This window comes from Streptomyces sp. AA4, from assembly GCF_000158875.1.
Classification (GTDB): Bacteria; Actinomycetota; Actinomycetes; order Mycobacteriales; family Pseudonocardiaceae; genus Amycolatopsis.
Genome location: NZ_GG657746.1, coordinates 6891352 through 7006694, shown reverse-complemented (window position 1 = coordinate 7006694; position 115343 = coordinate 6891352). Strand labels below are relative to the sequence as shown.

At 69.2% G+C, this 115343-nt stretch carries 101 protein-coding genes (1 of these 101 running past the window's edge); 58 read left to right on the top strand and 43 right to left on the bottom strand.

Annotated features, from left to right (window positions below; translation table 11 throughout):
• On the bottom strand, positions 1–454 hold the 5' portion of the coding sequence (locus SSMG_RS31865) for a GNAT family N-acetyltransferase (RefSeq protein ID WP_037715521.1). The gene continues 74 nt to the left of window position 1, outside the view; 454 of the gene's 528 nt are visible here — the first part of the coding sequence; its start codon is at positions 452–454; its stop codon lies beyond the left edge, outside the window.
• A gap of 88 nt (positions 455–542) precedes the next feature.
• Between SSMG_RS31865 and SSMG_RS31860 the strand changes: the two genes are divergently transcribed.
• Positions 543–890, top strand: a complete 348-nt coding sequence (locus SSMG_RS31860; RefSeq protein WP_199786035.1) for a hypothetical protein — start codon at positions 543–545, stop codon at positions 888–890.
• On the opposite strand, the gene SSMG_RS31855 is transcribed toward SSMG_RS31860, so the two are convergent.
• Positions 838–2037, bottom strand: coding sequence for an MFS transporter (locus tag SSMG_RS31855; protein ID WP_009082916.1), 1200 nt, complete (start codon positions 2035–2037; stop codon positions 838–840). The genes SSMG_RS31860 and SSMG_RS31855 overlap by 53 nt on opposite strands.
• A 60-nt stretch (positions 2038–2097) precedes the next feature.
• The gene (locus SSMG_RS31850) at positions 2098–3336 is read right to left on the bottom strand and encodes an FAD-dependent oxidoreductase (RefSeq protein ID WP_037715518.1); all 1239 of its coding nucleotides are present in this window, start codon (positions 3334–3336) and stop codon (positions 2098–2100) included.
• 150 nt (positions 3337–3486) lie between these two features.
• Here SSMG_RS31850 and SSMG_RS31845 point away from each other — a divergent pair, with 150 nt between their 5' ends.
• Positions 3487–3936 carry a nitroreductase family deazaflavin-dependent oxidoreductase gene (locus SSMG_RS31845; protein WP_009082912.1) on the top strand — a complete coding sequence of 150 codons (450 nt, stop codon included), beginning with the start codon at positions 3487–3489 and terminating at the stop codon, positions 3934–3936.
• A gap of 58 nt (positions 3937–3994) precedes the next feature.
• Here the strand turns inward: SSMG_RS31845 and SSMG_RS31840 are convergent, their stop codons facing one another.
• Positions 3995–7684 (bottom strand): multifunctional oxoglutarate decarboxylase/oxoglutarate dehydrogenase thiamine pyrophosphate-binding subunit/dihydrolipoyllysine-residue succinyltransferase subunit, encoded by a 3690-nt coding sequence (locus tag SSMG_RS31840; RefSeq protein WP_009082910.1) that lies wholly within the window; start codon positions 7682–7684, stop codon positions 3995–3997.
• Positions 7685–8312: 628 nt separating this feature from the next.
• On the opposite strand from SSMG_RS31840, the gene SSMG_RS31835 reads away from it, so the two are divergent.
• The 5 genes from SSMG_RS31835 to SSMG_RS31815 all read left to right on the top strand — a co-directional run bounded on the left by SSMG_RS31835 (position 8313) and on the right by SSMG_RS31815 (position 11040).
• Complete coding sequence (locus SSMG_RS31835; RefSeq protein WP_037715514.1) at positions 8313–8585, top strand: hypothetical protein; 273 nt, start codon at positions 8313–8315, stop codon at positions 8583–8585.
• 215 nt (positions 8586–8800) lie between these two features.
• Positions 8801–9142, top strand: a complete 342-nt coding sequence (locus SSMG_RS31830; RefSeq protein WP_009082905.1) for a PadR family transcriptional regulator — start codon at positions 8801–8803, stop codon at positions 9140–9142.
• Positions 9132–9515, top strand: coding sequence for a DUF1048 domain-containing protein (locus SSMG_RS31825; RefSeq protein WP_009082903.1), 384 nt, complete (start codon positions 9132–9134; stop codon positions 9513–9515). Before SSMG_RS31830 ends, SSMG_RS31825 begins: the two co-directional genes overlap by 11 nt.
• Complete coding sequence (locus SSMG_RS31820) at positions 9512–10282, top strand: ABC transporter ATP-binding protein (protein ID WP_009082901.1); 771 nt, start codon at positions 9512–9514, stop codon at positions 10280–10282. The genes SSMG_RS31825 and SSMG_RS31820 overlap by 4 nt, the downstream gene beginning before the upstream one ends.
• Positions 10279–11040 carry an ABC transporter permease gene (locus tag SSMG_RS31815; protein ID WP_009082899.1) on the top strand — a complete coding sequence of 254 codons (762 nt, stop codon included), beginning with the start codon at positions 10279–10281 and terminating at the stop codon, positions 11038–11040. Before SSMG_RS31820 ends, SSMG_RS31815 begins: the two co-directional genes overlap by 4 nt.
• A 237-nt stretch (positions 11041–11277) precedes the next feature.
• Here SSMG_RS31815 and SSMG_RS31810 read toward each other — a convergent pair whose 3' ends face one another.
• Positions 11278–14961: an ABC transporter ATP-binding protein gene (locus SSMG_RS31810; RefSeq protein ID WP_286157084.1), complete on the bottom strand. Its 3684-nt coding sequence runs from the start codon at positions 14959–14961 to the stop codon at positions 11278–11280.
• Between the two features lie 584 nt (positions 14962–15545).
• Positions 15546–16661 (bottom strand): alanine dehydrogenase, encoded by a 1116-nt coding sequence (ald, locus tag SSMG_RS31805; RefSeq protein WP_009082895.1) that lies wholly within the window; start codon positions 16659–16661, stop codon positions 15546–15548.
• A 190-nt stretch (positions 16662–16851) separates the two neighbouring features.
• Here ald and SSMG_RS31800 point away from each other — a divergent pair, with 190 nt between their 5' ends.
• Positions 16852–17793 (top strand): zinc-binding dehydrogenase, encoded by a 942-nt coding sequence (locus SSMG_RS31800; protein WP_037715509.1) that lies wholly within the window; start codon positions 16852–16854, stop codon positions 17791–17793.
• Positions 17790–18242: a pyridoxamine 5'-phosphate oxidase family protein gene (locus tag SSMG_RS31795; protein ID WP_009082891.1), complete on the top strand. Its 453-nt coding sequence runs from the start codon at positions 17790–17792 to the stop codon at positions 18240–18242. The genes SSMG_RS31800 and SSMG_RS31795 overlap by 4 nt, the downstream gene beginning before the upstream one ends.
• On the opposite strand, the gene SSMG_RS31790 is transcribed toward SSMG_RS31795, so the two are convergent.
• Both SSMG_RS31790 and SSMG_RS31785 read right to left on the bottom strand, forming a co-directional pair.
• Positions 18211–19770 carry a CdaR family transcriptional regulator gene (locus SSMG_RS31790; RefSeq protein WP_009082889.1) on the bottom strand — a complete coding sequence of 520 codons (1560 nt, stop codon included), beginning with the start codon at positions 19768–19770 and terminating at the stop codon, positions 18211–18213. The genes SSMG_RS31795 and SSMG_RS31790 overlap by 32 nt on opposite strands.
• Positions 19771–19854: 84 nt before the next feature.
• Entirely contained in the window at positions 19855–20340 is a 486-nt protein-coding gene (locus SSMG_RS31785; protein ID WP_009082888.1) for a hypothetical protein, read from the bottom strand.
• 171 nt (positions 20341–20511) lie between these two features.
• Between SSMG_RS31785 and SSMG_RS31780 the strand changes: the two genes are divergently transcribed.
• Entirely contained in the window at positions 20512–21819 is a 1308-nt protein-coding gene (locus SSMG_RS31780) for a bifunctional o-acetylhomoserine/o-acetylserine sulfhydrylase (protein ID WP_009082886.1), read from the top strand.
• Positions 21816–22943: a homoserine O-acetyltransferase gene (locus tag SSMG_RS31775; RefSeq protein ID WP_009082884.1), complete on the top strand. Its 1128-nt coding sequence runs from the start codon at positions 21816–21818 to the stop codon at positions 22941–22943. The genes SSMG_RS31780 and SSMG_RS31775 overlap by 4 nt, the downstream gene beginning before the upstream one ends.
• Positions 22944–22999: 56 nt before the next feature.
• Here SSMG_RS31775 and SSMG_RS31770 read toward each other — a convergent pair whose 3' ends face one another.
• Positions 23000–23770: an SGNH/GDSL hydrolase family protein gene (locus SSMG_RS31770; protein ID WP_037715504.1), complete on the bottom strand. Its 771-nt coding sequence runs from the start codon at positions 23768–23770 to the stop codon at positions 23000–23002.
• Positions 23771–23965: 195 nt separating this feature from the next.
• Here SSMG_RS31770 and SSMG_RS31765 point away from each other — a divergent pair, with 195 nt between their 5' ends.
• The 9 genes from SSMG_RS31765 to SSMG_RS31725 all read left to right on the top strand — a co-directional run bounded on the left by SSMG_RS31765 (position 23966) and on the right by SSMG_RS31725 (position 33692).
• Positions 23966–24556 (top strand): TetR/AcrR family transcriptional regulator, encoded by a 591-nt coding sequence (locus SSMG_RS31765; RefSeq protein WP_009082879.1) that lies wholly within the window; start codon positions 23966–23968, stop codon positions 24554–24556.
• Between the two features lie 52 nt (positions 24557–24608).
• A complete protein-coding gene (locus tag SSMG_RS31760) occupies positions 24609–25106 on the top strand; it encodes a hypothetical protein (RefSeq protein ID WP_086024916.1) in 498 nt (165 codons plus the stop codon).
• A gap of 119 nt (positions 25107–25225) precedes the next feature.
• Entirely contained in the window at positions 25226–26839 is a 1614-nt protein-coding gene (locus tag SSMG_RS31755; protein ID WP_009082875.1) for a carboxyl transferase domain-containing protein, read from the top strand.
• Entirely contained in the window at positions 26839–28830 is a 1992-nt protein-coding gene (locus SSMG_RS31750) for an acetyl-CoA carboxylase biotin carboxylase subunit (RefSeq protein ID WP_009082873.1), read from the top strand. Before SSMG_RS31755 ends, SSMG_RS31750 begins: the two co-directional genes overlap by 1 nt.
• A complete protein-coding gene (locus SSMG_RS31745) occupies positions 28830–29984 on the top strand; it encodes an acyl-CoA dehydrogenase family protein (protein ID WP_199786378.1) in 1155 nt (384 codons plus the stop codon). The genes SSMG_RS31750 and SSMG_RS31745 overlap by 1 nt, the downstream gene beginning before the upstream one ends.
• Before the next feature lie 70 nt (positions 29985–30054).
• Positions 30055–30564: a GNAT family N-acetyltransferase gene (locus SSMG_RS31740; protein ID WP_009082869.1), complete on the top strand. Its 510-nt coding sequence runs from the start codon at positions 30055–30057 to the stop codon at positions 30562–30564.
• A 72-nt stretch (positions 30565–30636) separates the two neighbouring features.
• Complete coding sequence (locus SSMG_RS31735) at positions 30637–31500, top strand: SDR family oxidoreductase (protein ID WP_009082867.1); 864 nt, start codon at positions 30637–30639, stop codon at positions 31498–31500.
• A 103-nt stretch (positions 31501–31603) separates the two neighbouring features.
• Entirely contained in the window at positions 31604–32659 is a 1056-nt protein-coding gene (locus SSMG_RS31730) for an alpha/beta fold hydrolase (protein WP_009082864.1), read from the top strand.
• A gap of 85 nt (positions 32660–32744) precedes the next feature.
• Positions 32745–33692, top strand: a complete 948-nt coding sequence (locus tag SSMG_RS31725) for an NADPH:quinone reductase (protein ID WP_009082862.1) — start codon at positions 32745–32747, stop codon at positions 33690–33692.
• Here the strand turns inward: SSMG_RS31725 and SSMG_RS31720 are convergent.
• Positions 33689–34618: an NADP-dependent oxidoreductase gene (locus tag SSMG_RS31720; protein ID WP_009082860.1), complete on the bottom strand. Its 930-nt coding sequence runs from the start codon at positions 34616–34618 to the stop codon at positions 33689–33691. The genes SSMG_RS31725 and SSMG_RS31720 overlap by 4 nt on opposite strands.
• 75 nt (positions 34619–34693) lie before the next feature.
• On the opposite strand from SSMG_RS31720, the gene SSMG_RS31715 reads away from it, so the two are divergent.
• From SSMG_RS31715 to SSMG_RS43970, 4 genes are all read left to right on the top strand, one after another.
• Positions 34694–35056 carry a helix-turn-helix domain-containing protein gene (locus SSMG_RS31715; RefSeq protein ID WP_009082858.1) on the top strand — a complete coding sequence of 121 codons (363 nt, stop codon included), beginning with the start codon at positions 34694–34696 and terminating at the stop codon, positions 35054–35056.
• Positions 35057–35347: 291 nt separating this feature from the next.
• Positions 35348–36088 (top strand): hypothetical protein, encoded by a 741-nt coding sequence (locus tag SSMG_RS31710; RefSeq protein ID WP_009082857.1) that lies wholly within the window; start codon positions 35348–35350, stop codon positions 36086–36088.
• A gap of 693 nt (positions 36089–36781) precedes the next feature.
• Positions 36782–38188 carry a DUF3696 domain-containing protein gene (locus tag SSMG_RS43975; protein WP_009082855.1) on the top strand — a complete coding sequence of 469 codons (1407 nt, stop codon included), beginning with the start codon at positions 36782–36784 and terminating at the stop codon, positions 38186–38188.
• Positions 38185–38691 carry a hypothetical protein gene (locus SSMG_RS43970; protein WP_199786034.1) on the top strand — a complete coding sequence of 169 codons (507 nt, stop codon included), beginning with the start codon at positions 38185–38187 and terminating at the stop codon, positions 38689–38691. The genes SSMG_RS43975 and SSMG_RS43970 overlap by 4 nt, the downstream gene beginning before the upstream one ends.
• A gap of 245 nt (positions 38692–38936) precedes the next feature.
• Here the strand turns inward: SSMG_RS43970 and SSMG_RS47815 are convergent, their stop codons facing one another.
• From SSMG_RS47815 to SSMG_RS31685, 5 genes are all read right to left on the bottom strand, one after another.
• Entirely contained in the window at positions 38937–39059 is a 123-nt protein-coding gene (locus SSMG_RS47815) for an NUDIX domain-containing protein (protein ID WP_353611808.1), read from the bottom strand.
• A gap of 779 nt (positions 39060–39838) precedes the next feature.
• Entirely contained in the window at positions 39839–41050 is a 1212-nt protein-coding gene (locus SSMG_RS31700) for an acyl-CoA dehydrogenase family protein (protein WP_009082850.1), read from the bottom strand.
• 77 nt (positions 41051–41127) lie between these two features.
• Positions 41128–42450 carry an acyl-CoA dehydrogenase family protein gene (locus tag SSMG_RS31695; RefSeq protein ID WP_009082848.1) on the bottom strand — a complete coding sequence of 441 codons (1323 nt, stop codon included), beginning with the start codon at positions 42448–42450 and terminating at the stop codon, positions 41128–41130.
• Positions 42451–42524: 74 nt separating this feature from the next.
• Positions 42525–43703 (bottom strand): low temperature requirement protein A, encoded by a 1179-nt coding sequence (locus SSMG_RS31690; RefSeq protein ID WP_037715494.1) that lies wholly within the window; start codon positions 43701–43703, stop codon positions 42525–42527.
• A gap of 168 nt (positions 43704–43871) precedes the next feature.
• Complete coding sequence (locus SSMG_RS31685) at positions 43872–45053, bottom strand: TetR/AcrR family transcriptional regulator (RefSeq protein WP_009082845.1); 1182 nt, start codon at positions 45051–45053, stop codon at positions 43872–43874.
• Positions 45054–45212: 159 nt separating this feature from the next.
• Here SSMG_RS31685 and SSMG_RS31680 point away from each other — a divergent pair, with 159 nt between their 5' ends.
• From SSMG_RS31680 to SSMG_RS31665, 4 genes are all read left to right on the top strand, one after another.
• Positions 45213–46424, top strand: coding sequence for an acetyl-CoA C-acetyltransferase (locus SSMG_RS31680; RefSeq protein WP_009082843.1), 1212 nt, complete (start codon positions 45213–45215; stop codon positions 46422–46424).
• A 7-nt stretch (positions 46425–46431) separates the two neighbouring features.
• Positions 46432–48603 (top strand): 3-hydroxyacyl-CoA dehydrogenase NAD-binding domain-containing protein, encoded by a 2172-nt coding sequence (locus SSMG_RS31675; protein WP_037715491.1) that lies wholly within the window; start codon positions 46432–46434, stop codon positions 48601–48603.
• A 73-nt stretch (positions 48604–48676) separates the two neighbouring features.
• A complete protein-coding gene (locus tag SSMG_RS31670; protein ID WP_009082839.1) occupies positions 48677–49123 on the top strand; it encodes an SRPBCC family protein in 447 nt (148 codons plus the stop codon).
• Positions 49124–49331: 208 nt separating this feature from the next.
• Positions 49332–52145, top strand: a complete 2814-nt coding sequence (locus tag SSMG_RS31665; RefSeq protein WP_009082837.1) for a hypothetical protein — start codon at positions 49332–49334, stop codon at positions 52143–52145.
• A gap of 12 nt (positions 52146–52157) precedes the next feature.
• On the opposite strand, the gene SSMG_RS31660 is transcribed toward SSMG_RS31665, so the two are convergent.
• A complete protein-coding gene (locus tag SSMG_RS31660; protein WP_009082836.1) occupies positions 52158–53639 on the bottom strand; it encodes a DUF4157 domain-containing protein in 1482 nt (493 codons plus the stop codon).
• A 113-nt stretch (positions 53640–53752) separates the two neighbouring features.
• Here SSMG_RS31660 and SSMG_RS31655 point away from each other — a divergent pair, with 113 nt between their 5' ends.
• Both SSMG_RS31655 and SSMG_RS31650 read left to right on the top strand, forming a co-directional pair.
• A complete protein-coding gene (locus SSMG_RS31655; RefSeq protein WP_009082834.1) occupies positions 53753–54226 on the top strand; it encodes a DUF3761 domain-containing protein in 474 nt (157 codons plus the stop codon).
• 44 nt (positions 54227–54270) lie between these two features.
• Entirely contained in the window at positions 54271–55749 is a 1479-nt protein-coding gene (locus SSMG_RS31650; RefSeq protein ID WP_286157083.1) for an MFS transporter, read from the top strand.
• Between the two features lie 7 nt (positions 55750–55756).
• On the opposite strand, the gene SSMG_RS31645 is transcribed toward SSMG_RS31650, so the two are convergent.
• The 4 genes from SSMG_RS31645 to SSMG_RS31630 all read right to left on the bottom strand — a co-directional run bounded on the left by SSMG_RS31645 (position 55757) and on the right by SSMG_RS31630 (position 61250).
• Positions 55757–57319, bottom strand: a complete 1563-nt coding sequence (locus tag SSMG_RS31645) for an acetolactate synthase large subunit (RefSeq protein ID WP_009082830.1) — start codon at positions 57317–57319, stop codon at positions 55757–55759.
• 5 nt (positions 57320–57324) lie between these two features.
• Entirely contained in the window at positions 57325–58710 is a 1386-nt protein-coding gene (locus tag SSMG_RS31640) for an FAD-binding oxidoreductase (RefSeq protein ID WP_009082828.1), read from the bottom strand.
• Between the two features lie 779 nt (positions 58711–59489).
• A complete protein-coding gene (locus SSMG_RS31635) occupies positions 59490–59990 on the bottom strand; it encodes a DUF3830 family protein (protein WP_009082826.1) in 501 nt (166 codons plus the stop codon).
• Positions 59991–59993: 3 nt separating this feature from the next.
• A complete protein-coding gene (locus SSMG_RS31630) occupies positions 59994–61250 on the bottom strand; it encodes an aspartate aminotransferase family protein (protein ID WP_037715489.1) in 1257 nt (418 codons plus the stop codon).
• A gap of 93 nt (positions 61251–61343) precedes the next feature.
• On the opposite strand from SSMG_RS31630, the gene SSMG_RS31625 reads away from it, so the two are divergent.
• From SSMG_RS31625 to SSMG_RS31615, 3 genes are all read left to right on the top strand, one after another.
• Positions 61344–62807, top strand: a complete 1464-nt coding sequence (locus tag SSMG_RS31625) for an NAD-dependent succinate-semialdehyde dehydrogenase (protein WP_009082823.1) — start codon at positions 61344–61346, stop codon at positions 62805–62807.
• Positions 62804–63859 (top strand): tartrate dehydrogenase, encoded by a 1056-nt coding sequence (locus SSMG_RS31620; protein ID WP_009082822.1) that lies wholly within the window; start codon positions 62804–62806, stop codon positions 63857–63859. Before SSMG_RS31625 ends, SSMG_RS31620 begins: the two co-directional genes overlap by 4 nt.
• A gap of 70 nt (positions 63860–63929) precedes the next feature.
• Complete coding sequence (locus tag SSMG_RS31615) at positions 63930–64397, top strand: DUF4262 domain-containing protein (RefSeq protein WP_009082819.1); 468 nt, start codon at positions 63930–63932, stop codon at positions 64395–64397.
• A gap of 745 nt (positions 64398–65142) precedes the next feature.
• Here SSMG_RS31615 and SSMG_RS31605 read toward each other — a convergent pair.
• The 3 genes from SSMG_RS31605 to SSMG_RS31595 are packed head-to-tail and all read right to left on the bottom strand — an operon-like array spanning position 65143 to position 67354.
• Positions 65143–65829 carry a GntR family transcriptional regulator gene (locus tag SSMG_RS31605; protein WP_009082816.1) on the bottom strand — a complete coding sequence of 229 codons (687 nt, stop codon included), beginning with the start codon at positions 65827–65829 and terminating at the stop codon, positions 65143–65145.
• Between the two features lie 3 nt (positions 65830–65832).
• Entirely contained in the window at positions 65833–66567 is a 735-nt protein-coding gene (locus SSMG_RS31600) for an aspartate/glutamate racemase family protein (RefSeq protein ID WP_009082814.1), read from the bottom strand.
• A gap of 46 nt (positions 66568–66613) precedes the next feature.
• On the bottom strand, positions 66614–67354 hold the full coding sequence (locus SSMG_RS31595; RefSeq protein ID WP_009082813.1) for an Asp/Glu/hydantoin racemase: 741 nt from the start codon (positions 67352–67354) through the stop codon (positions 66614–66616).
• A 102-nt stretch (positions 67355–67456) separates the two neighbouring features.
• Here SSMG_RS31595 and SSMG_RS31590 point away from each other — a divergent pair, with 102 nt between their 5' ends.
• Genes SSMG_RS31590 through SSMG_RS31580 form a run of 3 tightly spaced genes read left to right on the top strand, consistent with a single transcriptional unit; the run spans position 67457 to position 70348 of the window.
• Positions 67457–68446, top strand: a complete 990-nt coding sequence (locus tag SSMG_RS31590; RefSeq protein WP_009082811.1) for a D-2-hydroxyacid dehydrogenase — start codon at positions 67457–67459, stop codon at positions 68444–68446.
• Entirely contained in the window at positions 68446–69828 is a 1383-nt protein-coding gene (locus SSMG_RS31585) for an amidase (RefSeq protein ID WP_037715486.1), read from the top strand. The genes SSMG_RS31590 and SSMG_RS31585 overlap by 1 nt, the downstream gene beginning before the upstream one ends.
• A gap of 34 nt (positions 69829–69862) precedes the next feature.
• On the top strand, positions 69863–70348 hold the full coding sequence (locus tag SSMG_RS31580) for a MaoC family dehydratase (RefSeq protein ID WP_009082808.1): 486 nt from the start codon (positions 69863–69865) through the stop codon (positions 70346–70348).
• Here the strand turns inward: SSMG_RS31580 and SSMG_RS31575 are convergent.
• Positions 70305–71534: an MFS transporter gene (locus tag SSMG_RS31575; RefSeq protein ID WP_009082806.1), complete on the bottom strand. Its 1230-nt coding sequence runs from the start codon at positions 71532–71534 to the stop codon at positions 70305–70307. The two genes, SSMG_RS31580 and SSMG_RS31575, sit on opposite strands and share 44 nt — an antisense overlap.
• A gap of 87 nt (positions 71535–71621) precedes the next feature.
• Here SSMG_RS31575 and SSMG_RS31570 point away from each other — a divergent pair, with 87 nt between their 5' ends.
• Positions 71622–72572, top strand: a complete 951-nt coding sequence (locus SSMG_RS31570; RefSeq protein WP_009082804.1) for an aldo/keto reductase — start codon at positions 71622–71624, stop codon at positions 72570–72572.
• Positions 72573–72576: 4 nt separating this feature from the next.
• Here SSMG_RS31570 and SSMG_RS31565 read toward each other — a convergent pair whose 3' ends face one another.
• Positions 72577–73935, bottom strand: coding sequence for a wax ester/triacylglycerol synthase family O-acyltransferase (locus SSMG_RS31565; RefSeq protein WP_009082803.1), 1359 nt, complete (start codon positions 73933–73935; stop codon positions 72577–72579).
• A 180-nt stretch (positions 73936–74115) separates the two neighbouring features.
• On the opposite strand from SSMG_RS31565, the gene SSMG_RS31560 reads away from it, so the two are divergent.
• Positions 74116–75759 (top strand): thiamine pyrophosphate-binding protein, encoded by a 1644-nt coding sequence (locus SSMG_RS31560; protein WP_009082801.1) that lies wholly within the window; start codon positions 74116–74118, stop codon positions 75757–75759.
• Between the two features lies 1 nt (position 75760).
• Here SSMG_RS31560 and SSMG_RS31555 read toward each other — a convergent pair whose 3' ends face one another.
• The gene (locus SSMG_RS31555; RefSeq protein WP_009082799.1) at positions 75761–76210 is read right to left on the bottom strand and encodes a MarR family winged helix-turn-helix transcriptional regulator; all 450 of its coding nucleotides are present in this window, start codon (positions 76208–76210) and stop codon (positions 75761–75763) included.
• A 63-nt stretch (positions 76211–76273) separates the two neighbouring features.
• Between SSMG_RS31555 and SSMG_RS31550 the strand changes: the two genes are divergently transcribed.
• Both SSMG_RS31550 and SSMG_RS31545 read left to right on the top strand, forming a co-directional pair.
• Positions 76274–76642 carry a VOC family protein gene (locus tag SSMG_RS31550; protein WP_009082797.1) on the top strand — a complete coding sequence of 123 codons (369 nt, stop codon included), beginning with the start codon at positions 76274–76276 and terminating at the stop codon, positions 76640–76642.
• A 93-nt stretch (positions 76643–76735) separates the two neighbouring features.
• Complete coding sequence (locus tag SSMG_RS31545) at positions 76736–77164, top strand: EVE domain-containing protein (protein ID WP_009082795.1); 429 nt, start codon at positions 76736–76738, stop codon at positions 77162–77164.
• 2 nt (positions 77165–77166) lie between these two features.
• On the opposite strand, the gene SSMG_RS31540 is transcribed toward SSMG_RS31545, so the two are convergent.
• Positions 77167–77844, bottom strand: a complete 678-nt coding sequence (locus SSMG_RS31540) for a GntR family transcriptional regulator (protein WP_009082793.1) — start codon at positions 77842–77844, stop codon at positions 77167–77169.
• A 247-nt stretch (positions 77845–78091) separates the two neighbouring features.
• On the opposite strand from SSMG_RS31540, the gene SSMG_RS31535 reads away from it, so the two are divergent.
• The 3 genes from SSMG_RS31535 (at position 78092) to SSMG_RS31525 (ending at position 81059) form a co-directional block, all read left to right on the top strand.
• The gene (locus tag SSMG_RS31535; RefSeq protein WP_009082791.1) at positions 78092–79420 is read left to right on the top strand and encodes an MFS transporter; all 1329 of its coding nucleotides are present in this window, start codon (positions 78092–78094) and stop codon (positions 79418–79420) included.
• A 13-nt stretch (positions 79421–79433) separates the two neighbouring features.
• The gene (locus SSMG_RS31530) at positions 79434–79718 is read left to right on the top strand and encodes a hypothetical protein (RefSeq protein ID WP_009082790.1); all 285 of its coding nucleotides are present in this window, start codon (positions 79434–79436) and stop codon (positions 79716–79718) included.
• Positions 79719–79787: 69 nt separating this feature from the next.
• Entirely contained in the window at positions 79788–81059 is a 1272-nt protein-coding gene (locus SSMG_RS31525) for an aspartate aminotransferase family protein (protein ID WP_009082789.1), read from the top strand.
• A gap of 64 nt (positions 81060–81123) precedes the next feature.
• Here the strand turns inward: SSMG_RS31525 and SSMG_RS31520 are convergent, their stop codons facing one another.
• Both SSMG_RS31520 and SSMG_RS31515 read right to left on the bottom strand, forming a co-directional pair.
• Positions 81124–82005: an esterase-like activity of phytase family protein gene (locus tag SSMG_RS31520; RefSeq protein WP_286156987.1), complete on the bottom strand. Its 882-nt coding sequence runs from the start codon at positions 82003–82005 to the stop codon at positions 81124–81126.
• A gap of 1443 nt (positions 82006–83448) precedes the next feature.
• The gene (locus tag SSMG_RS31515; RefSeq protein ID WP_037715481.1) at positions 83449–83646 is read right to left on the bottom strand and encodes a hypothetical protein; all 198 of its coding nucleotides are present in this window, start codon (positions 83644–83646) and stop codon (positions 83449–83451) included.
• Between the two features lie 224 nt (positions 83647–83870).
• Here SSMG_RS31515 and SSMG_RS31510 point away from each other — a divergent pair, with 224 nt between their 5' ends.
• Positions 83871–84428: an NADAR family protein gene (locus tag SSMG_RS31510; protein ID WP_037715479.1), complete on the top strand. Its 558-nt coding sequence runs from the start codon at positions 83871–83873 to the stop codon at positions 84426–84428.
• Positions 84429–84444: 16 nt separating this feature from the next.
• Here SSMG_RS31510 and SSMG_RS31505 read toward each other — a convergent pair whose 3' ends face one another.
• The 4 genes from SSMG_RS31505 to SSMG_RS31490 form a co-directional block, all read right to left on the bottom strand.
• Positions 84445–84963 carry a GNAT family N-acetyltransferase gene (locus SSMG_RS31505; protein ID WP_009082780.1) on the bottom strand — a complete coding sequence of 173 codons (519 nt, stop codon included), beginning with the start codon at positions 84961–84963 and terminating at the stop codon, positions 84445–84447.
• Between the two features lie 16 nt (positions 84964–84979).
• On the bottom strand, positions 84980–85735 hold the full coding sequence (locus SSMG_RS31500) for an IclR family transcriptional regulator (protein WP_050788331.1): 756 nt from the start codon (positions 85733–85735) through the stop codon (positions 84980–84982).
• A 62-nt stretch (positions 85736–85797) separates the two neighbouring features.
• Positions 85798–87327, bottom strand: a complete 1530-nt coding sequence (locus tag SSMG_RS31495; protein ID WP_009082776.1) for a PH domain-containing protein — start codon at positions 87325–87327, stop codon at positions 85798–85800.
• Positions 87324–87836, bottom strand: a complete 513-nt coding sequence (locus tag SSMG_RS31490) for a PH domain-containing protein (protein ID WP_009082774.1) — start codon at positions 87834–87836, stop codon at positions 87324–87326. Before SSMG_RS31490 ends, SSMG_RS31495 begins: the two co-directional genes overlap by 4 nt.
• A 173-nt stretch (positions 87837–88009) precedes the next feature.
• Here SSMG_RS31490 and SSMG_RS31485 point away from each other — a divergent pair, with 173 nt between their 5' ends.
• Positions 88010–88924, top strand: a complete 915-nt coding sequence (locus SSMG_RS31485; RefSeq protein ID WP_009082772.1) for a proteasome assembly chaperone family protein — start codon at positions 88010–88012, stop codon at positions 88922–88924.
• Positions 88925–89174: 250 nt separating this feature from the next.
• On the opposite strand, the gene SSMG_RS31480 is transcribed toward SSMG_RS31485, so the two are convergent.
• On the bottom strand, positions 89175–89594 hold the full coding sequence (locus SSMG_RS31480; protein WP_037715472.1) for a MarR family winged helix-turn-helix transcriptional regulator: 420 nt from the start codon (positions 89592–89594) through the stop codon (positions 89175–89177).
• An 83-nt stretch (positions 89595–89677) separates the two neighbouring features.
• Between SSMG_RS31480 and SSMG_RS31475 the strand changes: the two genes are divergently transcribed.
• Positions 89678–90097, top strand: a complete 420-nt coding sequence (locus SSMG_RS31475; protein ID WP_009082769.1) for a PaaI family thioesterase — start codon at positions 89678–89680, stop codon at positions 90095–90097.
• Between the two features lie 46 nt (positions 90098–90143).
• Positions 90144–91013 (top strand): class I SAM-dependent methyltransferase, encoded by an 870-nt coding sequence (locus tag SSMG_RS31470; protein WP_199786031.1) that lies wholly within the window; start codon positions 90144–90146, stop codon positions 91011–91013.
• Here the strand turns inward: SSMG_RS31470 and SSMG_RS31465 are convergent.
• The gene (locus tag SSMG_RS31465; RefSeq protein WP_037715469.1) at positions 91003–91983 is read right to left on the bottom strand and encodes an MCE family protein; all 981 of its coding nucleotides are present in this window, start codon (positions 91981–91983) and stop codon (positions 91003–91005) included. The two genes, SSMG_RS31470 and SSMG_RS31465, sit on opposite strands and share 11 nt — an antisense overlap.
• Before the next feature lie 269 nt (positions 91984–92252).
• Between SSMG_RS31465 and SSMG_RS31460 the strand changes: the two genes are divergently transcribed.
• Both SSMG_RS31460 and SSMG_RS31455 read left to right on the top strand, forming a co-directional pair.
• Positions 92253–92447 (top strand): hypothetical protein, encoded by a 195-nt coding sequence (locus SSMG_RS31460; protein WP_037715467.1) that lies wholly within the window; start codon positions 92253–92255, stop codon positions 92445–92447.
• Between the two features lie 1538 nt (positions 92448–93985).
• Positions 93986–94441 carry a hypothetical protein gene (locus SSMG_RS31455; RefSeq protein WP_037715464.1) on the top strand — a complete coding sequence of 152 codons (456 nt, stop codon included), beginning with the start codon at positions 93986–93988 and terminating at the stop codon, positions 94439–94441.
• 10 nt (positions 94442–94451) lie between these two features.
• Here SSMG_RS31455 and SSMG_RS31450 read toward each other — a convergent pair whose 3' ends face one another.
• Positions 94452–95522 carry a reverse transcriptase family protein gene (locus SSMG_RS31450; RefSeq protein WP_009082761.1) on the bottom strand — a complete coding sequence of 357 codons (1071 nt, stop codon included), beginning with the start codon at positions 95520–95522 and terminating at the stop codon, positions 94452–94454.
• A gap of 228 nt (positions 95523–95750) precedes the next feature.
• On the opposite strand from SSMG_RS31450, the gene SSMG_RS31445 reads away from it, so the two are divergent.
• Positions 95751–96215 (top strand): MarR family winged helix-turn-helix transcriptional regulator, encoded by a 465-nt coding sequence (locus tag SSMG_RS31445; RefSeq protein WP_009082759.1) that lies wholly within the window; start codon positions 95751–95753, stop codon positions 96213–96215.
• Between the two features lie 50 nt (positions 96216–96265).
• Complete coding sequence (locus SSMG_RS31440) at positions 96266–97810, top strand: chloride channel protein (RefSeq protein WP_050788494.1); 1545 nt, start codon at positions 96266–96268, stop codon at positions 97808–97810.
• Here the strand turns inward: SSMG_RS31440 and SSMG_RS31435 are convergent.
• Entirely contained in the window at positions 97800–99128 is a 1329-nt protein-coding gene (locus SSMG_RS31435; RefSeq protein WP_009082757.1) for a class I adenylate-forming enzyme family protein, read from the bottom strand. The genes SSMG_RS31440 and SSMG_RS31435 overlap by 11 nt on opposite strands.
• Before the next feature lie 58 nt (positions 99129–99186).
• Here SSMG_RS31435 and SSMG_RS31430 point away from each other — a divergent pair, with 58 nt between their 5' ends.
• The 3 genes from SSMG_RS31430 (at position 99187) to SSMG_RS45700 (ending at position 103450) form a co-directional block, all read left to right on the top strand.
• Entirely contained in the window at positions 99187–100095 is a 909-nt protein-coding gene (locus SSMG_RS31430) for an ABC transporter permease (protein WP_009082756.1), read from the top strand.
• Positions 100096–100225: 130 nt separating this feature from the next.
• A complete protein-coding gene (locus SSMG_RS31425; RefSeq protein ID WP_037715462.1) occupies positions 100226–101305 on the top strand; it encodes a glycoside hydrolase family 3 N-terminal domain-containing protein in 1080 nt (359 codons plus the stop codon).
• Between the two features lie 1368 nt (positions 101306–102673).
• Positions 102674–103450 (top strand): hypothetical protein, encoded by a 777-nt coding sequence (locus SSMG_RS45700; protein ID WP_158688122.1) that lies wholly within the window; start codon positions 102674–102676, stop codon positions 103448–103450.
• On the opposite strand, the gene SSMG_RS31410 is transcribed toward SSMG_RS45700, so the two are convergent.
• The 4 genes from SSMG_RS31410 to SSMG_RS31395 form a co-directional block, all read right to left on the bottom strand.
• Positions 103404–104261: a LysR family transcriptional regulator gene (locus tag SSMG_RS31410; protein ID WP_009082753.1), complete on the bottom strand. Its 858-nt coding sequence runs from the start codon at positions 104259–104261 to the stop codon at positions 103404–103406. The two genes, SSMG_RS45700 and SSMG_RS31410, sit on opposite strands and share 47 nt — an antisense overlap.
• Positions 104262–104490: 229 nt before the next feature.
• Positions 104491–105243: an SDR family NAD(P)-dependent oxidoreductase gene (locus tag SSMG_RS31405; RefSeq protein ID WP_009082752.1), complete on the bottom strand. Its 753-nt coding sequence runs from the start codon at positions 105241–105243 to the stop codon at positions 104491–104493.
• Positions 105244–105303: 60 nt separating this feature from the next.
• Positions 105304–105588 carry a hypothetical protein gene (locus SSMG_RS31400; protein ID WP_009082751.1) on the bottom strand — a complete coding sequence of 95 codons (285 nt, stop codon included), beginning with the start codon at positions 105586–105588 and terminating at the stop codon, positions 105304–105306.
• A gap of 201 nt (positions 105589–105789) precedes the next feature.
• Positions 105790–107025, bottom strand: a complete 1236-nt coding sequence (locus SSMG_RS31395) for a CdaR family transcriptional regulator (RefSeq protein ID WP_037715455.1) — start codon at positions 107023–107025, stop codon at positions 105790–105792.
• Positions 107026–107213: 188 nt separating this feature from the next.
• Between SSMG_RS31395 and SSMG_RS31390 the strand changes: the two genes are divergently transcribed.
• From SSMG_RS31390 to SSMG_RS31380, 3 genes are all read left to right on the top strand, one after another.
• The gene (locus SSMG_RS31390; RefSeq protein WP_009082748.1) at positions 107214–108656 is read left to right on the top strand and encodes a class I adenylate-forming enzyme family protein; all 1443 of its coding nucleotides are present in this window, start codon (positions 107214–107216) and stop codon (positions 108654–108656) included.
• 78 nt (positions 108657–108734) lie between these two features.
• Positions 108735–110519: a DUF3556 domain-containing protein gene (locus tag SSMG_RS31385; RefSeq protein WP_009082744.1), complete on the top strand. Its 1785-nt coding sequence runs from the start codon at positions 108735–108737 to the stop codon at positions 110517–110519.
• A complete protein-coding gene (locus SSMG_RS31380; RefSeq protein WP_009082742.1) occupies positions 110516–111931 on the top strand; it encodes an NAD(P)/FAD-dependent oxidoreductase in 1416 nt (471 codons plus the stop codon). Before SSMG_RS31385 ends, SSMG_RS31380 begins: the two co-directional genes overlap by 4 nt.
• 4 nt (positions 111932–111935) lie before the next feature.
• Here SSMG_RS31380 and SSMG_RS31375 read toward each other — a convergent pair whose 3' ends face one another.
• On the bottom strand, positions 111936–113486 hold the full coding sequence (locus SSMG_RS31375; RefSeq protein WP_009082741.1) for an FAD-binding oxidoreductase: 1551 nt from the start codon (positions 113484–113486) through the stop codon (positions 111936–111938).
• Between the two features lie 68 nt (positions 113487–113554).
• Here SSMG_RS31375 and SSMG_RS31370 point away from each other — a divergent pair, with 68 nt between their 5' ends.
• Positions 113555–114625, top strand: coding sequence for a DUF6670 family protein (locus SSMG_RS31370; RefSeq protein ID WP_009082739.1), 1071 nt, complete (start codon positions 113555–113557; stop codon positions 114623–114625).
• On the opposite strand, the gene SSMG_RS31365 is transcribed toward SSMG_RS31370, so the two are convergent.
• Positions 114606–115199, bottom strand: a complete 594-nt coding sequence (locus SSMG_RS31365) for a TetR/AcrR family transcriptional regulator (RefSeq protein ID WP_234392776.1) — start codon at positions 115197–115199, stop codon at positions 114606–114608. The two genes, SSMG_RS31370 and SSMG_RS31365, sit on opposite strands and share 20 nt — an antisense overlap.
• Positions 115200–115343: the final 144 nt, after the last annotated feature.

The window sequence follows — 115343 nt, the reverse complement described above, 5'->3', positions numbered from 1 at the left end:
CCTGGAAGTGCGGGGCCCATTCCGGTACCGGCGGCGTGACGCCGAGCTTTTCGGCCAGGACGAAGCCGAAGCGGGAGTAATAGCCGGGGTCGCCGAGCAGCACGATCAGGCCGTAGCCGAGTGCGTTGGCGGCACCGATGGTTGCGTGGACCAGTGCTGAGCCGGCGCCGCTGCGGTGGTGGTCCGGGTGGACGCCCAGCGGGCCGAAGCCGATGGCGGATTCCGGGTCGTCCCCGAGGCGGCCTGGGCTGGAGCAGGCGTGGCCGATCACTTCGCCGTCGCGGAGTGCGACGAGCGAGAGCGCGGGGAGCAGATCGCCGTCGGCGGTGAGTTCGGTGACTAGCTTGGCTTCTGGCATTTCGCCGGTGACGTGCGGGTTGTGGACCCGGAACGCGGCGGTGTGCACGGCGTGGATCGCGGGCGCGTCTGCGGTGGTGGACTGGCGGATCTGCATGTCGCTCAGTTTCCCTGAGCGGAGGCGTGCGCGGAAAATGATTTTGGCGGGCCGCATTAGGGTGGAGGCCCGGGGGCGAGGTGCAGTGGTGCGGTTGGGGGCGAGGGACGGCGATCGGCTGGTGATCGAGGTCCTGGGGCGGATGCACGCGGGGGCGGTCGATTTCTGGGACGGCAACTGGCTTTTCAGCCCGGTCGACCTCGTGGTCGGCGGGTTCACGGCTCGGGTGCCCGCCGGATTGCGGGCCGAGGAATTGCGGAGTTTCCGGAAACAGTTGGCGAAGGCGTACGCCGACTTCGGTGGGGTCGCCCGGCTGACGTCGATGGAGGAGTGGCTCGACCTGACCGTCACCGTGGCCGGGTCCGGTGCTCGGAAGCCCCTGATCAAGCCGCGGCTGTCTGCGGAGCAACCCGTGCCGGGCGGTCGTCTCGCATGAACAACAGGACCACCGCACCCACGAGCGGTCCGGCGGCCAGGGTGAGGAACGCGGAGTAGAACGAGCCCGTCGCGTGGAAAACCGGGCCCACGACGGCGGGCACGATCACGCTGCCCAGTTGCCAGAAAGCGTTCACCGCGCCAGCGGCGGAACCGGCTAGGCGGGCACCGGTCAGGGCGGGGATCATCGCGGCGGTCAGGGGGCTGTAGGCGTACGCGCCGATGCCGAGAATCGGGGCTACCACTAGGAAAGCGCCGTAGCTGCTGAGAGAACCGAAGACCAGCAGGGCGGCGCCGAACAGGACCAAGACGGCGATGATGGGGATTCGCCTGCCCAGGCCGACTTTGTCGGTCAGCCAGCCGATCAGCGGTTTGATCACTACCGCCGTGCCGGAGAAGATGACCAGGACTACCCCGGCCCGGACGGGGTCGATGTGTTCGCCTCGGATCATCAGGGTGTTGGACCACGTGACGAAACCGTAGGTGCCCCACAGGCCGCCGAAACCTGCCAAGCCCAGGAGCAGCAGGTCGCGGTTGCGGAAGAGCGGGCGAGGGTTCGGCAGACCGCGGCGAGGGGAAGCAGCCGCGGTGCCGTTGCGGAGGAAGGCCAGGCACAGCAGGCCGAGCGCGACGGTGACAGCGCCGAAGAGGTGGTACGACACGGGCCAGCCGCTGTTTTTCACGAGCGTGGGCACGACGGCGTTGGCTACGACCGTGCCCAGTGACGTCGCGGTCATGAAGATGCCGCTCGCCAGGCCGTGTTCCTCGGGACGGAACCAGGTGGTGATCAGCTTCAGCCCGGCGGAGAAGTCGACTCCGGCGAACAGGCCCAGCAAAGCTTGCAGGACGAGACCCCAGGCGATTGAGGTGGTTGAGCCGAAGCCGACCATCAGCGCGCCCGCGACCAGGGAGCTGATGCCGAGGATCGCGCGACTGCCCAGCCAGTCGGAGAGGAAGCCGCCGGCGGTGTTCGAGATGACGTAGCCGATGTAGTAGCAGGTGGCGAAGATCCCGAGCGCGGCGAGCGGCACGCCGAGCGAATCGCTGACCGCGGAGGACGCGGGGCCCCACGTGGACCGGTCTACCGAGGTCATCGTGAACACTGCCCAGCAGAGCAGCAAAACGACCCAGCGATAGCGGCTCGGCATGGGCGCTCCTTCGGACCGGGAGGATGATCAGGGAAGGTTCCCGTTACCGAGCGGCGGCGGTCAAGCCAGGGCGCCCTGGCGGTGCAATTCGGCCCGGATCGCGCGGACGTCGTGGGCTCGGCCGTCGACGTACTGGGCGGCGGCGACCCCGGCGGCGTGGCCGGTCGCGAAGGCGGTGCCCATGACCCGGACGGAGGCGTACGCGTCGTCGTCGGAGCTGGTCAGCCGGCCGGCTGCCCAGACGTTCGAGGTGTCGGCGGAGCAGATCGCGCCGTAGGGGAGGTCGTACCAGCCCCGGCCGGCGATCGGTTCGTAGCGGGTGACCCCGGGGCCCGCGTGGTCCTCGATCGGCCAGCCGCAGCGGCCGATGGACGCGTCCGGGCGTTTGCGGGCGGTCCGGACGTCGCGGCCGGTGAGCTGTTCGCGCCCGACCAGGTGGCGGCCCTCGCGGATGCCCAGCTGCGGACCGGTTTCTTCGAGGCGCGCGGACGACCAGCCGGCGAGGTGTTTGCGCAGCGCGTCCAGGTAATGCCACGCCTGCCGACGCGCGTTGGCTTCGTCGCGGCTGAGCGCAGCGGCGTCGAGGACGTCGGTTTGTTCGTCTACGAGCAGGGCGATGACGTCGCGGGTCACCGGAAGGTGCACGGCGATGCCGTAGTCGCGAGCCAGCTGGACGCCGGTTTCCCGTTCGTACGCGGCGACGGCGGCGCGCAGGCCCTCCCGGGACAGGTCGGCGTCTTCGGGGACGCCGGAGAAGCGGCAGACGAGCGTGCTGGTTTGCCGGTCGCTCAGCGGGGCGATCCGGACGGCGGCGCCGGCGGCGGCCAGGAGCGCGCCGTCGCCGCTGGCGTCGACGAACGCACCGGCGGTCACGCGTTCGAGGCCGCCGCGATGGTGCAGTGCGACCTCGGTGACGACGCCGTGGGTCCGCTTCGCGCCGATGAGCTTGGTGTGCAGGAGGACGTCTACGCCAGCGTCGGCGGCCAAGTCGTCGTAGACCAGTTTCGTGGTTTCCAGGTCGAGCAGGACGATCTTGTTGCCCGTCCAGCCCATGGTCTTTTCTTCGTAGGCACCGCGGTGGCGCAGCCGCCGCAGCACCTCCTCGCCGACGCCCGCGACGACCTGCTGTCCGGTCTGGTCGAAGAAGCCGCAGAGGGTCAGCACGGAACTGATCGTCGCCGCGCCGCCCAGGTACGGGTACTGCTCGACCAGCAGCACCCGTGCCCCGGTCCGCGCCGCCCCGGCCGCGGAGGCGATACCCCCAGCACCGCCTCCTACGACGACGACGTCGTAGTGCACTCCAGCCCTCCTCGGGTGTTTGCGAACCAGTCAACTGGGTACGGCGAGGAGGCCGCCACTGCCGTTCCGGCACCCCGGGCATACCCGGAAGGTATAGCTATGAGTAAGAGAAAGTATGAAAGTCATACAAGTTGGCGTACGCTCAGGGCCATGGACACGAAGGCAGCCGGATACCGGCGCAAGGTCAACACGATCAACCGGGTCATCACCGCCCTGCAGCGCGCGGGGCTCGCGTTCGGGCCGATGGAGCTGCTCACCGTCCCGGGGCGGCGCAGCGGCGAACCGCGGACGTTTCCGTTGGCAGTATTGAAAGTCCAGGGCGGGGAGTACCTGATCCAGGCGTTCCCGAAGGCGGCCTGGGTGGCGAACGTGCGCGCGGCCGGGGAGGGGACGCTGTCGCGGGGCCGGCGGTCGCGGCGGGTGCGGTTCGCGGAGGTGCCGGTCGCGGAGCGGGGGCCGGTGCTGCGGGAGGTGGTGGCCGACGGGCCGCCGAGCGTGGGGAAGCGTTACGTGACGACCGGGCTGGCGGAGTCGCCGACGCCGGACGGAGTGGCGGCGGCCGCGGCGAAGATCGCGGTGTTTCGGGTGGAAACGGTCTGAGAACGGCGAAGGCCGCCGCGGGAACGAATCCCGCGGCGGCCTTCGATGGAGACGAGGATCAGTCGAACGCCTTGGCGATCAGCGCCTTCTGCTCGACCTCGTGCACCTTGGACGAACCCGCCGACGGGGCGGCCATCGGACGCCGCGCCACCACGTCGAGCCCGCCGAAGAACTCCGGGAACTTCCGCGGCAGGTTGAGGCCGAAGAACGGCCACGCGCCCTGGTTTTCCGGCTCTTCCTGGACCCACGCGATCTGCTGGGCGTTCGTGTAGCGCTCCACCGCGGCCAGCAGCTTCTTCTTCGGCAGCGGGTAGTACTGCTCGATCCGCACGATCGCGACGTCGTCCGCGCCGCGCTTCTCGCGCTCGGCCACCAGCTCCCAGTAGAGCTTGCCCGAGGTGAGCAGCACCTTGCGGATCTTCGCCGGGTCCTGCGTCGCGTCGTCGATCACCGACATGAACCGGCTCTGGCCGGTGAAGTCCTCGACCGACGAGGTCGCCGCCTTGTTCCGCAGCATCGACTTCGGGGTGAAGACGATCAGCGGACGCTGGATGCCGTCGAGGGCGTGCCGGCGCAGCAGGTGGAAGTAGTTCGCCGGGGTGGACGGCACCGCGACGGTCATCGACGCTTCCGCGCACAGCGACAGGAACCGCTCGATCCGGCCGGACGTGTGGTCCGGGCCCTGGCCCTCGTGGCCGTGCGGCAGCAGCAGCACGACGTCCGAGCGCTGGCCCCACTTGGCCTCGCCGGAGGAGATGTACTCGTCGATCACGGTCTGCGCGCCGTTGACGAAGTCGCCGAACTGCGCTTCCCACATCACCAGCGCGTCGGAGTTCGCCACCGAGTAGCCGTACTCGAAGCCGACGGCCGCGTACTCCGACAGCGCCGAGTCGTAGATCATCACGCGGCCCTGGCCGTCGGCCAGGTGCTGCAGCGGCGAGTACTCCTGGCCGTTCTTGCGGTCGATGAACACCGAGTGCCGCTGGGTGAAGGTGCCGCGCCGGGAGTCCTGGCCGGACAGCCGCACGAGACGGCCTTCCAGCGCCAGCGACCCGAACGCGAGCAGTTCGCCGAACGCCCAGTCGATGCCGCCCTCGCGGGACATCTTGTGGCGGCGCTCCATGACCGGCTTGACCCGCGGGTGCGGGGTGAAGCCCTCGGGCAGGTTGACGAACGCGTCGCCGATCTTCTCGACGACCTCGCGCGACACGGCGGTGGCGACCTTCGCCGGGATCTGCTGCTCGCCCTCGACCGACGGGCTCGCCTTCGCCGGGTGCCGCTCCAGTTCGCGGACCTCGTTGAAGACGTGCTCGAGCTGGCTGGAGAAGTCGCGCAGCGCGGCCTCGGCCTCCTCGACGGAGATGTCGCCCCGGCCGATCAGCGATTCGGTGTAGGTCTTCCGGACCGAACGCTTCGAATCGATGATGTCGTACATCGCCGGCTGCGTCATCGACGGGTCGTCGCCCTCGTTGTGCCCGCGGCGGCGGTAGCAGACCAGGTCGATCACGACGTCCTTGTGGAACGCCTGGCGGTAGTCGACCGCCAGCTTCGCGACCCAGTACGCGGCCTCCGGGTCGTCGCCGTTCACGTGGAAGACCGGCGCGCCGATCATCTTCGCGACGTCGGTGGCGTACTGGCTGGAGCGCGAGTGCTCCGGCGCGGTGGTGAAGCCGACCTGGTTGTTGACGATGACGTGCACGGTGCCGCCGGTGCGGTAGCCGCGCAGCAGCGCCAGGTTCAGGGTCTCGGCCACGACGCCCTGGCCCGCGAAGGCCGCGTCGCCGTGCATCAGGACCGGCAGCACGGTGTAGCCCTCGCCGCCCTTGTCGAGGATGTCCTGCTTGGCGCGGACGATGCCCTCGAGGACCGGGTCGACGGTCTCCAGGTGCGACGGGTTGGACGCCAGCGACACCCGGGTCTCCCCGTCGCCGAACATCCGGAAGTACTTGCCCTCGGCGCCGAGGTGGTACTTCACGTCGCCGGAACCGTGCGCCTGGCCCGGGTCGAGGTTGCCCTCGAACTCCTGGAAGATCTGGCTGATCGGCTTGCCGACGATGTTCGCCAGCACGTTCAGCCGGCCGCGGTGCGGCATGCCGATGACGACCTCGTCGAGCTCGTGCTCGGCGGCCTTGTCCAGGATGGTGTCGAGCAGCGGGATCGCGGTCTCGCCGCCCTCCAGCGAGAACCGCTTCTGGCCGACGTACTTGGTCTGCAGGAAGGTCTCGAACGCCTCGGCGGCGTTGAGCTTCGACAGGATGTACTTCTGCGCGGACGGCTCCGGCTTGCTGTGCCGGACCTCGACGCGCTCCTGGATCCAGCCGCGCTCCTCGGGGTCGAGGATGTGCGTGTACTCCACCCCGACCGTGCGGCAGTACGAGTCGCGCAGCACGCCGAGGATGTCGCGCAGCTTCATCCGCTCGCGGCTGGAGAAGTCGCCGACGGCGAACTCGCGGTCCAGGTCCCACAGGGTCAGGCCGTGGCTGAGCACGTCCAGGTCGTGGTGGCTGCGCTGGCGGTAGTTCAGCGGGTCGGTGTCGGCCATCAGGTGGCCGCGCATCCGGAACGCCTCGATCAGCTCCATGACGCGCGCGGTCTTGTCGACCGGGCCGTCCGGGATGTCGGCGACCCAGCGGATCGGCTCGTACGGCAGCCGCAGGCTGGTGAAGACGTCGTCGTAGAAGCCGTCCTCGCCGAGCAGCAGTTCGTGAATGCGCTTTAGGAACTCGCCGGACTCCGCGCCCTGGATGATGCGGTGGTCATAGGTCGAGGTCAGCGTCATGATCTTGCTGACCGCGAGGTCGACCAGGGTCTTCTCGCTGGTGCCCTCGAACGACGCCGGGTACTGCATCGCGCCGACGCCGATGATCGCGCCCTGGCCCGCCTGCAGCCGCGGCACCGAGTGGTTGGTGCCGATGCCGCCCGGGTTGGTGAGCGAGATGGTGGTGCCCGCGAAGTCGTCCGCGGTGAGCTTGTTCGTGCGGGCCTTCTTGACGATCTCCTCGTAGGCCTGCCAGAACTGCATGAAGGTCATGTTCTCGGTGGCCTTGATCGAGGCCACGACGAGAGTGCGGGAGTCGTCCTTGCCCTTCATGTCGATCGCGAGGCCGAAGTTCACGTGCTCCGGCGTGACCGCGAACGGCTTCCCGTCGATCAGCTGGTAGTGCCGGTTCATGTTCGGGAAGTCCTTCAGCGCCCGCACCATGGCGTAGCCGATGAGGTGCGTGAAGGAGATCTTGCCGCCGCGGGTGCGCTTGAGGTGGTTGTTGATGACGATGCGGTTGTCCGCCATCAGCTTCGCCGGCACGGCGCGCACGCTGGTCGCGGTCGGCACGGCGAGCGAGGCGTCCATGTTCTTGGCGATCGCCGCCGCGGCACCGCGGAGCTGCTTGGATTCCGGGGCGGTCTTGGCCGGAGCGGGCTTCTCGGCCGGGGCGGCCTTCGCGGCCGGCGCGCTCTTGGCGGCCGGGGCCTTCGCCGCCGGAGCCTTGGCGGCGGGCGCCTTGGCCGCGGGGGCGGCCGAGGACTTCGCGGCCGGCGCGGGCTTGGCCGCGGGGGCCGGAGCGGAGGACTTGACCTCTCCGTTCTCTCCCGCCTGCGTGCCGTTGCCGCCCGGAGTGGGCTTGTAGTCGGCGAAGAAATCGTGCCAGGCGGCGTCTACCGACTGGGGGTCCGCGAGAAACCGCTCGTACATTTCCTCGACGAGCCACTCATTGGCACCGAACTGCGATGCGGGACTGCTGCTGGCCACGGCTGGCTCTCGCCTCTATCCATTCTCGATCCGATATCACAAGCATCTGCTGACCGCCAGGCTAGTCCCCTGCCGGTGGCCGGAAACACGCCACCTGGACGCTCGTGAGACACGTCATTGTCTGGATCGGTTGAGAGGCCCAGCCTGACAGACAGCAGGGCCCACCGTACGCGTCGCCCGGACCGATCGCCGCCACCTCGGCCGGGTTGGGGTGATTCCGGCCACATCCCCGGCCCGGGCCGCCGCCGGTGCGGCTGGGCGCGGTGGGCGCCGGGTTGGTCCGGACCATGCGGTCCGGCTTCCTGGTGGCCGGGGCTCATGCGGGGGTGGACGGCTTGCCGGACCCGGGGCGGGGGCATTCCGGGGGCTTGGCTGTCGGCGAGGACACGGCGGTCGGTGAGGCGGATTGGTGTCGTGCTGTCCGCCGCGGCCACCGGGTGCCCCGAAGCGGCTCGCGCGAAGGATGTGTCATTCGTCCAGGTGATGCGCTGCTCGGCCGTCCGCGCCTGTTCCGGCCGAGTTGGCGTCTGCGTAGCGGCTCGTTCACTGAGCGGTGTTGTGCTGTCGAAAGGCTGCGGCCTCGCTCGGGGCGCGGCGGTTTTCCGAGGCGCGAGGCGGTGGTGGCGCGATGTGGCTGGTCGAATGTCCGTCGTTCTGGGATCAGGGTTTGATTCGCCCGCTGGTCACCGAGCACGGCAAGGTCGTGCTGATGTGCGATTCCTGCACCGCGGTGTGGCGCACCCCGTCCGGCATCGACGAGTTCGACCACGTCGAGCCGGAGGCGCCCGAGTGGTCCATCGGCTCGGACACGCACGTCCGCCCCGGGACGACTCGCTGGGCCGAGCTGGCCGATGTCACCTCGGCGGGCTGGGGCGACCTCCGCTGGCGCGAACTTCCCTGATTCTCGGCTTCTCCTGAACCGCGCGGCCTTCCTTCGCGCGGCGCACCGCTGAATCACGCTGTCGATTCTGTTGCGGGCCAACGGCATCGCGACCTTTTCGCTGCCCGCTCTTCCTGTTCGGCTTCTCGAGCCTCGGCAAAGGCCCTCCCTGTCGCCGGTAGTCAGTGTTACTATCTAGTGGTACTCAGCAACACTGACTAGCTGGAAGGCGTTCGATGGGCAAGCAGGCGACGGAGATGCTCAAGGGGACCTTGGAGGGCATCGTCCTCGCGATTCTCGCCGGGCGGCCCGCGTACGGGTACGAGATCACCTCCTGGTTGCGCGAACGGGGGTTCACCGATCTCGCCGAGGGCACCGTCTACGCGTTGCTCGTGCGGATCGAGCAACGCGGGCTCGTCGACGTCGAAAAAGTGCCGTCCGAAAAAGGGCCGCCGCGGAAGGTCTACACGCTGAACGCCCTGGGGAGGGCGAATCTCGACGAGTTCTGGCGGAACTGGCGGTTTCTCTCGGACCGGCTCGAACAGCTGCGCAAGGAGGGAATCGAACATGGGGAATGAAGGCAAGAGCAGGTATCTGCATTATCTGGAAGTGGTCACCGGGCCGCTGGAGGACAAGAAGCGGTACCGGCGGTACAAGGCGCGCGTCGAGGAGCTGCCGCCGGACTACCGCGCGGCGATCAAGGCGCTGCACCGGTATCTGCAGTATTTCGGGCCGGGGACGGCGGAAAGCCATCTGCGGATGCTGGACGATCTCATCGACCTGTTCGAGCAGAGCGTGGCGAGCGGGACGACGGTCCGGGAGATCGTCGGCGACGAGCCGGTCGAGTTCGCGGAGGAGTTCCTCCGGAGTTATCCCGAGGGGAACTGGATTTCCCGGGAGCGGACGCGGCTGACCGAATCGATCGACCGCGCGGTCGGCGGTGCGGGATGACGGCGCCGGCGATCCGGGTCCGGGGGCTGCGGAAGTCCTACGGCAAGCTGGAAGTGTTGCGCGGCGTCGATTTCGAGGTGGCGCGCGGCAGTATTTTCGCGCTGCTCGGGTCGAACGGGGCGGGCAAGACGACGGTCGTGCGGATTCTCTCCACGCTGCTCAAGGCCGACGCGGGGGAAGCGGAGGTCAACGGGTTCGCGGTGGCGAGCCAGGGGGCGGACGTGCGCGAGTCGATCAGCCTCACCGGGCAGTTCGCGGCGGTCGACGAAATCCTTACCGGGCGCGAAAATCTCGTACTGGTCGCCAAACTGCGGCACCTCGACAACCCCGGCGAGATCGCGGACGGCCTGCTGCGGCGGTTCGCGCTGACCGAGGCCGGATCGCGCAAGGTGTCGACGTACTCGGGCGGCATGCGCCGTCGGCTCGACATCGCGATGAGCCTGATCGGAACCCCGCGGGTGATCTTTCTCGACGAGCCGACGACCGGGCTCGATCCGCAGGCACGCAACGATGTCTGGCGCGCGGTCGAAGAGCTGGCCGAGCAGGGCGCGACGGTGCTGCTCACCACGCAGTACCTGGACGAGGCGGAGCAGCTGGCCGACCGGATCGCGATCCTGCACGAGGGGCGGGTGCTCGTGAACGGGACGCTGGACGAGCTCAAGCGGCTTCTTCCGCCGGCCAAGGTCGAGTATGTCGAGAAGCAGCCGACGCTGGAAGACGTCTTCTTCTCCCTGGTCGGCACCGGAAACAAGGGGGACGGGCAATGAGCGGCCACTTCGTCGGCGACAGCACTGTCCTGTTAGGACGGTCACTGCGGCACATCACCCGCAGCCTGGACACCATCATCACCACGACGATCACGCCCATCGTGATGCTGCTGCTCTTCACCTACGTCTTCGGCGGCGCGATCAACACCGGTTCCGAGTCGTACGTGACGTACCTGCTGCCGGGCATTCTCTTGATCACCATCGCCTCCGGGATCGCCTACACCGCGTTCCGGCTCTTCCTGGATATGAAGGGCGGCATCTTCGAACGCTTCCAGTCCATGCCGATCGCACGGTCGGCGGTGCTGTGGGCGCACGTGCTGACCTCGGTGCTCGCGAACCTGATCTCGGTGGCGGTCGTGGTGCTGGTGGCGTTCGCGATGGGGTTCCGCACGAGCGCGGGCCCGCTGGCGTGGCTCGCGGTGCTCGGCATTCTCGTCCTGTTCACCCTGGCGCTGACCTGGATCGCGGTGATCCCCGGCCTGACCGCCAAATCCGCGGACGGCGCGAGCGCGTTCTCGTACCCGCTCATCTTCCTGCCGTTCGTCAGCTCGGCCTTCGTCCCGACCGCCACCATGCCCGGCCCGGTCCGCGCGTTCGCCGAACACCAGCCGGTGACGTCGATCGTCAACACGATCCGCGATCTGTTCGCCGAGCGCCCGGTGGGCACCGGGATCTGGACGGCGCTGGCCTGGTGCGTGGGGATTTTGGCGGTGGCGTATGTGTTCGCCAACGTGATTTACCGGCGCAAGATTTCTTGATCGCGCGGGCTGTCCAGGCCGGTTGAGTGTGGGTTGGCTGGGCGGGCATCGCGTGAGAGTTCGGTTGGTGACGGCGTGCTGTTTCGCCGATGTGCTGCAACGGTTTTGATCGGCGACGTGGGACAAGCCGGGCATCGCGCGAGCGTCCTGGAGACAGTGGCGCTCGCGCGATGCATCGGCATCCTCAGGGCGGCGTGGGCAATCCCCGGCGTCTCTAGCCCCGCAGCATCGTCTGGCTCATCCCAGTGCCCACAGCCGGGCGTAGTGGCCGTTCGCGGCGACCAGTTCCGCGTGGCTGCCTTGTTCGACGATGCGGCCGTGGTCCAGCACGACGATCCGGTCCGCTTTCGCGGCGGTGGCCAGGCGGTGGGCGACCACGAAGGTGGTGCGGCGGCGGGCCAGGTGTTCGGTGGCCCGGAGCACCGTGGCTTCGGTGGCCGGGTCCAGGGCGGCGGTGGCCTCGTCCAGCAGGAGGACGTCCGGGTCGACCAGTTCGGCTCGGGCGAGCGCGACCAGCTGCCGTTGCCCGGCGGAGAGGGAGCGGCCGCGTTCGCCTACTGGTTGGCGGAAACCGGCGGGCAGCGCGGCTACTCCGTCCAGGGCGCCGACCGCGCGTACGGCGGCCTCGACTTCCGCGTCGGTGGCTTCGGGGCGGCCGTACCGCACGTTGTCCGCGACGGTGCCGGAGAACAGGTGCGCTTCCTGCGGCACCACGCCCATCCGGGCGCGTAGCGCGGGCAGGTCGTACTCGCGGACGTCGACGCCGTCGATCAACACCGCGCCGCCGGTGGCGTCGTAGTAGCGGGCGACGAGCTTGACCGCGGTGGACTTCCCCGCGCCGGTCGCGCCTACCAGCGCGACGGTTTCGCCTGCCGCGACGTCGAGCGTCAGGTTCTCCAGCGCGGGCTTTTCCGCGCCGGTGTAGGAGAAATCGACGTCCTTGAACCGCACTTCGCCGGACAGGCGCGCGGGCAGTTCCACCGGGTGCTCGGCCGGGGGCACCGACGTCGGCGTGCGCAGCAGGTCGCCGATGCGGCTCAGGCCGACGCGGGCCTGCTGGTAGCCGTCGAACACCGACGACAGTTGCTGGATCGGCGAGAAGAATTGCTGCAGGTACAGCAAGAATCCGAGCAGCACGCCGGCTTCGAGCGTGCCGCCTGCGACGCGATGTGCGCCGACGACCAGGACGGTGGTGGTCGCCAGATCCGACAGCAGCGAGACGAGCGGGAAGTACGTCGCGATGTACCGCTGCGCGCGCAGCCGCGAGCGGCGGTAGTCGTCGCTGCGGGACGCGAACACCTCCGCCGAACGCTCTTCGCGCGTGTACGCCTGGGCGACGCGCAGACCGCTGACGTTCTCCTGCATGTCCGCGTTGACGACGCTCACCTTCTCGCGCGCCTCGCTGTACGCACGGGAAGCGACCCGCCGGAAGATCAGCGTGGCTACGAGCAGGATCGGCAGCATGGCCAGCGCGTACAAGGCCAGCGCGGCATCGGTGACCAGCAGCGCGACCGTGATGCCCACCAACGTGAGCGCGCTGACGACCGCGGTGGCCAGGCCGGTTTGCAGGAACGTGGACAACGCGTCGACGTCCGTGGTCATCCGGGTCATGATCTTCCCGGACAGCTCGCGCTCGTAGTAGTCCAGCCCGAGCCGTTGCAGGTGCGCGTAACTGCGCACGCGCAGCGAGTACAACACTGTCTCGCCGACGCGGGCGGTGAGCCGGGTTTGCCAGCGCACCACGAACCAGTCGGCCGCGACCACGAGCGCGCCGATCCCGGCCAGCAACCACACGACGCTCGCGACACCGGGCAGCACACCGTGGTCGACTCCGCGTTGGTACAGCGCGGGCAGCGCGAGCGAGGCCAGTGCGTCGGCCGCGACCAGGCCGATCACTCCGATCAGCGGCCACCGCACCGGACGCAGGATCCGAGACAGCCGGAAACCGGGGTCCGGGGCGGTAACGTCCACATCGGACAGTCGGGGCCGGTCGGTGGCCGGAGGCAGGCGGCGGACGCCTTCCAGCAGTTCCGGGGTCGGCGGCACGTCCGCGCCGCCGCTGCCCGCGAAGCCGCTTCCGCCGCCGGGCAGGCCGCCGCGGGACTGCGCGGCCTCGGCGAGCGCGTCGACCTCGTCGCGGTGGTCGTCCGGCCACAGCACCGCCGTGGTGCCGTCCGCGCCGGGCTCGAGGTTGTCGCAGCGGTGCGGTTTTTCGACGTCGTCGCCCGGACCGGCGACCAGTTCGCGGAACAGCGCGCACCGCGCCAGCAGTTCGTCTTCGGTGCCGACGTCGACGACTCGGCCCTGGTCCATCACCGCGATCCGGTCCGCCAGCTGCAGCGTCGACCGCCGGTGCGCGATGAGCAACGTGGTGCGTTCGGCGGTGACCGCGCGCAGCGTGTCGTGGATCGCGGCTTCGGTGACGGTGTCGATCGCGGACGTCGCGTCGTCCAGGATCAACACGCGCGGGTCGGTCAGCAGCGCACGGGCCAGCCCGAGCCGTTGCCGTTGCCCGCCGGACAGCGTGAGCCCGCGCTCGCCGACCTCGGTGGCGTATCCGTCCGGCAGCGCGCGGATGAACTCGTCCGCTTCTGCCGCGCGAGCGGCCGCGAAGACCTCCTCGTCGCTCGCGTCCGGGCGGCCGTACGCGATGTTGTCGCGCACCGACGTGGAGAACAGGAACGCCTCCTCGAAGACCACGCCGATCGCCTGGCGCAGGTCCTTCAACGGCACGTCGCGCACATCGAGCCCGCCGACCCGCACCGAACCCGAATGCACGTCGTAAAACCGGGGCAGCAGCATGGAAATCGTGGACTTGCCGGACCCCGCGGTGCCCACCAGCGCGAGTGTTTCGCCGGGCCGCGCTTCGAGCGTGAGCCCGTCGAGCACCGGGTCGCTGCGGGTGTAGCCGAACTTCACGTCGCGCAGTTCGACGCCCAGCGTGCCGGGCGGCAGCGGCCGCGCGTCGGGGCTGTCGGTGACCTCCGGCTGCGCGTCGATCAGCTCGTACACCCGCTCCGCGCCGGCACGCGTGAGCTGCGCCTGCACGACCAGGCCGGACAGGAACCGCGCCGGGCCGATCAACGCCGCGAGATAGGTGGCGAAGGCCAGGAACGTGCCCAGGCTGATCTGCCCGTTCAACGCCAGCATGCCGCCGATCGCCAGCACCGCGACCTGACCCGCGGCAGGCAGCGCCGACGTGGTCGCTGTCGGCAACGCGGACAGCCTCGCCGCGCGCAGCCGCTCCGCGAAAAGCTTCCGAGCCGTGCGCTCCAGCCGCGCGACCTCGCGCGCCTCCTGCCCGAAACCCTTCACCACGCGCACGCCGGTGACGGTTTCCTCGACGTGCTGCGCGACATCCGCTGCCCGCTGCTGCGCCGACCACGTCGCCGGGAACAACCGCCGCCTGCTCAACGCCACGACGATCCCGACCGCGGGCGCGACCACCAGCGCGATGAGCGTGAGCAGCGGCGACATCCACAACATCGCCCCGAGCGCGAGCACCGCGAAAATCACTGACCCCGCCGAGAGCGGAACCTGCATCAGCAACCCGGTGACCAGCTGCAAATCCGAGATCGCGCGCGACACCACCTGCCCGGTGCGCAACGCGTCCTGTTTCCCGCCGTCCAGCCGCGAGACCGCGCCGAACACCCGGTTCCGCAGATCGTGCTGCACGTCCAGCGCCAGCCGCCCGCCGACATACCGGCGCAGGAACGCCGAGCCGAACGCGACAACCTGCAACGCCACCAGCGCCACCGCGAGCCCGGCCAGCTGCGACGTATGCCCGGCCACCGCGTCGTCCACCGCCGACCGCACCAGCAACGGGCTCGCCGCCTGCACGCCGACGCTCAGGATCGCCGCCGTCATCGCGAGCACGACAACGCCGCGGTGCTCCCAGCAGGCAGCGGACAACCGGCGCACCCAGCCGACCGGTCGGGGCGCCGTCTCAGCAATCGGACGGTCTTGACGCGCAGGCGTCGCAGTGGTGGTCACATCACAAGGTTAGGGAGCGGCACCGACAATTTATTCCCCGGCGAGCCCGCGGCCCGGACCAAACGGGCACAACCGGCGCTCCCTCGGACGAGGTGACGAAGGGCACGCCAGCGGGTTCCGCAGGCTCCCGGAAGCGTCGTGGAGCAGGGAAACCCTGGTCCCGGCGGCACCGGCGAAAGGTTGAACGTTCACCTGGTCACCGGGAAGAACCCCGGGGAAATCCACCCCCGGGCGAGCGCATCCGCCCAATGTTCTTTAAGCTAGTACCCGGCGACCCGCTCCCAGTGACCCCCAGGCTGGTTGAGCGGGTCGCCCCTTCTGGCCCTTCCCTACTCGCGCCTGGCGGCGCTTCGTCGGGAAGGGGCGTCGTATTACCCGGGGGGCCGAGCCCCCCGGACCCCCACGGTGCCTTCGGCTGCGGTTGCGAGGGCGGTTGGGTTGGAACAAAAAGCTTGGGGCATAAGAGAAGCGGCGAGGACCGGTGGTCCTCGCCGCTTCTCGTTGGTGCGGGGTTATGCCAGTGCGGTTTCTACTGGGGTGTGGGGGAGGTTGTGGGCGGTGGCTACTGGGGCGTTCGTCAGGGCGCCTGCGTGGGTGTTCAGGCCCAGGGCGAGGGCGGGGTCTGCCGACAGGGCCTGCTTCCAGCCCTTGTCTGCCAGCTGCACTGCGTAGGGGAGGGTTACGTTGGTCAGGCCGTAGGTGCTCGTGCGCGGGACTGCGCCGGGCATGTTGGCCACGCAGTAGAAGACCGAGTTGTGGACCGTGTAGGTCGGGTCGTCGTGCGTGGTCGGGCGCGAGTCCGCGAAGCAGCCGCCCTGGTCGATCGCGATGTCCACCAGGACGCTGCCCGGCTTCATGCGGGAGACCAGGTCGTTGGAGACCAGCTTCGGGGCCTTCGCACCCGGGACCAGGACCGCGCCGATGACCATGTCCGCTTCCAGGACCGACTCTTCGACCGACAGGCGGTTGGAGGTGACGGTGCGGATGCGGCCGCCGAAGTCGTTGTCGATCTGGCGGAGGCGGTCGACGTTCGTGTCGAGGATTTCCACGTCCGAGCCGAGGCCGAGGGCGACGCGGGCGGCGTTGAGGCCCGCCACGCCGCCGCCGATGACGACCACGCGCGCCGGGTGCACGCCGGGGATGCCGCCGGGCAGCACGCCCCGGCCGCCGCTCGGCTTCATCAGCGCGTAAGCGCCGACCTGCGGGGCCAGCCGGCCGGCGACCTCGGACATCGGAGCCAGCAGCGGCAGCGCGCCGTTCGCCTTCTGTACCGTCTCGTAGGCGATCGCGGTGGTGCCGGCGGCCAGCAGCGCGTCGGTCAGCGGCCGGTCCGCGGCGATGTGCAGGTACGTGAACAGCACCAGGTCCTTGCGCAGACGCGGGTACTCCTCGGCGATCGGCTCCTTCACCTTCAGCACGAGCTCGCCCTCGGACCACGTTTCGTCCGCGGTGGCGAGCACCTTCGCGCCCGCGGCGACGTATTCCTCGTCCGTGATGGACGACCCGGTCCCGGCACCCGTCTCGACGAAGACGTCGTGCCCGCGACCGACCAGTTCGTGCACGCCTGCCGGGGTCAACGCGACCCGGTACTCGTGCTTCTTGATCTCACGGGGAACGGCGATGCGCACTGCTTGCCTCCTGGCGGCGGTTCTGTCGAAGGTGTTGCCACTCACGGTGATCTACCCGGACGGCGGTGTCATCATTCCGCCGCCACAGTCTTGCGCCCGGTCGGTAGTGCTCTCAGGACAACTCGCTTGACCTCGACCGCACTCGAGGTAGTTGGCTGGCACCCGGCGGAGACTTCGAGGAAGGGCTTACATGCGAGCGGTGTGGCTGCGGGAGTTCGGAGGGCCGGCGGTGCTGCAGGCGGGGGAGGCCCCCGACCCGGCCCCCGGACCGGGGCAGGTGCTGATCGAGGTGGCGTTCGCCAACGTCACGTTCGTGGAAACGCAGTTCCGGGCGACGGGGACGGGGCCGTTCGGCAGCACGCTTCCGATGGTGCCCGGCAACGGCGTCGGGGGCGTGATCAGCCGCGCCGGGGAGGGCGTGGACCCGGCGCTGGTCGGGAAACGCGTGGTGACGTCGACCGGCGGCAGCGGCGGTTACGCGCAGCGCGTGGTCGTGGACGCGGGGTTGGTGTTCCCGGTGCCGCACGCGCTGAGCCTCGACGCGGCAGTCGCGTTGCTGGCCGACGGGCGCACGGCGACCGGATTGGTGCACGCGACCGCGGTCGCGCCGGGGGAGCGGGTGCTGGTCGAGGCCGCCGCCGGAGGGGTCGGCGGCCTTTTGGTGCAGCTGGCGAAGGCGGCGGGCGCGGAGGTCGTGGCCGCCGCGGGTGGTGCGGAAAAGCTTGCCCACGCCCGGGAATTGGGTGCGGACCTCGCGGTCGACTACAACGATCCACAGTGGACCGAGAAGGCCGGGGAGGTGGACGTGGTGTTCGACGGCGTGGGAGGCGCGGTCGGCACCGCGGCGTTCAGCCTGGTGCGGCCCGGCGGACGGATGGCGATTTACGGCCTGGCAAGCGGTTCGTGGACGGAAGTGTCCGAAGAGGACGCTGCCGCGCGCGGGGTCAAGCTGGTCCGGTCGATCGGCGACGCGGCGGCGATGCGCGGCTACACCGAATCGGCGCTGCAGGCGGCTGCGGCTGGGCACCTCACGCCGGTGATCGGGCAGCGGTTCCCGCTGGAGCGGGCGGCTGACGCGCACGCGGCGATCGAGTCTCGGGGGACGATCGGGAAGACGTTGCTGGTCGCGTGACCGACTTCGACGTCGACAGTTTCCTCGCGCAGCCGCTGACCGCACGGGTCGCCACCGCGGGTCCGACTGTCCGGCCTGCCTGGTACCTCTGGGAGGACGGGGAGTTCTGGATTCTCAGCGGCCCGTGGTCGCGGCTGCCCGACCGGGTGCGCGCGGAGCCGCGGATCGCGGTCACGGTGGACGTCTGCGACCTCGCGACCGGCTTGGTGCGTCAGGTGATCGCGCGCGGGCAAGCCGGGATCGAGCCGTTCGACGTGCCCCGCGGACGCCGGAAACTGGTGCGGTATCTGGGTTCGGACGAATCCGCGTGGGATCCGCGATTCCGCGCGTACCTGCTCGACGATCCGGCCGAGCGCGGCACGGTGTGGGTCCGGATGAAGCCGGAATCGTTGCGTGCCAACGATCTCAGCTACGAGGTCAGCTCCACCGGAGTGCGATCAGCTGGGTGAGCAGGGCGAGCCGCACATCGGGGTCGTCGAGGTTCAGCGGGACCAGTTCCAGCAGCCGTTTCATGCGGTATCGCAACGTGTTCGGGTGGATCCGCAGGCGTTCCGCGGCGGAGCGGGGGTCGCCGGGGTGGCGGAGCCATTCGTAGAGAGTGTCGACGTACCCGGCGTTGCTCGCCTCGTCGTGCGCGCGCAGCACGCCGAGTGGGCCGAGTTCGGACACCTGCGCCGCCGCTGCTCCGGCGGCGGCGCGGTGCAAAACCAGCGCGGTCCAGGCTTCGTCGTAAGCCACGACGCGACCTTCGACCAGCCCGGCCCGCAGCAGTCCCAGCGCTTCGTCCGCCTGGGCGCGCGACGCGGCCAGCGCCGTCGGGTCGCCTGGCGCACCTGCGGCCGCGCGGGGGAGTCCGCCGCGGCGGGAAGCGGGTTGGGCGAGCAGTGCGTCCCGCAGTTCCGGCCAGCCGCCTTCGCCGGGGCGGTCCGGGACCACGACGTACAGCAACCCGCCCAGTTCCGCGGCTACCGGACGGCGTCCGAAACCCTGCGAAATCCGTTCCAGCAACGCCAGCAGCAAGCCCTCGGCATCTCGGCTGTCGCCCCCGCTGACGTCGACGACCACGACTCGGTGCGGTTCGTCGGACAGATCCAGTTCGGCGACCACCCGGCGTGGCGGGACCTGTCCTTCCAAAACCGCGCGCAGCAATTCGGCAGAGGCCCGGCGTTGCGCGTCCGTGTGCGCGCGCCGCCGCAGCAAGTGCAGTGCGACGACCGGAGCCGCGTCTGCGAAAGCCGCTGCGCGTTCCTCCGAAACCGGGCCGGGGACGACGGCCCACATCGACCCCAGCAGTTCGCCGCCCATCCGGATCGGCACGATCAGCCGCGGCAGGGTGCCGTCGCGCTGGGCGGGGACGAAGATCGTCTGCCGGCCGCGGGAAAGTTCGCGGAACACGCCGCGCGAGCGGAACCGGGCCAGCACGTCGTCCGGGATGCGGCGGCCCATGATCGTCGCCACGCGGGCGGGGTCGGTGAGGTCCTGGCGCGCGGAGTAGGCGAGGACGCGCGAGTTGGTGTCCTCGATCGTCACCGACGCGTCGACCACCGCGGCCACGGCGTCGGCGAGCCGGAAGAGGTCTCCGGAACCCGGGTCGCCGCCCTCTTCGAGCGCTTCGGATTCGTCGGCGAGCGCGTCCAGAACAGTGCGCAGCAGCCAGACCAACTGAGCCCAGGACGTCGCCGCGTGCACCTGGATCAACGCGATCCCCGCCGACTTCGCCGCCCGCCGCACCGGCTGTTTCGCGGCCAGCGGCGGTTTCAACAGCACCGCCGCCGCACCCCGCCCGGCGCTCACCCGGACGAGTTCCGCGGCATCCGCCGGTTCGATCGTCGCGACCCCGAGCACCAGGTCGCCGGCCGCGATGGCGGACTCCGCGCCCGGCTCGGCGATCACGACGTCGCCGACCGCCGGACAGCCCTCCGGCACGAAAAGCGCGTGGAGCAGCGTGGGACCGACCCGGTCCACGACGCTGCGCACCGAGACCACAGCTACCTCCAGCGCTACTGACGTTCTTGCTGGAACGGTAGAAGACTGCCCCGGTTTCGCCACCCGCGGCACTGGTTAGCGCGAAAAGACCTTGGGCCACGGCTTGAAGTACGACACCAGGGTCGCGGCCAACAGCAACGTCAGACCCACGCTCATCGCCCCGGTTCCCGACACCGCGCCGGCCCCCACGACCTCGCCGCGAGCCGCCTGTTCGCCGTGCGCGACGAACGACGGGACCACCAGCAGGTTCCCGCCGCCGAACAGGGCGAGCGTCGCCACCAGCTTCCACAGCACCCAGTGGTAGCGCACCAGTTTCCACTTCGTGCCGAGGCCGAGCACGACCCCGGTCGCCAGCGCGAGCAGGCTGGCCGGGAAATAGAGCGTCCCGGCGAGCACCCCGGCGATGACGTTCGCGCTGCGCGTGGTCACTGGATCGAGATCGGCGATCGCGAGAACGCCGCAGATCAGCACCGCGAGTTCGGCTCCGATCCAGCCGACCGACGTGACGACGTGGCCGAACAGGAACCACTTCCGGGTCGCCGGCCGCATTCTCCAGTCCATGCGCCCGAGCGTGCGCTTTACCGGACCGTCGCGTCGTCCGTCAGCGCGCGGCAGTCATTCATACGTCCGGGTGCGTAGGACTCTCATCCCGTGAGAGCAGTTGGGCGTTTCGTCCGGCCTGGTTAGCGTCGGCGCCCAGCCGACCCGATCCCGACCGCTAGGAGCGAGCACATGCCGGAAGACACCACGAGCTGGTCCTTCGAGACCAAGCAGATCCACGCGGGGGCGGCGCCCGACCCGGCCACCGGTGCCCGCGCGACGCCGATCTACCAGACCACGTCGTACGTCTTCCGCGACACGCAGCACGGGGCGGACCTGTTCAGCCTCGCCGAGCCGGGCCACATCTACACGCGCATCAACAACCCGACCCAGGACGTGCTGGAGCAGCGCGTCGCCACCCTCGAAGGCGGCGTCGCCGGTCTCGCCTTCGCTTCCGGTTCGGCGGCGGTCACCGCGGCGATCCTGACCCTGGCCAACTCGGGCGACCACTTCGTCACCAGCCCGTCGCTCTACGGCGGCACCTACAACCTCTTCCACTACACGCTGCCGAAGCTCGGCATCGAGGTCACCTTCATCGACGACCAGGACGACGCGGAGCAGTGGCGGGCCGCGGTCCGGCCGAACACCAAGCTGTTCTTCGCCGAGACGCTGGCCAACCCGAGCAGCGCCGTCCTCGACATCCGCAAGGTCGCCGACGTCGCCCACGAAGCCGGGGTCCCGCTGGTCGTGGACAACACCGTGCCGACGCCCTACCTGGTCCGCCCGATCGAGCACGGCGCCGACATCGTCGTGCACTCGGCGACGAAGTACCTCGGCGGCCACGGCACGACGGTCGCCGGCGTGCTGGTCGACGGCGGCACGTTCGACTTCGGCAAGGACCCGGGCCGGTTCCCGGGCTTCAACGAGCCCGACCCGAGCTACCACGGTCTCAAGTACTGGGAGGCGCTCGGCCCGGGCGCGTTCGCGGCCAAGGCGCGCGTGCAGATCCTGCGCGACACCGGCGCGGCGATCGCCCCGCTGAACAGCTTCCTCATCCTGCAGGGCATCGAAACGCTGTCGCTGCGCGTGGACCGGCACTCCTCGAACGCGCAGGCGCTCGCGGAATGGCTGGAGGAGCGCGACGAGGTCGAGAAGGTCTACTACGCGGGTCTGCCGTCGAGCCCGTACCACGCGGCGGCGCAGAAGTACCTGCCGCGCGGCGTCGGCGCGGTGCTGTCGTTCGAGCTGCGCGGCGGCGTCGAGGCGGGCCGGAAGTTCGTCGACGGCACCGAACTGCACAGCCAGCTGGTGAACCTCGGCGACGTGCGCAGCCTGATCGTGCACCCGGCGTCCACCACGCACAGCCAGCTCGGCCCCGAGGAGCAGGTCGCCGCGGGCGTCACGCCGGGTCTCGTGCGGCTCGCCGTCGGGCTGGAGGGCATCGAGGACCTGAAGGCCGACCTCGAGGCGGGCTTCCGGGCCGCCAAGGCGGCGCTGTGACGGATCCCGGCGCGAGTCCTCCGCCCGTCACCGGCGCGTGGCGGGCGGGGGACCCACCCGGCAGGCGGCAGTGGTTCACCGGCCCCGGCGCACTCGCGCTGGAGGCCGGTACGACCCTGCCCGGCTACACCCTCGCGTACGAAACGTGGGGAACGCTCAACTCCGACGGGTCCAACGCCGTCCTCGTCGAGCACGCCCTCACCGGCGACAGCCATGCCGCCGGTCCCGCCGAACCCGGGCATCCGAGTTCCGGATGGTGGGACGGGCTGATCGGCCCCGGAAAGGCTTTCGACACCGACGAGCTGTTCGTCGTCGCCCCTAACGTGCTCGGCGGCTGTCAGGGGTCGACGGGCCCGTCCTCGCCCGCCCCGGACGGCGAGGCGTGGGGCAGCCGGTTCCCGGCGCTGACCGTCCGAGACCAGGTCAACGCCGAAGCCGCACTCGCGGACGCGCTCGGCATCGAACGCTGGGCCGCCGTCGCGGGCGGTTCGATGGGCGGGATGCGGGCTCTCGAATGGGCGGCAAGTCAACCCGATCGGGTCGCCTCCGCGCTCGTGCTTGCCTCGACCGCGCGCGCGTCCGCCGATCAGATCGCTTGGGCGGCGCCGCAACTGCACGCGATCCGAGCCGATCCGGCCTGGCACGGCGGCGACTACTACACCGCGACGGAAGGCCCGCATCGCGGACTGGGCGTGGCCAGGAGGATCGCGCACGTCACCTATCGCTGCGAACCCGAACTGGAGACGCGGTTCGGAAACCGGCCGCAGCGGGACGAGGATCCGCTGGCGGGCGGCCGGTTCGCGGTCGAGTCCTATCTGGACCATCACGCGGACAAGCTCGTCCGCCGCTTCGACGCGGGTTCCTACGTGGTGCTCACCGAATCCATGAACACCCACGACGTCGGCCGGGGCCGCGGCGGGGTCGCCGCCGCGCTGGGCCGGGTCACCGCGCGCACCGTGGTCGCCGCGGTGGACAGCGACCGGCTCTATCCGCCGTACCAGTCGCACGAGATCGCGGCGGCGGTCGGCGGCGAGGCCGCGGTGCTGACGTCGCCGTACGGCCACGACTCTTTCCTCATCGAAACCGAGCAGATCGCCGCGCTGGTCAAGACATTGCTGGGGTGAGACGCGGTGAGGGCCGCCTCGCAAGCAAGGCGGCCCTCACGCGTCTTCGCGAACTGTCAGCCGATCGCCGAGGTCAGCGGCGAGTAGTAGCCGCCCCGCTGCCCGGCGGCGGTCGGGTGGTACGACTCGTCCACCGGCCAGGTCAGGCTGTGCAGGTAGTCGCTGGCCGCCGAGCAGATGTTGTGCCCGACGAACGCCGGCCGGACGTCGACGAACTTCCCGCCCGCGGCGGAAACCCGGGACGAGATCACCGAAGCCAGCGTGTCCGCCCCGGAGTTGATCGCCGACCGCTTCGTGTCGCTCAGCCCGACGCTGCACGAACCCGGCACGGTGTAGAAGCGCGGGTAGGACAAAACGACCAGCGAAGCCCCGGGGGCCTTGCTCTTGGCCGCCGAGTACACCTTGTCCAGCAGCCCGGGAAGGGTGTTCTGGACGTAGGTCTTGGCAGTGTTGACCCGGTCCACGCAGGTCTGGTCGCTGCCCAGCGTGCAGGTCTTGATCACGTCGGTGAACCCGGCGTCGTTGCCGCCCACGGTGAGCGTGATCAAGGTGGCGTTGGACGGCATCGAGCTGATCTGGTTCAGCACGTCGCCGGTCTTCGCGCCCGAGCAGGCGAGGAAGGTGAAATTGGTGCCGGAGTGGGCGTTGGCCCACAGCTGGCCGTACGCGTTGGCACTGCGTTTGCAGCTGCCGGAATCGCCGTAGCTCCCGGCGCCCACTCCGGAAGAGTAGGAGTCGCCGAGCGCGACGTAGTTTTGCGACGCGGCACTCGCACCGGTGGCGAAGCCGAGCGAGGCAGCGAGAGCGACCCCCAGGGCCGCGCACATCCGAAGGACGCGTCGTGATGGTTGACGGGTGTTTGCAGCCATAGGTCACTCCTGTCGTGACAGCTTGACGCGGTAAAGCATTACCAGGTGCAATCCCCACGAGACACCCCTGAAATCCCGGTGCCTCCACTTGGCTCAAGCAGGAAGTAGGACGGGAAGTTAGCGCCCGCTAACCGCGGGACCTACTATGTGCGGATGTCGGCGAATTCCCTCCCGCTGGTGAACGGCGCGAAGCCGAACAGACGGGAACAGATCCTCTCCGCCGCCGCCGAGCTGTTCGCCCACCACGGTTTCCACGGCGTCGGCATCGACGACATCGGCGCGGCAGTCGGCATCTCCGGTCCCGCGCTGTACCGGCATTTCCGCAGCAAGGACGCGATTCTCGGGGAAATGCTGAACTCGATCAGCCACTACCTGCTCGAAGGCGGCACCGCGCGCGCCGAGGCGGGCGGCACGCCGGACGAGCTGCTGGCCGCGCTCGTGCGGTTCCACGTCGACTTCGCGCTCGACCATCCGGCGCTCATCACCGTGCAGGAGCGCAATCTCGCGAACCTCACCGACAGTGATCGCAAGCAGGTGCGCGCGCTCCAGCGGCAGTACGTCGAGGTGTGGGTGCGGGCGATTCGCGAAGCTGTGCCCGGCCTCGGCGAACGCCAGGCGCGGTCGGCGGCACACGCCGTGTTCGGCTTGATCAACTCGACGCCCTACAACCGCCATCTCGGTGACGGCGCGCTCGCCGATCTGCTGTGCCGGCTCGCGCTGGGCGCCCTTTCCGCGGCGGGCTGAGGCCGCGATCCGGGGTATCCCGCCGGCCGCCGGTCTGGTGTTTGATAGGCACGTGACCGCGGACCGGAGCGAAGGCGAGCAGCGGCTCGTCGAGAAGGCGCAGCGCGCGCTCGTCGCCATCAGCCTTGGCGAGGACACGGAGGCGCTGGAAGAGGTCACGCCCTCGTCGCAGGAGCCGGGCGAACGCGACGAGGAAACCAAAGAGCTGATGCTGCTGCTGTTCGGCGAGTGCAGCGCGATGGTGTCCACCCTCGGCGACGGCGGCACCGCGCCGGTCAAGGTGCAGGTGTTCGACGAGGCGGGCGAAGAGGTTTCGATCGACCAGGCCGACCCGCCGGTCCGCACCGCCGTCCGCACGCTGCTGGCCGAGGTGCACGGCAATACCGCCGCCGCTCGCGAACAGGTCGAAATCGCGTTGGCGAGCGCCGCGCCGAACGAGGTGGACAGCCTCCTGCTGCAGGCGCTGCGCTGGACGATCCGGCTGTCGGTCGAATGCCTCGAACGGGATCTGCCGGTGGCCGGCTGGATCTCCGACGCCGTCGCGGGCTGAGTGTTCCCTATTTCACCCGGTCGCGGGGCCGGGTGCTTCGTGCTGGGCTGGACACGACGGTTAACGAGCACTAACATCTCCGGCGGAGTTAACGACCGCTAACGTCTCGACGGAGAGCCATGGACACGCCGGTACTGCGCAGTTCCGCGGATCCCAGCAGCGACACCTTCGCCCGCAGCGTCACCTCGCACGGAGAATTGGTCGAGGATCTGCACAAGCGGCTCGCCGCCGCCCGGCTGGGCGGGCCGGAGAAGTCGCGCGCCCGTCATGTGGAACGCGGCAAACTGCTGCCCCGCGACCGGGTGGACGCGCTGCTGGACCCGGGATCCCCGTTCCTCGAGCTTTCCCCGCTCGCGGCGACCGGGCTGTACGACGACGAGGCCCCGTCCGCGGGCATCATCACCGGGATCGGGCGCGTGTCCGGCCGCGAATGCGTGATCGTGGCCAACGACGCCACGGTCAAGGGCGGCACGTACTACCCGATGACGGTGAAGAAGCACCTGCGGGCGCAGGAAGTCGCGCTGCACAACAACCTTCCGTGCATTTACCTGGTCGACTCGGGCGGCGCGTTCCTTCCGCGTCAGGACGAGGTCTTCCCGGACCGCGAGCACTTCGGCCGGATCTTCTACAACCAGGCCACCATGTCCGCGCGCGGGATCCCGCAGATCGCCGCCGTGCTCGGCTCGTGCACCGCGGGCGGCGCGTACGTCCCGGCGATGAGCGACGAAGCGGTCATCGTGCGCAATCAGGGCACCATTTTCCTCGGCGGCCCGCCGCTGGTGAAGGCCGCGACCGGCGAGGTCGTCACGGCCGAGGAACTGGGCGGCGGCGACGTGCACGCGCGCCAGTCCGGCGTCACCGACCACCTCGCGGACGACGACGCGCACGCGTTGCGCATCGTCCGCGACATCGTGTCCACCCTCGGCCCGCGCACGCCGCGGCCGTGGGACGTCAAGGCGATCGAGCCGCCCGCCGTGGACGAACGCGAGCTGTACGGCGTGGTGCCGACGGATTCGCGCACCCCGTACGACGTGCGCGAGGTCATCGCCCGCATCGTCGACGGCAGCCGGTTCGCGGAGTTCAAGAAGGAATACGGCTCGACGCTCGTCACCGGCTTCGCGCACATCCACGGCCACCCGGTCGGCATCATCGCGAACAACGGCGTGCTGTTCGCCGAGTCCGCGATGAAGGGCGCGCACTTCATCGAACTGTGCGACCGGCGCTCGATTCCGTTGGTATTCCTGCAGAACATCACCGGCTTCATGGTCGGCCGCGCGTACGAGGCGGGCGGCATCGCCAAGCACGGCGCGAAAATGGTCACTGCGGTGGCTTGTGCGCGGGTGCCGAAGTTCACCGTGATCATCGGCGGCTCCTTCGGCGCGGGCAACTACTCCATGTGCGGCCGGGCGTATTCGCCGCGGTTCCTGTGGATGTGGCCGAACGCGCGGATTTCCGTGATGGGCGGCGAGCAGGCGGCGTCGGTGCTGTCGACGGTGCGCCGCGACGCGATCGAGGGCCGCGGCGGCGAATGGTCCACTGAGGACGAAGAAGCCTTCAAGGATCCGATCCGCGAGCAGTACGAGGAACAGGGCAGCCCGTACTACTCCACTGCGCGGCTGTGGGACGACGGCGTGATCGACCCGGCGGACACCCGCACGGTGCTCGGTCTCGCGCTGTCGGCGGCGGCCAACGCACCCTTGCCCGAGGTCAACTACGGCGTCTTCCGGATGTGATGAGCGTGTTCGAGACTGTTCTGGTCGCCAACCGCGGCGAGATCGCGGTTCGCGTAATCCGGTCGCTGCGTGCGCTCGGTATTCGTTCGGTCGCGGTGTACAGCGACGCGGACGCCGACGCCCGGCACGTCCGCGAGGCCGACACCGCGGTACGCCTCGGCCCGGCCGAAGCGGCGAAGAGCTACCTGTCGATCCCCGCGATTGTCGCCGCGGCAAAGGAAACCGGTGCGCAGGCGGTGCATCCGGGGTATGGCTTCCTCGCCGAGAACACCGCGTTCGCGCGGGCGTGCGCGGAGGCCGGGCTGGTGTTCATCGGCCCGCCGCCGGAAGCGATCGACAAGATGGGCGACAAGATCCGGGCGAAGGCCACGGTGTCCGCGGCCGGGGTTCCGGTGGTGCCTGGTGCGTCCGATGTGGACATTCCGGAGGGCGGCTTCGCCGAGGCCGCGGCGAAGGTCGGTTACCCGCTGCTGCTGAAGCCGTCCGCCGGCGGTGGCGGCAAGGGCATGCGCCTGGTGCACGAAGAGTCCGAATTGGACGCTGCGATCGAGTCCGCGCGCCGGGAAGCGAAGAGTTCGTTCGGCGACGACACGCTGCTGATGGAGCGGTTCGTCACCACGCCGCGGCACATCGAGATCCAGGTGCTGGCGGACGCGCACGGCACCGTGCTGCATCTCGGCGAGCGCGAGTGCAGCCTGCAGCGGCGGCACCAGAAGATCATCGAGGAAGCGCCGTCGGTGCTGCTCGACGAGGCCACCCGGGCGAAAATGGGCGCGGCGGCCGCGGAAGCCGCGCGGTCGGTCGGGTACGTCGGCGCGGGCACGGTCGAGTTCATCATGTCCGCGCACAACCCGGACGAGTTCTTCTTCATGGAGATGAACACCCGGCTGCAGGTCGAGCACCCGGTCACGGAAATGGTGACCGGCCTCGACCTGGTGTCCTGGCAGGTACGGGTGGCGGCAGGGGAGCCGCTCGGCCTGACGCAGGACGACGTGCGCCTCGACGGGCACGCGGTCGAAGCCCGGGTCTACGCCGAGGATCCGGCGCGCGGCTTCATCCCGACCGGCGGCACGGTGCTGGCCGTGCACGAGCCCTCCGGCGACGGCGTGCGGGTCGACTCGTGGATGTCGGTCGGCGCGGTGGTCGGGTCGAACTACGACCCGATGCTGGCGAAGATCATCGCGCACGGCCCGGACCGCGCGTCGGCGCTGCAGAAACTGGACCGCGCGCTGGCCGACACCGCCTTGCTCGGCCTCGGCACGAACATCGCGTTCCTGCGCGGCCTGCTCGCCGACGAGGACGTCCGCGCCGGACGGCTGGACACCGAACTGGTGGACCGGCGACTGTCCGAATTGGTCTCCTCGGAAGTCCCGGCCGGGTTTTTCGTCGCCGCGGCCATGGATCGGCTGATCTCGCTGCAGCCGACCGGCGCGGTCGTGGACCCGTGGGACATCCCGAGCGGATGGCGGCTCAGCGGCCCCGGCGGGGTCACTTTCCGCTTGCGGACCGGGGAAAACCAGGCCGTGGTGCGGGTCGAGGGCACCCCGTCGGACGCCTCGGTGCGGGTGGACGACGCCGAGCCGGTGCGCGTTTCCGCCCGCCGCGAAGGCGATCTGCTCGAGGTGCGCCGGGCGAACGGCGTGGAGCGGTACCGCTGCGCCGACGGTCCGCAACGGACAGTGTGGCTGGCCCGCGAAGGCCGGTCGTTCGCGTTCGCCGACCAGGAAGTGACGCTGTCCTCGCGCGGCGAGGCGGCGGGCGCCGGTCCGGTGAAGAGCCCGATGCCGGGAACGGTGCTGGTGGTCAAGGCCGCCGAAGGCGACGTGGTGAGCGCGGGAACGCCGCTGCTGGTCGTCGAGGCGATGAAGATGGAGCACACCGTGACCGCGCCGATCGACGGCGTGGTGACCGAGCTTTCGGTGCGGGCCGGCCAGCAGGTCGCGCTCGACGAGACGCTGGCCGTGGTGAGCGCAGCAGAGGAGAAGCAGTGATCGACTTCCGGCTGGACGACGAGTACGAGGCGCTTCGCAAGACGGTCGAGGACTTCGCGCAGGCGGAGGTCGCGCCGGTGATCGGACCGCTGTACGAGAAGGAAGAATTTCCGTACGAGCTGGTCGCCAAGATGGGCGAGATGGGCCTGTTCGGCCTGCCGTTCCCGGAGGAATTCGGCGGCATGGGCGGGGATTACTTCGCGCTGTGCCTCGCGCTGGAGGAGCTGGCGCGGGTCGACTCCTCGGTCGCGATCACGCTGGAGGCGGGCGTTTCGCTCGGCGCGATGCCGATCTACCGCTTCGGCACCCAGGAGCAGAAGGAAACCTGGCTGCCCATGCTGACCACGGCGGAGGCGCTCGGCGGGTTCGGCCTCACCGAACCCGGCGGCGGCTCGGACGCCGGGGCCACCCGCACGCGCGCCCGGCTCGACGGCGACGAGTGGGTCATCAACGGCAGCAAGGCGTTCATCACCAACTCCGGCACCGACATCACGAAACTGGTCACCGTCACCGCGGTCACCGACGTGATGGAGAACGGCCGCAAGGAGATCTCGGCGATCATCGTCCCGTCCGGCACGCCGGGCTTCACGGTGGCCCCGAAGTACTCGAAGGTCGGCTGGAACTGCTCGGACACCCACGAACTGTCCTTTTCGGACGTCCGGGTGCCCGCGGAGAACCTGGTCGGCAAGCGGGGCCGCGGCTACGCGCAGTTCCTGTCCATTTTGGACGAGGGCCGCGTCGCGATCGCCGCGCTGAGCGTCGGTCTCGCGCAGGGCTGCGTGGACGAATGCCTGAAGTACGCGAAGGACCGCGTCGCGTTCGGCCACCGGATCGGCGAGTACCAGGCGATCCAGTTCAAGATCGCCGACATGGAGGTCCGCGCGCACACTGCCCGGCTGGCGTATTACCAGGCGGCGTCGAAGATGCTGCGCGGCGAACCGTTCAAGAAGGAAGCGTCGATCGCGAAACTGGTGGCGTCGAACGCGGCGATGGACAACGCCCGGGACGCCACGCAGATCTTCGGCGGATACGGCTTCATGAACGAATTCCCGGTCAGCCGCTTCTACCGCGACGCGAAGATCCTGGAAATCGGCGAGGGCACCAGCGAGGTCCAGAAGATGCTGATCGCGCGCCACCTCGGAGTGGGGGCCTGAGACCCAGCGCCGCCGGGGCGTCCGGGCGGAGTCCCGGCGGCGCTGCTTCACCTGTCCCTATTGTGGGCAGATGGAGTTCACCATCCGGCCTGGGGCTGCCGGAGACGCAGACGTTTTGCTGGGGTTTTTCGACGAGGCCGTCGCATGGCTGGTCGCGCGCGGCAGCGCGGGCCAATGGGGCACTGAGCCGTGGAGCACGATCCCGAAGCGGGTCGAGCGAGTGCGCGAGTACGCGGCCGATCCGGAGCTCCGGATGGCCGAGATCGACGGAAAACCCGCGGGCGCGCTGATCCTCGGGGAGGCGATGCCGTACGCGCCGAAGGTCGACGAGCCCGAACTGTACGTCCGGCTGTTGATCACCTCCCGCCGGTTCACCGGGCACCAGGTCGGCTCGCGGCTGCTGCGGCACGCGATGGACGAGGCGAAACGCCGCGGGATCGACCTCGTGCGCGTCGACTGCTGGGCGGGCGGCGACGGCGATCTGCCGCGCTACTACGAGAGCCAGGGCTTCAAGCCGACCGAGCAGTTCACCGTCGACGGCTGGCTCGGCCAGGTCCTCGAGCAACGGGTTGGGGGATAGCGGACCCGCGTGCTCCGGAGGACGATATTGGCTAAGTGTCAATAGACCGAGGAGCAGACCGAGGAGTCCGCCATGGCCAGGCAGTCGCTCTCCGGAAAGGTCGTCGTCGTCACGGGCGGCGCGCAGGGCATCGGGGCGGCCACCGCCGCCGCGCTGCACCGGCGCGGCTCCCGGCTCGTGCTCGGCGACCTCGACCGGGTCCGCGCCGAGAAAACCGCGGGCGAACTGGGCCCGGACGTGGTCGCGTCGCCGCTGGACGTCACCGACACGGCCGCCTTCACCGCGTTCCTGGACGACGTCGAGCGCACCGTCGGGCCGATCGACGTGCTGATCAACAACGCCGGCATCATGCCGCTTTCGCCGCTGGACGAGGAGGACGACGCGGCCACGCGGCGGCTGCTGGAGATCAACGTGCACGCGGTCGTGCACGGCACCCGCGAGGCCGTCAAACGGATGAAGCCGCGCGGACGCGGGCACATCGTGAATGTGGCGTCGATGGCCGGAAAGTCCGGATTCGCCGGAGCGGCCACGTACTGCGCTACGAAACACGCCGTGGTCGGCCTGTCCGAGGCGGTGCGGCTCGAGCTGCGCGGCACGGGCGTCGAGGTGTCGTGCGTGATGCCCGCGGTGGTGCGCACGGAACTCGCGTCCGGGCTGGGCGAAGCGCGGTTCATCAAGTCGGTGGGGCCGGACGATGTCGCGGCGGCGATCGTCGACGCGCTGGAGCGGCCGAAGTTTGACGTCTTCGTCCCGAAATCGCTCGATCTGACCGGCCGGATCACCCGGCTTTTCCCGCGTGCGTTCGGCGAATGGCTGGTGCGCGCGCTCGGCGGCGACCAGCTGCTGGCGTCGGCCGCGCATTCGCCCGAGCGCGCCGAGTACGAGGACCGGGCCGCCCGGAGCGCGCCGTCGCTCCCGCCTGATGGGAGCGTCTGAGGCGGACATGCGCTTGCCCGGTGCTTGCGGGAGTGGCGTGTTGATGCCGCGCCCGCACGCACGGCAAGATGCCCGGCAGAAGACGAGTTCCAGGAGGCGCTAGATGGTTTCCCCACCGGCCCGGTTGGCTGCCGCGGCGGCCAATGTCGTGGGCAAGGTTTTCCAGGGTGGGGTCGCCGATCTGCGGCCGATGCCGAGGGTGCTGATCGACCAGGGGCCCAACCGGTCGGTGTACCGGATGACGCACGGCGCCGCCGCGACCTCCGGCCCGCCGGTGCTGCTGGTGCCGCCGCTGGCCGCGCCCGCGCTGTGCTTCGACCTGCGCCGCGGCTGCAGCCTCATCGAGCACCTGGTGGAAGGCGGGCGGCCGACCTATCTCGTGGACTACGGCATGGTCGCCTTCTCCGACCGCCGCCTCGGCATCGAGCACTGGATCGACGAGGTGCTGCCGAGGGCGATCCGGAAGGTCAGCGAGGACGCCGGCGGACGGGGCGTGCACCTGGTGTCGTGGTCGCTCGGCGGGATTTTCTCGATGCTGGTCAGCGCGGACCAGCCGGACCTCCCGATCGATTCGATCACCGCGGTCGGCTCGCCGGTCGATTTCACCGCGATCCCGATCGTCGCGCCGTTCCGTCCGCTCGTGGACCTCACCGGCGGGCATCTGCTCACCCCGGTGTACCGGGTGTTCGGCGGCGCACCGTCCTATTTGGTCACCCGGGTGTTCCGGGCCACCGGGATCTCCAAGGAAATCACGAAACCGCTGGCGATCCTGAAAAACCTCGACGACCGCGATTACCTCGCGCAGATCGAGGCGGTGGACCATTTCATGAGCAACATGTACGCCTATCCCGGGCGGACGTTCGGCCAGCTGTACCACCGCTTGTTCCGCACCAACGACCTCGCCGAGGGCACCGTCGACCTGAACGGGCGCAAGATCAGCCTGTCCGACGTGAAGAAGCCGATGCTGGTGGTGGCGGGCGAAAACGACACCATCGCGCCGCGGGCGTCGGTGGAACGCGTGGTGCAGCTGCTGGAAAACGCGCCGGAGGTCCGGTTCCGCACCGCGCCCGGCGGGCACCTCGGCGTGCTGACCGGACGCCGCGCCCGGGGCACGACGTGGCGGTATCTGGACGAGTTTCTGGACGATCGGGTCAGCTGACCGATTCGGTGACAAATCGCGGGCGACGGGGAGCAATCCCGATATCCGCGCGCCGCCGGGGAAAAACCGGCGGTACCGTGGTCCGGTGATCGCTGCATACGTGACGTCGCCCGGCGACAGTTCCGAGATCAAGGTCGGTCCGCTCCCGGACCCCGAGCCGGGGCCGCGCGAGGTGCTGGTGAAAGTCTCCGCGGTGACGGTGAACCACGTCGACACCTTCATCCGTTCGGGCGCTTATCCCACCGCCCTTACGTTTCCGTTCGTCATCGGCCGGGATCTGGTGGGCACTGTTGTCTCCTCGCCAGTAGACCGCTTCGCGCCCGGCGACCGGGTGTGGTGCAACAGCCTCGGCCACGACGGCAGGCAGGGTTCCTTCTCCGAGTACTGCGTCGTGCCCGAGGACCGGCTTTATCCGTTGCCGGATGGGGTTTCCGACGACGCGGTCGCCGTCCTGCACACCGCCGCCACCGCGTATCTGGGCCTTTTCGAACACGCCGGCGCCGGGTACGGCGAGACGATCGCGGTGCTCGGCGCGGGCGGCGGCGTCGGCAGCGCGGTCGTCCAACTTGCTTCGACCGCCGGCCTGCGCGTCGTCGCGACCGCCCGCGCCGAGGACGCGGAATGGTGCCGGGAATGCGGTGCCGAAGAGGTTTTCGACTACGCCGACCCCGACCTCTACCGCAACCTCCCGGCGGTGGATCTGTTGTGGGACAACGCCGGACAGCACGACCTGGTCTCGGCAGTGCCGCTCCTGTCCCGCGGCGGCCGCATCGTGGCGATGGCCGGAATGGAGTCGACCCCCACGCTGCCGATCGGCCAGCTGTACACGCGCGACGCCAGCATCCGCGGGTTCGCCATCAGCAACGCCGGGATCGCCGCGCTGGGTTCCGCCGCCCGCGTGATCAACCGGGCCCTCTCCACCGGAATTCTGCGCCCGCGGATCGGCACTCGCCTCCCCCTCGCGGAGGCCGCCGAGGCGCACCGCTTGCAGGAATCGGGGGAGGCGCGAGGCCGGATCGTGCTGACGGTTTAAGGAACCGTGAGCACCACCTTGCCCTGCAGATGACCGCGGTCTAGCAGCCGATGCGCGTCGACGACCCGCTCGAACGGGAACGTCTCCTGCACGTGGACCCGGAGCTTGCCCTGCTCCACGAGCGCGACCAGCTCCCGCAGCCCGAACGGGTCCGAGTCGACCGCGATGCCGCTGAACCGCATCCCGGCCGCCTCGAACTTCGCGATCAGCTCAGTGTCTTCGTCGGCGACGGCCGTCACCAGATGCCCGCCCGGCCGGAGCACACCGAGCGAACGCTCCGCGGTGTCGCCGCCGAGCGTGTCGAGCACAACGTCGATATCGCTTACCGCTTCAGCGAAATCGACCTTTCGGTAGTCGATGACCTCGTCGGCGCCGAGCCCCTCGACGAACTCCCGTTTGCTCCCGCTGGCCGTCGCGAGCACCTGCGCGCCAAGCGCTTTCGCGATCTGGATCGCGACGTGCCCGACCCCGCCGCCCCCGCCGTGGATCAGCACGCGGTCGCCCGCCGTCACGCCGCCGAGGTCGACCAGCCCTTGCCACGCCGTCAGCCCGACGACCGGCAACGCCGCGGCCTCGACGTGCGAAAGCTCCTTCGGCTTGCGGACCAGATGCAAGGCCGGAGCAGTCACGAGCTCGGCATACGCGTTGGCCGCGCGGGGAAACAGCGGCATCCCGAACACCTCGTCGCCCGGCCGGAACCGCCAGGTCAACGCCTCTTCGACCACGCCGCTGACGTCCCAGCCGAGCACGAACGGCGGCTGGCCGAGCAACGGAAACTCGCCGTCGCGCAGCCGCGCCTCCAACGGATTCAACCCGATCGCCTTGACCCGGACGAGGACTTCGGTCGGCACTGCCCGGGGTTCGGGCGCGTCCGCGATCGTGAGCACTTCCGGGCCGCCGAGCTTGTGCTGGGTGATGACTCGCATGACACTCCTGGTTTCTGGAGGGGTACGAAAACCAGGCTAGGATTCCGATAGGTACCAGCAGGTACCTTGGATTCCATGAGCGGTACCCGCGGCATCTTCCTCGCCGATTGCCCGGCGCGGCTGGCAGTAGAGCTGATCGCCGACAAGTGGACGGTGGTCGTGCTCGCCGGACTCAGCAAGGGCCCGGTCCGCCACGGCGACCTGGTCGAGCTGATCGGCGGCATCTCCCGGAAAGTGCTCACCCAGACCCTGCGCCGGCTGGAAGCGCACGGCCTCGTCCGCCGCCAGGCGTATGCCGAGGCCCCGCCGCGCGTCGAGTACGAACTGACCCCGCTGGGAGCGACGCTGATCGAGCCGATCCACACCTTGACGGAGTGGGCCCGGGCGAATGGGGACGCGGTTCTGGACGCACTGGATTCGGCTGCCAAAAACGAGTGACCGCGACTTCGCGACCGCGTTTTTGCTAGCCAATTGCTGGCACGGCTAAGCTTTTCGTAATTGGTTGTGCGGCGCGTGTGGTCACGATTCGGGTGCGGAACGGCGACAGCTGACGACAGAGTGCAACAGCGGAGCGCTCGCGAACGACCGGCAGGGCACTGTAGTCGGTGGCGGGAGGCTGACGGTGATCCAGGGGGCGAGGGTGGACGAGGGGCTGCGCAGAAGACCGGCGCGTCGCTGACGGCGCGTCCTCGGCCCGCAATCCACGCACCCCAGCAAACGGAAACCACCATGAGTGCTCCCGAAGAAAGCGGCGTAGTCGATTTCGCGGAAACCGACAACCGGCACAGCCGGTTGAGACGGCGGATGGAACTGGAGTTCGTCAAGGACGGACTGGACAGCTCTTCGCTCGAGACCCAGTCGGTCGACGAACTCCGCTCGTCCTTGGACCGGCTCGACGGCGTGATTTCCCGGCAGCGGAAAAAGCTAGCGCAGAACAAGGCGGCGCTGGCCGCGGCGCACGCGTCCAAAGGGCGTTCGGACGTCGCCCGCAAGGTGAACACCCAGCGGAGCGCGCTGAAGTTCTGCCTGGAACGGCGCGAGCAGATCCTCGAGCTGATCAACGGATTGACCGTCGAGGCGGAGATCGACAAACTCCGGAACGCGGTGTCCGTGGTCGACGACGCCGGAACCAAGGAGAAGTTCGACAAGCTGCTCGGCGAATTCGAAAGCAAAACCGGGAAGATCGACGGGGAACTGAAGGAAACCAGCCGGAAGATCGCCGAGGTCGAGGCCGCGGCGATGGCCGCGGAAATGGACAAGTTCGAGCGGAAAGCCAAGGTGTGGCAGAACTTCCTGGCGAAGGAATCCGTCGCGACCTACGTCGGAGCGGCGATCCTGTTGGTGATGTGCCTCTCCGTGGTGGCCGCGATGTTCGCCGGCGTGGAGATCAACCAGGTGCTGTCGAGTGCGTTCCTGCTGGTGCTGGGGTATTTCTTCGGCCAGTCCACCGGGAAGAAGCAGCTGGAATAGCAAGACCGCTCGGCCCGCTCCTGTCACCCGGGCCGAGCGGCCTTGGTCACTTCAGGTCAGCCGAGGTCTTCCTCAGCACTCGCCGGGCCATGATGCGCTGCTGGATCTGCTGGGTCCCCTCGAAGCTGTCCAGGGCTCCTCAGCCGGTTTTCGTCGACCTCGTGATCTCAGGCGAAACTGCCTCTGACCTGCGCTGATGTGTCTCGTTACTTCTCGCCGTCTGTCGCTTGTCCCTGGCCTTTGATGGCCCGGCCTGGCGGTCCGGCCACACCTATCCGCGCATCCCGATACGAAGCCGTTGTCACGATCCGGCGTCAGGATGGGCGTCGCTCACGACGGTGCGTAACGGAGACCAAGTCACGAACGACCCGTATGAGACAGCCGCTCGCAGAGGAGGCCAACGTGGGCTCTGGGGACCCGTGTTCCGTCGCCGTGCGGCGTTGCGCCAGGTGACCCGCGGACGGCCGCACCGCCCGGCTGGCGGGCGAGGCGGAGCAGTCCGCCGTGTCGGAAGCGGATGCGGCCACAACGGCGAGGGGTTACGTAGGCGCCCTTGGTCCCATAGAACCAAATTCTGCAATCGATGCCACTTTCGGGATACCTTGTTCGGGCGTGCCGCACCTTCCAATACGGCGGGCGAGATGTAGGGTGGCCTATGCTTGCCGATAAGAGTGGAAACGTCGAAGGGTTGGGATGATTACCGAGCTTTCTCTGCGGAACTTTAAGGCTTGGTCCGCCACGGGTAAGGTGAAGCTTGGCCCTATATCGTGTTTCTTCGGGAGTAACTCCTCCGGTAAGACGAGTCTACTGCAAAGTCTTCTCCTGTTGAAACAGACGGCCATTTCGGCGGATCGAGGTCGCGTTTTCGACCTCGGTGGAAGTGATTCGTCTCTTGTGAGTCTTGGGACGTTCTATGACTTGGTGTACGGCCACGCTACGGGGGAAAACGTTGAAATTGATGTGTCCTGGGAAGAGGATGAGCCGTTCAGTATAACTGATACTGAGGCGCGCTCTCGCTCGGTAATAGCAAAGAGCAGTAGTCTTGGCTTGGAAGTCGAGGTCTCAGTTGGCCGTAATCAGCCGGCCGTTCAGAGGGTTGTGTATAAACTCGGAGACTACGATTTCAGCTTGAGCAGGAGGGAAGGGGGTAAATACCGTCTTAGTTCTAATGGCTATAAATTCAGACGAGTGACTGGTCGTGCATGGCCATTGCCTCCGCCGGGTAAATTCTATAGTTTCCCGGATCAGGTGCGATCATATTATCAGAATGCGGCTTTTCTTAGTGACCTTGAGTTAAATTTTGAGCAGTTCTGCGGGCGGATTTACTACCTAGGTCCACTCAGGCAAGACCCTCAGCGGCAGTATCTCTGGGGTGGCGGTCGTCCGGTTGACGTCGGGCGCCGAGGGGAGCTGGCGGTAGAGGCGATGATTGCGTCTCAGGCTGATGGGAAGACTAATTCACGCGGCTTCGTGAGACGAAAGAACGGTGCCCTGTGGGCTTTGCCTCGAATTAGCGTTGAGCAGCATGTTGCTAGTTGGCTGAAAGAGTTGAATCTGATATCGGATTTCTCTGTTGAGCCGCTAGATCGCGACCGTGAAAGCGTCTATCGAGTCTTGGTTAGACGCGGTCCATCTGATCCGCCGGTTCTTCTTACTGATGTTGGATTCGGTGTGTCTCAAGTGTTACCCGTTCTGGTTCTTCTTGCCTATGTTCCCGAAGGGTCGACAGTCCTTCTCGAGCAGCCTGAGATTCACCTTCATCCGGCAGTGCAAAGCGGATTAGCTGATGTAATAATCGAAGCTGCCAAGGTTCGTAAGCTGCAAGTGATTGTTGAGAGCCATTCGGAGCATTTGCTTCTAAGGCTTCAGCGACGTATTGCCGAGAAGTTCATGCCTCGGGAGATTGAGATTACATCCGAAGATTGCCACATATATTTTTGCGACTCTCGGCAAGGGGCTCCTACGATCGAAAGGCTTAACCTTGACCTGTTCGGAAATGTGACAAACTGGCCTGCCGACTTTTTTGGCGATGGCTTTGGTGAGGCTGCCGCTCAGGCAAAAGCGGCGAGAAGAAGGATGAAAGAGGAGAGGGGGGAGTGAATTTGCATGACGGTGTCATCATCGATACTAATGTGCTCATTGCCTCAGATGGGGAGTCTACGCCACAAGCGACGCCGGAATGTGTTATCTCGGCCATTGAATTTCTAGAAGAATCTCTGTCGGAGAAGGTGATTCTGCTAGATTTTGGTGGTGACATTCTAGAGGAGTACGAAAGATACTGTTCATATAGTGGGCAACCCAGAGTTCGGGATCGATTTTTCGTAGAACTTACCCGACGTCAGGCCGATGTTTCGAAGGTTCGAAAGGTGGAGATAACGCCGACTTGGGACGGATCTTACGAGGAGGTTCCGGCGGATCTGAGAGATTTCGATCCTTCTGATCACAAGTTCATCGCCTCTGCGGTCGCGGACGGTTTTCGGTCGCCGATCATAAATTGTGTCGACTCGGACTGGTCGCATGCTGGTGACAAGCTAGGCGCGGAGGGTATATCAGTGATAGAACTCTGTCCTGAATGTCTAAAGAAGTCGATCGTTCGCCAGTGATTTGTCTAGCTGTAATAAGGTTGCCCCGGCTTTCGGCCGCATGTTCTAGGCGTAGCCTAATCGTGTATGGATATTCAATTTGTCTAGCTCTTCAATTGGTATCCAGATCTTCTCTGAGCTTTCGATGCTGGGTGTACGCTGTCTCGACGTCTTTCGGGCTCGGAAACGGATGGGGAATTCTTGCGGGAATTCGTCGTCGCCATAGGGGATAACGTGCTTTGGGTTTGAGTAGAGGCCGATCGCGACTATGACCTTGCAGTCGATGCCGTCTCCTCGCGAACCTCGTGGACTGCGGCCTGTGCCATTGTCTCGCCTAGTTCCAGTTGGCCACCACGGATTGGGTAGAGATTGTTGTCTGTGCGCTTAATAATCAGGATTCGACCTTCGTCGTCCCGGAGGAACGCCGAGGCCGCTACTGCGATACCGTTCGCTTTAGGCGCGTTCGGGTCGTTGTAGTAGTCGGCTCCCTAGAAGGTGGCTGGCTTGGCGAGGTTCCAGACTGACTCAAGGCTCTCCGAGTACGTCTCGAAGAGGTCCCGACGGGCAGTCACCGCAGGTGGAGGGACGGGGCGTGGGCTCCCTGGAACCCGTATACATGCGTGTTGATGATCATCTCCTCGTCGAATCGGAAATCGAACTGTAGAGCGTTGTGTTGTGGAACTGCATCTCAACCCCGTCGACGCCGATCAGCGGCGGGTAGAACGCCAGCGCGTTGCGGATGCGCGCCGCAAGCGTCCCGTCGAACTGCTCCGCGCAGGGAGCCGCTGACCTTTTCCCCGGTCCCCGAACGCGAGCAGGATCTTTGCGTCGGCCACTGCCTTGGCGGTCAGGCCCTTGATGAACCGCAGGCGTTCCATCAGGAACAACGCTGCGTGAACCACAATCTCGACGGTCTCGGATGCTTCCTTTCAGCCGATCCGACTACCGCGGGCACGCGAACCCGGGCTTCATCCTCCGGACGTACACGCACCCGGTCCCGTCGAGCAACCACCCGGCGCGGGAGGCTCGACGCGGTGTTCGGACGGCCTGCCCTCGATGACGGTCCGGAGGCACCTGATCATGGAACCCACCTCAGCGAGGCGAAAACCGCCCGGTCGCAGAGCCCCGAGAGGGACCAGCGACCGGGCGGATTTCCGTTACGTCACAACTACTTCAGCTCAGCCGAGGTCTTCCCCAGCACCCGCCGAGCCACAATGAGCTGCTGAATCTGCTGCGTCCCCTCGAAAATGTCCAGGATCTTGGCATCCCGGGACCATTTCTCCAGCAGCGATTCCTCCGTGTACCCGTACGCTCCGGCGAGTTCGACGCACTTCAGCGTCACGTCGACCACCGTGCGGCCCGCCTTGGCTTTCGCCATCGAAGCCTGCAGGGAGTTCGGCTGGCGGTTGTCCGCCATCCACGCCGACTCCAACGTCAGCAGGTACGCCGCCTCGTAGTCCGCTTCCAGTTGCAGGAACGTCGCGGCCGCGGCGTGCTGCGTCAAGGACGGGCGGTCGTAGTCGATGACGATGCCCGCTTCGGTGAGGATGCGGCGGGTTTCGTCCAGCGCCGCGCGGGCGACGCCGATCGCCATCGCGGCCACCAGCGGGCGGGTGTTGTCGAAGGTCTGCATGACCCCGGCGAAACCCTTGGCCGTGTCGATTTCCGGCGTGCCCAAGAGGTTTTCGCGGGGAACGCGGCAGTTTTCGAAGCGCAGCACGGCGGTGTCGGACGCGCGGATGCCCAGTTTGTGCTCCACGCGCACGACCTCGAAGCCGGGCGTGCCCTTCTCCACCACGAACGACTTGATCGCGGCGCGGCCCTTCGTGCGGTCGAGTGTCGCCCAGACCACGACGGCGTCGGCGCGCTGGCCGGAGGTCACGAAGATCTTCTCGCCGTTCAGGATGTAGTCGTCGCCGTCCTGGGTGGCCGTCGTCGTGATGGCGGCGGAGTCCGAACCGCAGCCGGGTTCGGTGATCGCCATCGCGGCCCACAGGCCCTTGAACCGCTCGAGCTGCTCGTCGGTCGCCACCGAGCCGATCGCGGCGTTGCCGAGGCCCTGGCGCGGCATGGACAGCAGCAGGCCGACGTCGCCCCAGCACATTTCGATCGTGCCGAGCACCACGTTCAGGTTGGCCCCGTTGCGGTTTCCCTTGGGGCCGTCGTCCTTTTCGGACCGGCGGACGCCGGCCGCGCCCGCCCCGCCCTCGCCGGAGGAGTTCAGCCCGTCCAGCAGCGCGGCGAACATGTCCAATTCGGACGGATAGGTGTGTTCGGCGCGGTCGTACTTGCGCGAGATCGGCCGGAACACCTCGGCCGCGGCCTGGTACGCCTGGTTGATCAGCGCGCCGGCCTTCTTCGGAGCTTCCAGGTTGATCATGAGGGGTTGCCTTTCGAGGGGGGTCGTGAGTGGCGATGCCGGTTAGAACCGGCACAAACACTCACGAGGGAGCCAGCTCAGAGGAGGACGGCGCCTTCCATCACGCCGATCGCCCGCAGGTCGCGGTACCAGCGCTCCACCGGATGCTCCTTCACGAACCCGTGCCCGCCAAGCAGCTGCACGCCGGCGTTGCCGATCTGCATGCCCTTGTCCGTCGCGAGCTTGCGGGCGAGCGCCGCTTCCCGCGCGTATTCCTTGCCCTGCTCGGCCCGCGCGGCCGCGCGCAGCGTGACCAGGCGCAGACCCTCCAGCTCGATCGCGATGTCCGCCACCGAGAACGCGACCGCCTGCCGGTGGCTGATCGGCTCGCCGAACGCGGTGCGCTCGTTCACGTAAGGCACGACGTAGTCCAGCACCGCCTTGCCGACGCCCGCGGCGAGCGCCGCCCAGCCGAGCCGGGAAAGCCGGACCACCTCGGTGAACACGTCCGCCTTGCCGCCGCCGAGCAGCGCGCCCGCGGGCAGCGAGACCTTCTCCAGGTGCAGCTTCCCGGTGGCCGCGCCGCGCAGGCCCATCGCGGGTTCGGACTCGATCGTCACGCCCGCGTTCGACGATTCCACCAGGAACAGCGCCGGTCCGCGGCCTTCCAGGTCGGCCGAGACGAGGAACAGCTCCGCCTCCGCCGCCCGCGGGACGAGCGACTTCACGCCGTCGAGCTGGTAGCCCTTCGGGGTGCGCTTCGCCTTGGTGGCGGGCTTGAACGGGTCGAACAACGGCGTCCGCTCCAGCAGCGCGAGCGCCGCGGCGGGCACCTGCTCGCCGGTGAACGCGGGCACGTAGTCGGCCTGCTGCTGCTCGTCGCCCCACGCGACCAGCGCGGTGCTCACCGCCGACGGGGCCAGCACGGCCACCGCCAGGCCGAGGTCGCCGTGCGCGAGCGCCTCCGCGACCAGCGCGTTCGTCACGACCGAACGCTCGGTGCCCGCGCCGCCCAGCTCTTCCGGGATGCCGACGAGGCTGATGCCCAGCTCGGCCGCGCGGCTCAGCAGACCCTCCGGCGCGGCGAGCTTCTCGTCGGCGTCCGCGGCGGCCGGCCGCAGCTGCTCGGCGGCGAACTCGCTGACCGTTTCGACGATGAGCTTCTGGTCCTCGTCCGGCGTCAGGTCGAACAGCCCGCGGTCGTCCGGTTTCGCCAGCCGCGCCGGTTTGCCCAGCCGCTGGACCGAGGTGAACGACCGCGTCGCCGCCCCCGCCGCGCGGAAACCGGTCCGGGTCCCCGTCTTGACCAGGTTCTGCACCGGCCCGCGCAGCCCGACCCGGTCGATCGCCTTGCTCCCGGCCAACCGGGTGAGCGCGGCCAGGCCGAGGCCCATCGCGTCTCGTTTCCTTGGCGCAGCCATGCAGCATCTCCCTCGCGTTACCTACTCACGAGTAGGTTAGCGTGGCGATGCGGAATCCGCCAGTGCGGCCCGGCTCACTCGACGACCGGGCGCCGGGCCAGCGACGTGCGTTCGAACGCGATGAGCAGCAGGACCGAGGCCGTGACGATCAGCAGCAGCAAGGCCGCGGGCACGTGTCCGAGGAGGGGAGTGATGCCGAGCAGCACCGCCGCGAGCACGAGGCGCTGCCGATTCCAGCTGCCGAGGTTGCGCCGGCGCAGCGAACTGAGCGCGACCAGGTACAGCGCAAGCCCGCCGGTCAGCGCCCACAGCGCGACGCCGTGCAGCGCGTCCGCCGGATCGTGGTCCAGGGTCGCGAACGCCTTCTTCAACCCGAGCGCGACGAGGACGATGCCGGCGATGAGCGGCAGGTGCAGATAGGTGTAGGAATCGGTGGCGAGCTTGTTCCGCGCGATGCCTTCGGCGCGGGCCAGCCTGCTTTCGGCGACGTGCGCGACCAGGTCGAAGTACGTCCACCACATCCCGGCGGCGAGCGCGATCCCGCAGATCGCCGACCCGGCGACGAGCCACGTGATCGGCACGTGCCCGATCCCGATGCCGATCGCCACGATCGATTCGCCCAGCGCGATGATCACGATCAGCCCGAACCGCTCGGCGAAGTGCGCGGGCGAGTGCAGCCGCCAGCCCGCGGGGCCGGACAGATAGACGTTGAGGTAGTCCACCGCCAGCGCGACCACCCACAGCGCCGGCTGCCACGGTCCGCCCACGACGGCGGCGACGGCCAGCAAAGCCAGGCTCGGCAGCAGCCCGCGCAGCATTTTCAGCAGCACCAAGCGCAATTCGGCGTCGTGCCGCGCCGCCCCGAGGTAGGCGACGATGTGCAGCAGCCGCACGACGCCGTAGCAAGCGACGAACAGCAACGGCCCGTCCAGTCCGCCCGGCTGGTTGGTGAGCGCCTGCGGCACCGCGAGCGCGACCAGGAACATCACCGCCATCGCGCCGAACATCGCCAGCCGCGCGATGCCGTGGTCGACGTGGATCGTCGTGCCGAGCCACGCGTAACTGCACCAGCACCACCACAGCACCATCAGCACCAGCAGTCCCTCGCCGACGCCGAGCAGGCTCAGCCGCCCGGCCATCAGTTCGGTGGTCTGCGTGATGGCGTAGACGAAGACCAGGTCGAAAAACAGCTCAAGGGTCGTGACGCGGTGGCCTTCGTCCGCGCGAACCAGATGCAACCGTCTCGTGGGCACGGCAGATGGTGACACGGACGGGCGACCGATCGGAGCGGTTTCGCTGACAGCGTGCGACGACCTCGCGAGGTTCTCTTCTCTCCGAAGTCGTGACTTCACTGCTGAAGTACTTCACTAGTGAAGTCACGACTCAAAACAGAAAACCACTTTCGAAGTGGCCCGCAGCGTTCAGCTGAGCCCGAGAACCGCGTGCAGCACCGCGGTCAGTTCCGTCTGCAGATGCGGCCTGCTCTTGATCGGCCCGGTCCGGCTGAGATCGTTCGCGATCGTCAGCGCGGCATGCACCCGGATCTTCGCCTCGCGCGCCGGAAGCTCCGGAAACACCGCGCACAGCAGGGAAACCCACTGGTCGACGTAGTCGCGCTGGACGCGGCGCAGATCGGCCTTGTCGCGTTCCGGCATGGTCACGCGGTCCGCGGTGAAGGACACCAGCAGTTCCGGCGTGCGCAGCAGAATGTGCACGTACGACGCGGCGAGCCGGCTGAGCGCGGACCGTTCGTCGGGGGCTTGCAGTGCCTGCTCGGCGGCCAGTGCGAGCCGGTCGGCCGCGCGGTGGCCGATCGCGACCATCAGCGCGGCCTTGCTAGGAAAGTGCCGGTACACGCTGGGTCCGGCGATGCCTGCCGCCGCGCCGATGTCCTCCATGCTCACCGCGTGGAAACCGCGTTCGGCGAACAGGCCGGTCGCGGCGGTCAGCACCTGCTCGCGGCGGGACGGCGTGCCGAGGCTGCTCGTGACCGGCGGCGCGGGTTCTTCCGGAACCGGCAAGGAGAGGTCGAGCACGGTCATCGCGAGTTCGACCAGCAGCGGCACGAAGCGTTTGCGCGCCACCGAGGTGTGGTGCACCGCGACGCTGCCGAACACCGACAGCGCGGCCCAGCACAGCAGCTCGGCCTCGTCCGCGGCCAGCTCCGGGCGCAGCGTGAGCAGGGCTTTCGCCCACGCGTCGAGCACCGCGCCGGACCGGCGGCGGATCTCCCGGCGCTGCTCGCGCGGCAGGTGCGGACCTTCCCAGCGCCACAGCGCGGCGATCTCCCGGCGCTCGACGGCCTGTGTCGCGAGGCCGGTGAGCAGGGCGTTCAGCTGCTCGGGCGGCGGCGCGGAATCGGCGAGCGCGACCGCGGTGGCCGATTCCATGTCGTCGATCCCGGCGAGCACGACGTAGGCGAGGATCGCCTGCTTGTCGGCGAAATGCCGGTACAGCGCGGGTCCGGTCACGCCCGCCGCGGCGGCGATGTCGTTGATCCCGACGCCGTGGAACCCGCGCGCGCGAAACAGCTCGGCCGCGACGGCGGCGAGTTGGGCCTTGCGGTCGCGAGGCCGCGTGCCGCGGGCGGGAGACGTACTCATGGTGAACTGACCATAGCGTTAATCCAAACTAGAGCAACCCATTGACACCATAGGGTTCATCGGGCTTATGTTAATGGGCATTAGCACCTACTGGCCGGTATAGTCGGCGGCGAGATACACCGCGGTGTCCAACCACGCCGCTTCGCGGAGGAGTGTTCAGTGAGTAGCGAGGCCTACATCTACGAGGCGTTGCGCACGCCCCGGGGCAAGAACAAGGGCGGTGCCCTGCACGGCACCAAGCCGGTCGACCTGGTGGTCGGCCTCATCCAGGAGCTGAAGGTCCGCCACCCGAACCTCGATCCGCAGGCGATCGACGACATCGTGCTCGGCGTCGTCTCCCCGGTGGGCGAGCAGGGCGCGGACATCGCGCGCACCGCCGCGCTCGTCGCGGGCCTGCCGCAGACGGTCGCGGGCGTGCAGCTCAACCGGTTCTGCGCGTCCGGGCTCGAGGCCACGAACGTCGCGGCGCAGAAGATCCGCTCCGGCTGGGACCAGCTGGTCATCGCGGGCGGCGTGGAGTCGATGTCGCGCGTGCCGATGGGTTCCGACGGCGGCGCGCTGTTCATGGACCCGGCCACCGCGTACGACCACTACATCGCCCCGCAGGGCATCGGCGCGGACCTGATCGCGACGATCGAGGGCTTCTCCCGCGAGGACGTCGACGCGTTCGCGGTCCGCTCGCAGGAGAAGGCCGAGGCGGCCTGGTCCGGCGGCTACTTCGCGAAGTCCGTGGTGCCGGTGAAGGACCTGAACGGCGTCACGATCCTCGACCACGACGAGCACCGCCGTCCGGGGACCACGGTCGAGGGGCTGGCGAAGCTCAAGCCCGCCTTCACCACGATCGGCGAGATGGGCGGGTTCGACGCCGTCGCGCTCCAGAAGTACCACCAGGTCGAGAAGATCGACCACGTGCACACCGGCGGCAACTCGTCCGGCATCGTCGACGGGTCGGCCATCGTGCTGATCGGCTCCGAGCAGGCGGGCAAGACCTTCGGCCTCACGCCGAGGGCGCGCATCGTCGCCACCGCCTCGATCGGGTCCGAGCCCACGATCATGCTGACCGGTCCGACGCCGGCCACCGAGAAGGTGCTGAAGACCGCGGGCCTGACCCCGGACGACATCGACCTGTGGGAGCTCAACGAGGCGTTCGCGTCCGTCGTGCTCAAGTGGCAGAAGGACCTGAACCTTCCGGACGAGAAGATCAACGTCAACGGCGGCGCGATCGCCATGGGCCACCCGCTCGGCGCCACCGGCGCGATGCTGGTCGGCACCGTGGTCGACGAGCTGGAACGCCGTCAGGCGCGCCGGGCGCTGGTGACTCTGTGCATCGGCGGCGGCATGGGTGTCGCGACCATCATCGAGCGGGTGTGAGGACCTGATGACCGAGAGCAAGACCATCCGCTGGGACAAGGATTCCGACGGCATCGTCACGCTGACCCTGGACGACCCGGACCAGTCGGCGAACACGATGAACCAGGCCTTCCGCGAGTCGCTCGCCGCGACCGTGGACCGGCTCGAAGCCGAGAAGGACGACATCACCGGTGTCGTGCTCACCTCGGCGAAGAAGACCTTCTTCGCCGGCGGCGACCTGCGCGACCTGATCCAGGCGAAGCCGGAGCACGCGGCCGAGATCACCGCGTCCAGCACCGCGATGAAGGGCCACATGCGCCGGCTCGAGCAGCTCGGCAAGCCGGTCGTCGCGGCCATCAACGGCGCGGCGCTCGGCGGCGGCCTCGAACTCGCGCTCGCGACGCACCACCGCATCGCGGCCGACGTGAAGGGCAGCCAGATCGGCCTGCCCGAGGTCACCCTGGGCCTGCTGCCCGGCGGCGGCGGCGTGGTCCGCACCGTGCGGCTGCTCGGCATCCAGAGCGCGCTGCTGAACGTGCTGCTGCAGGGCCAGCGGATGAAGCCGCGCAAGGCGCTCGAAGTGGGCCTGGTGCACGAGGTCGTGGACACCGTCGACGAGCTGGTGCCCGCCGCGAAGGCGTGGATCAAGGCCAACCCCGAGGGCGGTGTGCAGCCGTGGGACGTCAAGGGATACAAGATCCCGGGCGGCACCCCGTCGAACCCGAGCTTCGCGGCGAACCTGCCCGCGTTCCCGGCGAACCTGCGCAAGCAGCTCAAGGGCGCGCCGATGCCCGCGCCGCGCGCGATCCTCGCCGCCGCGATCGAGGGTTCGCAGGTCGACTTCGACACCGCGATCCTGGTCGAGACGCGCTACTTCGTGAGCCTGGCCATCGGGCAGGTCTCGAAGAACATGACCAAGGCGTTCTTCTTCGACCTGCAGACGATCAACTCCGGCGGTTCGCGTCCGGACGGGTTCGAGAAGTTCACCGCCAAGAAGGTCGGCGTGCTCGGCGCCGGGATGATGGGCGCCGCGATCGCCTACGTGTCCGCGAAGGCGGGCATCGACGTGGTCCTCAAGGACGTCTCGCAGGAGGCGGCCGAGAAGGGCAAGGGCTACGCGGTCAAGCTCGAGGAGAAGGCGCTCTCGCGCGGCAAGACCACGCAGGAGAAGTCGGACGCGCTGCTGGCGCGGATCAAGCCGACCGCCGACCCGGCCGACTTCGCGGGCGTCGACTTCGTCATCGAGGCCGTGTTCGAGAGCGTCGAGCTGAAGCACAAGGTGTTCGGCGAGATCGAGAACATCGTCAACGCGGACGCGGTGCTGGGTTCCAACACCTCGACGCTGCCGATCACCACCCTCGCCGAGGGCGTGCAGCGGACCGAGGACTTCATCGGGATCCACTTCTTCTCGCCGGTGGACAAGATGCCGCTGGTCGAGATCATCTGCGGCCAGAAGACGTCGCCCGCCACGCTGGCGAAGGTCTTCGACTACACGCTGCAGATCCGCAAGACCCCGATCGTCGTCAACGACAGCCGCGGCTTCTTCACGTCGCGGGTCATCGGCACCTTCATCAACGAGGCGGTCGCCGCGCTGGGCGAAGGCGTCGAGCCGGCGTCGATCGAGCAGGCGGGTTCGCAGGCCGGCTACCCGGCGCCGCCGCTGCAGCTGATGGACGAGCTGACCCTGACGCTGCCGCGCAAGATCCGCGCGGAGACCCGCGCCGCGATCGAGGCCGAGGGCGGCACCTGGACGCCGCACGCGTCCGAGGCCGTCATCGACACGATGCTCGACAAGTACGACCGCAAGGGCCGTTCCACGGGTGCGGGCTTCTACGAGTACGACGAGAACGGCAAGCGCACCGGTCTGTGGCCGGGCCTGCGCGAGGCGTTCAACTCGGGTTCGGCGGACGTGCCGTTCGAGGACCTCAAGGAGCGCATGCTCTTCGCCGAGGCGCTGGAAACGGTGAAGTGCTTCGACGAGGGCGTCCTGACCTCGGTCGCGGACGCCAACATCGGGTCCATCTTCGGCATCGGCTTCCCGCCGTGGACCGGCGGCGTGATCCAGTACATCAACCAGTACGAGGGCGGCCTGCAGGGCTTCGTGGACCGCGCCCGCGAACTGGCCGCGCGCTACGGCAGCCACTTCGAGCCGCCGCAGTCGCTCGTGGAGAAGGCCGCCAAGGGCGAGATCTACGAATAAGGTTCGACGGTGTGCTGGCGGGGCCGCTCCGGGGATTCTACCGGGGCGGCCCCGCTTTTTCGCGGAGGTGCCGATGACGGAACAGCTGCCGTTCTTGGACGAGCATCGGATCGTCGTGCCCGCTGATGCCGAGACAACCTGGCGTGCGGTGAACCAGGTCGTCGAACGGTTCTCCGGCCGATTGGCCACTGGCTACGCCTGGGCGGTCGGCGCGGCCGATTTGAAGGCCGCTGGTCCCCGCCCGCTCGCCGAGGGCTCGACCGTTCCCGGGTTCCGGGTCGCCGCCGCCGAACCGCCGAGGCTGCTCGCGCTGGCCGGACGGCATCGGTTTTCCGAGTACCGCCTCACTTTCCGGCTCGAACCCGGTCCGGAGGGACAGACGCTGGTTCGCGCCGAGAGCCGGGCTCGGTTTCCCGGCGTGTTCGGGGCTGGGTACCGCTTGCTCGTCATCGGGAGCGGCGGCCACGTCCTCGGCATGCGGAGAATGCTGGGAACGATCGCGCGCCTCGCGCGCAATTAATTCGCCATTTTTTGAGTGTCGATTCTACGTTTTTCGTAGCTGCCATGCGGTGATCAAGGGCGAGGTGGCTCAGCGCAACCAAGCATCCGGCGAACGGCTGAACCCGTGCCGCCCGAACGGCCGCACGCCGCGTCCGGGAAACCGGAAACCGTTGCCGTGTCGGCATAATTCCGGGACCCCTCCCGGAGGCCGCGTGGGATACTTCGGCATGGACCAGACGGTGGCCGTCGCGGGGGAGCAGCTCGCGTTCGCTGGCGCGGATCGGCTTGTCAAGCTTGTCGGGGCGCTTTATCAGCGGCCCCGTGTCGGCGACCGGCCGCGGGAATTGCGGGACGACGGGGAATGGCGTCCCGGATATCACCGGGAGCGCGCCGGGCGGCGCGGGCTTCCCATGGTGTGCCTCGTGGGAGACGCGCGCGAGGGGGTGCTCGAGGAGCTGGGTTCGCGGCTGCAGAACGCGAAACCGGCGGGCACTGTCCGTTCCGTCTACCTTTCGCTGGCCGACCGGCCGGACCTCGACGCTCCGGGCAAGGCGACCGAGGCGAGCGTCGAGGTGGTGCGCGACATTCTGTGGCGCGTCCGCAACACGCTCGTCCGCAGTTCCCGCACGCGCGAAAGCCGGTTGCGGTTCCGGTTGTTCACGCTGGTCGACCAGCTCATGGCGAAGAAATTCCCGGACGGCGAAACCGATCCCGAGCGGATCCTGCTGCGCGAACTGCAGGAGAACGGCCTGCTGGTGCGCTTCCGCTCGGCCATCGACAGCGTCAGCCGCGAGCTGGTGCCGCAGCATCCGGCGTGGCGGCTTCCGTTGCTGCTTCTGCGTTTGCTGACGTTCGCGACCTTCCGGATCGCCGTCACCGGACGAGTTCCGGGGCTGTCCGGGCGGTATCGCTGGTTCCTGCGCCAGCCGCACCTCGCGCCGGAGATGTCCGGCAGCTTCGTGCGCTTCGCGATGCGGCTCACCGACGGCGAATGGCAGAAGGAGTCGCCGCAGTACGTCGCGCGGCTGCTGGTCAACGCGTTCCTGGAGGACCTGCGGCGCGAGTACCGGCTGCGGCCGTGGCAGTTCTGGCGGCGGCGCCGGATGACGTATCCGGTGCTGCTGCTCGACGAGGTCGGCCCGGCCAACGGCGGGTACCGGCTGCTGGAGCTGATCAACGAGGTCCGCAACCAGGTCGGTCTCTTCGATCCGCTGCTCGTGGTGAGCGCGAGCCAGGCGCCGCCCCCGGATGCCGAGCCGAGCGAGGACCGGCCGAAGTACCACGCCGCCGAAGCCGCCGGCGCGTATCGGGTGTGGCAGAACCGGCTCAGCGCCGACCGCCGCGCCCGCCGCCCGACCGCGTGGTACCTGCCGATCGGCCTCGACGCGCCGCAGACCGAGACCGAAAAAACCGAGGTGCGCAAGCGAATGCTGACCCTCGGCGACCATTACGACCTGTCCGGCGGACGCGGGCGGGCCGCGTGGTGGACGACGCGCTGGGTCCGGGCCGGGGTGCCCGCGGTGGTGCTCGCGCTGGTCGCCGGGTTCGCCGTCGTCCGCTATCAGTCCGTTTTGGACAGTCACTGCGGCACCTCGAGCGAATGGCTGGCCTGGGCGGACGACCAGTGCGTCGGGGTCTCCGACGGCACCTTCACGCTGTTTTCCCCGGTCGACAGGGAAGGGACGATCCAGCAGGTCGAAGCGGTGATCGCGGACCAGAACCGGCGCGCCGAGGAACTGCACCAGCAGCATCCGGAGCGGCCGTACATCACGCTGGTCGACCTGGAGGCGCTCACGTCGTCGAACGGCACCGCCGAAGGACTCACCGCGGAACGGGAATCGCTGGAAGGCTTCGCGGTCGCCCAGTCGCGGCAGCTCGACGCGACCGCCGCGGCCGAACCGATCGTGCGCATGCTGATCGCCAACGGCGGCAAGGGAATGCTCCAAGGCGCGGCGGTCGCGCGGACGCTGCTGGAGATGGCGAAACAGGATCCGAGCATCGTCGGAGTGGTCGGGCTCGACATGAGCAGCGAGCCGACCGCCGACACGATCCGCGCGCTCGGCGACGCGGGCATCCCGGTGGTCGCCGCGACGCTTACCGCCGATCAGCTCGCGGACCAGAATCCGATCTACTTCCAGGTCGCGCCGCAAAACCGCCGGGAAGCCGCGGTGGCCGCGTCCTTCGCCGTCCAGCGTCCCGGTCCTCGCTCGCTCCGCGTCTACTACGCCGACGACGACGCCGATTTCTACAGCACGAACCTCCGCGACGATGCGCTGGCGTCGTTCAAGGCAAGGGGATTTGCCGTCGAAGCCCGCGCCTTCGATCCGGACGGAGGGGCGGCCGGTCAGCCCGCCCACGTGCGGAACGGCGACCGGACCGTGGGCAACGCAGGCGCGGCCGGGCGGGACAGCTGCTCCTACGACGGCTTCGCGTTCTTCGCTGGCCGCGGTGTGCCCGACTTTGGCGCCTTCCTCGCCGGAGCCGCGCAGTGCGGCAGCACAGCCACGATCATCGGAGACGACGACGTCTCCCGCTATGTCGCGGATTCCGTTGCGCGGGAACGCAATCGCGCGCTGTCGTACTACTATCTGGCGCTCGCGAGCGCCCCGGCGACGCCCGCGAAAGGCCTCGCGCGAGACTTCTACGCCACGCTCAACGCCAAGTTCGCCTTCGAGCACACCGAAAAAGGTCGCTCGTTCGACGGGCACGCCGCGCTGTCCTACGACGCCGCGCTGGTGATGATCACCGCGACCGCGTACCTGCGCGAGACGTCCTCGAAAATCCCGGTCACGCCCGGTGCGGTCTGGCGCGAGATCGCCGCGATCCACACCTCGCGGCCGGATGCCAACCAGACCAACAAATACATCGAGGGCGTCAGCGGGACGATCGACTACGGCGGAGACATCGGCAGGCACGTCCCGCAGGACAAACCGCTCGCGGTACTCCGCGTCCAGGGCGGCGAGGTCGATCCGGAACTGCAGGGCTTCTGCGGGAAGTCGGTCGCCCGGGCTCCGGACTCCTGGTGTCCGGCGGACGGCTGAGCCGCGCGGCGGTCAGTCGATCGGCGCGGTGTAGCTGATGCGGACGATGATCTCGCGGGTGGCCAGTACCGGATACGTCTGTCCGGGCGTTTCCGTGACGCTTGCGGGGAAGTCGAGTTCCTCGTTGCCCGGGTGCACGCCGACGAGGCGCATGCTGCCGAATTTGTACGCGTCCGGGCCGCCGAGAAACCCGAGGGTGGAGCGGAACATGGTGTAGTCCAGGGTGATTCTCGCGAATTTGCGTTTCCCGGCGGGGAGCGCGTCGACGCGGGCTTGGATCCGCTGCTGCCGGTCCGCGGGAATGGTCTGGAGGGCGAGTTCGATGTCGCCGGCGATGAGCTTGCGTGTGACCGCCGCGTAGGCGAGCCCGACGAGCACGCCGATCGCCGCCCCGATCGCCGCGCCGGTCAGGAACCGCAGGCCGGCCAGCAGGACGGACCTGGTCGCGACGCCGGTTGCCGCGCCTTCCGCCGCGCCTTCGACGCCTGGCCCGGCGGTGCCTGGTGCCTTGGACAACGCCCCTTCCGCAGCCGATCCTGATTGGGGAAGGGCCTTCTGCCCCGCGATACCGCCGCCGGTCGCGCCGCCTCCCGCTCCGCCGCCGGTCACCGGCGGCGAGCCGGAGGGACCGCGCAACAGCGTCGCGACCTTCCGGAAGTACTTCACCGGAATCGGTTGATCGGTCCCGAATTCGGAATAGCCGCCCGCGCGGGTCGCGACGTTCTTGAAATGCCGGGCGAAGTACTCCCGATCGATCTTCAGCTCGTACTTGAAGCGGACAGTGTCGCGGACCGGCGTTCCGGTGTACCTGGCCGCTTCCTCGACCGAAGCCGCGATATCGCAATCGGTGAGGCGGGGATAGCCCGGCGAGGACATGAAGACGCTCGCGCCTTCCAGATCTCCGTAGTGATAAAGGGTTTCCGTCGCCGCGTTCGTGCTGGTCGCGCCGAGGACGAGCGGCGGCGGAGGCGGCGGGACGGGCGGTGCCCGCCGGATCACTCGCGCGGGCGCTCCGGTTTGCTGGGCGACGTGGGCGAGTTCGTGCGCGAGGAGGTGCCGCCCGGCCGGGGAGCGCGGCTCGTACCTGCCTGCTCCGAACACGATCGCGTCGCCGACGGTGTAGGCGCTCGCGTTCAAGGCGCGGGCCGAATCGGCGGCTGCGGGACCGTTGTGCACCCGCACGGTGGAAAAGTCGCGGCCGAGCTTGGTTTCGAAGGCGCCGCGGGTTTCCGGGTCGAGCGGCTGGCCCGGAGCGGCGAGGGTTTCGGTCACGTTGGCCTGTGCCCGGTTGTCGAGCCGCTCGCCGGACCCGGTCGGGCGGGGACGCGGCCCGGGCGAGGTCGGGTGCTCGTCCGACGCCAGTTGCCCGGCGAGGTGGTGCGCTTCGTGCTCCGCGGGGTCGTCGGTGGCGCCGACGACGAATTCGGTCGCCGCGCGCCCCCGCGTCCCGGACTTGCCCGTCGGGAGCCGGTCGGCGAATACGGGTTCGGCCATGAGCCGGGATGGTGCCCGGTCGCCGTCACCGGTTCGTCACCGATGGGCCCGTTGTAACGATTTTCCGTTCGCTGTCGACCCTTCTCTCGCATTGGATCGCGAGGAGGTGCCGCGTGCTGCGGAAACTGGGGATGGCATTGGTCGCGGGCGTTCTGGTCGCCGGGTGCGGAGCGGTGCCGACCGGGAGCGCGCCGTCTGGGGTGACGAGCGAGTATTCGCCGCCGCATACGACGAGCTACAGCGCACCGGCGACTCCGCCGACCTCGATCGCGGTCCCGGTGACCACACAGCCGGTCGCCCCGCTCGTCGCGCCGACCACGGCGGCCAAGCCCAAACCAGCGCCGAAGACCCAGACCGCCCCGCGGATCACGACGCCGAAGGCCGACGTGCCGAACCAGGCCGCGCCGGATCCCGGCCCGGCCGAGTGCGGCACCGACTACTACCGCAACTCCTCCGGAAACTGCGTCCACCGCCCGGACTCGAATCCCTCCGGCGCGACCGCGCAGTGCAACGACGGCACGTACAGCTACAGCCAGCACCGTTCCGGCACCTGCTCGCACCACGGCGGCGTCAAACAGTGGCTGTAGCCCCGGCGGTTGGGCCATCCGGGCCATCCCGGTAAGTCGGATCGATCACGAACCGCCCGTTCCTCCCTCCGCACCCGGTAGCGTGCGAATCCGGTACGGCATACGGGACGGGGGACGCGGTGGCGCGGGCGGGTTCGGGGCCGATCATCGTGGTGCTCGCCTCGTGCGGGCTGGTGGCTTCGTTCATGCAGACGCTGGTCATCCCGTTGATCCCGGCGTTCCCGAGACTGCTGCAGACCACGCCGACGGACGCGTCGTGGGTCGTCACCGTCACGCTGCTCGCGGCGGCGGTATGCACCCCGGTCGCCGGGCGGCTCGGCGATCTTTACGGCAAGCGCCGCGTGCTCCTGATCAGCCTGGCGGTGCTGATCGCCGGATCCGTGGTCTCGGCGCTGACCAGTTCGCTGGCGCTGATGATCGTCGGCCGCGGGCTGCAGGGCTGCGCAATGGGCGTCATCCCGCTCGGGATCAGCATCATGCGCGACGAACTGCCGCCGGAACGCGTCAGCGGCGCGATTTCGCTGATGAGCGCGACGCTCGGGGTCGGCGGCGCGATCGGGTTGCCGGTCGCGGCGATCGTGGCCGAGCACGCGGACTGGCACGTCCTGTTCTGGGGTGCGGCCGGGCTCGGGCTCGGCTGTGGGCTGCTGATCCTGCGGTTCGTCCCGGAATCGCCCATCCGCACACCCGCGCCGTTCGATTTCCTGGGCACGCTGGGGTTGATCGTCGGCCTCACCAGCCTGTTGCTGCCGATCGTGAAGGGCGCCTCGTGGGGCTGGGGCAGCCCGGCGACGCTCGGGTTCGCCGCGACCGCCGTGGTCGTTCTCGCGGCCTGGGGCTGGTACCAGCTGCGTCGTCGGGACCCGCTGGTCGATCTGCGCGTTTCGGCTCGGCGGCCGGTGCTGTTCACGAACCTCGCGTCGGTTCTCGTCGGCTTCGCGATGTACGCGATGTCCTTGTCGTTTCCCCAGTTGCTGCAGGCTCCTTCGGTGACCGGGTACGGCCTCGGGCTCAGCATGGTGGAAGCCGGTCTGTGCCTCGCGCCGAACGGCTTGGTGATGATGGCGCTGTCCCCGGTCTCCGCGCGGCTGACCAACCGTTACGGCGCGCGCGTCACGCTCATGACCGGCGCGATCGTGATCGCGGTCGGCTATCTTTTCGCGATTTTCCTGATGGACAACGCGGTCGAGCTGATCATCGCGTCGGTGCTCATCGGAGCCGGCGTCGGCATCGCTTACGCCGCGATGCCCGCGCTGATCATGAGCGCGGTGCCGGTCACCGAAACCGCGTCGGCGAACGGGCTCAACTCGCTCATGCGGTCCGTCGGCACCTCGACGTCCAGCGCGGTGATGGCCACGATGCTCGCGCACCTGACGATCACCGTCGGCTCGTTCACCGTGCCGTCGCTCGCGGGGTTCCGCGCCACGTTCGCGGTCGCCGCGGCGGCGGCGGTGGCCGGGCTGGCGTTGACCGCGGTGGTGCCGCGGTTCCGTGCCGCCAGCCCGGAACTCGCCCGCGTCTAGAGCCTCGTCAGAGCAGCGGCGGAACGGTCGCGTCGATCAGGTGCGGTCCCGGTTCGGCGACCGCGCGCCGGAACTGCTCGGCCAGCTCCTCCGCTGTCGTCGCCCGGGTCGCCGGAATGCCCATGCCCTCGGCGATCTTCACGAAATCCAGGTCCGGACGGCCGATGTCCAGCAGGTCCTTCGCCTTCGGCCCGTCTCCGGACGCCCCGACGCGCTGCAGTTCCATCCGCAGGATCGCGTACGCGTTGTTGTTGAGCACCACCGTGGTCACGTCGAGGTTCTCGCGCGCTTGCGTCCACAGCGCGGAGATCGTGTACATCGCGCTGCCGTCGGATTCGAGATTAATCACCGGCCGTCGCGGAGCCGCGATCGCCGCGCCGACCGCCACCGGCATGCCGTAGCCGATCGCCCCGCCGGTCAGGGTCAGCACGTCGTGCCGCGGCGCGCCCGCGGTCGCGGCGGGGAGCAGGAGACCGGAGGTGTTCGCCTCGTCCACGATGATCGCGTTCTCCGGCAGCAGCGCGCCGATCACGTCGACCCAGTTCTGCACGGTGAGCGGACCGCTCGGCAGCTCCGGCCGTCCGGCCTCCTGCAGGACCGGTTCGGTGTCCGCGGCCACCAGCGCGGCGACCGCTTCCAGCGCGGCCGGGACGTCCTGGCCGACGTTCGCGAGGACGTGGACGTCCGCGCCTTCCGGGGTCAGCTCGCTCGGCATGCCGGGGTAGGCGAAGAACGACACCGGGGCCTTCGTGCCCGCGACGATCAGGTGCTTGATCCCGTCCAGCTGGTATTTGGCCTGCTCGGCGAGGTAGCCCAGCCGTTCGATGTTGGGCAGGCCGGCACCGCGCTCCAGCCGCGCCGGGAACGTTTCGGCGAGCACCTTCACCCCGGTCGCGGCCGCGATCCGGCTGGCCGCGCGCAAACCTGTTTCGCGGCAAGCGGATCCGCCGATCAGCAACGCGACCGGCTCGCCGCTGCGCAGCAAGTCCGCGATCCTCTGCACGGTCGTCGCGTCGACCGTCTGCGGCACGCGCGGCGGAATCGGCTCGCACGTTTCGCCGCCCTCGCCCCACGACGCGTCGGCGGGCAGGATCAGCGTCGCGACCCGGCCCGGCGCGTCCTGTGCGGCCGCGACCGCCGCCGCGGCGTCCGCGCCGACGTCCTTCGTGTGCCCGGACCGGCGCACCCAGCCTTCGAGCGAGCCCGCGATGGCGTCGATGTCCGACTCCAGCGGGGCGTCGTACTGCTTGTGATAGGTGGCGTGGTCACCGATCACGTTGACCACCGGCGTGTGCGCGCGCCGCGCGTTGTGCAGGTTCGCCAGGCCGTTCCCGAGCCCCGGGCCGAGGTGCAGCAGCGTCGCGGCGGGCTTGCCGGCGATCCGCGCGTATCCGTCCGCGGCACCGGTCACCACGCCCTCGAAGAGCGCGAGCACGCCGCGCATCTCCGGCACCGAATCGAGGGCGGCGACGAAGTGCATCTCCGACGTGCCGGGGTTGGAGAAGCACACGTCGACCCCGCTGTCGACGAGCGTGCGGATGAGGGACTGGGCGCCGTTGAGCGTGCTCACTGTGCTCACTTTCCGGTTTGCGCGAACAGAACGCCGGGGTTCAGGATCCCGGCCGGGTCGAAGCTTTCCTTGACCCGGCGCAGCAGATCGAGCTTCGCCGGGTCCTCGAGTTTGGCGTAGTACTTGGTTTTGGTGCGGCCGAGGCCGTGCTCGCCGGAGATCGCGCCGCCGAGTTCGTAGGCGCAGCCGAAAATGTCGGTCAGCAGCTGCGAGCGCGTGTCCGGGTCTTTGCAGAAGATCGCCAGGTGGACGTTGCCGTCGCCGGCGTGCCCGCAGCCGATCGCGCCGCCGCCGGCCGCCATCGCCAGCTCGCGGGCTTTGGCCAGGAACTGCGGCATCGCGGTCCGCGGCACCACCACGTCGATGACGTCGTCCGCACCCGCGGCTTTGGCGTTCCAGAAGGCTTTTTCGCGGGCTTCGATGAGCTTGCGCGCGGCATTGCCTTCGAGGACGTACGCGTCGGTCGCGCCGAGTTCGACCAGCAGTTCGCCGAGCGCTTCGACGTCCTCGCCGAGCCGGTCGGCCACCCGGTTTTCCAGCGCCACCGCCAGATACGCCTGGGTCCGGTCACGGATTTCCTCCGGGACGCCCAGTTCGAGCTTGTCGTTGTAGACCATCGCGGCCATCGTCATGTTGTCGATGTACTCGAGGATCTGCGGGGCGAGACCGCTCGCGGCGATCTTCGGCACGGCCGCCATCACCTGCTCGAAATCGTCGAACGGGGCGAGCACGGTCGCGCCGTGCGGCAGCCGCGGCTGCAGCTTCACGATCACCTCGGTCACCAGCGCGAGCGTGCCCTCCGAGCCGATGATCAGCTGGGTGAGGTCGTAGCCGCTGGAGATTTTCGACATCCGGCCGCCGACGCGGACGATCTCGCCGGTCGCGAGCACCGCCTGCAGGCCGGAGACGTTGCCGCGGGTGATGCCGTAGCGGATCGCGCGCATGCCGCCGGCGTTGGTGCCGACGGTGCCGCCGACGCTCGCGCTCAGCTCGCCGGGATAGACGGGGTAGGTGAGGCCGTGTTCGGCGGTCTTCGCGTCGAGCTCGGCCAGCGTGACGCCCGGCTGGACGACGGCGACGTGGTTGCCGGTGTCGATTTCGAGCACCGAGTTCATCCGCTCGAACGAGACGAGCAGCCCGCCCTCGACCGGCCGCGCCGCGGCGGACAGTCCGCTGCCGGACCCGCGCGCGGTCACCGGGATGCCCTCGGCGGCGGCGATCTTCAGCAGCTCGGAGACCTCTTCGGCCGTGGCCGGCTTCGCGACGTACGCGGGTTTCTGGCCGGGCGTGCTGAGCGCCTCGTCGTGCGCGTAGTCGTCGGAAATCGCGTCACCGGTCAGCAGGTTCCCCGCTCCGACGGCCCCTGCCAGCCGTGTTGCGATCTCGCTCATGCCACTCCCTCGTGCGCGCGTGCTTCGTGGCCGCAGCCTAGCCGTTCTGGTGCGGGACTGGCCATGAATAGTTTTCACGTTAGCCGACGCGGGCACGAAAAAAGCCACGCCGCGCGCGTGGCTTCGGTGGCGGGAACCCAAGCAGGGACCGGCCCGCGCCAACAGGCCGGCCCCTGGGTTAATCCTCGGTGCCGGTCAGACGAGCCAGCCGAGCACGTGCGCCAGGTGCGCGAGCAGACCCGAGATCAGGTCGTGGCCGTGGTGCACGTGCTGGGTGAACATCTGCATTGAGGGGCTCCTTGTTCGGATTGTTCTTTCTTGGTGCTCTCGCGAGGAGCGAACGCAGATTTCCACCGGCGGGCTCGCGGTGTCAAAGCGCGGTTTTCCCTGTGCTGGCAAGGGATCGGCGGCCGGGGAATCTTCCCATGTTAAACATGTAAGGCTTTCGGGTTTGTCGCCGGGGGTGCACTGTGGACTCTTCGCCACGGTTCGTAGCGAACCTCGGCTCCGATCACCCTCGGTAGCAGACGCGCACTGCGGCAACCGGGCGGCGTGGCCCCTCGAACCGGTGAATGCGAAGCCACGATTGGTGAATTGCCGAGGTTCACGCCACCGGGTGATCATCTAGCCTGGATCCCTTGTCCGGCAGCGAATCCCGGCCCGCGTTCATGATCGCGGAGGGTTAACCCGGCTTCACTCTGGCGGGACGATCTGGCCCGATCAGGCAGCGAAAAGGGCCGGCCCCTCCGCGGTGGAGGAACCGGCCCTTGCGGCGACAGTCAGTCAGCGCGCGCGAACGACAGCGTTTCGCCTTCCACGCCGCGCAGCCACAGGTCCTGCGCGGCCGCGGCCATCTCGGACAGGCCTTCCTCGATCGTCGCGAACACGTTGCCGGGGACCCAGCCCGCGTCGCCGTTGATCAGGAGGTTGTTGCGGCCGTAGAAAATCGCGAGATCCGTGGCGCCCTGGTCGCTGTGCGCCTCGCTGCCCTCGTCGTAGCCGTACGCCGGATTGCCGATTTCCCACGCCTCGAATCCGAAGTAGACGACGTCGCCGGGAATCGGGGTGATGGTCGGGTTTTCGCGCCCCGGTTTGGGCTCGGCGAAGGGCGGCACGAGCGTGTAGACCTCGTTGCGCGCGTACTTCGCGTGGTAGGCCGAACCGCTTTGCGGCAGCGCGTCCCAGACCGCCTTGCAGGTGCGCGGTGCTTCGTCGTCGAGCAGCCGGGCGCGGCAGGTGACGCCGCGCTTGTCGAGACTGATGGTGATGTAGCGCGCCATGCCTCAGCTCCCCGTGACCGACGAGACGACCTCGCCCCAGATGCGCAGCGCGTCGTCGACCTGTTCCGCGTTGACGACCAGCGGCGGCACCATGCGCACGACGTTCGAGTACGCGCCACAGGTGAGCAGCAGCAGTCCGTTCTTCGCGGCTGCTTGCTGGGCGGCCTGCGCGGTGGCCGTGTCCGGTTCACCGTCCGCCGTCGTGAACTCTGTGCCCACGAGAAGCCCGAGGCCGCGTACGTCGCCGATAGCGGGCGTCTTGTCCGCGATGACGCGCGCGCCTTCGAGAAGCTGACGGCCGCGCTCCGCGGCGTTCTCGACCAAGCCTTCGTCCTGAATGACATCGAGGGTCGCGATCGCCGCTGCGCACGACACCGCGTTGCCGCCGTACGTGCCGCCTTGCGAACCCGGGTACGCCTTCGCCATCAGCTCTTCCGAAGCGGCGATGCCGGACAGCGGGAAGCCGCTGGCGAGGCCCTTCGCGATCAGCACGACGTCCGGGTGGACGTCGAAGTGGTCGTGGCCCCAGAACTTGCCGGTGCGGCCGAATCCGGCCTGGACCTCGTCGAGCACCAGCAGGATGCCGTGCCGGTCGGCGCGCTCGCGCAGCCCGGCCATGAACTCGGTGTTGGCCGGGACGTAGCCGCCCTCGCCGAGCACCGGCTCGATGAAGAACGCGGCCGTCTCGCTCGGCGCGGAGACGGTCTGGAAGAGATAGTCCAGCTCGCGCAGCGCGAATTTCGTCGCCGTCTCCTCGTCCCAGCCGTAGTGGTAGGCGTACGGGAACGGCGCGACGTGCACGCCGGACATCAGCGGCGAGATGCCCGCGCTGAACCGGGTGCCGGAGGTGGTCATGGTCGCGGCGGCGACCGTGCGGCCGTGGAAACCGCCCTGGAACACGATGACGTTCGGCCGTTTCGTCGCCTGCCGGGCCAGTCGCAGCGCCGCCTCGACGGCCTCGCTGCCGGAGTTCGCGTAGAAGAGCGAATCGAGCCCGGACGGCAGCACGTCGCCGAGCTTGCGGGTCAGTTCGAGCAGCGGCTGGTGCATCACCGTCGTGTACTGGCCGTGCACGAGCTTGCCGATCTGCTCGCGCGCGGCCTCGACCACGCGGGGGTGGCAGTGCCCGGTGCTGGTCACCCCGATGCCCGCGGTGAAGTCGAGGTGACGTTTCCCGTCCACGTCGTAGAGGTAAACCCCTTCACCGTGGTCGACGACGACGGGCGTTGCCTGCTTGAGCAGCGGGGAAAGCTGGGCCATGCGGCGCCCTCCTGGGTGCGGGTGGAGACGGTTGTCGATTGTTGACAATATCCATAGCATGAGTTCGGGACAACAGGAACAGGAGCGAGCTGGATGAGCGGGATCACCGAGAACGGCGTCGTGGACGCGGTCGGCAAGGAACTCTTCATCGGCGGCAAGTGGGTCTCCGCGCGCAGCGGAAAGACCTTCGACGTGCAGGACCCCTCCACCGGCGAGGTGCTGTGCCAGGTCGCGGACGCCGGGCCGGAAGACGGTCTCGCGGCGCTCGACGCGGCGGTCGCGGCGCAGGCCGACTGGGCCGCGGTCGCCCCTCGGGAGCGCGGCGAGATCCTGCGCCGCGCGTACGACAAGCTCATCGAGCGCCGTGACGAGCTGGCGCTGCTGATGACCCTGGAGATGGGCAAGCCGCTGGCCGAGGCCGCCGGGGAAATCACTTACGCCGCCGAGTTCTTCCGCTGGTTCGCCGAGGAAGCGGTGCGGATCGACGGCGGCTACGCGGTGGCCCCGAACGGCAACGGCCGGTTCCTGATCACCCGCCAGCCGGTGGGTCCGACGCTGCTCATCACGCCGTGGAACTTCCCGATGGCGATGGGCACGCGCAAGATCGGCCCGGCCGTCGCCGCCGGCTGCACGATGGTGATCAAGCCCGCCGCGCAGACGCCGCTGTCGATGCTCGCGCTCACCCAGATCCTCGCCGACGCCGGACTGCCCGAGGGCGTGCTGAACGTCGTCACCACCAAGGACGCGGGCGGCGTGATGGAGCCGCTGATCCGCGACGGACGCGCGCGCAAGCTGTCCTTCACCGGTTCGACCGCGGTCGGGCGCAAGCTGCTGGAGCAGTGCGCGGAGAAGGTGCTGCGCACGTCGATGGAACTGGGTGGCAACGCGCCGTTCGTCGTGTTCGACGACGCGGACCTGGACGCCGCGGTCGAGGGTGCGATGCAGGCGAAGATGCGCAACATCGGCGAGGCGTGCACCGCCGCCAACCGGTTCTACGTGCAGCGCGGCGTGGCCGAGGAGTTCTCGCGCCGGCTCACCGAGCGGATGCAGGCGCTGCCGATGGGCCGCGGCACCGACGAGGGCGTCGTGGTCGGCCCGCTCATCGACGAGGCCGCGGTGAAGAAGGTGACCGAACTGGTCAAGGACGCCACGGACAAGGGCGCGCGGGTGCTCACCGGCGGCTCGCGGGTCGACGGTCCGGGGCATTTCTACCCGGCGACGGTGCTCACCGATGTGCCGGTGGACGCCCGGCTGGCCAGCGAGGAAATCTTCGGCCCGGTCGCGCCGATCACGCCGTTCGACACCGAGGACGAGGCGGTCGAGAAGGCCAACGACACCGAATTCGGCCTGGTGTCCTACCTGTTCACCAGCGACCTGAAGCGCGCGCTGCGGGTCTCGGAACGTTTGGAGGCCGGGATGATCGGCCTCAACCAGGGCATCGTGTCCAACCCGGCGGCTCCGTTCGGCGGCGTCAAGCAGTCCGGTCTCGGCCGCGAGGGCGGCACGGTCGGCATCGACGAGTTCCTGGAGACCAAGTACATCGCGGTGAGCCTGTGACACACCGGATTGCGAGCATCCCGGGCGACGGGATCGGGGTCGACGTCACGATCGAAGCGCGCCGGGTCCTCGACGCGGCCGCGGAGAAGTACGGATTCTCCTTGGAGTGGACCGAATTCGACTGGAGCTGCGAGCGGTACACCAAGACCGGCGCGATGATGCCGGAGGACGGCGTCGTGCAGCTGTCGGGCTTCGACGGCATCCTGCTCGGCGCGGTCGGCTTCCCCGGCGTCGCGGACCACGTTTCGCTGTGGGGCCTGCTGATCCCGTTGCGGCGGGCGTTCCAGCAGTACGTCAACCTGCGGCCGGTGCGGCTGCTGCCGGGGACGTCGTCGGTGCTGGCCGGGCGGAAGGCCGACGAGCTGGAAATGGTGATCGTCCGGGAGAACTCCGAGGGCGAGTACTCGGAGATCGGCGGACGGCACAACGCCGGGCGGCCGGACGAGTTCGTGCTGCAGGAGTCGGTGTTCACGCGGGTCGGGGTGGAACGGATCATCCGGTACGCCTTCGAGCTGGCGCGCACGCGTTCTCAGCACGTCACCTCGGCGACGAAGTCGAACGGGCTGATCCACTCGATGCCGTACTGGGACGAGATTTTCGCCGAAGTCGCGGCCCAGTACCCGGACGTGCGCGCGGAACAGTGCCATGTGGACGCTCTCGCCGCGCGGATGGTGCAGGCTCCCGACCGGCTCGACGTGGTGGTGGCGTCGAACCTCTTCGGCGACATCCTGAGCGACCTCGCGGCCGCGATCACCGGCGGACTGGGCATGGCACCGTCCGGAAACATCAACCCATCAGGTGAGTTCCCGTCGATGTTCGAGGCGGTCCACGGGAGTGCCCCGGACATCGCCGGACAGGGCATCGCGAACCCGGTCGCGCAGATCCTCGCCGCGGCGATGCTGCTCGACCACCTCGGGGAAACCGTTGCCGCACAGGCGATCCGCGCCTCGGTCGACGAGGTGCTGACCGCGGGCGAAGCCCTCACCCCCGACCTCGGCGGAACCGCTACCACAACCGCGCTCGGCGCCGCGGTGGCCGCTTCGCTCCGCTGATTTTTTGTCGGTGCCGCGCGGTTGACTCTTCCCTGACCCGCCGACGGGTCCCGAGGGGAGGAGGGCGCCGATGTGCCAGAGGTGCGAGGAACCGGACAGACCGGAGGAGCAGTACCTGATCGAGGTGCTCGACGAGATCAGGGAGAACGGCTGGTGCGTCCAGGGCGTGCTGGGAACGGGTTCCCGGCCGTCCTGGGCGTACACCGCGGGGCTGACCGCGCAGGGCTTGCCCGAGCTGGTCGTCACCGGATTGCTGCCGCACCAAGCGGTTCCGCTGCTCAACGCCGCGGCCGGACAGTCGCTGCACACCGGCCCGCCGGTGCCCGGGGAACAGTGGCTGCTGCCCCGGTTGCCGCGGGTGGAAATCGTCCAGCTCAGCGCTCCCGCGGCGCATCTGGATATCGCGGTGTGCTGCTATGGCACGGGAATCGAAGCCCGGCAGCTGGTTTACGCCGATCCCGCGGGCTGGTTCCCGTGGTCGCCGCAGTACAACTCCGGCCGCGGCGGACAGCCCGTGCTGGGGGTGCGGCATGCGTAAGTTTCTCTTGCTGTGCCAGGTTTTTCTGGGCTGGTGGCCGGTAGGGTCGAAGAATGCCAGAACTGCGGGCCCCCACCGTCCGCCTGCACCGCGCCTGGCTGGAAGCACACCGCGAATGGGGCCCGGGCTTGTCCGAGGACGGTTTCGGCTTGTCCGCGTCGGACGAGGCCGAGCGGCTGGACTTGCCTCGGGTGCTCTTGGTGCGCGCGAGGGAGAACCTGGCGTCCGCCAAGACGATCGAACGCGCGGGCGGCGTGCTAGAGGGCCTCTGTTCACCGCGGTGGAGCGGCTGGAACTCGACACTCGATTCACCGGCGGGCTCACTGTCACGCCAGTGTCGAGCGATCGGGACCTCAACGAGGATTCGGCCATTCCGTTGCTGCTGCTCACGTTGGCCAGTCGCACCTTCGGCTCGGGTTTCGTGGCCGGTAGCAAAATGAGTGCTGTACGGGTCGGCCAGCAGGAAGGCGAGTCCGGCGAAAGAGAGGTTCTGTTCTGGGAGGGCGCTTCCTATTTCGAGCACGCGGTCGGAGGTGAAGCCGTCGAACCCGGCCAAATAGCGTTCGGACTGCCGGTGCTGCACCAGTTCTCCCGCGAGAAACGGACCACGGCGCGGTTCCCGCCACCGCGGGAGCCGCGGGCTGGGGCAAGCGCGGAGGCACCCGGGTCGCCATAGGGCAGGCGCGGCTCTCGCGTGTCCGTGCGGGTGCGAGGTTTGGGCGACAGCCGCCCGAAACCCCGTCCCTCACTCGCCAGCCGCGACCCCGCCCTTCAAGCTCCGCCCCGGAAGCAACCGGCTGATCGCGTCCTCCATGTGCGCGTCCAGCAAGTGCAACGCGGTCTCCTCGTCCCCCGACCGAAGGGCTTCGATGATCCGCGTGTGCTCCTCCACCCGGTCCTCCGCACCCTGATACGTGCTTTGCAGCAACGTCAGGCACATCCGCGTCTCGATCAGCAGCGTCCGGGCCATGCGGACCAGCCGCTTGCTGCCCGAGGCGTTGATCAGCGCCTCGTGGAACCGCAGATCCGCCTCGGACAGCGCGGCCGGGTCGTCCGCGGCGGCGGCCATGTCGGCGACGTTCTGCTCCAGCGTCGCCGCCACCGCCTCGCGGTCGCCGCGGAACGCGCACAGCAGGGCGGCCCGTTCCACGGCCGAGCGGGCGAGGTAGATGTCGAACACGTCCGCCGGTTCGAGGTCGATCACGAACAAGCCCCGGTGGCGTTCGCTGCGCAGCAGACCCTCGGACACGAGGTGCTGCATCGCCTCGCGCAGCGGGCCTCGCGAGACCTGGAAGCGGGCGGCCAGGTCGGTTTCGCCGAGCTGGGTGCCCGGCGGGAGCGCGCCGGTCATGATCGCGTCGCGCAGTTGGCGCGCGATCACCGCGGCGGTCGATTCCCGGCTCACCGGTTCTATGTCAGGCAGTGCGACCACGGGTCAGCCCCTCGTCCGGAACAACGCGCCCAGCGAGCGCACCAAGCGGGTCGCGCCGGTCAGGCGCAGGCCCTCCCAGATGGTCACCTGGTTGGCGGTCAGCACCGGCTTGCCGAGTTTCGCCTCGATGTCGGTGATCTCGCCGAGCGTGCGCATCGCGGTGTCCGGCACCAGAACCGCGTCGGCGTCCGGGTGGTCGTGGCTGACCGCCAGGTCGACTACCGCTTCGGGGGAGAGCTGGCCGACCTCGGCGGCGGTGTCGATGTCGGCGCTCGACATCGACAGCACCTCGACGCCTCCCGCGGCGAGGAAGTCCACGAACAGCCGCGCGACGTCGTCGGGGTAGCTCGCGGCCACCGCGACCCGTTGCACGCCAAGGGCTTTCGCCGCGTGCACGAAGGCGAACGACGTGCTCGACGCCGGGACCCCGGCCACCGCGGCGAGCTGGTCGGCCTGGTTGCGCGCGCCGTCCCAGCCGTACACGAAGCTGCCGGACGTGCACGCCCACACCACCGCTTCCGGCTGGTGCTTCGCGAGCAGCCGGGCGCCTTCCGCGAGCCGGGCTTCGCTGCCCAGGTCGAGCAGTTCCGGCACGGCGTGCAGGTCGGTGCCGTAAATGTGCGCGACCGGCAGGCGAATGCCGCCTTCAGCAGAGTCGGAGCCGCCGAGAAGCTGTTCCGCGAGCGGGTAGTCGTCCTCGGCCGCGTGGTCGGGGTAGATGAAGCCGATCGTGGTCACGAAACCTCCGGGATGCGCAGATTGTCGACAATATTAGCGGGACTGGTCAAGACACCTCCCGCAGCCACTGGCCGGGCCCCACGATGGGCAGCCGCATCCGGCGCAGGCAGGCCCACATCGTCAGCTGGTTGGCGGTCAGCACGGGTTTGCCGAGCGCCTTCTCCAGCGGTTCGATCAGGTCGAACGTCGGGAGATTGGTGCAGCTGACGAAAATCGCCTCGGCGTCGCGGTGGTCCGCGGCCAGGATCCGCTCGGCGATGGTGCGGTAGCTGACCTTCCAGATGCCGCCGCCGAGGCCGAGGTGGTCGCTGGACACGGTGGTCACGCCGACCTCGGCGAGGAAATCGTGGAGCTTGCCGGTGAGATCGGCGTCGTACGGCGTCAGCACCGAGACCCGGCGCAGGTCGAGCTGGTGCAGCACCTCGACGAGAGCGCCCGACGTGGTGACCGCGTCCGGCGCGCCGGCGTCGCAGATCGCCTTGGTGAGGGAGCGTTCGTAGTCGATGCCGTTCACGAAGCTGCCCGAGGTGCACAAGTACGCGACCACCTCCGGCTCCACGTGCAGCACGTCGCGCGTGGCCGTCGCGAGGTGCCTGCTGTCGCTCACCAGCTGCGCCATCTCCATGCTCACCGGCACCGGTTCGTAGGGGGTGCGGGCGAGATGCAACGACACCTCCATCGGCACCCAGCGCCACAGTTCGCGCTCGAGCGCGAGGTCGAACGGCGCGATCACGCCGATGCCGCGCTGGGCTAGCGGGCCCTCGAACGCGAGGAAGTCCAGATCCAAGGTTCAGCCTCCGGAATAACGCCTGTGCCGATGCCCGTCCGGTGCTCCGGGGTGGTCCTCGGATTGTTGACAATCATACGAGCCACTTTTACCGTGTCAATCGTGATCGCCCCGGAAAACCCCGTACTGGCAGTGCTCTGCGGGGCAGACCATCCGCCCGACATGGCCGCTATCGAAGACGCGGCGGTAGTTCGTTACACCGACGAGCGCGGCCTCGCCGGTGCGCTTGCCGGTGCCGACGCGCTTTTTGTCTACGATTTCCTGTCCGGAGCCGTCCCCGGGGCGTGGCCTGCCGCGGACCGGCTGAAGTGGCTGCACATCGCGAGCGCCGGGGTCGACCCGGTGCTGTTCCCGGGGCTGCGCGGGAGCGACGTCGTGCTCACGAACTCGCGCGGGGTGTTCGACGACGCCATCGCCGAGTACGTGCTCGGCGTCGTGCTGTCGTTCGCCAAGGACTTCGCGCGTTCGCTCGACCTGCAGCGCGCCGGCACGTGGCAGCACCGCGAGACCGAACGGATCGCCGGGCGGGAGGTGCTGGTGGTCGGCACCGGACCGATCGGAAGGGCCATCGCGCGGATGCTGCGCGCGGCCGGGATGCGGGTCTCCGGAGCGGGCCGCCGCGCCCGGGTCGGGGACCCGGATTTCGGCGTCGTGCACGAATCCGCCGAGCTGACGCGGCATCTGCCGGAGTTCGACTACGTCGTCGCGGTCGCGCCGCTCACCGACCAGACCAAGGGCATGTTCGACGCCGCCGCGTTCGCCGCGATGAAACCGTCCGCGCGGTTCGTCAACGTGGGCCGCGGCGAACTCGTGGTCACGTCCGATCTGATCGCGGCGCTGCAGGCGGGGGAGCTCGCCGGGGCCGCGCTCGACGTTTTCGAAACCGAGCCGCTGCCCGCCGAAAGTCCACTGTGGACCATGCCGGACGTCCTGCTGTCCCCGCACATGTCGGGCGATTTCGTCGGCTGGCGGCGGACGCTGGTCGAGGTGTTCGCGGGGAACTTCCGGCGCTGGCTGGCCGGGGAGCCGTTGTGGAACGTCGTGGACAAACGGCTCGGCTACGTGCCGTCCGAATCGCAGGGAGGCGCCTGATGGGCGACCGGGAACTGACCGCCAGCGAACTCGTCGCCGCCTACGCCACCGGCGAGCTGTCGCCGGTCGAGGCGACGAAGGCGGCCCTGCAGAACATCGAGGACCGCGACGGCGAGGTCAACGCCTTCTGCCTCGTCGACGCCGAACGCGCGCTCGACCAGGCGAAAGCCGCCGAGGCCCGCTGGCGCGACGGGAATCCGATCGGCGCGCTGGACGGCGTCCCGGCGTCGATCAAGGACATCTTCCTCACCCAGGGCTGGCCGACGCTGCGCGGGTCCACGAGCATCCCGGCCGACCAGCCGTGGGACGTCGACAGCCCGGTGATGGCGCGGATGCGCGAGGCGGGACTGGTCGTGCTGGGCAAGACGACCACGCCGGAGATCGCGTGGAAGGGCGTCACCGACAGCGCGCTCACCGGCGTCACGCGCAATCCGGTGAACCCGCGGATGACGGCGGGCGGGTCCAGCGGCGGCAGCGCGGCGGCGGTCGCGGCGGGGATGGGAGAGCTGTCGGTCGGCACCGACGGCGGCGGCTCGATCCGGATTCCCGCGTCGTTCTGCGGCATCGTCGGCTTGAAGCCGACCCACGGCCGGGTCCCGCTGTTCCCGGCGAGCCCGTTCGGCCCGCTCGCGCACGCCGGGCCGATGGCGCGCAGCGTGGACGACACGGCGCTGCTGCTCGACGTCCTCGCCCTGCCGGACCACCGCGACCCGACCGGGCTCGCGCCGCCGATCAGCGCGTACCGCGAGGCAGTGCGACGCGACGTGCGCGGGCTCATCGCCGCGTACTCGCCGACGCTCGGGTTCGCCGACGTGGACCCGGAAGTCGCGGCGATCGTCCAGTCGGCGGTGCAGTCCCTCGCCGACGCGGGACTGCAGGTGGAGCAGGCAGACCCCGGATTCGCCGACCCGAAGGACGCCTTCGACGTGCTGTGGTCGGCGGGCGCGGCGAAATCCCTCGACGCGTTCCCGCCGGGCAGCGAACCGCGGGTCGACCCGGGCCTGCGCCGCGTGTGGGAAAAGGGCCGCACCTACTCCGCGAGCGATTATCTCGACGCCACCGCGGAACGCGCCGCGCTCGGCATCCTGATGGGCGAGTTCCACACCCGCTACGACGTGCTGCTCACGCCGACCGTCCCGATCCCGCCGTTCGAAGCGGGCCACGACGTGCCGCCGGGCAGCGGGATGACCGAATGGCCGGAGTGGACGCCGTTCACCTACCCGTTCAACATGACGCAGCAGCCGGCGATCAGCGTCCCGGCCGGGCGCACCGAAGCTGGCCTCCCGGTGGGCCTGCAGATCGTCGGCCCGCGGCATTCGGACGACCTGGTGCTGGCGGTGGCGAAGCTGCTGGAGGAGGTCCGGCCCTGGGCCGCGCCGTGATTTCCGCGCTCCCCGCTGTGGCAAGCTGGCGCGCATGACCGAGTTCACCGCGCCCATCGACGACCGCTGGTTCGAGGACTACCCCGAGGGGGCGGTGTACGAGTTCGGCGACACGACCGTCACCGAGGCGGAGATCATCGAGTTCGCCGGGAAGTACGACCCGCAGAGCTTCCACGTCGACCCGGTGGCGGCCAAGGCGGGCCCGTTCGGCGGGTTGATCGCGAGCGGCTGGCACACGTCGAGCCTGATGATGCGGATGTTCGCCGACCACTACCTGTCGTCGGTCGCGAGCCTCGGCAGCCCGGGCGTGGACGAACTGCGCTGGCCGCGTCCGGTGCGGCCGGGGGACCTGCTGCGGATGCGCGCGACGGTCACCGAGGCCCGGCGGTCGAAGTCGAAGCCCGACCGCGGTCTCGTGCGCACCCGGTTGGAACTGTTCAACGGCGACAACGAGCTGGTGTTCAGCGCGAGCGCGGTCAACTTCCTATCGGTGCGACCGGAGCCGCCGGCCGGTTCGTGAGGTTCCGGACCTCGCGGCTGCACAGCGCAAGCCCGGTCGCGACGAGGCTCAGCACTCCGCACGCGACGAGCACCGTCTCGCGGCCGAAGTGCTGCACGAGGGGACCCGCCGCGATCTGCCCGAGCGGCATCGCGGCGATCGACCCCAGGATGTCGTAGGAGTACACGCGCGCGAGCCGGTCGGGCGGGATGTGTTCCTGCAGCGAAACGTCCCACGCGACGCTGAACTGCTCCATCGCCAGTCCGGCCACGAGCATCGCGATCAGCAGCGGGACGAGCGACGGCCACCAGCCGAGCGTCAGCACCGGCAGCGCGTCCAACGCCACCAGGGCCACCCCGAGGAACAAGGCGTGCCGCGGCTGCCAATGCGCGGCGACGATCCCGCCGAGGAGCGCGCCCGCGGTCTGTGTCGCCAGCGCGAGCCCCCAGGCGGACCGGCCGAACGTCTCGTCCGCGACGACCGGCCCGATGACCACGAGCGTGCCGATCCCGGCGGCGTTGACGATGCCGAACTGCGCCACCACCGCCCACACCCAGGTGCGCGACCGGAACTCGTGCCACCCGGCGATCAGGTCGGCGATCGGCCTGCTGCCCGGAGCCCGTACCGCCGATGGCAACCGGACCGCGTGGTAGGCGAGTGCGGCGGCGAAGAACAGCAGCGCGTTCAGCGCCAGCGCCCAGCCGGACCCGGCCGCCGCCACCGCGACCCCGGCGACTCCCGCTCCGGCGATGCGGCCGCCGTTGATCAGCAACCGCAGCAAGGCGTTCGACGGAGCCAGCAGCTCTCGCGGCACGGTCTGCGGAGTGATCGCCCCCGCGGCCGGCAGCGACATCGCCGAGACCGCCCCGTTGACCAAGCTCAGCGAGACGAAAAACGGGATCGAGGAGAATCCACAAAGGACACTCACGGCGATCAGCGCCTGGCTGAGCCCGGCCGCGATCTCGGTGCCCTGCAGGATCACCGCGCGCGGCAGCCGGTCCGCGAGCACCCCGCCGAAAAGCAGCAGCAGCACGTTCGCCAGCGACCGCGCCCCGACGACCAGCCCGAGATCGACCGCCGACCCGGTGCGGTCGAGCACCGCGAACGCGAGCGCGACCGGAGCGACCGCGTTGCCGAAGGTGCCGAGCGTCCGCCCGGCGGCGAGGGCGCGGAAACTGCGGTGCCGCAACGGCTCCAGGAGGCTCACCGGCCGAGCTTCCCGCGGCTGTCAACCGAATAATCAGCAGGTGAGAGCCCCTCGCCCCGGGCCGGGCGGCGATGCTGTGCTCGACACATGCGGACGACGACCCTTGGCCGCAGCGGCCTCGAAGTGTCCCGGATCGCCTTCGGCACCGGCGGGTTCGGCGGGCAGTGGGGCGGTTTCGACGAGGACACCGCGATCGCGGCGATCCGGCGCGCGCACGAACTCGGCATCACCCTGTTCGACACCGCTCGCGCTTACGGCACCGCCGAAACTCTTCTCGGCAAGGCGTTGCGCAGCGAACTGGACCACCGCCGCGACAGCGTCGTCATCGCGACCAAGGGCGGGACTCGTCCCGGTTCCGCACGCGTCCGCGATTCCCGCCGCGCATGGCTCGTCCAAGGGGTGGACGACAGCCTGCGCGCGCTCGGCGTCGATCATCTCGACCTCTACCAGATCCATTGGCCCGATCCGCGGACTCCGGCTGCCGAGGTCGCCGGAACGCTGCGGGAACTGGCGGACGCGGGCAAGATCCGCCACGCCGGAGTCTCGAACTACGACTCCGCGCAGCTCAGCGCGTTGCACGACACCGTGGAAACCGTGCAGGTGCCGTATCACCTCTTCCGCCGCGGCGCGGAAGCCGATCCGCTCCCGTACGCCCGCGCGCACAACGTCGGCGTGCTCGCCTACAGCGCGCTCGGCAGCGGTCTTCTCACCGGCACGTTGACCGCGTCGACAGTCTTCGATGCCTCGGACTGGCGGTCGCGTTCGTCCGCTTTCCGCGGAAAGTCCTTGCGGCACAACCTGAAGATCGTCGACCGGCTCGCCTCTTTCGCCGCGGAACGAGGCGCGGAGGTGAGCCAGCTGGCCCTCGCGTGGTCGCTGGCGAAGGTCGACGTCGCCATCGTCGGCGCCCGCCGCCCGGCCAGCATCGAACGGAGCGCGACCGTCCTCCAGCTCGACCCGGATGACCTCGCCGAGATCGATCGCCTGGTCGCCGACGCCGTGCCGGTCGGCGGGGCCAGCCCGGAAGGCATCGACTGACCGGTTATCCCCGGGTCGCGAACTCCAGCTCGGCCAGCGCCGTGTCCAGGTGCGTCAGGATCCGCTGCAGGTGCGGGACGCTGCGCCGGCAGCCGGTGACACCGAAGTCGAGGTTGTCCCCGTTGCTGGTCAGCGTGATGTTCAGGGCCTGCCCGTCGAGCAGCACCGACGCCGGGTAGATGCCGTCGAGCGCCGCGCCGTTCCAGTACATCTGCTTGCGCGGGCCCGGCACGTTCGAGATCACCAGGTTGAACGGCGGGCGCGTGTTGCCGACGACACCGGGGATCGGCGACGCGCCCAGCTGCGCCACGTTGATCCCGGACAGCAGCAGCGTCTGCAGCGGCGACAGCTGCGAGAACAGCTTCTTGCCGTTCGACATCGATTCGGAGATCGCGGCCAGCCGCTGTGCCGGGTCGGTCAGGTCGGTGGCCAGGTTGCACAGGAGCGCGCCGATGTTGTTGCCGGTCGCGTCGCCGGTGTCGCGGCGGCGCAGCGACACCGGGACCATCGCGACCAGCGGCGCGTCCGGCAGCGCGCTCTGTTCGATCAGGTAGTCGCGCAGCGCGCCCGAGCACATCGCGAGCACGACGTCGTTGCGGGACACGCCCGCGGCGGTCGCGACCTCGCGCACCCGGTCGAGCGGCCAGGACTGCGCGGCGAACCGGCGCGCGCCGCCGATCGGCACGTTCAGCATCGTCTTCGGCGCCTGCATCGGCAGCATGAGCCGGTGCTCGCGAAACGCCTCGCGCGCCACCTTCGCCGCGGCCGGCGCGATCCCCGCGACCTGCTCGAACGTCTTGCCCACCAGGGCGAACGGCGATTTGGCGGCCCGGCCGTTGTGGTTCGCGGCTGGCTTGTCGCGGGCACCCCACGGCGGCGGGCAGTCCAGGTCGGCCGGGTCGTCGGACAGCGTGCCTTGCAGATGGCGCAACGCCGAAACGCCGTCCATCAGCGCGTGGTGGATCTTCGAGTACACCGCGAACCGGCCGTCGCGCAGTCCTTCGATGAGGTGCGTTTCCCACAGCGGCCGGTGCCGGTCGAGCAGCGTGCTGTGCCAGCGCGAGGTGAGTTCGAGCAGTTCGCGGATCCGGCCCGGCTGCGGCAGCGCGGAATGCCGGAAGTGGTAGTCGAGTTCCAGGTCGGTGTCCCGCGACCAGCGCACGTGCCCGACGGTGTTCACCGGACGGCTCGGCCGCATCCGGAACACGCTGCGCATGTTGTCCGATTCGAGCAGGGAGCGGCGCAGGTCGCGCAGATAGTCGTCGCCGGCGCCCTCGGGTTTGCGGAACAGCTGGAGCCCGCCGACGTGCATCGGATGCTCGCGGGTTTCGACCATCAGGAACATCGAGTCGGTCACCGGCATCAACGGCATCGTGCCACCCCTTTCCGCCGTGTCGGGGACCTCGGCGTCCCCGGCCCCCGGAGTGTACGCACGAAAAAGGCGGTGCTTCAGATCTCGCGGCCAGGTGGGGGACAACCGGTGACAAACCCTGTCCGGTGACGTGTCTGCAGCTGCTTACGCGAGGCGGATACCATCGCTGGCGTGGCAGGACGGACTGGAGCTCAGCAGCTGGGGGACGCGCTCACGGCTCTCGGGACCGAGGTGGTGTTCGGCTTGCCGGGGGTCCACAACCTGCCGCTGTGGGAGGCGTTGGCGGACACCGGGATCCGGCTCGTCAACGTCCGGCACGAACAGACCGCGGGCTACGCCGCCGACGGTTATGCCCGCAGGACGGGAAAACTCGGCGTCGCGCTCGTGACCACCGGCCCCGGCGCGGCGAACACGCTCGGCGCGGTCGGCGAGGCGATGGCGTCCGCGGCTCCGGTGCTCGTGATCGCCACGGACATTCCGTCGACGTTGCGCCGTCCGGGTGTCGTGCGGGGCGTGCTGCACGAAACTTCCGACCAGCAGGCGATGTTCGCGCCGGTGACGAAGGCCGGTTTCACGGTGCATCGCGCGGACCAGATCGCCGCGACGCTGCACCGCGCCGCCCGGCTCGCGCTGATGCCGCAAAGCGGTCCGGTGTATTTGGGTATTCCGACCGATTTCCTCCGCGAACCCAGCCCGCCGCGCGAACCGCCCGCGCCGCCCGCCGAACGCGTGCTCGACCTGCCGGATCTGCCTCGCGCATCGGAACTGCTGGCGTCCGCGCGCCGTCCGCTGATCTGGGCGGGCGGCGGTGCGTTGCGCTCGGAAGCCGGGGAAGCGATCGGGAATCTCGCGCGCCAGCTGGCCGCGCCGGTGCTCACCACGTTCGGCGCGCGCGGCCTGCTTCCGCTCGATCATCCTTGCCTGGCCCCGAATCCGGTGCACGCGCCGGAGGTCGGGCAGCTGTGGGACGAGGCCGACGTGGTGCTCGCGATCGGCACCGATTTCGACGGCCTGATGACGCAGAACTGGCAGATGCCCGCGCCGCCGAAACTGATCGCGATCAACGTCGACGCCGGAGACGCGGCGAAGAATTACCGCCCGGACGTCACCCTGGTCGGCGACGCCCGCCGCGTCGTCGAATCCCTGCACCCGGAACCGCGGCCCGGCCTGGACGAACTCACCGCGCGGCTGGCCGGCATCGGCCGCCGGGTGCGCGGGCGCATCCGCGACGAGGAACCGCAGGCCGCCGACTTTCTGTCCACTTTGGAGGAAGTGCTCCCGGCGGACGGGACGATCGTCGCGGACATGTGCGTCGCCGGATACTGGATCGGCGGCTTCCACCGGGTCCGCGCGCCGCGGCGGCTGGCGTATCCCATGGGCTGGGGCACGCTCGGCTACGGCTTCCCGGCGTCGCTCGGCGCGGGCGCGGCAGCCGAGGCGGTCGGCGGCGGGCGCGTCCTGTGCGTGACCGGCGACGGCGGTTTCCTTTACGCGGTAGGGGATTTGGCGACGCTTGCCGAGGAACAGCTGCCGGTGACGGTCGTCGTCGTCGACGACGGCGGCTACGGAATGCTGCGCTTCGACCAGGACCAGGAAGGCCTGCCGCATCGCGGAGTCGACTGGGACAGCCCGGATTTCGTCGGACTGGCCCGTTCGTTCGGCGTGCACGCGGACCGGGTGTCCGGCTTCGGCCGCGCGTTTCGCCGGCTGCTGAGCGAATTCGTGGAATCGGACGAGCCGAACGTGCTGGTGGTGCGCGCGAAGCTCAAGCCGCCGCTGAACACTTCGCCGCGGTGGTACCGGAAACCGCGCTGAGCTATCCGCCGTCCCGCAGGGAATCGGTCATGCTCCGCAGGATCCGGAGCGCGTCCGCCTGCTCGGTTTCGGTCAGCCCGGACAGCATCCGGACCTCGACCGCCCGCACCGCGGCGCTCGCCTTTTCCAGGCTCCGCCGTCCGCGCGGAGTGAGCCGGGTGGGAAGCGCCTTCCCGACGGGTGCTTCCGCGGGCCGGGTTACGTAGCCGTCTCGTTCGAGGGCTTGGAGCAGCACGTTCATCGACTGCCGGGTGACGAACGCGCCCCGCGCCAGCTCGGAGTTCGACAGGCCGGGTCGTTGCGCCAGCAGTTCGAGGCAGGAGTAGTGCGTCACCGTCATGCCGAGCGGACGCAGCACCTCCTCCATCGCCGCCCGCAGCGCGCTCGACGCCTCTTTCAGCAGGTAGCCCAGCGACTTGTCCAGGTCGATCCCGCCACCGTCTTGACTCATGTCAGGATTCTGACATACAGTGAGTCGTGTCAGGAACCTGACATGATGAAAAGGAGCAGTCCCATGCCCGCTGTCGGCCCCGATTTCCTCTCGCTCCAGGCGCGTGACCTGGACGCTTCACAGGCGTTCTACGAGCGCTACCTCGGCCTCGTCCGCTCGCCGGCCGGACCGCCGCACGCCGTCGTCTTCGAAACGAAGCCGATCGCGTTCGCCCTCCGCGAGGTCGTCCCCGGCACGGACCTCGACTCCGTCGCCCAGCCCGGCGTCGGCGCCGCGATCTGGCTGCTCGCCACCGATGTCCAGGCCATCCACGACGCGCTTGTCGCCGACGGCCACCGCATCGTCTCCGCGCCGATCGACGGTCCCTTCGGCCGCACGTTCACCTTCGCCGACCCCGACGGCTACCACGTCACCCTCCACGACCGTGGCTGAGCGCCTGGCCGAGGCGCTGGCCGTCGTCGCCGCCGATCTTTCCCGGCTCCTCGGCAGGCCGACGACCGGTCTCGTCGAAGGGATGACCGCGAAGTGATCCGTCCCGGTCAGCGATTCTGGATCAACACCGTCACGCTGGACCACGTCGAAGCGGCTATCGAAGGCGGTTTCACGCAAGCAGATCACGGGGCTGGCAAACGTCTTCGCCAGCCGCGGCCCGGCGACGAAATGCTTTTCTACTCGCCGCGCACCAGTTTGCAGGGCGGCACGCCCGTCCGGCAGTTCACCGCGTGGGCCACCATCACCGGCGAAAAGCCTTACCAGGCCTACGTCAGCGACGATTTCCAGCCATGGCGGCTAGCGGCTTCTTTTCACGCTTGCCAGCGGGTGGACGCCAAACCGCTCGTCGGCCAGTTGTCGTTTGTCGCCGACCCCACGCATTGGGGTTTGCCGTTTCGCCGCGGCTTGTTTCCCATTCCACAGCAGGACTTCGCGACGATCCTCGCGCGGATGACCGGGTGAAGTCAGCTGTGGTGCGCGTCGGCTTCCCAGCTGAGGAATGCGTCCAGCGTCGCTGACCGGTGCGCCCGCGCGCAGTGCTCGATCCATTCGGGGCCGGAGCCGGAACGGATCAGGTCGAGCAGCTGGTCGTGTTCGGCCACCGAAGCGAGCGCGCGGGCGGGCACGAACGAGAACGTCGAATCGCGGATCGCGGCGAGCTGGGCCCAGCCCTTCTTGACCAGATCGACCAGGCTGGGGTTGGGGCAGCGGCGGTAGAGCACCTCGTGGAACTCGTGGTTGAGCCGGGTGAACTCGACCGGTTCGAGCTGGTCGAGGCCGGCACGCATCCGGTCGTTGAGTTCGCGCGCCTGGGCGAGGTCGTCGGCCGTCAGGTGCGGCGCGGCGAGCGCGGTCGCCGCGCTTTCCACGATCGCGAGCATCTGCATCGTGTGCTCGTAGCCGATCGGATCGATCGCCGCGACGGTCGCGCCGACGTTGCGCTCGAAGTGCACCAGCCCCTCGGCCTGCAGCAGCCGAACCGCTTCGCGCACCGGGACCGTGCTCACGTCGAATTCCTTGGCCAGCGAACCCAGCACGAGCCGGTGCCCGGCCGGGTACTCGCCCGCGGTGATCCGGGACTTCAGCACCTGGTAGGTGTGCTGGCTCTTGCTGAGCCCGGCCTGCTCGTGCGTCGTGGACATCCCTGTCGCCTCCCCTTCGCACTCCGCCGGGGCGGAGTGTCCAGGCCACGGTAACCGGTCCGTTTGTTGCGCTAAATAATATACTATCTGGCCGATGCGGCCGCTGGCTGGAAACCGCCAGCACGCTGTCAATTCCGACCACTGTAGACAAAAGGCCTGATCAGTTACCGCATTGAGGCTTGTCGGGATGGTGGCTGATTATATACGATCTGGCACGGCCTGAAGCACTGTCAGCAGGGGAGGCGCGATGCCGCGCACGACCGGGATCAGCAGAGAGCACCGCCGCGTCGTGCTGGCGGCGATGGTCGGCACGACTATCGAATGGTTCGACTTCTTCATCTACGCGATCTGCGCCGGACTGGTCTTCGCGACGCAGTATTTCGCGGTCCTCGGCAAGGACGCGTTGATCGTGTCGTTCGCGACGGTCGGCATCAGCTTCTTCTTCCGCCCGATCGGCGCGGTGATCGCCGGACATCTCGGCGACCGGCTCGGCAGGCGCGCGATGCTGATCCTCACCCTGCTGCTGATGGGAATCTCGACGGTGCTGATCGGCCTGGTGCCGAACACCGCGTCGATCGGCGTGTGGGCCCCGATCATCCTGGTGCTGCTGCGCATCGTGCAGGGGCTTTCCGCGGGCGGCGAATGGGGCGGCGCGGCACTGCTCGCGGTCGAGCACGCGCCCGCCGACCGGCGCGGGCTGTACGGCGCGTTCCCGCAGATCGGCGTCCCGATCGGGCTGCTGCTGGCCAACGGCGTCCTCGCGCTGGTCACCGCGCTCACCTCTCCGGAGCAGTTCCTGGCGTGGGGCTGGCGGATCCCGTTCCTGCTGAGCGTGGTGCTGATCGCGGCCGGCCTGATGATCCGCTCGCGGGTCGCGGAAAGCCCGGTCTTCGAGGAGGTCCGCGAGAAGAAGGCGCGGTCGAGCATGCCGCTGGTGCAGTTGTTCCGGCACCACTGGAAGCTGGTCGTCGCGGGCGCGCTGCTGTTCGCGGCCAACAACGCCGTCGGATACATGACCACCGGCGGATACGTGCAGTCGTACGCGACCAAATCGCTGCACCTGGACCGTTCGACGGTGCTGATCGCGGTGATGCTCTCCGCCGTCGCCTGGCTGCTGAGCACGCTCGTCGGCGGCTGGCTCGCCGACCGGATCGGGCGCCTGCGCACCTACCAGATCGGGTTCGCGGTGCAGCTGGTCTGGATGTTCCCGTTCTTCGCGCTGGTCAACACGGGAAGCGTCGGGCTGCTCGTGCTCTCGCTGGTGTTGTTCTCGGTCGGGCTCGGGTTCACCTACGGCCCGCAGTCGGCGCTGTACGCGGAGATGTACCCGACGACGGTCCGCTACAGCGGCGCGGCGATCTCGTACGCGATCGGCGCGGTGCTCGGCGGGGCGTTCGCGCCGACCATCGCCGAATCGCTGCAGACCAGCACCGGAACGGTCTACGCGGTCGGCGGCTACCTGGCCGTGATGACCCTGATCGGCCTGGTCACCAGCTTCTTCGTCAAGGACCGGAAGGGCGCGTCGCTCAGTTCCGCGCCCGCGAACGCACCGGCCACGACCGTCGAAAACGTCTGAGCGGGGGCGCGCGATGCGGACCCAGACCCGAAGCGACTACTGCGCGTGGCTCGACGCCGCGGCCCGGGACGCGCACGACGCGATCAACCGGATCCACGTCGAGGCCTACGCCGATCTGGTCCGGACCGCCGAGCTGTACAAGGGCGAGCTGGCGTGCCGCCGTCCGGTGCGGCGGCCGGCGCCTGGTCTGCCCGGCCGGGGACAGCGCCATCGGAGCCATCGGGACTCCGGGCTGCGGAATTCCGCGATGGCGCGCGTCGAGGGGTCGCGGTTCGCCGATCCCCGGCCGGGCGGGTAGAAAGGGCGGCGGCGGCCGGTCGCCGCTCCCCGCGGCGCCGGCCGGTTGAGCCGACCCCGAGGAGGAGCAATGCCGGACCAGCAGCCGAACCCGCTGTGGCACCCGTTCGCGGACATGGGCGCGGTCGACGGAAACCGGTTCGTGGTGACCCGCGGCGAGGGGTCCTATGTCTGGGACGACGCGGGCCGTCGTTACTTCGACGCCTCCGCGTCGCTGTGGTACTCGAACCTCGGCCACGGCCGTCCCGAGATCACCCGCGCGGTCACCGAGCAGCTGGAGAAGCTCGACGCGTACAACCTGTTCGGCGGCGTCGCGAACGAACCGGCGCTGAAACTGGCGGCGCGGCTGTCCGAGCTGGCTCCGGTGCCGGGGTCGAAGGTGTTCCTCGGCTCGGGCGGCGGCGACATGGTGGACACCGCGGTGAAGATCGCGCGGTCCTACTTCGTCCACACTGGACGCCCGGACAAGACCCACGTCATCAGCCGGACCCAGGGCTACCACGGCACGCACGGATTCGGCACCGCCGCGGCCGGGATCCCGGCGAACGCGGAGGGCTGGGGCCCGCCCGCCGCGGATTTCTCGCAGGTGCCGTACGACAACGCGGCGGCGCTGGAGGAGGAAATCCTCCGCGTGGGCCCGGAGCGGGTGGCTGCGTTCTTCTGCGAACCGGTCATCGGCGCGGGCGGCGTGCTGCTGCCGCCGGACGGGTACATCGAGGAAGTGGCGGCGATCTGCCGCAAGCACGAGGTGCTGTTCGTCGCGGACTGCGTGATCTGCGCGTGGGGGCGGCTCGGCACCTGGTACGGCATTGATCGGTGGTCAGTGCAGCCGGACCTGGTCACCACGGCGAAGGGCGTGACGAGCGGGACGATCCCGCTGGGCGTGCTGCTGGTCGCGCCGCACGTGGCGGAGCCGTTCTTCACCGGCCGCCCGGGCGCGCCGATCCTGCGCCACGGCGCGACATACGCCGGGCACCCGGTCGCCTGCGCCGCGGCGAACGCGACGCTGGACATCTACGAACGCGACGACATCATCCCGCGCGGCAAGGCGCTGGAGAAGCCGCTCGCGGACGCGCTTTCCGGTGCCGTCGGGCACCCGGCGGTCGCGGAAGTCCGGGCCGGGCTGGGATTCCTGGCCGCGGTCGAGTTGGCTCCGGACCTGCTGGCCGCGGACCCGGGCGCGCCTGGCCGGCTGCACAAGTTCCTGCTCGAGGAGGGCGTGATCGTGCGCTCACTCGGCAAGGGGATGGCGGTGTCGCCACCGCTCGTCGCCGAGGAAGCCGAGCTGGACTTGCTGGCCGCGGCCGTTCCGCGAGCGCTGGACCGGTTGCTGAAGAACTGACCTCTCCTGACACCGCGGCGGCGCCGAGGTTCCGGCTCCGCCGCGGTTGTCCGTCTACAAAGGACTACTTACAGGCGAGCGTTCCGGTGCGCAGCGCGTGGTTGTCGTCGTTGTCGTCGTCGGACCACACGACCTGCTTGGTCCCGTTCGCGCAGGTCGGCGAGATCGCGAAACCCTCGTTGTTGTAATTCGACATCCCGGACGGCCGGTCGTACTGCGCGGTGACCGCGAACGCGCCGCTGGAGTTGACGTCGAGCGTGGTGGTGCGGCCCTTGCACGTGTTGTCGCATTCGGCCCACAGGTGGCCGGTCGACGGTTCGTACTCGAGGTCCATCACCGCGGGGAACCCGCTGTCGATGGTCGCGACACGGGTGTACTTGCCGCCGGACTGGTCGAGCGCGTAGGCGTAGACCTTCCCGTTGGCCTCCAGCCCGACGAAGTACAGGCCGCTCCCGTGGTTCGGATAGCTCGCCGGGTTGTAGGCGGCTTTCGTGTGCTCGTCCCGGAATTTGCGCGCGGTGAGCGCCGAGTCCGGAACCCAGGCGATGGCCTCGAGCCCCTTGTTGGGCTCGACCGACGGCAGGTCGGAGGTCAGGTCCCATTCCCCGGTCGCGTTCAGCGATTTGTTCGACCCGGAGGTCGCGTACCGCAGCACGGCGGGCTTGCTCGTGTCACCGTCGTCGTTGTCGCGCTCGGTCGAGGCGAAGACGCCGTCCGGGGTGACGACGACCCCTTCGGCATCCGGGTCGCCGCTGCCGTCGGAGTAGTGCAGGGACTTGCCCTTGGCCCAGCCGTTGGCGGTGTCAGGCCGCCATTTGTTCCCGTCCTGCACGAGCCGGTACAGGGTGCTCGGCCCGTTCTTCACGGCCCACAACACGGTGGGCGATTCGTACGACACGCCGCTGAGGTTGCTGCCGAAAACCCCCGCGTCGTCGGCAATGGCCACCTTCGACCCGCCGGGCCACGCGGTGGCTTTCGGAATGGCGGTGGTTTTCGAGTCGGCTGTCGGGTTGGCTGCGGGCGCCGCGTGGGCCGCCCCGGCCCCGACCGCGAGCGCGAGGACCGACAACGCGACGGTGCCCCGGATTTTTCCACGCCGATGTGTTCCACGCTGGTGCGCAAGCAAAGGAGCCGCTCCTTCTGTCCGTCTAGGCACGGACGAAGGCCGCGCCTAGGTGGTCGCTGCTGACAAGCGGCGGTCCCGCCTGTCGCGGGACTTACAGCAGTGGTTGATCGACAGTGGAGCACAAGGCGCGGCCGGTAAGCAACAAACAACAGGTGACACCGTCCCGATGACCGGCACGGCGGTACCGCGCCGCACAAATCACCGCGCCGATCACCGCGCCGTCAACGTGCCAATCACCGTGCTGCCAACGGGCAAACGACTTCCCCGACGATCTCCGCCGGGCGCTCCCGGCCGCCGGTTCTTCGAGTTTCGGTAGCCAGCCGCCAGCCGCCAGCCGACGGTCCGCCGGGCACCGGTCGCCAGCCTCCAGGCACTGCCCCGCAACCGCCGGGCACCGGCCCGTAACCGCCCGGCGCCGCCGGGCGGAAGTCCCGTGCAACGGTCGCGGAGTGACGGTCGCCAAACGGAACACATTGGGCGACGGCCGCTAAGCGGGAGCCCCCGGGTGAAGGTCATGGGGCGACGGTCCGCCGGGCGACCGGCGTCGGATGGGAAGTCCCCGGGCAACGGTCGCGGAGTGGCGGTCGCCAAATGGAATTCGCCGGGCGACAGCTGCCAGGCGGAGGCACCGGGGGACGGCCGCTAAGCGGAAGCCCTCAGGAAAGGTCAGGGGGCGATGGTCCGCCGGGGCGACCGATGCCAGACGGAACTCATCTGACGTCGGCCGCCAAGCGACGACCGCTGAGTCTCGCACGCGGAGCGTGCCGGAAGCCCTCGGCCGAAAGTCATGGGGCGACAGTCCGCCAGGCGACTGGCGCCGGACGGAAGTCCCCAGGGCAACGGTCGCGGAGTGACTGTCGCCCAATGGGGCTCGCCGGGCGACGGCCGCCGGGTTACGGCCACTAGGAGGAAGTCTCCCGGGCGACGGTCACCGGGCGACGGCCGCCGGGTTACGGCCGCCGGGTGACGGCCGCCGGGTGACGGCCGCCGGGTGACGGCCGCCGGGTGACGGCCGCCGGGTGACGGCCGCCGGGTGACGGCCGCCGGGTGACGGCCGCCGGGTGACGGCCGCCGGGTTACGGTCACCGGGCGACGGCCGCCGGGTTACGGCCACCGGGCGACGGCAGCCCGGCGACGGCCGCTAGGCGGAAGCCGCCGGGCGAAGGTCACCGCGCTGAGACTGCCGCCCAACCGCCGCCAGGCGAAAGCCCGGACGAAGGTCATCAGTCAACAGCCCGCCGAGCGACCGCCACCAGACGCAACTCACCGCGCGACAGTCCGCCACACCGGCACGTTAACGACCGCCGCAGGCATCCCGGGAGCACCACTGTCCCCAGGGACGATCGTGAATCGCCATTTGTCCACTCCGCCGCCCATGATTTCGGCATAGCGGCGGGCGCCGTCCGCGTTCGCGAAGCGGACCTGCTGACCACTGGCGAGGTGGGTGATCTTGACCGCCACACTGCCTCCTGGGGATCGATCGACGGACGGGTTCTGCCTGGGTGCCGGCCCGCGGAGCTTCCCCCTCCGGGGCCGGCCCACCCAGTAGAACACGTGTTCGATTCCCGAGGCAATCCAGGTCCCCCTCCCGAGCGACCCGCGTTCGAACCGGCCGGTCGGGGCCGGGGAGGCGGCGGTCGAAATCGGTTCCCCGACGGGGTTCCGGGCTGAAAGACTCTCGCTTCATGGAGTACCGCGATGTCGCCGAACTGGTCGACCGGATACCCGGCGGTCAGCGCGTCAAGTTCCTGTTCTTCTGGGGCCACCGGCCGGAGCGCGACGGAAGCGTCGGACGGGGCTGCCTGAGCCAATGGTGGCCGGCCGCCTTCACCGTGGACGGCCGGACGTTCGCCACGGCCGAGCACTACATGATGTGGCGGAAGGCTGTGCTGTTCGGCGACGAACAGAGCGCCGGGAGGATCCTGGAAGCAAGGCATCCGCGGCAGGCCAAGGAACTGGGCCGCGGCGTCGTGGGCTTCGACCAGGAGCAGTGGGAGGCCCGCCGCGGCGAGATCGTGCTCGCCGGCAGCGTCGCGAAGTTCGGGCAGCACCCGGAGCTGCTGCGTTTTCTGCTGAGCACGGGGAAACGAGTGCTGGTGGAGGCGAGCCCGCTGGACCGGGTGTGGGGCATCGGGCTGGCCGCGGACGACCCGGACGCGGAGGACCCGGCACGGTGGCGCGGCCTGAACCTGCTGGGCTTCGCGTTGACCCAGGCGCGGGAGATCCTGGCGGAATCAGCCTGAACGACCGCGAAACCGCTTAGGCAGCACCGAAAACGCGGGAAAACCGCACCATCGCCACCCGTGGCCACCGGTCCAGCCCCCGCGCGATCTCCGCCCGCCGGATTTCCCGCAGCGCCGGACCCTGCTCGTCCTCGGCCAGCACGCGGAACCCGAGCCGCTCGTAGTAGGGCGCGTTCCACGGCACTTCCGCGAACGTCGTCAGCGTCAGCCCGGAGAACCCGCGCGCAGCGGCCCATTCCCCGACCGTCTCGATCAGCGCCCGTCCCACTCCGCGGCGCGCGTGGCTCGGCAGCAGCGAAACCTGTTCCACGTGGCCGAAACCGTCGACCTCCTCGGCGAGCACGTACGCCGCGATCGTCCCGTCGTCGTCAAAAACCCAGCACCGGCCGGCAGACTGGAACGCCGCGAGGTCCTCGACCGAAGGAGGTGCGTCGTCGGCGATCTCGGCCATGCCCACGGCCCGGAACGGTTCTCCGGCAGCACGTTCGAGGTCAGGCAGCACAGAAAGATCGGCAGGGGCGGCGAGACGGATCACTGACCCGAGCTTACGGCTACACGGAGTACTCGGAAACCGCTTTTCCGATCTGCTCAGCGTAAGCGCGCAACGCCGTGAGGGCCCGTTCGCGCTCCGCGTCGCCGATGCGGGTGGCCGGTCCGACGAAGGTCAGCACGCTCGGCCGGTGCCGGTCGACGTCGACCGGCACCGAACAGCACCACACGCCGTCCTCGATCTCGCCCCAGCTCTGCGCGTAGCGGTTGGCCAGCGCGAGCTTGAGGTCGTCGCGCACCTCAGCCCCGCGTTCCCGGGAGATGCGGGCGACCTGGCGTTCGCGTGCGCCGTCGGGCAGCAGGGCGAGCAGCATCCGCCCGGTCGCGCCGACGCCGAGCGGGATCGAATGCCCCGGCTGGAACGTGAACCGCATCGGGCGGTCGCATTCGACCCGGTCGCTGCACACCGCGACGTCGCCGAAGTGCTGGAACAGCAGGACGGTCTCGCCGAGTTCGCGCACCGCCTCCTCCATCACCGGTCGCGCCACCCTCGCCAGGTCGTTCGCGAGCCGGGCGGCCCGCGCGAGCGGCATGACGCGGCTGGTGACGTGGTAGCGCCCGGACCGCGACTCCTCGAGCAGCTGCAATTCCTTCAGCAGCTGCACGTAGCGGTAGGTGGTGGCGACCGGGCTGCCGATCGCCTCGGCGAGCTCCGCCACGCTGGCCTCCCAGCGCTGCTCGGTGAACGACAGCAGCAACTGGAGCACTTTCCGGGAACTGTTGGCGCCGGCCGTGCGACGGAGCCCGGGTTCAGACATCCTGAAACCCCTTCGCGTGTTCACCGAATTCAGTCACGAACGCGTCGGTAAATTACCACACGTCACGGTTTTTCCGGCCCGGCGAGAAACGGCGTCAGCAATCCGGGGACGGCGGTGTCGGCGAGCGCGAGCCCGGCGCCCTCCTCGACGTCCAGCACGCGGTAGTGCCCGCGACCGGCGGCGACCGGCGCGATGACGGTCACCAGCCCGGCCCGCCGCTGGAAGAAGGACCGGTGCACGACGATCCCGGTGAGCCGGTCGCGCCGGACGGCGACCGTCGTCCGGGCGAGCGACCCGGAACGGGTCACGAGGTATCGGCCGGTGATCGCGTGGCCGAGCGAGCGGTACCGGTCGAAGCCGACGAGGACGGCGAACGGCAGCAGCACGAGCGCGGCCTGCCACGGCCATTCCGGCAGCACCTCGAGCCGGGCCAACGCGAAAAGCGCGGCCGACAGCGCCAGCACGGAGAAGACGGCGCGGGTGATCCGGCGGGTCAGGGCCCGCCGCGAATGCCGCACGAGGGGGACGTTCGCGAAGTCCTCGCCGAGCACCTCGCCGACGATCTCCCGGGCTTTCCCGGCCGGGGCCGGCGGCAGCAGCAGGCCGCCGCCGCGGTCCGCGCCCTTGCCCTCGCGCAGTCCGGCCGCGACCGCGACGCACTTCGCGCCGCCGACCATCCGCAGCGGCAACGGTTCCTTGATCTCGACGCCGCGCAACCGGTCTTCCTCGATCGACACCGACCGCGTCGTGATCAGCCCGCGCCGGATGTGCAGCGTGCCGCCCGGTTCGCGGGTGAGCCGGAAGTTCCAGAACGACAACACGTATCCGCCGACCGACAGCACCGACACCAGCACGAGCAGCCCGGCCGCCGCGAGCACCACGGTGAGCCACACCGGCTGTTCGAGCGCACGAGCGGTCAGGTCGCGCAGCGGCCCGAAACTCGTCGGATCGAAATGCAGTTCGTGCGCGAAGTGGTAGACGGTGCCGAGGATCGCGGCGACGACCGCGAGCCCGGACAACGTGAACGGCGCGTACCGGACCCAGCGCTTGTCGACCTCGGCGACGAGCGATTCCGGCGGGTGCGCCGCTTCGGGTCCCGCCGGTTTCCGGTGCAGCAGCAAGGTCCGCAGCCGCTGGGCTTCGGCGCGGGTGACCGCGTCGAGCACCAGCTGGTCCTTGCCCGGTCCTTTTCCGTGATCGTGCCGTCCGGTACCGATTCGTACCGCCGACAGCGAGAAAAGCCGATGTTTCGGTTCCGAAAGCACGTCTACGGCACGGATTCGATCGAGCGGAATCGCGCGTTGCTTGCGCAGCAGCAACCCGGTGTGCCATTCGATCTGGGTCGCGGTGACGCGGTAGCGCGACGTGAGGCAGTGCGAAACGCCGACGCCGATCGTGACCGCGGTGGCGGCGAGCCCGATCCACTGCCAGTGGTTCCCGTGGCCGAGCACCAGCGCGCCGACGAGCACCGGCAGCGACTTCACCAGGTCGAGAAACGGACGGATCAGCAGCATCCGGCGATCGAGGCGATGCCAGGGCGCGTCGCCGGCACCCTCGGCGGCGACCGGCGGGGAAGGCGCGGTCGCGTTCACGTCGCGTCCTCGCGAACAGCCTGGGTGGTGCGGGTCAGTTCGTCGGCCAAGGCGACCGCGACGTCGCGGTCGAGCCCGGAGATGCGCAACGGCCCCGCGGCGGACGCGGTCGTGACGGTGAGCCGCGCCAGCCCGAACAGCTGCTCCAGCGGTCCGCGTTCGACGTCCACGGTCTGGATCCGCGAGATCGGCGCGATCCGCCACTCCTGCTTCAGCCAGCCGGACTGGGTGTAGACGGCCTCGCCGGTGACCTCCCAGCGGTGCACGCGGTAGCGCCACTGCGGCATGACGAGCAGGTGCAGCGGGGCCAGCACGCAGGAGAGCAGCAGCGTCACGGTGAGCCACGACGGCGGGTCGTCCGCGGTCGCGACCACCACCGCCTGCACCGCGAGCACGAGCAGCCAGCCGGCCCCGGCCGACGCCGCCCAGTGGCCGATCGCCTGGCGGCTCACCCGGTGTTCGGGCGGGCGCAGCCGCAGTTCAAGCGTGGTGGATTCCTCGGTGTTCACCTGCTCAGAGTGCCCGAACGGCGGGGGCGATGCCCACGACAAGTGTCACGATGCCCCGATCCGGGTGGGCGGCGAGTGCGGGGCGTTACTATTTTCGCCGCGCGCGGGATGGATTCGCCGCCGGGCCGCGTTGTACCGCGTACGTCCGTGCAAGCGAGCAGCAGGAGGATCCGGTGGGACTCGATCCCGAGGAACTGTACGAGGTGGACTCGGACGTCCCCGACCTGGACGGAGCGGTGCTCCTCCACTTCTTCGAGGGTTTCATGGACGCGGGCTCGGCCGGACGGCTGGTCACCGACCACCTGACCGGCGAGGTCGAGAACCGGATCGTCGCGCGGTTCGACGTCGACCGGCTCATCGACTACCGGTCGCGCCGCCCGGCGATGATCTACGCGGTCGACCACTGGGAGGAATACGAGGCCCCCGAACTGGTCGTGCGCCTGCTGCACGACGAGGACGGCATCCCGTTCCTGCTGCTGTCCGGCCCGGAGCCGGACCGCGAATGGGAGTTGTTCGCGGCCGCCGTGCGCCAGCTGGTGGAGCGCTGGGGCGTGCGGCTCACCGTGGGCTACCACGGGATTCCGATGGGAGCCCCGCACACGCGCCCGCTCGGCGTCACCGCGCACGCGACGCGCGAGCACCTGGTCGGCGAGCACCAGCCGCTGCCCAACCGGATGCAGGTCCCGGGCAGCATCGCCGCGATGCTGGAGTACCGCTTCGGCGAATGGGGCCACGACGCGATGGGCTTCGCCGCGCACGTGCCGCACTACCTGGCGCAGTCGACCTATCCGGCCGCCGCGCTGACGATCCTCGACTCGATCGGCAAGGCCACCGGCCTGCGCCTTCCCGACGGCGAACTCCGCACCGCGGCCGAGGTCGCCAAGGCGGAAATCGACCGCCAGGTCGCCGAATCCGAGGAATCCGTCGACGTGGTGCGCGCGCTGGAACGTCAGTACGACACGTTCACCGAAGCGTCCGGGCACAGCCTGCTCGCCGAATCGCAGGAACACATGCCGACCGCGGACGAACTGGGCTCGCAGTTCGAACGCTTCCTCGCCGAACAGGGCGGCGACGGCTCCGAACGCTGAGCCGAGAGGTAGGCAACGCCTGCGGATCGGACCGTCTGCCAGGCCCACCAGAGCCGGGCCGCCATGATCGCCACGCCGGACATGATGAGGGCCGCACGTTGCCGCGAGGCGGCGGGGGCGGGTGTGCTGGGTGACATCTCTGAAGAAGCTAGCTTGTCCGCGGTCGGCCGGGCACCCGGACACGCCCCTAGCGGCTTGAGTCTGACTGGCCGCTGAGGCTCCCTCGCGGACGATCGCGGCGGGACCCGGCTCAGCCCGGCCACCCCGCCAAATACTGCAGCGCCTGGCTGGTCGGCCCGAACGCGTCGCCCAGCAGCGCGTGTAGTTCGCGGTTGAACGACTCGATCACCGGCCGCAGCCGGGTGATCGTCGCCTTCCCCTCCGGCGTCAGGTCCAGGACCAGCGCCCGGTGCTGTTCCGGATGCGGCTGCCGGACGATCAGCCCCGCCTCGATCAGCCGTCCGGTCATCGCGGTGATCGCCGATTCGCGCTGGCCCAGCTCGGTGGCCAGTTCGCGCTGGGTGAGCCCGGGCTGGTCGTACACCGCGAGCAGCGCGCCGAGCTGCGCGGTCGTCACGCCGCCCGCGGCGAGGCAGCGCCGGTCGCCCTCGACGCGCAGCCGGTGTGCCGCGCTCTGCAGCAGGAAGAAGAGACGTTCGTCGGCGGCCATGCGGGGATCTTGACAGTGTTCTCTTCTCGCCGCCATCCTCACTTCACTACTGAAGTACTTCACTACTGAAGTGAGGCTGGAAAATGGACATAGACTTCGCGCGCGCCGGGCTCGCCGCGCAACCGTTCAGCGTCCTGCTCGGCGCGCGGGTCGCGGAATTCGGCGGCGGACGCGCGGTGCTGGAGCTGGACGTCCGCGACGACCTCCGCCAGCAGAACGGCTACCTGCACGGCGGTGTCCTCGCCTATGCCGCCGACAACGCCCTCACCTTCGCCGCCGGGACTGTGCTCGGCGCGCAGTTGCTCACGAGCGGCTTCTCCATCGACTACCTCGTGCCCGGCGACGGCGTGCTGCTGCGTGCGGAAGCGACGGTCGTCCAAGCGAGCCGTTCGCGGGCCACGTGCCGGTGCGACCTGTACACAGTGGACGGAGAAGGAAACCTGACGCTATGCGCGGCCGCACAAGGATCCGCGGTGGTCCGGCGGTCGGCTACTCCCGGGTAAACCGGGTCGTGCGCAGCGGGGTCCGGTGGTCGGCTATCGTCCCGGAATGAACCAGGAAAGCCAAGATCGGCTGACGACAAGGACTTTGGGCCCTGCGCTGCGCCGGAAGGCCGGCCTGGTGCTGCGCCGGGCCGCGGCCCGCCTGCACGATCCGCACGCCGGCCAGCTCGCCGAACTGCGCGCGGAACTGGAGCGGACGCGCGAGGAGCTGCGGTCCGAGATCGTCCGGCAGGGCGACCGGCTGCTGGACCGCGTGGTCGAGTTCGAGATCCGCAGCCGCCGCGACATCGTGTACGCCGGCGACCAGGACGCGGCGCTGGAGAGCAACGTCTTCGCGCGCGAAAACCTGGTCGGGGCACAGCATTTCGGCAGCCCGACGGAAACGCTGGAGTACGCGCTTTCCCTCGCGCCGACCGGCGGGATGGCGCTGGAGTTCGGCGTCGCGACCGGCAACACCCTGCGCACCATCACCGCCGCGCGCAAGGCGGTCGAGGTGTACGGCTTCGATTCGTTCGACGGCCTGCCCGAGGCGTGGCTCAACGGCATGCCCGCCGGCGCTTTCGCCCGCGACGACCTGCCCGACGTGCCGGGGGCCGAACTGGTCGTCGGCCTGTTCTCCGACACCCTGCCGGGATTCCTCGAAAAGCACTCCGGCCCGGTCGATTTCGTGCACGTCGACGGGGATCTCTACAGCTCCGCGAAGACCGTGCTGGACAACGTCGGCCCGCGGCTGCGCCCCGGCAGCATCGTGCACTTCGACGAGTTCTTCAACTTCCCCGGCTGGAAACGGCACGAGTACCGGGCGTGGATCGAGCACGTCGAGAAGACCGGCGTCGAGTTCACGTACGAGGCTTACACATACAACGACAACCAGGTCACCGTGCGGATCACCGGCGGCCCGGGGCTCATGGACTGAAGCAGCCGTGCTCGTTGAGCGGCCCGATCGCGGGGAGGATCAGGCCGCACAGGTAGCCGTCGATCCACCGGCCGTTGCCGGTGAGATTCGCGGCCATGCGGACGAGCGGAGCCAGCTTCCGGATTCCTTCGGCGAGCGACGCGCGATTGCGTTCGAGCAGCGCGGTGAGCCGGTCGAGCTGGGCGAGCACCGGGCCGAGTTCGCGGTCGTTGTCGGCGACGAGCCCGGACACCTCGGCGCCCAACCGGCGGGCTCCGTCGAGCAGCGACTGAATGGCTGATTCGCGTTGCCGCACCTCGTCCAGCAGCAGGTTGCCGTCGGTGAGCAGCCGGGTCAGCTCGGCGTCGCGGTCGGCGAGCGTGGCGGAAACCGTGCGCGTCTGAGCCAAAAGGTGAGCTAGTTTCGCGTCGCGGGCGGAGAGGGAATCGGACAGTCGCGACAGCCCGGTCAGCGTCACGCGGACGTCGGCCGGGGTGCGCGCGAACGTGTCGGAAATGGCGCGGAAGCTCTGCGCCAACCGGGTGGTGTCGATCGCGTCGACGGTCGTGGCCAGCTGCTGGAACGCGGGCAGCACGTCATACGGAACCGTGGTCCGCTCGCGCGGGATCGGCGTGTCCGGGTCCAGCGATCCGACGCCGACCGGGTCGAGCGCGAGATACTTCTGGCCCAGCACCGTTTTGATCCGGATCGACGCGGATGTCCGGTCCCCGAGCCACGCCCCCGCCACCCGGAACGACACCCGCACGGACGCGCCGTCGAGCGAAACCTGCGACACCCGGCCGACTTTCACCCCGGCGATCCGGACGTCATTGCCGGTCTGCAGTCCGGCGGCTTCGCTGAACTCGGCGGCATACGCGGTGCCGTCGCCGATGATCGGCAGATTCGGCGCCTGAAGCGCGGCGAGGAAGCCGAGGGCGAGCACAGTCAGCCCGACGAGAGCGGTGCGCACGGGGCGCCGGTCGGGATGCACAGCGTGGATAGTGGCTCGCCCGGGCGGGTGAGGCCACTCCTGCCACCCGAATGGGCGCTTCCTTCTTGTGTCCACTTAGGACGCTGGGCTCCTCGCCCTGCACACGCCCCGTTTCCCGGCTTCGCGCCGGAGGCGCGCGTCGTGTGCCATTCTGGCCTGGCTGGCCGACGTGACCGGAGTCATCGGAACATCCGGTGCGGCTCGGCCGTTGAAGCGGTGTGGAGCGAGCGCGGAAAACCCGCGCCCACGCCAATCGGGGAGGAGCCACCATGCGAGACCTGACCACCGGATTGCACCCGGCGCCGGACCTCGTGGACGACACCGACGCGGCCCGGCAGGAGGAACGCCGCCGCAAGGCCGCGCTGGCCGTCGCGTCCCGGGCCAAGGACGCGCAGGAATGCGCCCTGCTGCTGGACATGCTGGGGCTGCACGCCCCGGGCGGCAGCCGGACCGAGGTCGCCTGAGGCGTTTCGGTTCCGTCGGGGTTCGGAGCGTCCTGAGGTTTCGGATTCCGGGGTTCCGGGGTTTCGGGGAAGAACAGACCGCGACCGGTGCGGGCCGGTCGCGGGTTTTCGCTTGTGCACCAGCCTGGTCCTGGGGAGGACTGGGCTGGTCGCCGAGCGCTGCTACGCCCGGGCGGCGGGGTGAACCGGTCGGTGAGAGGTTTCGGCGCGCGCGGGCGGGGTAACCCGCCCGGACTCTGGTCAGAGGCGACGGCGGACTGACCGAGCGGAACAGCCTGCCCGGCAACGGACCGGCAGGCCCAGCAGCAGGTGCGGCAGCTCGGCGACGAACCCGGCAGCCCTGCGGACGACGTCTGGCTGGCGACGAACGAAGCTGCTCGGCGGCGGACGCGCGAGCCTGGCAATGAACGCGGCAGCCCGGCCGCAGACACGCTTGCCCAGCGACGGACGCGCGAATCCGACAACGGACCGCCAACTCGGCGACGGCCGCGCCTGCCGGGCAACGAACCCGGCAGCCCGGCGACGGACGTGCCAACTCGGCGACAGACGCGCCTGCCCGGGAGTGGACCGCGTTAGCCCGGAAACCGAAGTGGCAGCTCGGCGACTGACGCGCCCGCCCGGGAGTGGACCGCGCTAGCCCGGCGACGGACGCGCCAACTCGGCGACAGACGCGCCTGCCCGGGAGTGGATCGCGTTAGCCCGGAAACGGGCGTGGCAGCTCGGCGACAGGCGCGCCTGCCCGGGAGTGGATCGCGTTAGCCCGGAAACGGGCGTGGCAGCTCGGCGACAGGCGCGCCTGCCCGGGAGTGGATCGCGTTAGCCCGGAAACCGAAGTGGCCACTCGGCGACAACGAGCTTGCCCCGGCGGGCAGAAGCGCCAACCCGGCGGCAAACATGGCAGCCCCGCGGCGGAGGCGCGAGCCCGGCGCGTTGGTCATCCGTGTCTGGGCAAATCCAAGCCAGCGCCGCAAAACTTCTTCACATTGCCCGAGCCGTCACGCCTCGGATGCCCGCCTGGGTTGTCGCGCCCTGTCTCTCCACGCCTCGACCCACCGCTCCCGATTGCTCCGAACGGGTGAAATGGCGGACGGAAAACACACTCGAGATCCCCACTCCTCAAGGCAGCCGGGGTCGCGCACCGCCCGGAGGCCCGCTCGGCTTGCGCTGGACAAGCCCTTGGCATGAAAGCGATTCGCAACCGCCGCCCCGGTCTGCAGCCGACTGTCCACTGGGGTCAGTCGTCCGGAGCGATGCGGATTCCGCAGCAACTCACCTCCTCTGTATCGGCAACCCACCCCGAGCCGCGAAACCAATGCGGAAACCGGCCCGCGTCGAAAACTCCCGCCCGCGCCGTCGAGGTCCCCGATTCCTGAGGCGCAGCAAGAATTCCCGGACTTGCGCGGTCGGGTACTGTCGATGCCCCTGGGTGATATTTTGCTCCGAACGGCTGAGTGTCGCCGATGTATCTGTCACCCTGGTGGAGCATCCTGTACCGGGTGGTGACCTGGGTCGGGACCGGGCACAGGGGAGGAAACGCTGTGCAGTACCTGCGGGAAGACGAATACCTCATTCGGCAGCAGCGAGCGCTGGCGGAAATGGTGCGCCGGGGACGGCGGAAGCGCAGTTTTCAGCTGGCGGAACATCTGGCGGCGGAGGGCGGGGTGCGCCGGTCGGACGTCCTCGCCGTGACGGCGCTTTTCCTTGCCTGCCAGGCGGTTCAGCGGGGCGACGCGGCCGCCGTGCAAAGGTTTTCGAGCGCGTTTCGCAGTTGTGAGCGAAGCAGCATGGATCTCGCCCGGCAGCTCATGCGATTGGAAGCGGGCCGGGAACAGGGATGGCTTCCGCGCGCGCATTACGACGAGCTTTTTTCCTACGCTTGGCGAGAAAACCGGCCCGACATTCTGGTCAAAGCCTCGCTGATTCAGCCGCGCGATGTTCCGGCGGCCGGATGGTGGGCCGAGATGGAGCGGAATCTCAGCCTGTTATCGGTCTGAACCGCCGCGTTCACGGCCAGTCGATCCGGGCGAACAGGCCGCGCAATTTCGCGCCGCGGGTCTCGTTCGTGGCGCTGATCCACGCGATCCGGCCCAGCAGGTGCGCGCGGAAATCCGGGTGCCCGGCACGGTTCTGCTCAGCCGGGCCGGTGCGGGCGCAGTTGTACAGCACGGCTCGCAGTTCGTCGTACTCGGCACGGGCGACGGCGGGCGCGGCGTTCACCACCAAACCCGCGACGCGTTGCTGCCGGTAGGCCGGTTTCACCGACGTCTTGTCGTCGCGCAGGCGGAAGCCCTCGTCGGTCACGATCCGCCGGACGCCCGGCAGCAGGCGGTGCAGCGGCAGGCTCGCGTCGCCGGAAAAGGCCAGATCGTCGGCGTAGCGGGTGTAGTTCGCGCCCAGCACGGCGGCGAGTCCGGAGAGCCTGCGGTCCAGGTGGTGGGTGACGGCGTTGGCCACCGAGGGCGACGACGGGGCGCCCTGCGGCAGGTGCGTGCCGGCGAGGTGGTTCAGCATCCTTGATCGCGCGGGCGCGGAGCGCAGGACGTCGACCGGGGTGCGGGTCGTGAGGATTCCGGCGAGAGCGGCCGCGACCGCCCTCGGGTAACCGGCCAGATCGAGCAGCGCCCGCACCCGGGACGCGGCGACCGTCGGGAAGAAGCCGGCCAGATCCAGCCGCACCACCAGGTCCTGCCCGGCGTGCGGGCGGGCGCAGGTGTGGATCGAGCGGCCGCGGCGGAAACCGTGCGCGGCCTCGTGGACCGGCAGCGCGTCGAGCACGTGCCTGCGGACCCGGCGCTGTACCTCGGCCAGCCGGGGCTTCGGGCGCTCGATCAGCCGCGCGCCGCCGGTGGACGTCGGGATCCAGCGGTAGCTGTAATGCCGCAGCACCGGGCGGGATCGCCGGTGCCAGCCGCCTTCGTCGGCGAACCAGGACAATTCGCCGGGCGTGAGGTCGAGGGCGGCGGCGCATTCGTCGAACGTGGTCCACCGGGCGACTGGCCAGCGCCACACCGGCATCGGTCCGAGGAGCCCGATCGGTTCGAGGAGCGACGCGGAGGCGACTCGTTCTCCGTTCATCCGCGCTGTCTCGCACGCGGAGCGTGCCGCCGCTGCGCGGGGCGCTGTGGGTACGTGTCGTGCTGCTCCCCGGGGTTGCCCCGGAGTGGGTGGTGCTCCACCGGCTCACCTCCGCGTCGCTGGCACCCACCCTAGTCATGATCACCGACAAAACCGGCGCTCGGGGAAAACCCCTGGTGACCGAGCACACTATTGACCTGAAGCCTTGTCTATAGCAACTTTTGCACTATGCAAGGTTTGCCGGACGACGTGGCCGGCCTCGAGCGGCTGACTCGCGTGCTCGTGGCCGTGGCCTGGGACAGCGCGCACGCCGCCCCGCGCGGCGTGACCTTCCCGCAGGTGCGATTGCTGGTGGTGCTCGACAGCCTTGGCCGCGTGCCGTGTTCGCGGCTCGCCGAGGCGATGGGCGTGAACGCGTCGTCGGTCACGCGGCTGGCCGACAAGCTCGAGGCGCACGGGTACGTCGTGCGCGGCGAGGACGAGCACCGCCGCACCGTCGTGACGATCGAGGTCACCGCTGCCGGGCGCGAGGTCGTCGCGGGGGTCGTCGGACGGCGGCAGCGCGCGCTGTCCGAGCTGCTGGCGGCAGTGCCGGCGGCGCGGAACGAGGCGGTCGCGACGGCGGTCCGGGACCTGGTCGCGGCGGCGGAATCGGCACCGGGCGTACCCACGGCGGGGCCCGGCCGGCTGTGAAGGGTCCGGCGCGGGCCGCGCACCTCGGCGACTTCGCAGTCACTCCGCGGATGCTGTTGATCACCGCGATCGCGCTGCCGGTGGGCGGCGCGGCAGCGGTGGCGGCGTTCGCGTTGCTCAAGCTCATCGGCTTGATCACCAACTTGGTCTTCTACCAACGGATCGTCACCGATCTCGTCGCGCCGGGCGCGCAACACCATCCGTGGTGGCTCGTGCTGCTCGCGCCGGTCGTCGGCGGGCTCGTGATCGGCCTGATGGCGCGCTACGGCTCGGAGAAGATCCGCGGCCACGGCATGCCGGAGGCGATCGAGGCGATCCTCACCGGCGGCAGCCGGGTGGCCCCGCGCGTCGCGGTGCTGAAACCGGTCTCGGCGGCGGTCAGCATCGGCACCGGCGGCCCGTTCGGCGCCGAAGGGCCGATCATCATGACCGGCGGCGCGGTCGGTTCGATCCTCGCGCAGCTGCTGAAACTGTCCGCGGACGAACGCAAGACGCTGCTGGTCGCCGGTGCCGCGGGCGGGATGGCGGCGACGTTCAACGCGCCGCTCGCGTCCGTCCTGCTGGCGGTCGAACTGCTGCTCTTCGAATGGCGGCCGCGCAGCCTCGTGCCGGTGGCCGCCGCGGTGTCGGTCGCGACGGTGTGCCGCGGGTTCCTGCTGGGCGCCGGACCGGTTTTCGGGGTCCCGTTCAGCGGGGCCAACCCCGGCCCGGTCGCGGACGGTCTCGCGCTCGTCCCCGGCCTGACCGGCGGGGTGCTGGCGATCGGCGCGACCGCGCTCGTCTACTTCGCCGAGGATCTTTTCGGGCGGTTGCCCGTGCACTGGATGTGGTGGCCCGCGATCGGCGGCCTCGTGATCGGGGTCGGCGGCCTGCTCGAACCGCACGCGCTCGGGGTCGGCTACGACGTGATCGACACGCTGCTCACCGGGCACGCGACCGCGTCGCTGATCGTCGGGATCCTGGTCGTGAAGACGCTGATCTGGGCGCTGTCCCTGGGTTCCGGGACTTCGGGCGGCGTACTGGCCCCGGTGTTCATGATCGGTGCCGCGCTGGGTGCCGCGGAGGGCGGTTTGCTGCCGCAGGTCGCACCGGGATTCTGGGCGACGTGCGGGCTGGCCGCGGTGGTCGGCGGCGTGATGCGGTCGCCGCTCACCGGCATTGTGTTCACTTTGGAGCTGACTCACGCGTGGAGTTATCTGCTGCCACTCGTCGTCGCGTCGTTCTCGGCGTATGCGCTCTCTGTCTTGCTGCTCAAGCGTTCCGTGCTCACGGAGAAGATCGCGCGGCGACGTCTGCACCTCACTCGCGAGTACACGACTGATCCACTTGAGACGTTCTTCGTGCATGAAGTGATGACGCACCAACCGGATGTGCAGATGTCGGCCGATGTCGTCGTGTACGCGGACGACACCCTGCGCGACGTCGCGAACGAATTGGCGCTCGGGCACACGACGCAAGCGCTGGTGGTCGACCGGCACGATCCGTCGCGGGTGCTCGGCAAGGTGACGCTGGCGCAACTGCTGCACGCCCGGCGGCGGGACCTGCACGAGGAGCATCACCGGGAACGCTTGCTGGGCCGGTCGGTCAGCGCTTGAGCCGCTGTTTGTCCACTTTGCCCACTGGCGTCAGCGGCAACTCGCCACGGAACTCCACAGTGGACGGTACGAAATGCTCGCCGCCGAGTTCTTCGCGGACTTGGCCGCGGAGTTCGTCAGCGGTGGCATTTTCGGCGACCACCACTGCGTGCAGGAGGGTTCCGTCTGGTCCCTTCGCGGGGACTACCGCGGCGGCCTTCACCTTGGGATGACTGAGAAGTGCGTGCTCCACTGTGGTCGAGGAGACCTTCGTGCCGTGCTCGCCGGTGACGATGACGTCGTCGATCCGGTCCTCCAGATAGAGGTAACCGTCCTCGTCGAAGCGGCCGAGGTCGCCGGTGCGCAGCCAGCCGTCGCCGATCGGCGGCTGCCCATGGTAACCGTCCATCATGGACAGTCCGCGGACGAGGACCTCGCCGTCTTCGACCCGGGCTTCCATGCCGGGCACGATGCGTCCGACCGAGCCGAGAAGTTCCGGCCGGGCGAGGACTTCTTCCGCGGAGATGCTGGCGATCATCGGAGCTTCGGTGAGCCCGTACCCCTGTCCGACGACCGGCCCGAACACCTTCAGTGCCTCGGCCAGCCGACGAGGCGGCAGTGGCGCGGCGCCGAGCGAGAGCTGCTGCACGCTTGATACGTCCGTAGTGGACAGACGCGGATGGTCTAGTACCGCGGCGAGCCGGGGCGGGGTAAGGGAAAACGTCGTGATGCGATGCCGCTCCACATCGGCAAGCAGCTTCTCGGCGTTGAACTCTCGGTGCAGCACTACGGTATTGCCGCAGCAAAGCGCGCCCAGCACCGCAGCGTTGCCGGTCATGTGCGTGAGCGGTGCGGTGACCAGCGCGGTTTTGGTGCCGTCCGGTTGGAAAATATGCGCCACGCCGTCGTAAATCCCGCTGTGCCGAATCAGTTTCGGAGCGCCCGTGGTGCCGCCGCTGGGGAAGATCGCCGTGACGCTGTCCGGCAAATTGTCGGGATTGGACGGATGCGCGGCCGCGAGCGTGTCGAGTTCGGCGTCGGTGAGCAACGTCGCCCCGGTGGCCGTGAGCGCCGCCGCCCGCGCCGGACGACTCGCGGACGCCGCGATCAGCACGACTTCCAGCCCTCGCAGCTGCGCGGCAAGCTGGGTGAGCACCACTTCCGGCCGGTTGGCCGCGTCAATCGCCACCGTGCCGCGCACCCCGGCGAGTCCACCGTACAGTCGCGACAGCAGGTCTGCCGCCGCCCGGTAGGTCATGGTGGTGTCGTCGTGGTGGAACAGCACGGTGTCGCCGCCGTCGTGGAGTGCGGAAAGGACGCGGGACAGGAAAAAGCTCACGCGGCACACCGTAGTCGTGTGTTGGCCGAGAACGGCGATCGCGGCTAGGTTCGCTGGTATGACCGCTCCGCCCGCGATCGACGCGGACCCGAGAAGCTGGCCTCGCGCCTTCGCCGACCTGCGGGCCGGGCTGCGTGCCCGGGAACTGTGGGCGTTGCTCGCGTGGCAGGACATCAAGCAGCGCTACCGGCGTTCGTCGCTGGGGCCGTTGTGGATCACCGTCGGGATGGCGGTCACCGCGCTCGCGCTGGGCGTGGTGAACTCCGCGTTGTTCGGTACTTCCATCTCGACCCTGCTGCCGAGCATCACCACCGGGCTCATCCTGTGGAACTTCATGAACGGCTGCATCGTCGAGGGCTCGGAAACGTTCATCGCGAACGAGGGAATGATCAAACAGCTGCCGGCTCCGGTATCGGTCTACGCGCTGCGCACGGTGTGGCGGCAGGCGTTGTACCTGGCGCACAACCTCGTCGTGTACGTGCTCGTGCTGGCGATTTTCTTCGGCAAGCTCTCGCATCCGTACCGGTTGGTGGACAAGGAATACGCGCTGGTGCACCCCGGCCTCGGCTGGGGAATGCTGCTCGCGGTGCCCGCGCTGATGCTGGTGCTGCTGAACGGTGCGTGGGTAGTCCTGTTGTTCGGTGTGGTGTCCACGCGGTTCCGGGACATTCCGCCGGTCATCCAGAGCTTTATCACGATGCTTTTCTACGCGACGCCGATCATGTGGTCGATGGATCAGGTGCGCGCGATGAACCAGAATTCGCACGAGGGTTTCGGTTCCGTCGCGGTTAATTTGCTGCAGCTCAATCCGGTGTACCATTTTGTCGAGATTGTGCGCGCACCGCTGGTCGGGCAGCAGCAGAGCTGGACGCATTGGCTGGTGGCCGGAGCGGTGACCGTGGTCGGCTGGTCGCTGGCGATGCTCGTGCTGCGGAATTACCGGGCTCGGGTCGCTTACTGGGTCTGATGTCCACTTTGGACTCCTGGGTCCGCTTCCCGGTGCGCCCGGCCGGTCGCAGCCTTTCCCGATGTCGTCAGACGCGCACACCCGCCCGCCGGGGGTTAGCGTGGACATACGGCTAGCGAACGGAGGTCGCATGAAGCGTCGGAAGGCATTGCTCGCCCTGGCCGTGACGGTGCTCGCGGCGAGCACGGTCGCCGCCACCCCCGCCGGACTCACCCCGCGGCAACTGGCCGGACAACGGGTGATCTACTCCTACCCCGGCCTGACCCCGCCCGCCTCGCTGCTGCAACGAATCCGCGCCGGAGAGGCGGCGGGCGTGATCTTCTTCGGCGAGAACATCTCGAGCTCGCAACAGATTACCGCCGCAATCCGACAATTACGCGACGCGAACGCGCAAAGTCCGGTGCACCGCCCGTTGCTGCTGATGACCGACCAGGAGGGCGGCAAGGTCCGCCGCTTGCCCGGTGAGCCAGTTTTGTCGGAAAAGCAGATCGCCCAGTCCGCTGATCCTTCCGGTGCAGCCAAAGCCGCTGGCACCGGCGCTGGCCAGAACCTCGCCGGGGTAGGCATGAACGTCAACCTCGCGCCGGTCCTGGATGTCTACCGCCAACCGGGCAATTTCATCGACAAATACGGTCGCTCCTACAGCCAGGACCCCCAGGTGGCGGGCGCACTGGGCCGAGATTTCGTGACGGCCCAGCAGTCGACCGGCGTCGCCGCGACAGCCAAGCACTTCCCCGGCCTGGGCGCCGTGCCCGCCGGAAGCAACACCGACGTCGGGCCGGTGACCCTGAACGTGCCCCTCCCTGAACTGCGCGCGAAAGACGAGGCTCCCTATCACCCCGTGGTCGATGCTGGCGTGAAGCTGGTGATGCTCTCGTGGGCTGTTTATCCCGCGCTAGACCCCTCTTCTCCCACCGGACTCTCGCCAGCGGCTGTGCAGGAACTCCGAAACGGCACGAAGTTCGCCGGAGTAACCGTGACGGACGCTCTGGAGGCCGGTGCGCTGAATTCCTACGGCGGACCGGGAAACCGCGCGGTGCTGGCAGCGAAGGCGGGGATGGATCTGATCCTGGCCTCGGCCCGAGACGTGAGCCAGGGCGATGCTGCCGCGTCCGCGCTGGCCTCGGGATTGTCGAACGGAACCTTGCCGAGCGGAGACTTCACCGCTGCGGTGGACCGGGTGTCGGCGCTGCGGGATGGGCTGAAGTAGGCCCGTTGTCGGCGGGGTTTCGGTGCTTTGGTGGTTCCGGCATTCGGCCGCTGCTGTCTTCAGCCGCGTCGGTGAAGCCGTGCTGTCTTTCCCGGGGCAAGCGAAGCCCGCTGTGCTTCACCTTGTCAGTGATGTCCTGCTGTGCTTACTGGCGTCAGTGAAGCCGTGCTGTTTTTCCGGCGTCGGTGGAGCGTGCTGTGCTTCCCGTTGTCGGTGAGGTTCGGCTGTCGTTCCCTGTGTCGGCGAAGCAGTGCTGTTCTTCCCGGTGTCAGCGGAGCGTGCTGTGCTTTCCTTCGTCGGTGAGGTTCTGCTGTCGTTCCCTACGTCAGCGAAGCCGTGCAGCCTTTCCCGGGGTCAATGAAGCCTTGCTGTACTTCCCCGCGCCAGTGGAGTGAGTCCCGCCGTCACGCGAATCCTGCTAGCGTCGATGAAGTTGGACCCGCTCGGCACCCGACCCGACTCCCGCGACGATCCAGCAAACAACCCCCCGTTCCGGTGACACCCGGCGGTGTGGACATCGCGCTGTCCCCGGGCTGAACGGGCACCCTTGCGTGCGACCCACCCACGACGGGAGGACGAATGCAAGCTTGGTGGCTCCTGGTGGCCGTCGCCGCGGTGTTCGTGGTGCTGGCCGTGGTGTTCCTGCGCCGCGCCGCCCGGCGTCGCTCTGCCGTTCCGCCCCCGAACGCTCCTCCGCCCTCCCCGCCGGACGCCTCGACCCGCCGCTGGGTCTCGCCCTCGGACGACCTCCCCCGCCGCGCCCGCCACCGCCTGGACGAGGCACACCCCCTGGCCCGCTACCCAGTCGCCCGACAACGCCCGACGCGACATCCACGACCGTCGTCAAGGCAGAATTCCGCCCCGGAGCGCCGAGACTCGTAGTCGGGCCACGCGCCACCGGGCAACCCCTTCCCGGACGAGCTGCCAGGCACCTATCCGGCCGCGACTCATTCAGTTCACCCCTGTGGGCGAACGCCGAGCCCCGGTTTTTGTCGGTGCCCGCTGAGATGCTTCCGGCATGGTGCTTCTCATCGACGTCCAGAACAACCTGCCGCTCCCACCCGCTCCAGTCCCCGATGCCATCGAGCCGACAGCGATTGCCAAACGGATAAGCCTCCGTGAAGGCGATCGATTTCATCGCTGAATCGCAGCGAAAACAGGTGTTGGACTGGGAGGTCAACGCGAGCCAATACTCAGCACATGACGTCTGTGCCTGGCGATTCCGCCGAGAATTCCGCCCAAAGCGACGACGGACCCCTCGGCGGTGACGTGTCGGCGGACCGGTCCGCCGACACCGGAACTGGCCGGGGCGCTGGGGGATGTCCGGACGTTCGCGCCATCACACCAGACGGCGTTGCCCTTGGAGCGGTGAACGATGACCCAGCGGAGAGCGCCAACCGGGCGACGAACCCCGAGTTAGTAGTCGGCGGAGGCCAGGCAGCAAGCGGCGACCCGGCGGTGAGCGCCGAGTTGGCGACCGAGTCCGACCAGGTGACGAGCGTTGAGCCCTTGGCAAGCGCCGAGTGGTCGGCCAGCGTCAATCTGATGGCCAATGTCAACGAGCCGTCTAACGCCTGCCAGCACGTCGGTCGCAACGAGCGGTCTGGTGTCGGTCGGCGGGCCGGTGTGGTCGGGCGGTTTGGTGCGGATCAGCGGGTCGGTCGCAGTGAGCGGTCTGGTGTCGATCGGCGGGCCGGTGTGGTCGGGCGGTTTGGTGCGGATCAGCGGGTCGGTCGCAGTGAGCGGTCTGGTGTCGATCGGCGGGCCGGTGTGGTCGGGCGGTTTGGTGCGGATCAGCAGGTCGGTCGCGGCGAGCGGTTTGGTGTCGATCAGCGGGCTGTTGCCAACCCGTCGACCCGCGGCAAGCCCGTGACCGAGGTCGACCCGACGGCCTACGCCCAGTGCGCGGCGAGCATCGGCCAGCCAGCCGAGGTCGAGCCGGTCGACGGGGAGACCCGGGATGTGGTCCGGTTGTTGCGGCGGTTCGGCGGGCGGGCGTTCGCGTTGGCGTTCGTCGCCGGGATCACCGGGCTGACGACTCTCGCGTTGGTCTTGGGGCTGGCCGGGTTCGCGTTGGTGCTCGTGCCGGTGCGCGGGGTCAGGCGAGGAGGTGGGCCAGCAGCGCGCGTGCCGCCGGGTTGGTGAGGTTTGCGGAGCGGCCGGTCAGGTAGATCGTGCGGGCCAGCGTCGGCTGGGTGAGGTGGGCGAACGGCAGTCCGGACCGGGCGGCGACTTGTTCCGGGACCACGGTGACGCCTAGGCCTGCCGCGACCAGGTCGACCAGCAGGGGGACGTTTGTCGCCTCGCAGACCTGGTCCCGGCGGATTCCGGCCTCGGCGAAGGCGCGGTCGACCAGCGCTTGCAGGCCGCTGCCGGTGAAATCGACGAAAGGCTCGCCGTCCAGCTCCGCGAACCTGACTCGGCGGCGGGGCGACAGGCGGTGTCCGGGGTGGGTGAGCAGGACGAGGTTTTGCTGCCAGCTGGCGAACTCGGCCAGCTCGTCCGGCAGCGGACCGCCCACATAGGACAGATCCAGTTCGCCGTCGGACACCGCGGCGGTCAGTCCGGGGATGGTGCCTTCGCGGACGCGCAACCGGATTCCCGGGTAACGGGCACGGAATTCGCCGAGTTTCGCGGGCAGGTCGATGACGGTCAGGGTCTGAATGGTCCCGATCGACACCCGCCCGCGCGCGAGGCCGGTCACCGCGGCTACCTCGCCTCGGGCGGAGTCGACGTCCGTGGCGATTTGGCGGGCCAGCGGCAGCAGCGCCTCGCCCGCGGGGGTGAGGGTCACACGACGGGTGGTGCGGTCGAACAGCTCCGCGCCCAGGTCGGCTTCGAGCTTCCGGATGGACGCGCTGAGGGCGGACTGCACGACATGCACGTCCTGGGCGGCACGAGTGAAGTTGCCGTGCCGGACTACGGCGAGGAAGTGTTCGACCTGCCTCAGTTCCATCGGCTTCGCCTCCGTCTCGCCACCAGGGGAGTGGCTCGGTGAACGTACCGCGCAGGACGACCTAGGCGGCGGCGGTGATCATCGCAGCGGCGGTCGACGGCGAGTGGGGCAATTCGAACCGGCGCGTCGGTGGGAGGCAGTCGGTTACAGGCCCGGAGGTGACGGAAGGGCGTCCAGAGGCGGCACCGAAAGGGGGCTCCCGCAAAGTTGCCCGGGAGCCCCCAAAAACCTACTGCGCCGTATAACCCCCATCGACCATGATCTCCACCCCGGTCACGTAAGACGACTCCGCGGAAGCCAGGAACAAGATCACGTCCGCGACCTCCTGCACCTCCCCGGTCCGCCCCATCGGCACGCCCTCGACCTGCTTCGCCCGCCACACCGGATCGGTCGAGCCGCGCGACGTCCGCATCGGCGGCAGCAAGCCCGGCGCGACCGCGTTCACCCGGATGCCCTCGCCGGCGTAGTGGACGGACGCGGTGGTCGTCATCGCCTTGATCGCGCCCTTCGAAGCCGCGTATCCCAGGTGCACGCCGATCTGCCCGATGGACGCCGAGATCGACGTCAGGTTCACGATCGACCCGCCGCCGCGGCCGGACATCGCCGCGGCGCCGTGTTTGATGCCCAGGAACACTCCGCGCGCGTTGACCTGCAGCAGGCGGTCGTAGAACGCCGTACTGGTCAGGTCGGGGTCGAAGGTGCCGCTGATCCCGGCGTTGTTGACGAGCACGTCGAGCCGTCCGTGCCGGTCCAGGACGTCGGCCAGCGCGGACGTCCAGGAGGATTCGTCGGTGACGTCCAGGCGGCGGTATTCGGCCTGGCCGCCGTCGGCGCGGATTTCCTCGGCCACGGCGGTGCCGTCGGCGTCTTCGACGTCGGTGACCACGACTGTCGCGCCTTCGCGGGCGAAGGTGAGCGCGGCTGCCCGGCCCATTCCGCTCGACGCGCCGGTGATCAGGGCGATCTTGTCCGCCAATCGCATGTGGGGTGCCTTTCGCTGGGTGGGGACCCCAGTCTGACGGCGGCCGGGCGGGAGGCCGGATCAGGCCAGTTCCGCCGAGACGACCGACGTCAGCGCACGCAGCGCGTCCAGCAGAGCCTCCAGCGCGTCCGGGCTGACCAGGACCGTGCTGACCATGCTGCTTTCCCGGACTCCCTCGCGGACGTCGACGGACAGCTCGTGGATCAGCTTCCCGTGCTGGGTGAGCGTCGCGACCAAGCCGGGGATCTGGTCGATGCCGCCGACGAAGTACGTCGCGATCCGGCGGCGGACCAGCATGGCGGGCGCGGAGGTGTACGGGGCGGAGGAAAAGGTGCTCAAGGACATGACGTTCTCCGGGAGAAAGAGCTGGCGGGAAAGAGCGGGGCCAGGTCCCGAAGCAAAAACCGTACGCCGGCATCGCGCGCCGGCAGCCTGGTTCAGCCGGCGCGCCGGGTTACGAGTCGCTCGGACGTCATGAGGCGCAGCACGGCGACAGGCTAACACGGCGCCGCGCGAAGGCAAAGGAATCCACAATGGACCCGGGGCTCAGCCGGGTTCGTTCCAGGGCAGCCGCTTGCGCAGCAAAGTGGCCGCACGCAGGGCGACTTCCACTTCCAGCCGGTGTTCGGCGAGCGGGCGTCCGCACAGTTCCTCGGCCTTGCGGACGCGGTAGTGGACGGTGTTCTTGTGCAGGTGCAGCCGGGCCGCGGCGTGCGTGTAGCTGCCGTCGGTGTCGAGGAAGACCCGGAGCGTCTCGCGCAGTTGCTCGGTGCCGGGGTCGTCCGCGACGAGGTCTCCGAGGACCCGCGCGATCCAGCGGTACACGTCGTCGGACTGTTCGGTGAGCAGGGCGGCGATCGCGACGTCGTCGAACAGCACCACGTGCTGGCTCTGGTCCTCGTTGGTTTCCGCGACCGCCCGCGCCCGCACCGCCTCGCGCAGGGAGCCGCGGAAGCCGGACAGGCCGTAGCCCGGGGCGCCCAGCGCCAGGCGCAGGCCGCCGCCGATGTCGGTCACACCGGAGCGGAGACGTTCGACGTCGGCACGGTCCGCGCTGACGGTCCAGCTCCACAGCGTGCGGTCGTCCGCCAGCATGGTGAGTGCGGGACCTCGTCCGCACACCTCCTGGAGCAGCCGGGCCGCGGCCTGCAGTTCGCCCGCGCCCTCGGCGGGCAGCCACGCGACGGCCGCGCGGTGCCACTGCCGCATCGGGAAGGCGAGCAGCTGCTGCGCGGCGTCCTCGGTCAGCGTGTCCGAATCGAGCACCAGCCGGATCTGCGCCGCCCGCGCGGCCCCGGTACGGCTGCTCCAGCGGCGGCGTTCGGTCTCGAAGATGTCGATCAGACCCTCGATGACCTGGTCGATGTAGCGGTTGGTGCGCCGCGACAGTTCGGCGAGGACGCCGAGCGCCAGGCGGGTGTCGATGTTCGGCTGCCGTTCCAGCGCCTCGATCGCCCACTGCTCGAACCGGTGCTCGCCGAGCCGGTACGCGCGCAGCAGGGCTTCCAGCGACAGCTCGTGCTGGGCGAACCGGCGCGCGTACTCGGCCGCGGCGGGCGGGACGGTGATCCGGTCGAGCGGGATGGAATGCGACAGCATGTCGAGGATCGCGACCAGGTTCGCCGACGTGCTCGCGATCATGAGCTTGCGGACCGTCTCGTCGTGCCGGAACTCCGGGATCATCTCGACGAACCAGTCGGTGAGCTCGGTGGTGCGGGCGGCCAGGTCGGCGTCGATGGCGTGCGCGATCTCGGCCACGACGGCGTCGACGGCGTCGGACATGGCGGTCAGGGTAACCACCGGACCGCCCCGGCGACAGGCGAGCGGCGCCGTTCACCCCCTCGGAGCCGGCGGTTGTGACCCCGGCACAACGACCGGCGGAGCCTTCGGTTCTGCGGCCTATGGCTTGGGTCACTCCGCGTTCTTACCGTCATTTCCCACCTGAGCCGCCCTGGGAAAGGACTTTGACGATGCATCTCGCGGCGCTGCCTGAAGAACGGGCCCGGCGGAACCCGAATCTGCCCTGTCTCGCGGATGAAACCGGTGAACTCGGCAACGCCGGATTCGCGGTGCGGGTACGCAGCGCGGCGGCCGCGTTGCGAGCGCGAGGGGTCGGCGCGGGCGACGTCGTCGCGGTGCTGCTGCCGAACCGCGTCGAGTTCGCGGTGGTGTTGTTCGCCGCTTGGCGGCTCGGCGCCGCGGTCACGCCGGTGAACCCGGAGCTGACCGACGGCGAGGCCGGGTTCCAGATCGCCGACGCCCGGGCGAAAGTCGTGGTGGGACAAGGCGATTCGGAGCTGGTGACGATGCGGCTCGAGGAGCTGGTGACCGCCGCGCCCGACGATGGTCCGGTGGCCGGCGACGCCCACGCGGTCGCGCTGCTCATCTACACCAGCGGTACCACGGGACAGCCGAAAGGCGTGGTGCTCGACCACGCCAACGTGCGGGCGATGACCGAAATGATCGTCGACGCGCTCGAACTCGGCCCAGCAGACCACAGTTTGCTGATCCTGCCGCTGTTCCACGTCAACGGAATCGTGGTCAGCGTGCTCGCGCCGCTGCTGGCGGGCGGTCGCTCGACCATCGCCGGGAGATTCCGCGCCGACGATTTCTTCACCGTCGTCGAACGCGTCCGGCCAACGTATTTCTCCGCCGTGCCAGCGATTTACGCACGGCTGGCGGGCCTCCCGGACACCGTGCGGCCGGACACTTCCTCGCTGCGGCTGGTGGTGTGCGGGGCCGCGCCCATGCCCGCGGAGCTGATCCGGCGCGTCGAGGAACGGTTCGGGGTGGTGGTCGTCGAGGGCTACGGACTGTCCGAGGGAACCTGTGCGTCGACGCTGAATCCGCTGGCCGGGCCTCGTAAACCGGGCACCGTCGGGCGTCCGCTGCCGGGGCAGGAAGTCGCGCTCATGGACCCGCAAGGGCGGCTGGTGACCGACGGTCCCGGCGAGGTCGTGGTCCGCGGCCCGAACGTGATGCGCGGCTACCTGAACCGGCCCGAGGCGACCGCCGCGGCGATCGTCGACGGCTGGCTGCACACCGGCGACGTCGGGCGGTTCGACGAGGACGGCTACCTCGTCCTGGTCGACCGCATCAAGGACATGATCATCCGGGGCGGGGAGAACCTCTACCCCAAGGAGATCGAGAACGCACTGCACGCACACCCGGCGGTGCTGGAAGCCGCGGTGGTCGGCGCGCCGCATCCGGTGCTCGGCGAGCTGCCGGTGGCGACCGTGACGCTGTACCCGGCCGCGGTCGCGAGCGAGGCCGAACTGCTGGAGCACTGCCGGGCGTGGCTGACGCGGGTGAAGGTTCCGGTGCGGATCGATATCGTGCCCGCGTTGCCGCGGAACCCGGTCGGCAAAATCGACAAACCCGCGTTGCGCCGCGAACTCGCCGCGGCGGGGTGAGCCACCTCTTCTGAAAGAAACCATCGGTGCCCGCATCGGCGGGCCCGGTCGATGCTGCCCGGAGAAAGGCGGAGAACAATGGGGTTCAAAACCGGGGATTTTCCCCCAGTCGATCCGGAAACGTTCCTGCGGAAGCCACTGTTCGAACGGACCAAGGCGCTCGCGCTGCACTGGGTCCAGTTCGGCTTCGGCTCGCCCAAGATGATTCCGGCGACGTACGTGGTGAAGCTCGTTTTCCTTTATGCGCTAGGCGGAGTAGCGCTGGCGACCGCGACGTCCGGCGTCGGCCCGTTCTGGGACGTCGCCGCGTGGTGGCACGAACCGGTCGTCTACCAAAAGCTCGTGCTGTGGACGGTATTGCTGGAAGCGGTGGGCGTCGCCGGTTCCTGGGGTCCGATCGCGGGCAAGTTCAAGCCGATGACCGGCGGGATCCTGTTCTGGGCGCGTCCCGGCACGATCCGGCTGCGGCCGTGGAAGCGCGTGCCGTTCACCGCGGGCGACCGGCGAACCGGCTTCGATGTGCTGCTCTACCTGGCATTCCTCGCCACGCTGCTGACCGCGATCGGGTTGCCCGGCGTCCCGGACGCCGCGCTGGAGGCCGCGCTGCCCGGCAACACCTCCGGACTTGTGCGCCCGGCGCTGTTGATCGCGCCGATCGTGCTGTATGTGCTGAATGGCTTGCGGGACAAGACGATCTTTCTCGCTGCTCGCGGTGAGCAGTATCTGCCCGCGTTGGCGTTCTTTGCCTTCCTTCCGTTCGTGAACATGATCATTGCCGCGAAACTGCTGATCTGCATTGTCTGGATCGGCGCGGGCGTCTCGAAGTTCGGCAAGCACTTCACCAATGTGGTGCCGCCGATGGTGTCCAACAGTCCGTGCGTTCCGTTCAAATGGCTGAAGCGCGCGCATTACCGGAATTTCCCGAACGACATCCGGCCGTCGAAGCTCGCTTCCTTCATGGCGCACGTCGGCGGCACGACCGTCGAAATCATCACGCCGCTGGTGCTGTTGTTCTCCACCAATCACTGGGTGACGCTCGCCGGGGTCGCGCTGATGGTGGTGTTCCACCTGTTCATCACGTCGACGTTCCCGCTGGCCGTGCCGCTGGAATGGAACATTCTCTTCGGCTACCTCACGATCTTCCTGTTCCTCGGCTTCCCGGCGAGTGCCGGGTACGGCGTCGGGGACCTGACGCCGGGCTGGCTCGCCGTCGTGCTCGCGGCCGCGCTGCTGTTCTTCCCGATCCTGGGCAACCTGCGGCCGGACCTGGTGTCGTTCCTGCCGTCGATGCGGCAGTACGCGGGCAACTGGGCGTCGGCGCTGTGGGCGTTCGCGCCGGGTGCCGAGGCGAAGCTGAACACGATGCCGCACCGGCCGACGAAGAACCAGGTCGACCAGTTGCAGGCGATGGGGTATCCGGCGGAAATCGCCGAGATCACCATGCAGCAGACCATTGCCTGGCGCTCGATGCACAGCCAGGGCCGCGGGCTCTTTTCGGTGCTCGCGAAGAACCTGCCGGACCTCGAGACGCGGACCGTGCGCGAGGCGGAATTCGGCTGCAACTCGATCCTCGGGTTCAACTTCGGCGACGGGCACCTGCACAACCTCGACTTCGTCAACGCGGTGCAGAAGCGCGTCGGCTTCGCGCCCGGCGAGTGGATCGTGGTGTGGGTCGAGTCGCAGGCGATCCACTCGAAGGTGCAGCATTACCAGGTGATCGACGCGGCGCTGGGGGTGCTCGAGCGCGGCCACTGGACCGTGGCCGACGCGGTCAACGAACAGCCGTGGCTGCCGAACGGCCCGATTCCGCTCACCGTCACCTGGACCGCTCATCAGGCCAAGACCGGCAGCGTGCTGGCATGACTGCCGCGGTGGTGGTCGGCAGCGGACCGAACGGGCTCGCCGCGGCGGCTGTGCTGGCGCGGGCCGGGGTCGACGTGACCGTCCTGGAGGCGGCCGACGAGATCGGCGGCGGCACCCGCACCTACGAGGCGATCGTGCCTGGTCTGCGGCACGACCACTGCTCCGCGACGCATCCGATGGCGGTCGGTTCGCCGGTGCTGGCCGACCTCGGGCTCGACCGGTACGGCCTGCGCTGGCGGCTGCCGGAGATCGACTGCGTGCACCCGTTCGACGACGGCACCGCCGGCGTCCTGCGGCGCTCGGTCTCCGGCACCGCCGCCGGGCTCGGACCGGACGAACGGCGCTGGTCGGCGCTGTTCTCCTCGCCCGCGCAGAATTACGACGCGCTGAGCGAGGACATCCTCGGGCCGCTGCTGCGAGTGCCGAAACATCCGTTGCTGCTGGGCCGGTTCGGGCTGCCGACGCTTGCCCCGGCGACCGTGCTGGCCCGGTATTTCCGCACCGAACAGGCCCGTGCGCTGTGGCTCGGGGTGGCGGCGCACGCGTTCCGCCCGCTGGACCGGCCGCTGTCGTCGGCGATCGGGCTCGGCATTCTCACCGCTGGCCACCGGCACGGCTGGGCGGTCGCCGAGGGCGGATCGCGGGCGATCAGCGACGCGTTGGCCGCGCTGGTAGTGGACCTCGGCGGGAAAATCGAGACCGGCGTGCGGGTGGAGTCTCTTTCGCAGCTGCCGCGGGCGGACGTCGTAGTGTGGGATGTCGGGCCGAAAACGCTGGCTTCGGTGCTCGGCGACCGGTTGCCGCCGCGGATCCGGCGGGCGTACGAGCGGTTTCGCTACGGTCCAGGTGCGTACAAAGTGGACTTCGCCGTGCAGGGCGGAATTCCGTGGCGCTCACCGGAGGCTCGGGTCGCCGGGACTGTCCACTTGGGAGGATCGGCGGCGGAAGTCGCGGCGGCGGAACGAGAAGTGCACAACGGCCGGATGCCGGAGCGGCCGTTTGTGTTGCTAGGTCAGCAGTATCTTGCCGATCCATCACGTTCGGTCGGTGACGTGCACCCGGTGTGGGCGTACGCGCATGTCCCGTTTGGATACCCCGGTGACGCCACCGAGGCGATCACCGCGCAGATCGAACGGTTCGCGCCGGATTTCCGAGAGCGGGTCATTGGTTCGGTGTCGACGTCAGCGGCGGAATTCGCCGCGGGGAACCCGAATTTCGTCGGCGGTAACATTCTCACCGGGGCGAAAGACCTGCGACAGCTGGTATTTGGCCCGCGGACGACGTTGCAGCCGTACGACGCGGGGGTTCCGGGGCATTTCGCATGTTCCGCGGCCACGCCGCCGGGACCGGGTGCGCACGGGATGTGCGGCAGCCACGCGGCGGCGCGGGCGTTGCGATATCTGCGGCGGTGACGGGTCAGCGGAGGAGGACACCCGGATTCAGGATCCCGGCTGGGTCAAGGGTGTCTTTCGCCGCGGAGAGGGCGGCAGCGAACGGGTCCGGGCGTTGCCGGTCGTACCACGGCCGGTGGTCGCGGCCGACCGAATGGTGGTGGGTGATCGTGCCGCCGTTGGCCAGGATTGCTTCGGAGACCGCGGTTTTCAGCTCGTCCCATTGCGCGACGGTGCTGCCCCAGCGGCCGGTCGCGTAGATGCCGTAGTACGGCGCGGGCCCGTCCGGGTAGACGTGGGTGAAACGGCAACTCACCACTCCTGCGCCGCAGATCTCGGCGATCGCTGCGTTCGCGGCGGTTGTGACCGCTTCGTGCAGGGACTCGAACGCGTCCCAGGTACAGGCGGTCTCGAAGGTTTCCACGATCATCGACCGGCGGGCGAGCGCGTCGCGCTGGTACGGCATGCGCAGGAACGCCGACCGCCACGCCGAACCTGACTCGCCGCGGCGGGCGGTGACTGTGCCGCCGTGGTCTGCGGTCAGTTCGAGCGCGCGGTCCAGCCAGGCGTCCACCGGATGGTCGGCGGACTCGAACGCGAGCAGCAGCAGACCGTCTGCCTGGACTCCGGTGTTGAGGAACGCTTCGGCGGCGTCGAGGAGCCGGCAGTTCGCCGGGTACAGGCCGGACTGGGCGATCGTCCGGGTCGCTTGTACCGCGTCGGCGTATCGGGCGAAGCTCACCGACGCTTTCGCTTGCCAGCGGGGGCGTTCCTGCAGACGCATCCAGGCTTCGGTGATCACGCCGAGTGCGCCTTCCGAGCCGAGGAACAGCCGATCCGGCGACGGTCCGGCCCCTGATCCGGGCAGCCGTCGCGATTCGCTGACCCCGGCCGGGGTGACGACGCGCAGGGACTCGGTGAGGTCGTCGATGTGCGTGGCGAGCGTGGCGAAGTGACCGCCGGCGCGGGTCGCCAGCCAGCCGCCCAGCGTGGAGTGCGTGAACGACTGGGGATAGTGCCGCAGCGTCAGCCCGTGCGGGCGGAGCTGGTCTTCCAAAGCGGGCCCGTAGACCCCGGCTTGGATTCGCGCGGCGCGGCTCGTCCGGTCGATCTCCACGACCTGGTCGAGGCGGCTGAGATCGAGGGACACCGCGGGCGCGGGGAAGCGCGGTTCGATGCCGCCGACGACGGAACTGCCGCCGCCGTAAGGGATTACCGGCGTACCGTCGGTGGCGCACCAGTCCAAGAGATCGAGGACGTCCTGTTCGGATTCCGGGCGTGCGACGACGTCCGGCACCGCTTCGACCTGCCCCTCCAGATTCCGCACGACGTCGCGGAACGCCTTGCCGCGTGCGTGCGACAGCAGGTCGACCTGGTCGGTCGAGCACAGCCGGGCCAGCGCGGCGGGCGGGCGGAGGCGCGCCGGTGGCACCGGCAGGTCGGTCGGCGAGGGCGGCGCGTGGTCGGTGAAGTCGTGGGCGGGCAGGAAGGCGGCCGTGCGGGCGACCAGCTCCGCCGCTTCTTCGGCGGTCAGCGCTTCCTCGGTGTCGCCCCAACCCCACCAGGACCGTGTCATCCGTCTGCTCCCTTCCGAATTGACCCTTGGGTAACTTACTCTAGGGTAATAAGCACTGAGGAGGAAAGATGAGCGTGCTGACCGCTGCCGCGCCGTTCGTGGTGAACCAGGTGCTCCCTCGCTTCGACCAGCGGATCGAGGAGTCCGCGAAGCCGTTCGGCCGGCCCGATCTGCTGCGGCCGCATCCGGACTCGCGGACCTGGGCGTGGACGCATTACGGCATCTTCGTGCCGGAACTGCCGCGGCCGCACCGCTACCTCAACACCATGACGCTCATCGGCAGCACCGGGACGGTCTGTTTCGACAACGACTACCTCGCGACCTCCGACGCGCGCCGCACCACGACCGTGCTCTCCTCCACCGCTGCGCCCGGGCACCATCACTACGCGGCCTACGATTCCCACACCGATTGCCGCTTCGCCGAGGATGGTTCGCGGTTGGAGTGGGGTTCGGATCTGGCGATCGAAGCGGCGCACCCGTCGTATCAGGTGCACGCGCGGTACGACGGGTTCTCGGCGGATTTGGCGATCACCGCGACGCCGCAGGTCTCGTGGTTCGTGCGCAATCCGGCTTATGACCACTTGAGCCTGCTCGCCACCTTCACCGGGATCATCACCGACGACATCGGCGAGACTGAGATCGGCGGGCTTTGCACCGTCGAGTACGCGCGATCGCTTTCGCCGCAGGCACTTCGGCGTTCGCCGTTGCCGCCGCGGTTCAAGGTGCCGATGGACTTCTTCACCTATCAGATCATCAATCTCGACGACCGGACGCAACTGTTGCTCACCGACGTGCGTTTGGCGGGGGCGACGGCCTGTCGGCTCGCGCACCTGCGCACGCTTGACCGGGACGCGGCGGTGTTCCGGGAGGTGCGGTTCGAGGTGGATCGTCGCGCGGAGCCGGAAGTTGATCCGCGGGGGCGGGAGATGCGGGTGCCGGAGCGGTTCCGGTGGACGGTGCGGGACGGTGCCGAGGAGGTCGTGGCGGTGGAGGCGATTGTGGACAGTCCGCTGCGGTACGGGCATGGGCGCGGTTATGTCGGCGCGTACACGTATTCCGGTGCGTTTCGGGGGCGGCCGGTGTCGGGAAGCGGGTACTTCGAGTGGGTGGATTGCGAGGTCAGCCGCGCAGCGCGGTGAGGATGCGGGCGCAACGCTGGGTGGTGGTTTCGGCGGGTTCCTCGGGGTGTTCGAGCCACCAGGTGACGGTGGCGGCGACCGCGCCGTACCAGATGCGGGCGAACAGCGACGCGTCGGCGGGGTCGGCGAAACCGGCTGAGGTCAACGCTTCCTGGGTGCCTTCCGCGCCGAGAGCGGACAGTTTGCGGCGGTAGGCGCGGGCCGCTTCGTCCACTGCGGAGCCTGGGGGCAGCGTCGGGTCCCAGAGGACGGCCCAGTCCAGGCGGCGGGGTTCCAGCGTGCGGAAGATCGCCTCCAGCGTGCCGAGGGCGCGGGTGAGGCCGGTGCCGGTTTGGGCTTCGGTGACGGCGTCGACGAGCGGGGCGGCGCCGCGGTGGAGACAGGCCAGGTAGAGGCCGTCTTTGGACTCGAAGTAGCCGTATACCAGGGGTTTGGAGATATTCGCACGGCGGGCGATGGTTGCTACTGAGGCGTGGGCGTAGCCCTTGGTGCCGAATTCGTGGACGGCGGCGTCTAGGATCAGCCGCTCCCGTTCTGGGCGCGGCATTCCTTTGCTGCCTGCTGGGTTTGCCACTTGGGCAGCATAGCTGATGGGGGGTGGGGGTGGTCCATTGTGGACGTTTGGGGGTGGAGGGGGCGGCTCGTCGCCTGGCGGCGACATTGCTGCGCCTTGGTTGCGTGGGGCACCCCGATTTTTGATTGTGCTGACGGTTCGGGG

Excerpts from the sequence above, each read along its gene's own strand:
- SSMG_RS31855 (WP_009082916.1), bottom strand. The coding sequence starts at position 2,037 with ATGCCGAGCCGCTATCGCTGGGTCGTTTTGCTGCTCTGCTGGGCAGTG.
- SSMG_RS31845 (WP_009082912.1), top strand. The coding sequence starts at position 3,487 with ATGGACACGAAGGCAGCCGGATACCGGCGCAAGGTCAACACGATCAAC.
- SSMG_RS31835 (WP_037715514.1), top strand. The coding sequence starts at position 8,313 with ATGTGGCTGGTCGAATGTCCGTCGTTCTGGGATCAGGGTTTGATTCGC.
- SSMG_RS31830 (WP_009082905.1), top strand. The coding sequence starts at position 8,801 with ATGGGCAAGCAGGCGACGGAGATGCTCAAGGGGACCTTGGAGGGCATC.
- SSMG_RS31825 (WP_009082903.1), top strand. The coding sequence starts at position 9,132 with ATGGGGAATGAAGGCAAGAGCAGGTATCTGCATTATCTGGAAGTGGTC.
- SSMG_RS31820 (WP_009082901.1), top strand. The coding sequence starts at position 9,512 with ATGACGGCGCCGGCGATCCGGGTCCGGGGGCTGCGGAAGTCCTACGGC.
- SSMG_RS31815 (WP_009082899.1), top strand. The coding sequence starts at position 10,279 with ATGAGCGGCCACTTCGTCGGCGACAGCACTGTCCTGTTAGGACGGTCA.
- SSMG_RS31800 (WP_037715509.1), top strand. The coding sequence starts at position 16,852 with ATGCGAGCGGTGTGGCTGCGGGAGTTCGGAGGGCCGGCGGTGCTGCAG.
- SSMG_RS31785 (WP_009082888.1), bottom strand. The coding sequence starts at position 20,340 with ATGGACTGGAGAATGCGGCCGGCGACCCGGAAGTGGTTCCTGTTCGGC.
- SSMG_RS31780 (WP_009082886.1), top strand. The coding sequence starts at position 20,512 with ATGCCGGAAGACACCACGAGCTGGTCCTTCGAGACCAAGCAGATCCAC.
- SSMG_RS31770 (WP_037715504.1), bottom strand. The coding sequence starts at position 23,770 with ATGTGCGCGGCCCTGGGGGTCGCTCTCGCTGCCTCGCTCGGCTTCGCC.
- SSMG_RS31765 (WP_009082879.1), top strand. The coding sequence starts at position 23,966 with ATGTCGGCGAATTCCCTCCCGCTGGTGAACGGCGCGAAGCCGAACAGA.
- SSMG_RS31755 (WP_009082875.1), top strand. The coding sequence starts at position 25,226 with ATGGACACGCCGGTACTGCGCAGTTCCGCGGATCCCAGCAGCGACACC.
- SSMG_RS31750 (WP_009082873.1), top strand. The coding sequence starts at position 26,839 with ATGAGCGTGTTCGAGACTGTTCTGGTCGCCAACCGCGGCGAGATCGCG.
- SSMG_RS31740 (WP_009082869.1), top strand. The coding sequence starts at position 30,055 with ATGGAGTTCACCATCCGGCCTGGGGCTGCCGGAGACGCAGACGTTTTG.
- SSMG_RS31735 (WP_009082867.1), top strand. The coding sequence starts at position 30,637 with ATGGCCAGGCAGTCGCTCTCCGGAAAGGTCGTCGTCGTCACGGGCGGC.
- SSMG_RS31730 (WP_009082864.1), top strand. The coding sequence starts at position 31,604 with ATGGTTTCCCCACCGGCCCGGTTGGCTGCCGCGGCGGCCAATGTCGTG.
- SSMG_RS31720 (WP_009082860.1), bottom strand. The coding sequence starts at position 34,618 with ATGCGAGTCATCACCCAGCACAAGCTCGGCGGCCCGGAAGTGCTCACG.
- SSMG_RS31715 (WP_009082858.1), top strand. The coding sequence starts at position 34,694 with ATGAGCGGTACCCGCGGCATCTTCCTCGCCGATTGCCCGGCGCGGCTG.
- SSMG_RS31710 (WP_009082857.1), top strand. The coding sequence starts at position 35,348 with ATGAGTGCTCCCGAAGAAAGCGGCGTAGTCGATTTCGCGGAAACCGAC.
- SSMG_RS43975 (WP_009082855.1), top strand. The coding sequence starts at position 36,782 with ATGATTACCGAGCTTTCTCTGCGGAACTTTAAGGCTTGGTCCGCCACG.
- SSMG_RS31700 (WP_009082850.1), bottom strand. The coding sequence starts at position 41,050 with ATGATCAACCTGGAAGCTCCGAAGAAGGCCGGCGCGCTGATCAACCAG.
- SSMG_RS31695 (WP_009082848.1), bottom strand. The coding sequence starts at position 42,450 with ATGGCTGCGCCAAGGAAACGAGACGCGATGGGCCTCGGCCTGGCCGCG.
- SSMG_RS31685 (WP_009082845.1), bottom strand. The coding sequence starts at position 45,053 with ATGAGTACGTCTCCCGCCCGCGGCACGCGGCCTCGCGACCGCAAGGCC.
- SSMG_RS31675 (WP_037715491.1), top strand. The coding sequence starts at position 46,432 with ATGACCGAGAGCAAGACCATCCGCTGGGACAAGGATTCCGACGGCATC.
- SSMG_RS31670 (WP_009082839.1), top strand. The coding sequence starts at position 48,677 with ATGACGGAACAGCTGCCGTTCTTGGACGAGCATCGGATCGTCGTGCCC.
- SSMG_RS31665 (WP_009082837.1), top strand. The coding sequence starts at position 49,332 with ATGGACCAGACGGTGGCCGTCGCGGGGGAGCAGCTCGCGTTCGCTGGC.
- SSMG_RS31660 (WP_009082836.1), bottom strand. The coding sequence starts at position 53,639 with ATGGCCGAACCCGTATTCGCCGACCGGCTCCCGACGGGCAAGTCCGGG.
- SSMG_RS31640 (WP_009082828.1), bottom strand. The coding sequence starts at position 58,710 with ATGAGCGAGATCGCAACACGGCTGGCAGGGGCCGTCGGAGCGGGGAAC.
- SSMG_RS31635 (WP_009082826.1), bottom strand. The coding sequence starts at position 59,990 with ATGGCGCGCTACATCACCATCAGTCTCGACAAGCGCGGCGTCACCTGC.
- SSMG_RS31630 (WP_037715489.1), bottom strand. The coding sequence starts at position 61,250 with ATGGCCCAGCTTTCCCCGCTGCTCAAGCAGGCAACGCCCGTCGTCGTC.
- SSMG_RS31625 (WP_009082823.1), top strand. The coding sequence starts at position 61,344 with ATGAGCGGGATCACCGAGAACGGCGTCGTGGACGCGGTCGGCAAGGAA.
- SSMG_RS31615 (WP_009082819.1), top strand. The coding sequence starts at position 63,930 with ATGTGCCAGAGGTGCGAGGAACCGGACAGACCGGAGGAGCAGTACCTG.
- SSMG_RS31585 (WP_037715486.1), top strand. The coding sequence starts at position 68,446 with ATGGGCGACCGGGAACTGACCGCCAGCGAACTCGTCGCCGCCTACGCC.
- SSMG_RS31580 (WP_009082808.1), top strand. The coding sequence starts at position 69,863 with ATGACCGAGTTCACCGCGCCCATCGACGACCGCTGGTTCGAGGACTAC.
- SSMG_RS31570 (WP_009082804.1), top strand. The coding sequence starts at position 71,622 with ATGCGGACGACGACCCTTGGCCGCAGCGGCCTCGAAGTGTCCCGGATC.
- SSMG_RS31565 (WP_009082803.1), bottom strand. The coding sequence starts at position 73,935 with ATGCCGGTGACCGACTCGATGTTCCTGATGGTCGAAACCCGCGAGCAT.
- SSMG_RS31555 (WP_009082799.1), bottom strand. The coding sequence starts at position 76,210 with ATGAGTCAAGACGGTGGCGGGATCGACCTGGACAAGTCGCTGGGCTAC.
- SSMG_RS31550 (WP_009082797.1), top strand. The coding sequence starts at position 76,274 with ATGCCCGCTGTCGGCCCCGATTTCCTCTCGCTCCAGGCGCGTGACCTG.
- SSMG_RS31540 (WP_009082793.1), bottom strand. The coding sequence starts at position 77,844 with ATGTCCACGACGCACGAGCAGGCCGGGCTCAGCAAGAGCCAGCACACC.
- SSMG_RS31535 (WP_009082791.1), top strand. The coding sequence starts at position 78,092 with ATGCCGCGCACGACCGGGATCAGCAGAGAGCACCGCCGCGTCGTGCTG.
- SSMG_RS31530 (WP_009082790.1), top strand. The coding sequence starts at position 79,434 with ATGCGGACCCAGACCCGAAGCGACTACTGCGCGTGGCTCGACGCCGCG.
- SSMG_RS31525 (WP_009082789.1), top strand. The coding sequence starts at position 79,788 with ATGCCGGACCAGCAGCCGAACCCGCTGTGGCACCCGTTCGCGGACATG.
- SSMG_RS31510 (WP_037715479.1), top strand. The coding sequence starts at position 83,871 with ATGGAGTACCGCGATGTCGCCGAACTGGTCGACCGGATACCCGGCGGT.
- SSMG_RS31500 (WP_050788331.1), bottom strand. The coding sequence starts at position 85,735 with ATGTCTGAACCCGGGCTCCGTCGCACGGCCGGCGCCAACAGTTCCCGG.
- SSMG_RS31480 (WP_037715472.1), bottom strand. The coding sequence starts at position 89,594 with ATGGCCGCCGACGAACGTCTCTTCTTCCTGCTGCAGAGCGCGGCACAC.
- SSMG_RS31475 (WP_009082769.1), top strand. The coding sequence starts at position 89,678 with ATGGACATAGACTTCGCGCGCGCCGGGCTCGCCGCGCAACCGTTCAGC.
- SSMG_RS31470 (WP_199786031.1), top strand. The coding sequence starts at position 90,144 with ATGAACCAGGAAAGCCAAGATCGGCTGACGACAAGGACTTTGGGCCCT.
- SSMG_RS31460 (WP_037715467.1), top strand. The coding sequence starts at position 92,253 with ATGCGAGACCTGACCACCGGATTGCACCCGGCGCCGGACCTCGTGGAC.
- SSMG_RS31450 (WP_009082761.1), bottom strand. The coding sequence starts at position 95,522 with ATGAACGGAGAACGAGTCGCCTCCGCGTCGCTCCTCGAACCGATCGGG.
- SSMG_RS31445 (WP_009082759.1), top strand. The coding sequence starts at position 95,751 with ATGCAAGGTTTGCCGGACGACGTGGCCGGCCTCGAGCGGCTGACTCGC.
- SSMG_RS31440 (WP_050788494.1), top strand. The coding sequence starts at position 96,266 with ATGCTGTTGATCACCGCGATCGCGCTGCCGGTGGGCGGCGCGGCAGCG.
- SSMG_RS31430 (WP_009082756.1), top strand. The coding sequence starts at position 99,187 with ATGACCGCTCCGCCCGCGATCGACGCGGACCCGAGAAGCTGGCCTCGC.
- SSMG_RS31425 (WP_037715462.1), top strand. The coding sequence starts at position 100,226 with ATGAAGCGTCGGAAGGCATTGCTCGCCCTGGCCGTGACGGTGCTCGCG.
- SSMG_RS31410 (WP_009082753.1), bottom strand. The coding sequence starts at position 104,261 with ATGGAACTGAGGCAGGTCGAACACTTCCTCGCCGTAGTCCGGCACGGC.
- SSMG_RS31405 (WP_009082752.1), bottom strand. The coding sequence starts at position 105,243 with ATGCGATTGGCGGACAAGATCGCCCTGATCACCGGCGCGTCGAGCGGA.
- SSMG_RS31400 (WP_009082751.1), bottom strand. The coding sequence starts at position 105,588 with ATGTCCTTGAGCACCTTTTCCTCCGCCCCGTACACCTCCGCGCCCGCC.
- SSMG_RS31395 (WP_037715455.1), bottom strand. The coding sequence starts at position 107,025 with ATGTCCGACGCCGTCGACGCCGTCGTGGCCGAGATCGCGCACGCCATC.
- SSMG_RS31390 (WP_009082748.1), top strand. The coding sequence starts at position 107,214 with ATGCATCTCGCGGCGCTGCCTGAAGAACGGGCCCGGCGGAACCCGAAT.
- SSMG_RS31385 (WP_009082744.1), top strand. The coding sequence starts at position 108,735 with ATGGGGTTCAAAACCGGGGATTTTCCCCCAGTCGATCCGGAAACGTTC.
- SSMG_RS31380 (WP_009082742.1), top strand. The coding sequence starts at position 110,516 with ATGACTGCCGCGGTGGTGGTCGGCAGCGGACCGAACGGGCTCGCCGCG.
- SSMG_RS31375 (WP_009082741.1), bottom strand. The coding sequence starts at position 113,486 with ATGACACGGTCCTGGTGGGGTTGGGGCGACACCGAGGAAGCGCTGACC.
- SSMG_RS31370 (WP_009082739.1), top strand. The coding sequence starts at position 113,555 with ATGAGCGTGCTGACCGCTGCCGCGCCGTTCGTGGTGAACCAGGTGCTC.